Annotated in this window: 77 protein-coding genes (2 of these 77 only partly in view); 50 read left to right on the plus strand and 27 right to left on the minus strand. The window is 59.7% G+C overall.

Features of this window, described 5'->3' with window-relative positions:
- The 14 genes from J3R75_RS18945 to J3R75_RS19010 all read left to right on the plus strand — a co-directional run.
- Positions 1-100: the 3' end of a uroporphyrinogen decarboxylase family protein gene (locus J3R75_RS18945; RefSeq protein ID WP_307265088.1), read on the plus strand. 890 nt of this gene lie to the left of the window's left edge; the window shows 100 of its 990 coding nt (coding positions 891-990); its start codon lies beyond the left edge, outside the window; it ends in the stop codon at positions 98-100.
- Positions 101-413: 313 nt separating this feature from the next.
- Complete coding sequence (locus J3R75_RS18950) at positions 414-1,442, plus strand: D-alanine--D-alanine ligase family protein (protein WP_307265089.1); 1,029 nt, start codon at positions 414-416, stop codon at positions 1,440-1,442.
- Positions 1,439-1,924 carry a GNAT family N-acetyltransferase gene (locus tag J3R75_RS18955; protein WP_307265091.1) on the plus strand — a complete coding sequence of 162 codons (486 nt, stop codon included), beginning with the start codon at positions 1,439-1,441 and terminating at the stop codon, positions 1,922-1,924. The genes J3R75_RS18950 and J3R75_RS18955 overlap by 4 nt, the downstream gene beginning before the upstream one ends.
- Positions 1,925-2,025: 101 nt before the next feature.
- Positions 2,026-3,183, plus strand: a complete 1,158-nt coding sequence (locus tag J3R75_RS18960) for an MFS transporter (protein ID WP_307265093.1) — start codon at positions 2,026-2,028, stop codon at positions 3,181-3,183.
- A 1,260-nt stretch (positions 3,184-4,443) separates the two neighbouring features.
- Positions 4,444-5,124, plus strand: coding sequence for a superoxide dismutase (locus J3R75_RS18965; RefSeq protein WP_370882378.1), 681 nt, complete (start codon positions 4,444-4,446; stop codon positions 5,122-5,124).
- A 72-nt stretch (positions 5,125-5,196) separates the two neighbouring features.
- Positions 5,197-6,432, plus strand: coding sequence for a Gfo/Idh/MocA family protein (locus J3R75_RS18970; RefSeq protein WP_307265097.1), 1,236 nt, complete (start codon positions 5,197-5,199; stop codon positions 6,430-6,432).
- 718 nt (positions 6,433-7,150) lie between these two features.
- Entirely contained in the window at positions 7,151-7,990 is an 840-nt protein-coding gene (locus J3R75_RS18975; protein ID WP_307265101.1) for an AAC(3) family N-acetyltransferase, read from the plus strand.
- A 32-nt stretch (positions 7,991-8,022) separates the two neighbouring features.
- The gene (locus tag J3R75_RS18980) at positions 8,023-9,033 is read left to right on the plus strand and encodes an amidohydrolase family protein (protein ID WP_307265104.1); all 1,011 of its coding nucleotides are present in this window, start codon (positions 8,023-8,025) and stop codon (positions 9,031-9,033) included.
- Positions 9,030-10,373: an L-arabinose isomerase family protein gene (locus J3R75_RS18985; RefSeq protein WP_307265107.1), complete on the plus strand. Its 1,344-nt coding sequence runs from the start codon at positions 9,030-9,032 to the stop codon at positions 10,371-10,373. Before J3R75_RS18980 ends, J3R75_RS18985 begins: the two co-directional genes overlap by 4 nt.
- A 17-nt stretch (positions 10,374-10,390) precedes the next feature.
- Complete coding sequence (locus tag J3R75_RS18990) at positions 10,391-11,935, plus strand: aminotransferase class III-fold pyridoxal phosphate-dependent enzyme (protein WP_307265110.1); 1,545 nt, start codon at positions 10,391-10,393, stop codon at positions 11,933-11,935.
- Positions 11,926-13,215: a xylulokinase gene (locus J3R75_RS18995; RefSeq protein WP_307265113.1), complete on the plus strand. Its 1,290-nt coding sequence runs from the start codon at positions 11,926-11,928 to the stop codon at positions 13,213-13,215. The genes J3R75_RS18990 and J3R75_RS18995 overlap by 10 nt, the downstream gene beginning before the upstream one ends.
- A gap of 474 nt (positions 13,216-13,689) precedes the next feature.
- A complete protein-coding gene (locus tag J3R75_RS19000) occupies positions 13,690-14,424 on the plus strand; it encodes a prepilin-type N-terminal cleavage/methylation domain-containing protein (RefSeq protein ID WP_307265116.1) in 735 nt (244 codons plus the stop codon).
- A 57-nt stretch (positions 14,425-14,481) separates the two neighbouring features.
- Positions 14,482-17,772 carry a hypothetical protein gene (locus tag J3R75_RS19005; protein ID WP_307265120.1) on the plus strand — a complete coding sequence of 1,097 codons (3,291 nt, stop codon included), beginning with the start codon at positions 14,482-14,484 and terminating at the stop codon, positions 17,770-17,772.
- A gap of 123 nt (positions 17,773-17,895) precedes the next feature.
- A complete protein-coding gene (locus J3R75_RS19010; protein ID WP_307265122.1) occupies positions 17,896-19,056 on the plus strand; it encodes a GntR family transcriptional regulator in 1,161 nt (386 codons plus the stop codon).
- A 165-nt stretch (positions 19,057-19,221) separates the two neighbouring features.
- On the opposite strand, the gene J3R75_RS19015 is transcribed toward J3R75_RS19010, so the two are convergent.
- Positions 19,222-20,313, minus strand: a complete 1,092-nt coding sequence (locus J3R75_RS19015; RefSeq protein ID WP_307265125.1) for a right-handed parallel beta-helix repeat-containing protein — start codon at positions 20,311-20,313, stop codon at positions 19,222-19,224.
- 478 nt (positions 20,314-20,791) lie between these two features.
- On the opposite strand from J3R75_RS19015, the gene J3R75_RS19020 reads away from it, so the two are divergent.
- From J3R75_RS19020 to J3R75_RS19040, 5 genes are all read left to right on the plus strand, one after another.
- Entirely contained in the window at positions 20,792-21,772 is a 981-nt protein-coding gene (locus tag J3R75_RS19020) for a LacI family DNA-binding transcriptional regulator (protein ID WP_307265128.1), read from the plus strand.
- A gap of 18 nt (positions 21,773-21,790) precedes the next feature.
- Positions 21,791-23,842 carry a beta-galactosidase gene (locus J3R75_RS19025; protein ID WP_307265563.1) on the plus strand — a complete coding sequence of 684 codons (2,052 nt, stop codon included), beginning with the start codon at positions 21,791-21,793 and terminating at the stop codon, positions 23,840-23,842.
- A gap of 7 nt (positions 23,843-23,849) precedes the next feature.
- Entirely contained in the window at positions 23,850-24,605 is a 756-nt protein-coding gene (locus tag J3R75_RS19030) for a DUF1559 family PulG-like putative transporter (RefSeq protein ID WP_307265130.1), read from the plus strand.
- 687 nt (positions 24,606-25,292) lie between these two features.
- Positions 25,293-25,979 carry an MBL fold metallo-hydrolase gene (locus tag J3R75_RS19035; protein ID WP_307265133.1) on the plus strand — a complete coding sequence of 229 codons (687 nt, stop codon included), beginning with the start codon at positions 25,293-25,295 and terminating at the stop codon, positions 25,977-25,979.
- A gap of 62 nt (positions 25,980-26,041) precedes the next feature.
- Positions 26,042-27,094 carry a tartrate dehydrogenase gene (locus J3R75_RS19040; protein WP_307265136.1) on the plus strand — a complete coding sequence of 351 codons (1,053 nt, stop codon included), beginning with the start codon at positions 26,042-26,044 and terminating at the stop codon, positions 27,092-27,094.
- Between the two features lie 75 nt (positions 27,095-27,169).
- Here J3R75_RS19040 and J3R75_RS19045 read toward each other — a convergent pair whose 3' ends face one another.
- Together J3R75_RS19045 and J3R75_RS19050 are read right to left on the minus strand one after the other, a co-directional pair.
- On the minus strand, positions 27,170-27,967 hold the full coding sequence (locus J3R75_RS19045; protein WP_307265139.1) for a class I SAM-dependent methyltransferase: 798 nt from the start codon (positions 27,965-27,967) through the stop codon (positions 27,170-27,172).
- Positions 27,968-28,098: 131 nt separating this feature from the next.
- Entirely contained in the window at positions 28,099-28,254 is a 156-nt protein-coding gene (locus tag J3R75_RS19050; protein WP_307265142.1) for a hypothetical protein, read from the minus strand.
- A 466-nt stretch (positions 28,255-28,720) separates the two neighbouring features.
- On the opposite strand from J3R75_RS19050, the gene J3R75_RS19055 reads away from it, so the two are divergent.
- The 6 genes from J3R75_RS19055 (at position 28,721) to J3R75_RS19080 (ending at position 33,633) form a co-directional block, all read left to right on the plus strand.
- On the plus strand, positions 28,721-29,008 hold the full coding sequence (locus J3R75_RS19055) for an ArsR/SmtB family transcription factor (protein ID WP_307265145.1): 288 nt from the start codon (positions 28,721-28,723) through the stop codon (positions 29,006-29,008).
- A gap of 52 nt (positions 29,009-29,060) precedes the next feature.
- Positions 29,061-30,356, plus strand: coding sequence for a permease (locus tag J3R75_RS19060; protein ID WP_307265148.1), 1,296 nt, complete (start codon positions 29,061-29,063; stop codon positions 30,354-30,356).
- Between the two features lie 97 nt (positions 30,357-30,453).
- A complete protein-coding gene (locus J3R75_RS19065; protein ID WP_370882411.1) occupies positions 30,454-30,702 on the plus strand; it encodes a thioredoxin family protein in 249 nt (82 codons plus the stop codon).
- 271 nt (positions 30,703-30,973) lie between these two features.
- Positions 30,974-32,257: an ISL3 family transposase gene (locus tag J3R75_RS19070; RefSeq protein WP_307259144.1), complete on the plus strand. Its 1,284-nt coding sequence runs from the start codon at positions 30,974-30,976 to the stop codon at positions 32,255-32,257.
- A 30-nt stretch (positions 32,258-32,287) separates the two neighbouring features.
- Entirely contained in the window at positions 32,288-32,938 is a 651-nt protein-coding gene (locus J3R75_RS19075; protein ID WP_307265151.1) for a nitrophenyl compound nitroreductase subunit ArsF family protein, read from the plus strand.
- Positions 32,935-33,633: an aromatic aminobenezylarsenical efflux permease ArsG family transporter gene (locus tag J3R75_RS19080; RefSeq protein ID WP_307265153.1), complete on the plus strand. Its 699-nt coding sequence runs from the start codon at positions 32,935-32,937 to the stop codon at positions 33,631-33,633. The genes J3R75_RS19075 and J3R75_RS19080 overlap by 4 nt, the downstream gene beginning before the upstream one ends.
- A gap of 484 nt (positions 33,634-34,117) precedes the next feature.
- Here the strand turns inward: J3R75_RS19080 and J3R75_RS19085 are convergent, their stop codons facing one another.
- From J3R75_RS19085 to J3R75_RS19110, 6 genes are all read right to left on the minus strand, one after another.
- The gene (locus J3R75_RS19085; protein ID WP_307265154.1) at positions 34,118-34,864 is read right to left on the minus strand and encodes an SAM-dependent methyltransferase; all 747 of its coding nucleotides are present in this window, start codon (positions 34,862-34,864) and stop codon (positions 34,118-34,120) included.
- Positions 34,865-34,941: 77 nt separating this feature from the next.
- On the minus strand, positions 34,942-38,184 hold the full coding sequence (gene mfd / locus J3R75_RS19090) for a transcription-repair coupling factor (protein WP_307265156.1): 3,243 nt from the start codon (positions 38,182-38,184) through the stop codon (positions 34,942-34,944).
- A gap of 65 nt (positions 38,185-38,249) precedes the next feature.
- Positions 38,250-38,951, minus strand: coding sequence for a TorF family putative porin (locus J3R75_RS19095; protein WP_307265159.1), 702 nt, complete (start codon positions 38,949-38,951; stop codon positions 38,250-38,252).
- Between the two features lie 427 nt (positions 38,952-39,378).
- On the minus strand, positions 39,379-41,301 hold the full coding sequence (locus J3R75_RS19100; RefSeq protein ID WP_307265161.1) for an alpha/beta hydrolase family protein: 1,923 nt from the start codon (positions 41,299-41,301) through the stop codon (positions 39,379-39,381).
- A gap of 75 nt (positions 41,302-41,376) precedes the next feature.
- Positions 41,377-42,516, minus strand: a complete 1,140-nt coding sequence (locus J3R75_RS19105) for an adenylyltransferase/cytidyltransferase family protein (RefSeq protein ID WP_307265164.1) — start codon at positions 42,514-42,516, stop codon at positions 41,377-41,379.
- A 133-nt stretch (positions 42,517-42,649) separates the two neighbouring features.
- A complete protein-coding gene (locus tag J3R75_RS19110; RefSeq protein WP_307265167.1) occupies positions 42,650-43,543 on the minus strand; it encodes a hypothetical protein in 894 nt (297 codons plus the stop codon).
- 922 nt (positions 43,544-44,465) lie between these two features.
- Between J3R75_RS19110 and J3R75_RS19115 the strand changes: the two genes are divergently transcribed.
- The gene (locus tag J3R75_RS19115) at positions 44,466-44,624 is read left to right on the plus strand and encodes a hypothetical protein (RefSeq protein WP_307265170.1); all 159 of its coding nucleotides are present in this window, start codon (positions 44,466-44,468) and stop codon (positions 44,622-44,624) included.
- Between the two features lie 233 nt (positions 44,625-44,857).
- Here J3R75_RS19115 and J3R75_RS19120 read toward each other — a convergent pair whose 3' ends face one another.
- Together J3R75_RS19120 and J3R75_RS19125 are read right to left on the minus strand one after the other, a co-directional pair.
- A complete protein-coding gene (locus J3R75_RS19120; RefSeq protein WP_307265173.1) occupies positions 44,858-47,374 on the minus strand; it encodes a dockerin type I domain-containing protein in 2,517 nt (838 codons plus the stop codon).
- A 70-nt stretch (positions 47,375-47,444) separates the two neighbouring features.
- Positions 47,445-54,716, minus strand: coding sequence for an FG-GAP-like repeat-containing protein (locus tag J3R75_RS19125; protein WP_307265175.1), 7,272 nt, complete (start codon positions 54,714-54,716; stop codon positions 47,445-47,447).
- 1,108 nt (positions 54,717-55,824) lie between these two features.
- Between J3R75_RS19125 and J3R75_RS19130 the strand changes: the two genes are divergently transcribed.
- From J3R75_RS19130 to bamE, 3 genes are read left to right on the plus strand one after another with little or no spacing between them, the layout of a single operon-like run.
- Complete coding sequence (locus tag J3R75_RS19130) at positions 55,825-58,413, plus strand: hypothetical protein (protein WP_307265177.1); 2,589 nt, start codon at positions 55,825-55,827, stop codon at positions 58,411-58,413.
- A complete protein-coding gene (locus J3R75_RS19135) occupies positions 58,410-60,560 on the plus strand; it encodes a hypothetical protein (protein ID WP_307265179.1) in 2,151 nt (716 codons plus the stop codon). The genes J3R75_RS19130 and J3R75_RS19135 overlap by 4 nt, the downstream gene beginning before the upstream one ends.
- A complete protein-coding gene (gene bamE / locus J3R75_RS19140; protein WP_307265181.1) occupies positions 60,557-61,018 on the plus strand; it encodes an outer membrane protein assembly factor BamE domain-containing protein in 462 nt (153 codons plus the stop codon). The genes J3R75_RS19135 and bamE overlap by 4 nt, the downstream gene beginning before the upstream one ends.
- Before the next feature lie 142 nt (positions 61,019-61,160).
- Here bamE and J3R75_RS19145 read toward each other — a convergent pair whose 3' ends face one another.
- The 3 genes from J3R75_RS19145 to J3R75_RS19155 all read right to left on the minus strand — a co-directional run bounded on the left by J3R75_RS19145 (position 61,161) and on the right by J3R75_RS19155 (position 64,512).
- A complete protein-coding gene (locus J3R75_RS19145) occupies positions 61,161-61,370 on the minus strand; it encodes a transposase domain-containing protein (RefSeq protein ID WP_307265183.1) in 210 nt (69 codons plus the stop codon).
- A 795-nt stretch (positions 61,371-62,165) separates the two neighbouring features.
- Positions 62,166-63,434 (minus strand): acyltransferase domain-containing protein, encoded by a 1,269-nt coding sequence (locus tag J3R75_RS19150; RefSeq protein ID WP_307265187.1) that lies wholly within the window; start codon positions 63,432-63,434, stop codon positions 62,166-62,168.
- Entirely contained in the window at positions 63,421-64,512 is a 1,092-nt protein-coding gene (locus J3R75_RS19155) for a bifunctional GNAT family N-acetyltransferase/GrpB family protein (protein WP_307265189.1), read from the minus strand. The genes J3R75_RS19150 and J3R75_RS19155 overlap by 14 nt, the downstream gene beginning before the upstream one ends.
- 133 nt (positions 64,513-64,645) lie before the next feature.
- Between J3R75_RS19155 and hisI the strand changes: the two genes are divergently transcribed.
- The 8 genes from hisI to J3R75_RS19195 all read left to right on the plus strand — a co-directional run bounded on the left by hisI (position 64,646) and on the right by J3R75_RS19195 (position 73,523).
- Entirely contained in the window at positions 64,646-65,029 is a 384-nt protein-coding gene (hisI, locus tag J3R75_RS19160; protein ID WP_307265192.1) for a phosphoribosyl-AMP cyclohydrolase, read from the plus strand.
- Positions 65,030-65,078: 49 nt separating this feature from the next.
- Positions 65,079-65,951 carry an ATP phosphoribosyltransferase gene (gene hisG, locus J3R75_RS19165; RefSeq protein ID WP_307265194.1) on the plus strand — a complete coding sequence of 291 codons (873 nt, stop codon included), beginning with the start codon at positions 65,079-65,081 and terminating at the stop codon, positions 65,949-65,951.
- A 50-nt stretch (positions 65,952-66,001) separates the two neighbouring features.
- Complete coding sequence (locus tag J3R75_RS19170; RefSeq protein ID WP_307265197.1) at positions 66,002-67,507, plus strand: sugar ABC transporter ATP-binding protein; 1,506 nt, start codon at positions 66,002-66,004, stop codon at positions 67,505-67,507.
- Positions 67,508-67,510: 3 nt separating this feature from the next.
- Positions 67,511-68,497, plus strand: coding sequence for an ABC transporter permease (locus J3R75_RS19175; RefSeq protein ID WP_307265198.1), 987 nt, complete (start codon positions 67,511-67,513; stop codon positions 68,495-68,497).
- 88 nt (positions 68,498-68,585) lie between these two features.
- Complete coding sequence (locus J3R75_RS19180) at positions 68,586-69,551, plus strand: ABC transporter substrate-binding protein (RefSeq protein ID WP_307265200.1); 966 nt, start codon at positions 68,586-68,588, stop codon at positions 69,549-69,551.
- A 31-nt stretch (positions 69,552-69,582) separates the two neighbouring features.
- A complete protein-coding gene (mazG, locus tag J3R75_RS19185) occupies positions 69,583-70,374 on the plus strand; it encodes a nucleoside triphosphate pyrophosphohydrolase (protein WP_307265202.1) in 792 nt (263 codons plus the stop codon).
- A gap of 43 nt (positions 70,375-70,417) precedes the next feature.
- Positions 70,418-72,583, plus strand: a complete 2,166-nt coding sequence (locus J3R75_RS19190; protein ID WP_307265204.1) for a glycoside hydrolase family 38 N-terminal domain-containing protein — start codon at positions 70,418-70,420, stop codon at positions 72,581-72,583.
- A gap of 67 nt (positions 72,584-72,650) precedes the next feature.
- The gene (locus J3R75_RS19195) at positions 72,651-73,523 is read left to right on the plus strand and encodes an Mrp/NBP35 family ATP-binding protein (protein WP_307265208.1); all 873 of its coding nucleotides are present in this window, start codon (positions 72,651-72,653) and stop codon (positions 73,521-73,523) included.
- Positions 73,524-74,128: 605 nt separating this feature from the next.
- Here the strand turns inward: J3R75_RS19195 and J3R75_RS19200 are convergent.
- Both J3R75_RS19200 and J3R75_RS19205 read right to left on the minus strand, forming a co-directional pair.
- Complete coding sequence (locus J3R75_RS19200) at positions 74,129-75,298, minus strand: TolB family protein (protein WP_307265211.1); 1,170 nt, start codon at positions 75,296-75,298, stop codon at positions 74,129-74,131.
- Between the two features lie 1,247 nt (positions 75,299-76,545).
- The gene (locus J3R75_RS19205) at positions 76,546-76,785 is read right to left on the minus strand and encodes a hypothetical protein (protein WP_307265214.1); all 240 of its coding nucleotides are present in this window, start codon (positions 76,783-76,785) and stop codon (positions 76,546-76,548) included.
- 427 nt (positions 76,786-77,212) lie between these two features.
- Between J3R75_RS19205 and J3R75_RS19210 the strand changes: the two genes are divergently transcribed.
- Positions 77,213-77,767 carry a hypothetical protein gene (locus J3R75_RS19210; protein WP_307265216.1) on the plus strand — a complete coding sequence of 185 codons (555 nt, stop codon included), beginning with the start codon at positions 77,213-77,215 and terminating at the stop codon, positions 77,765-77,767.
- A gap of 26 nt (positions 77,768-77,793) precedes the next feature.
- On the opposite strand, the gene J3R75_RS19215 is transcribed toward J3R75_RS19210, so the two are convergent.
- The 4 genes from J3R75_RS19215 to J3R75_RS19230 form a co-directional block, all read right to left on the minus strand.
- Complete coding sequence (locus J3R75_RS19215; RefSeq protein WP_307265218.1) at positions 77,794-78,018, minus strand: DUF1016 N-terminal domain-containing protein; 225 nt, start codon at positions 78,016-78,018, stop codon at positions 77,794-77,796.
- 111 nt (positions 78,019-78,129) lie between these two features.
- Positions 78,130-87,159 (minus strand): RHS repeat-associated core domain-containing protein, encoded by a 9,030-nt coding sequence (locus J3R75_RS19220; protein ID WP_307265219.1) that lies wholly within the window; start codon positions 87,157-87,159, stop codon positions 78,130-78,132.
- 68 nt (positions 87,160-87,227) lie between these two features.
- Positions 87,228-91,070 (minus strand): hypothetical protein, encoded by a 3,843-nt coding sequence (locus J3R75_RS19225; RefSeq protein ID WP_307265220.1) that lies wholly within the window; start codon positions 91,068-91,070, stop codon positions 87,228-87,230.
- Positions 91,054-93,729 (minus strand): prenyltransferase/squalene oxidase repeat-containing protein, encoded by a 2,676-nt coding sequence (locus tag J3R75_RS19230; protein WP_307265221.1) that lies wholly within the window; start codon positions 93,727-93,729, stop codon positions 91,054-91,056. The genes J3R75_RS19225 and J3R75_RS19230 overlap by 17 nt, the downstream gene beginning before the upstream one ends.
- A gap of 436 nt (positions 93,730-94,165) precedes the next feature.
- Between J3R75_RS19230 and radC the strand changes: the two genes are divergently transcribed.
- From radC to J3R75_RS19285, 11 genes are all read left to right on the plus strand, one after another.
- Entirely contained in the window at positions 94,166-94,882 is a 717-nt protein-coding gene (gene radC / locus J3R75_RS19235) for a RadC family protein (protein WP_307265222.1), read from the plus strand.
- 387 nt (positions 94,883-95,269) lie between these two features.
- The gene (locus J3R75_RS19240; RefSeq protein ID WP_307265223.1) at positions 95,270-95,509 is read left to right on the plus strand and encodes a hypothetical protein; all 240 of its coding nucleotides are present in this window, start codon (positions 95,270-95,272) and stop codon (positions 95,507-95,509) included.
- 263 nt (positions 95,510-95,772) lie between these two features.
- A complete protein-coding gene (locus tag J3R75_RS19245; RefSeq protein WP_307261928.1) occupies positions 95,773-96,339 on the plus strand; it encodes a helix-turn-helix domain-containing protein in 567 nt (188 codons plus the stop codon).
- Positions 96,294-96,857 (plus strand): IS630 family transposase, encoded by a 564-nt coding sequence (locus J3R75_RS19250; protein ID WP_307261930.1) that lies wholly within the window; start codon positions 96,294-96,296, stop codon positions 96,855-96,857. Before J3R75_RS19245 ends, J3R75_RS19250 begins: the two co-directional genes overlap by 46 nt.
- 275 nt (positions 96,858-97,132) lie before the next feature.
- Positions 97,133-98,458 (plus strand): alpha-galactosidase, encoded by a 1,326-nt coding sequence (gene melA / locus J3R75_RS19255; protein WP_307265224.1) that lies wholly within the window; start codon positions 97,133-97,135, stop codon positions 98,456-98,458.
- A gap of 104 nt (positions 98,459-98,562) precedes the next feature.
- Complete coding sequence (locus tag J3R75_RS19260) at positions 98,563-99,906, plus strand: alpha-glucosidase/alpha-galactosidase (RefSeq protein WP_307265225.1); 1,344 nt, start codon at positions 98,563-98,565, stop codon at positions 99,904-99,906.
- 504 nt (positions 99,907-100,410) lie between these two features.
- A complete protein-coding gene (locus J3R75_RS19265) occupies positions 100,411-100,689 on the plus strand; it encodes a type II toxin-antitoxin system RelE/ParE family toxin (protein ID WP_307265226.1) in 279 nt (92 codons plus the stop codon).
- Positions 100,690-100,698: 9 nt separating this feature from the next.
- Entirely contained in the window at positions 100,699-100,995 is a 297-nt protein-coding gene (locus tag J3R75_RS19270) for a HigA family addiction module antitoxin (RefSeq protein WP_307265227.1), read from the plus strand.
- Between the two features lie 193 nt (positions 100,996-101,188).
- Positions 101,189-101,428 carry a helix-turn-helix transcriptional regulator gene (locus J3R75_RS19275; RefSeq protein WP_307265229.1) on the plus strand — a complete coding sequence of 80 codons (240 nt, stop codon included), beginning with the start codon at positions 101,189-101,191 and terminating at the stop codon, positions 101,426-101,428.
- Positions 101,425-102,669 carry a type II toxin-antitoxin system HipA family toxin gene (locus tag J3R75_RS19280; RefSeq protein ID WP_307265230.1) on the plus strand — a complete coding sequence of 415 codons (1,245 nt, stop codon included), beginning with the start codon at positions 101,425-101,427 and terminating at the stop codon, positions 102,667-102,669. Before J3R75_RS19275 ends, J3R75_RS19280 begins: the two co-directional genes overlap by 4 nt.
- Before the next feature lie 92 nt (positions 102,670-102,761).
- On the plus strand, positions 102,762-103,658 hold the full coding sequence (locus J3R75_RS19285; protein ID WP_307265231.1) for a hypothetical protein: 897 nt from the start codon (positions 102,762-102,764) through the stop codon (positions 103,656-103,658).
- Positions 103,659-103,681: 23 nt separating this feature from the next.
- Here J3R75_RS19285 and J3R75_RS19290 read toward each other — a convergent pair whose 3' ends face one another.
- From J3R75_RS19290 to J3R75_RS19300, 3 genes are all read right to left on the minus strand, one after another.
- Positions 103,682-104,704, minus strand: a complete 1,023-nt coding sequence (locus J3R75_RS19290) for an NYN domain-containing protein (RefSeq protein ID WP_307265233.1) — start codon at positions 104,702-104,704, stop codon at positions 103,682-103,684.
- 79 nt (positions 104,705-104,783) lie between these two features.
- Positions 104,784-107,618: a right-handed parallel beta-helix repeat-containing protein gene (locus tag J3R75_RS19295; RefSeq protein WP_307265236.1), complete on the minus strand. Its 2,835-nt coding sequence runs from the start codon at positions 107,616-107,618 to the stop codon at positions 104,784-104,786.
- 85 nt (positions 107,619-107,703) lie between these two features.
- A complete protein-coding gene (locus J3R75_RS19300; protein WP_307265238.1) occupies positions 107,704-108,885 on the minus strand; it encodes a glycosyltransferase family 4 protein in 1,182 nt (393 codons plus the stop codon).
- Between the two features lie 418 nt (positions 108,886-109,303).
- On the opposite strand from J3R75_RS19300, the gene J3R75_RS19305 reads away from it, so the two are divergent.
- On the plus strand, positions 109,304-110,143 hold the full coding sequence (locus J3R75_RS19305) for a sugar phosphate isomerase/epimerase family protein (RefSeq protein WP_307265239.1): 840 nt from the start codon (positions 109,304-109,306) through the stop codon (positions 110,141-110,143).
- Positions 110,144-110,275: 132 nt separating this feature from the next.
- On the opposite strand, the gene J3R75_RS19310 is transcribed toward J3R75_RS19305, so the two are convergent.
- The 4 genes from J3R75_RS19310 to J3R75_RS19325 all read right to left on the minus strand — a co-directional run.
- Positions 110,276-111,586, minus strand: coding sequence for a LysM peptidoglycan-binding domain-containing protein (locus J3R75_RS19310; protein WP_307265242.1), 1,311 nt, complete (start codon positions 111,584-111,586; stop codon positions 110,276-110,278).
- Between the two features lie 49 nt (positions 111,587-111,635).
- Positions 111,636-113,000 carry a UDP-N-acetylmuramoyl-L-alanine--D-glutamate ligase gene (gene murD / locus J3R75_RS19315; RefSeq protein WP_307265245.1) on the minus strand — a complete coding sequence of 455 codons (1,365 nt, stop codon included), beginning with the start codon at positions 112,998-113,000 and terminating at the stop codon, positions 111,636-111,638.
- A gap of 944 nt (positions 113,001-113,944) precedes the next feature.
- A complete protein-coding gene (locus J3R75_RS19320) occupies positions 113,945-115,285 on the minus strand; it encodes a Gfo/Idh/MocA family oxidoreductase (protein WP_307265250.1) in 1,341 nt (446 codons plus the stop codon).
- A 53-nt stretch (positions 115,286-115,338) separates the two neighbouring features.
- Positions 115,339-115,343: the final stretch of a hypothetical protein gene (locus J3R75_RS19325; protein ID WP_307265253.1), read on the minus strand. 2,569 nt of this gene lie beyond the right edge of the window; the window shows 5 of its 2,574 coding nt (coding positions 2,570-2,574); its start codon lies off the right edge, out of view; its stop codon occupies positions 115,339-115,341.

Here is a 115,343-nt window from a genome sequence, read left to right on the forward strand (position 1 = left end):
CTTCATCATCAGCGTCGATCACCAGACGCCGCCAGCCGTGTCCCTGGACGACTACCGCCTGTACCTCAGGCTTTTCCGCGAATACGCACAACTCCTGTAATCGCTCAGTCATTGATATTTGTTGTCCCTGTAGCCTGGATCGGTCTGATCGGCCAAGTTCGGCCCGGAGGGCCGCACCATGCATATCCCCGGGTGAGGCGCCCGGAGGGCGCCACATTGGCCTGGCACGTCGCATTCCACCGCGCTAGAGTGAGGCATGACTGGCATCCAGTATCAATGACAGACCGATTACAAACTCCTTTGATCTTCCCCCCGCCCCTGCTTTCCCTCCCGCACGTCACCGCTATATTATGGCGTCATGCCCGCACCGGCTCTCCGTTCCTCCCCTTCACCCACGCAGCCTTGAGAGTGTCATGCCTAGCGACTTTCCCTACCAGGTCCTCATCATCAGCAACGCGCCGGGCGCACAGAGCGATGGCGTCGAGGTCATTTCGGAACAGGCCGTGGCCGACGAAGTCGCCGCCGTGCAATCGACCTTGGTCGCCATGGGCATCGCCGTCCATCACCGCCCCCTGCGCAACGCCGCCGACGCGGCCGGCCTCATCGCCGCCCAGCCCAACACGATCGTCTTCAATCTCTGCGAGGGCCTCAACGGTGACTCGGCTTTCGAGATGCACCTCGCGGCCTTGCTGGAACTGTCGGGCACGCCTTTCACCGGCAATAACGCCCTGACCCTCGGCCTCTCCCGAAACAAAGTCCTCGCCAAGCAGCTCTTCGCAGCTGCCGGCATCAGCACACCGCGCTGGGTCGCCTGTCGCACCGTCCCCGACGCCATTCCCGACGGCCTGCATTTCCCCCTCATCGTCAAACCCGCCTGCGAAGACGCCAGCCTCGGCATCTTCAAGGACGCCGTCGTCCGCGACCTGCCAGCCCTGCGCCGCAATGTCCAGACCCTGCTGGCTAAATATCCCGGCAGCGCCGCCCTGGTGGAAGAATTCATCGCCGGCCGCGAATTCAACGTCGCCTTGCTGCCCGATGGCGACACCGTGACCGCCCTGCCGCCCTCCGAACTGGATTTCAGCGCCGTGCCCGCCGGACAGGACCGTATTACCTCCTACGAGGCCAAATGGCTCGAAGACCACCCGCTATACCAAGCGACGCCGTCGCGCTGCCCGGCCGACATCACGCCGCAGCTGCGCCAGCGCCTCCATGACTGCGCTTTGGCCGTCTTCCATTGCCTTGACGCCAATGCCTATGGCCGCGTGGATTTCCGCGTCGACGCTCAAGAGCGACTCTACGTCCTCGAATTCAACCCCAACCCCGATATCACTCCCGGCGCGGGCTTCAGCAAGGCCTTGCAGGCCGCAGGCCTGAGCTACCGGGATTTCGTCAGCAAAGCCCTGCGGGAGGCTCAGTCCCGCGCCAGGAGCAGCACCCGATGAGCGACATCGTTATCAGGCCTACCCATGAAACCGACGCGCCAAGCATCCACGCCATCCTTGTCGACACGGCGATGTTCACCGACGCCGAAGTTGAGGTCGCTGACGAACTGATCGACATCTTCCTGCACAAAGCCGGCCAAAAAGACTACATCATGCACAGCGCAGTCGACCAGGACAGCGGCGCGCCCGTCGGCTATGTCTGTTTCGGGCCGACGCCAGCCACCGAATCGACCTGGGACCTGTACTGGATCGCCGTCGATCCCAAACAACAGGGCCGCGGCATCGGCCGCCAGCTCCTCCGCTTTGCCGAAGAACAATGCCGGAACATGGGCGCCAAGCTGATTATCATTGAAACCTCGTCCCAGCCAAAATACCAACCCACCCAGCACTTCTACACCGGCAACGGCTACATCGTCGAAGCGCGCATCAAGGACTTCTACGCCGCCGGCGACGACCGCCTCATCTACACCCGGCGTTTCTGACCTCCACCCACCAAACGCCATCGGCCATGCCAAGCAAGCTGTCGCCAAGTCATCTGCGCTTAATGAACCTGTCACCGCGTGCGCGCCTGGCGCTGTCTCTGATGGCCGTATCCGCCTTGGGCTCCTACGCCGGCATGACCATGCCCGTCTTTCGCAGTCTCCTGCGCGATCAGCTCCAGCTCCAGGAAACGCAGTACGGCTTGCTACTGAGCATCGGTATGGTCCCCGGCGCCATGGGCACCCTCCTGGGCGGCCTGCTTACCCGCAGCAGTGGCTGGCAGCGCCTGCCGCCCGTGCTGGCCATCGCTGTTGCCGCCGCCTACGGCCTTATTGCCGCGACGCGTGGCTTCCCCTGGCTGCTCGTCAGCCTCGTTCTCTGCGCAATCGGCAGCCACGTCATGACGGTCATGACCCAAAATGGCGTTGTCGCTCTCTTCCCGGACGCGCGCCGACGGCTCCTGACCCTGCAGATGGTCGTCGGCAGCTGCGCCGCCGCGCTCTTCACCCTCTTGGCCGAATGGCTGCTCGGTTGGTCAGCCCGCGGCGATGCCACGCGCTTCCACCTGGCGCTGCGCCTGCCCTACCTGGGCATCGCCATGCTCTACCTGGCGCTCATCCCAGCGCTGCGGGCCTTCGCCCGCCGCGAACGCACAAGCCAGCTCCAGGCGCAAACGCCGGCCGCAAGCACGCCCAACCTCACGCAGCGCCGCCGGGCCCTCCTGTGTATTCTCGCCATGACCATCCATGCCAGCGCCGACAATGTCCTCATGCTCTGGCTGCCACGTCTCTGGGAAGAAAGCGCTATGAGCGGCTTCTTCAAACCCGGCTACATCATGAGCGCCTACTCGCTCTGCTACGTCGTCTCCCGAAGCTGCCTGGCCCTGCTGCCTGAGTCCCGGGGGCGACGACTCTTCCTCTGCGTGCCGGGCTTCTTCGGCTGCGCCATGCTCCTCGTCGCCCTCCTCAATGGCGGTGAAGCCGGCGTGCTCTGCTACCTGGCCGCTGCCTTCCTCTGGGCCTGCGAATTCCCCGCCTTTATGGCCGTGCTGTCCACCAACAGCCAACGCTGGTTCGGGCTCGGCCTGGCCGTCGTCATGATCAGTTCGGGACTCATTACCACCGGCGCCAGCACCGCTATCGGCTGGGCCCTCCAGCAGCAGCTGGCCACGCTGCGCCAGCTCCTCCTCATCGGCCCGCTCTTCTTCGCCACCGTCGGCATCTGCGGCATCGCCCTCTGCAGACACGACGACAAAGCCTGAACCACAGGCACCCCCACGGAACCGATGCTCTTCATTTAACGGTATCCATGGCACTTGTTGCTTCAACCAAGCTGCCTTTTCTCGTCGTGCATTTCCGCCGCGAAGCGGCAGAAGCGCTGAAAGCGCGAAGCATACCAGCCCAGGGCAAGCGGCGCCGAAGGCGCGCGCCGCCCTGGGTAGCGCACCATATTGGTCCGTGTTCCTCAGCCTCTTTGGCTTCAGTCGGCGAAGCTGACTGGAGCCAAAGAGGCAATGGAACTCATTGATTGCCGCGGCAATTTTGCGCTGTGACCCTTCGTCGCAGGTCTTTTAGGCCGCCCTTTAGGGCTCTTTTCGGATGGGGCACCTTACCCAGGGCGACGCGCCCTGCGGGCGCTTGCCGTGGGCTATCTTAGGGCGCACCTTCGGTGCTCAAAACCTCGGCGAATGATCCTTGTGCATGGTTACCAATCAACTCATCGCCGGCGACTGCCGCATGCTATGTGGAGAGCATTGCTCCTATGAAATCCGCTGCCTGGTTAGCCACCTATGGGTAATGGCTGGGCGGCGACTGGCCGTGGGTTGCCAGCAAATTGTCCCCGGTGTTTTCCCCAACGGAGTGGTTACTGACCGAGTACCTTTTCGCGTCGTCGGGCAGTCATTGATACGCCGTTATTGCCAGCGCCGCCCACCTACGCACAAGAGGGACATGACTCAGGTGGAATATCGCTCGCAGCCGCGATAAAGCGGGCATCTGAGCGACGCGATTGGTTCACCAGAACTCACAACGATGAAGACCCAAATCACACGAACAAGACAGCTCAAATCATACTGATCCACAATTTGCTGTTATTCGGCGTTTTTTTGCTTGTCAATGGGCGAGTTTTTGAATATTTTTCCTGCGGTTCTTGAAATCAGCCCCCCCACCGTAGGGGGCCCCCATCCTATGGTCGCGCGCACGAAGTGGGCTGCGCTTAAGCCGTGGTCCACACGGTATCAATGACTCCTATGAAACCCGCTGTTGCAAAGGTCAGCGGAAATTAAGGCCGGATGATTGGGCGGCGACTGGCCGTGGGTTGCCAGCAAATTGTCCCCGGTGTTTTCCCCACCGGGGTGGTTACTGACCGACTACCCGCTGCCTGGAAACTTTTTTGCTGCAGGCGTGATAAAAGGGAGTGCCGGCAGTAGATTTATATGCCTTCTGGCCTACTGTAGTCCGAACTATGCTGGCCATCAGCACGCAGCCTTCACAATGAACACCATAACCCCACGGAGGACACGATGAAGAAGCTTCTTACCACCGCCTTGCTGGCCCTCTGCACTCTCAGCCTGCTCGCGCAAGATAAATTCGACCTCAAGCGCTTAGATCCCATGCCTTACGCCTATGACGCGCTGGAACCCCATATCGACGCCCAGACGATGGAAATACACTACAGCCGTCACCATCGCGGCTACTTCAACAACCTCCAGAAAGCCCTGGAAGCCATGCCTGACGCGCCACAGGACGCCACCGCGCTCTTCGCCCGCATCAGCACTCTGCCCGCCGCCCTGCGTAACAACGCCGGCGGCCACTACAACCACACGCTGTTCTGGTCCGTCATGGCCCCCAAGGCCGGTGGCGCCCCCCAAGGCGCCCTTGCTGACCAGATCACCGCCGCCTTCGGCTCCTTCGACCAGTTCAAAGAGCAGTTCAAACAAGCCGCGCTGACCCGCTTCGGCAGTGGCTGGGCTTGGCTCTGTGTCGCCAAAGACGGCTCGCTCTTCATCACCTCAACCGCCAATCAGGACAACCCGCTCATGGACGTCGCCGACAAACAGGGCACGCCCATCCTCGGCCTGGATGTCTGGGAACACGCCTACTACCTCAAATACCAAAACCAGCGTGGATCATACATCGACGCCTTCTGGCACGTCATCAACTGGCCCGAAGTGACCGCCCGCTGGCAGGCCACAATCAAATAAGTTGAGATAGTTTTGATTCACGCCGGCTTCACCCCGGCACAAATTCCGTAAACACCAAAACAAGAGAAGGTCATGAGAAAGCGCATCAACTTGTGTTTTATCGGTTGCGGGGCATTCTGCAAAGCTTTTGTGCCATTGTTCCAAAAGCACCCCGATGTCGAAAGCGTCGCCGTCTGCGACCTCATTCCGGAACGCGCCGCCGACTACTCACAGAAGTTCGACGTGCCCATCATTGCCAGCTTTGAAGAGGCCATCGCCAGCGACAAGATCGACGCGGTGGCCATCTTCACCCAGCGCCACACCCACGGCCCGCTGGTCATCGCGGCCCTGAAAGCCGGCAAAAACGTCTACAGCGCCGTGCCCTGCGCCAGCACCATCGAGGAAATCTACGAAATCGAAGAGCTTGTGCGCAAGACCCGCCTGACCTACTCCATGGGCGAAACCGGCTACTACCGCGCGCCAACCGTCTTCTGCCGCAACAAAATGCTCGCCGGCGAATTCGGCGACTTCGTCTACGGCGAGGCCCAGTACAATCACGACCAGCGCCATTTCCACTACGAAAGCAACGGCCCCGACTGGCGCAAGGTCGCCGGCATCCCGCCCATGCTCTACCCCACCCACTCCACCGCCATGATCCTCGGCGCCATGAAAGGCGTCTACGTCAAGAAAGTCGCCGCCTTCGGCTGGGTCGAAGAAAAGCTGCCGGACATCTTCGGCACCAACGGCGTTAATCTCTGGAACAATCCCTTTTCCAACACCGCCATGCTGGCGCAGCTTTCCAACGGCGGGGTTGCCCGTATCAGCGAAAACCGCCGCGTGGCTTTCGCCGGCCCCAATACCTACATCTCGCAATTCTACGGCTCCGACGCCTGCTACGAATTCTCGGTCGCTCATCACTACTTCACTCACTGGGACAGCAAAAATACCAACAAGCTGCTCATGGACGAAGTCACCAAAGACCTCCTCCCCGCCGGCGTCTACGAAAAAATCAACGACCCGGATTTCCCGCAACGCATCAGCGACGGCGCCGGCTTCTGGGACAGCGCGCCCGTCCAGAACACCGCCCGCATCCCCATTGAATACCGCCATGAAAAGAATGGCCACAACGGCACCCACCATTTCATGGTCGATGACTTCTGCCAGGCCGCAGCCACCGGCATGCTTTCACCGACCAACATCTGGACCGCCGCGCGCTATAACCTGCCCGGACTCGTCGCCCACAAATCCGCCATCAATGGCGGCCAACTCATGGACGTGCCGGACCTCGGCGAGCCACCCGCAGACTGGCCCGTCATGCAACTGGACTGATTAGCACGCCGTAAGCGTGCGGTTTACCAGCCTGGGGTTGCGCCTCCGGCGCAACCCCAGGTGAGCGATCCCTCCAAAAAGCTCCCTGTAAGGTGCCACATAGCAAACACGAATGAGAGTTCCATTGCCCCTTTTGCCCCAGTCAGCTTCGCCGACTGGGGCAAGAGGGGCCGAGGAACACCCACATAATTACCGTTGTACCCAGGGCGGCGCGCGCCTTCAGCGCGCTTGCCCTGGGCTACGATGACAGCGCCCCTCCAGGGCGCTTGCCGCTTCGCGGCCGGGGAAATGTTGGCCGGCGACGTCGTGGAGCCGGCACAAGCTGGCGAGGCCTGAACGACTCGTTCATTCATGATCCAAGGTGCAGATGTGAAACGTTGGTTGTGCCTTTTCCACCTCAAAAACGGGCGAAAGTGCGAAAGACGGGCTAGCCGCGAAGCGGCAGCAGCGCTGAAAGCGCGAAACATACCAGCCCAGGGCAAGCAGCGCTGAAAGCGCGCGCCGCCCTGGGTGCAATGCACGATATGTCCGTGTTCCTCAGCCCTTTCGCTCCCAATCGGCTGCGCCGACTGGGGGCGAAAGGGCAATGGAACTCGTTCCTCTTACATGCTAGGTTCCACGCTGGTAGCGCGCTTTGCTATAGCAGCAACGTAATTTTCAAATGGCGCCTAACGGCCGCCGCCCCTCGATAGCTCCACCCTATGAAAGGCGCAATGCGATGGTCCCGGAACCAGGTGATCCTTCAGTCGAAGTCGATGCGAAGCACGTCTGCGCCGCCTTTCGCGCGGTCGGCGCCGAGCCGGGCGACACCGTCATTTTCCACGCGTCCTTCAAGAGCATGGGCCATGTCAGCGGCGGTGCCTCGACGGTCTTTGACGGCGTCCTGGCGGCCACTTCTCCCGGCGGGACGGTGGCCATGCCCAGTCTCTGGTACAGCGGCAAGCCGGAAGAAACACCCGATCGCTTTGACGTGAAGACCTCGCCGACCTACGTGGGCGCGCTGGCCGAGGCCCTGCGCTTGGACCCGCGCAGCCACCGCAGCAACCACTGGTCACACGCCGTGGCCGCCATCGGCGCCCGCGCCCAGGAACTTACGGCACGGCACAGTGCCGGCTTGAGGCGCCCGGCCCCCTGGAGCGACACGGCCTTTGCCACGCGCAGCCCGTGGTGGCGCTTCTACGAGTGGAACGCCCTCTACGCCTTTATCGGCGTGACCATGCGCGTCTGCACTATCAAGCACGCCATCGAGGGCGCCTTGGTCATGCGACATCTGGCGAGCATCCCCGCCGCGCGACGCTCCGAAGCCCGCGCCACGTTGAGCATGGACTGCGTCCAGCGGCTCTGGCCCTACTACAACAGCGAAGCCATGCAGGACGAACTCGCCGCCGCCGGGCTCCTGCATCAGACCAAGCTGGGCTCCGCAACCCTGCGCGCCATCCGCACCCGGCCACTGGTGGAAATCACCCTGGCGAAATTACTAGCCGAACCCGAGAAGTGGCTGCAGCCGCCTTTCCTAGAGTGGATCGCAAACCTCGAACGCTACCGCCAGGCGCCCTGAAACGCGCACTCTACTTTGGACAAACACACGCCATGACGACATTCGCCACCAGCGACGACCGCAAGGTCTACCAGGAAGAGCTCCTCGGCCGCCTCCCGGCCCGTATCTTCGACGCCCACGTCCATATCCGCAGCGCCGGCGATTTCCCGCCGGATTTCCAGTTCCCGCCGGACTCCTACCACCGACGTTTCGACAGCGACTTCTCCCTCGCACGCTGGCAAGATATCATGGCCGAGCTGCTCCCGCAGCAGGAGTGCTTCCTCAACTGCTTTGGCACACCGCACTTAGCCGCAGATCGCAACGTCGTCCCCGCCGTCGATAATCATCACGCCTTCGGTATGGCCCTGCTGTCACCGGCGGACTCCGTTGACGACCTGAAGGCCCGAATCGAAATGAATCACCTCGCCGGCGTCAAACCCTACCTCAACTTCGCGGCGGCGCATTGCCAGAAAGCACCGAACGACGTCGAGATCGCCGACATGTTCACGCCGGCCCAGCTGGACTACCTCAACGCCGCCGGCCTGATCGTCACTCTACATATTCCACGCGCGCGGCGTTTTGCCGACCCACTCAACCAGCGACAGATGGTCGAGCTCTGCCGAAACTACCCGCGCGTAACCTTCATTTTCGCGCACATCGGCCGAGCCTACTACCGCCAAAATATCCTCGCCGCTAATCTTGAGGAACTGGCCGACTACCCCAACGCCTGGTTCGACACAGCCATGATCAATCACGCGTGGGTGCTCGCCAATACCTGCGAGCGCTTCCCCCTCTCACGCCTTGTCTTCGGCAGCGACGCCCCCATCGCCTTCCTGCGCGGAAAATCCGTCGAAATCAACAACCAGTACGCCTATCTCATGGGCGAGCCATACCGGATCGGCACCACCCTCTACGATCCGCAATGCACCGTAAGCTTCTCCACCTTCTTCTACGAGCAGCTCCGCGCCCTCCTCGATGTCCTGCCGCCCGCAGAACGCGAAAACGTCTTCTTCCACAACGCCTACAATCTCTTCCGTAACACCACGGCGAGGTACAACGCATGAAAATTGGCCTCCTCCCTCTCTACGTAGAACTCTACGACCGCGTCGCCCCACAACGCCGCCCGTCTATGCAACAGTGGGCGGACAAAGTCGGCGAGCTCCTCATTGCCAGAGGCTTTGACGTCGTGCAGGCGCCCATTTCCCGCCTCGCCGCTGAATTTACCGCCAGCGTCCGCCTCTGCGAAACCGCCGGCGCCGAGGCGATTGTTACCCTGCATCTGGCCTACTCGCCATCGCTGGAATCCATCGACGCCCTCGCCGCCACCGCCCTGCCCCTGGTGATTTTCGATACCACGCCCGACACCGACTTCGGTTTTGACTTCGGCGACAAGGTCATGGCCAATCACGGCATCCACGGCGTCCAGGACCTCTGCAATCTCCTCTTGCGCCGCAAAAAGCCTTTCCGCATCGCCTGCGGCCACTGCGAGCTGTCCAATGTCCTCGACGATCTGACGCAGCTGCTCAAAAGCGCCGCCATGGCGCATAAGATGACTTATCCGCGCATCGGCAGCGTCGGCGGCAATTTCCCCGGCATGGGCGACTTTCTCGTCCCCGACGGCGCCTTCCCCATGGCGAAAATCGACTTCAGCTTTGCGGACGTCAGCGCCGAGGACATCGCCGCCGAAGAAGAGCGCGATCGCAAGCGCTTCGTTTTCGGCGAGTTCAGCGCCGATGCCTACCGCAATACGCTCCACGCCTCGCTGGCCATCCGCCACTGGCTGGAAAAGGAGCGGCTCGACGCCTTCACGATCTGCTTTCCGGGCATTACTCGCGCCAACCATTTTGCCACCGTGCCCTTCTTGGAATGCTCCAAGGCGATGGCGCGCGGCATCGGCTACGCCGGTGAAGGCGACATGCTGACGGCCGCCCTGGTCGGCGCCCTCCTACGCGTCTATCCGCAAACGACATTCACCGAGATGTTCTGCCCAGACTGGCGCGGCCAGCGCATTTTCACCAGCCACATGGGCGAAATCAACCCGGCGCTGACGGCGGCAAAGCCGCTGCTCTCCGAGCGCAACTACATTTTTAGTGACACAGGCAATCCCGTCATTGCCACCGGCTCACTGCAGGCGGGCAAAGCCGCGCTGGTCAATCTCGCCCCGGGCTCGGATGGCGCCTTTACCCTCATTGCCGCGCCAGTCGAGTTTTTCGCGCCCGACACGCCCTCGACCCCAACCATCACCGGCTGGTTCCGGCCCGCCGGTGGCGACATCGCCGCCTTCCTCAAGCAATACAGCGAGCTGGGCGGCACCCATCATCTCGCGGCGACCTATGACGCCGATCTGGACGTGCTGCGCAACTTCAGCAAGCTCATGAACTGGCAGTTTGCTGTCGTCAAATAAGCAAAAGAGGCCTCATTATGCTCGCAAATCTCACTCTGTCCCTAACCGATCTGCTGGGGAAGGACTACTTGTCAGCCGTCGTCGCCGCGCAGGCGGCGCTGACCGGCACCAGCGAGGCCGCGCTTTGGGCAATCGCCGACCGCAAGGTCGAATTCTACCCGCCGGCCTACGCCGCCCACGCCGAACGCCTCGCCAAGCTCACCGGCCAGCAGCTCTGCCCACCCATGGTCAATGCACCGGCCGGCGCGGCGACCAAGGCCTTTGCCGCTGCCCAGCATTCGGCCATGGCGCCGCTGGCCTGCCTGGGCTGCACCCGCATCGGCGAAGACGGCCGAGCCTATTTCACCGCCAAAAGCGAGCACTACCACATCTCCCTCGGACACAAATTCCCCGGCTACGAACTCCTGACGCTGGCTTCGCAGCTGGGCATTGTCAACGCGACCCACAACAACACCCGGGGCTTCATCACCCGCAAACTGGAGCAGGAGCTCGTGCGCGTGGCCAACGGCATCGCACTGGGCGACCAGGCTGCCCTCACGGCCGTCATCGCCTCGCCCGACGAGCGTGCCCTTAATCGCGTCATCAATCTTGAAACCGGCAGTCTCGCCGTCGAAAGCGCCCTCAAAATGCTCTTGGCCCGCTTCTACCGGCTCGACCAGACCTACTCCGAGCCGCCCTACGCCGGCCGGACGCCCGTCTTTCTGGTCATGGCGGACTTCAATGGCAACTGCGAGGCAAACTATCACGGCACGACCATCCTTACCCAAATTCTGCGCGGCATGTGGCCGGAACTCAAACAACAACTCGCCCAGGACGGCCTCTACCAGGTCGTGCCCGTGGCCATCAACGACTTCGCCGACTTCGCCACCAAAGTCGCCAAATTCGACGCCGGCCCCTACAAAGTCGCCGGTTTCTTCCACGAACTGGTGCTGATGAATTACGGCGGCATCCGCCTCACCGAAAACTACGTCCAACGCTGCCACGCGCTGGCCAGAGAGCACGACATCCCAACCATGGTCGACGAAATCCAGTCCTGCATGTGGTCGCCTGAGCTCTTTCTTTTCAAAGAGTACGGCATCACGCCCGACTTCGTCTCCGTTGGCAAGGGCTTCCCCGGCGGCGAATACCCGGCCAGCAAGATCATCACCAACGCGAAGATGGACACCCTCAACCAGTTTGGTGCCCTCGTGACCAACGGCCAGGAAGAACTGGCCTCCTTGGCCTACTTGGTGACCATGGCTTTCGCCGAACACAATCGCGACCATACCGCGACCGTGGGCAAATTCTACCAACAAGCCGCTCACGCACTGGCCGCAGAATTCCCCACCGTCCTCGAGAAAATCGCTGGCGACGGCCTGCTGACCAGCTTTGTCTTCCGAGATTCGGCGACGACGCAGGCCTTTGTCCGCTTCATGAATGATCGCTGCTACGATGTCAGCGCGCAGACGTACAAAGCCAATTGCCCGCCGGTGGCACTCACCAAATTGCCGCTCGTGGTATCGGAATCAATGATCACCCAACTCATTGACGTCATGCGCGAGGGCCTGCAGCAATGCATGTAATTGGTCTCGATCTGGGCACGTCCCGTTTCAAAGGCGTCATTCTGGCCGCCAATGGCCGGGCCGTCCTCGCTGCCGCCGAACGTGAACTGCGTTTCATCAAGGACGGTCCACGCGTGGAGATCGACCCGGAAGATCACTGGCAGTCCTTCACGTCACTCCTGCGGGAACTGGTTGCCGCCGCCCACGGCGACAGCGACATCGCTCTCTGCTTCGCCGCCGCCGCCGGCAACACGCTGCTTCTCGACCCGCAGACCGGCACGCCGCTGACCAACATCATCAGCTGGCTTGACCAACGCGTCGATAGCGACGACCTGCCCGCGCTTCACGGCCTGGACCCCGAGAAACTCCGCGCCCTCACCGGCTGGCCGACTATCACCCGCATGACCCTCGCCCACCTGGCCTTCTTCCGCAAACACGCTGCGGACATCCTCGACCGCGCCATAGTGTCGCAGAATCAGGCCTATCTGCTTTGCCGACTGACGGGCAAGCACCTGGTGGATTTCTCGGCGGCGGTGCCTTTCCGCGTGGTCGATCAGCTCAACGAATGTTACGACCCAGCTTTGCTGCGCCGCTTCGCCCTGCGCCCTGAACAGCTCCCGCAGCTCATCCCAGTGGGCGCCTTCGCGGGAACCGTTTTGCCAGCAGCAGCTGCTGCAACCGGCCTGCCGCCGACCACCCGCATCTACGCCGGCTGCTTCGACCACCCGGCAGCGGCACGCGCCTCAGCCGTCCAGCACGAAGGCGACCTGCTGCTCTCCTGCGGCACGTCGTGGGTGGGCTTCCTGCCCTGCCGCGATCGCCAAAAGCTGCTGACGGCCAGACTGCTGATCGATCCCTTTCGGCGCCACGAAAACGGCACTTGGGCCGGCATGTTCTCCATCCCCGGCATCGGACCGCTCATCGACGAGTACGTCCACCGCTACATCGCGCCAGTCTGTCACGATCCCTTCCAACGCTTCGACGAGCTGGCAAGAGCCCACTGCGCCGGCGCCTGCCGCATCGATCTGACCACGCCATACGCACAGCCCAATGGCACTCCCGGCGAAGCCGCTCGCGCCCTCATGGAAGCCGCCGCCGAAGGTCTGGCGCGCGAACTCACCCGCCTAAAAGCCCACGGCCTCACCTTTCAACACGCCGTCATGGTCGGCGGCCCCGCCAAAAGCACCGTCTGGCCACAGATCGTCGCCCAAAAAACTGGCCTCGCTATCAGCGTCGGCAGCGCCGCCGCCGGCGCCATCGGCGCCGCCCGCATCGCCCTCGCCGCCACACAAACCCAGTAGACGGCGCAAGGTGCCTGCACCCACCACCCCCGCGCCGGCCCAACTGCCGCACGCAAGCGTGCGGCCACTGGACGACGGCCTTCGCGCCTTCGCGTGAGACAAAAAGCCCAAGCCGGCGGCGTGAATTGCCGCGCAGCGGCAAGACAGGCCGCCTTTCTTTGCCTTCGCCTTTGCCTTTGTCTTCTTCGCGCCTTCGCGTCTTCGCGTGCGAAAAAAAAGGCGGACACGCCAGTCCGCCCTACGAAAATCGACTGCCAGATTTTCAATTGCTGCAAAACGGCAGGCGCACCGCAAGACTTCACAACAAGCTTGCTTTTTTTCTCGAACCTTATTTGCATCATCCTGCACTTATGCTAGCTTTACCTTAATCATATTTTAATCAAGCTTTAATTAAGGTTACGTGCATTCTGTCGGTATCCCTGCACCATCGTGAGTTTTGCATCCCCACAGTTCCCAACAAAAAGGAGCATTCCCATGGTTACACGACATCGCCACAACGCCTTTACGCTGATTGAGTTATTAGTTGTGATCGCCATCATCGCCATCCTGGCGGCAATGCTCCTGCCGGCTTTGACCAAGGCGCGGGAGAAGGCCCGCGCCATCAACTGCACCAGCAACATGCGCAATCTGGGCCAGGCAGTGATCATGTACGCCGGCGACGCGGATGGCCGTCTGCCGCCAACGAACGACTGGCTGTCCTATCACATCATCCACCTCTGCAACTACCTGGGCATCACGCCAGACAAAGTCAGCGGCTCAGTGGTCGGCTTCAAGAACACCAACACCATCATGCACTGTCCAAGCCTGCCAACAGCAAGCTCTTCCCCACGCTGGACAGGCAGCGCGGTAAATCCATATTATCACACGACCTACATGCCGACGCAACGCAGCTGCGCCGGCGGCATCGGCACTGCCTGGCACATGTACGACAGCAGCGCCAGCAAACACATTCTTTGCCCGCCGCTGGACAGTCTGCCATCCAACAACGTACTGATGGTTGAAATGGCTTGGGCGTGGAATAACTCAGCCAGTGGCATTGATTTCAATCGCTGTGGGCAGGCCTTCGGCAGCGCCGACCACAGCTACACCAGCGCCCACGCGCCCAACTGGATACACAGCCAGTCATCCAATTTCCTCTTTGTCGACGGCCATGTCCAGATGTCCCGCTATGGCGGCGATAAATTTGACGACAACTACCAGCCAAAATAAGACAACGCGCCCGCGCCAAGCCACCACACATAAATCAACGACAACGGAGAAATGACCATGAAACGACTGGCAGTGATCATGTTCCTGGCTTGCCTGGTTGCGTATGCCGGCGAGGGCCTGAAGGTGTCGGAGTCGCGGCATTTGCTGCGTATTGTCAGTAATGGCGTCACGCTGATGGACAACGACAATCTAGTCCTTCAGACAGACACCTGGCAGATCATCCGCAACCTCCAGAAAACGCCTTTCACCGTCAAACGCGATGACAACGGCTTTGTCCATCGCTGGGAGCAACGCGACGACGGCCTCGTCATCGAACGCCGCGTGCGACGCCTGCCGGACAATGCCTACCGCATTGAATACGACCTGGAGTTGCTGCCGGGCATTGCGGGCGGTAAGGCCATAGAGCTCACCATGCATTTCCGCGTCGCGCCCATGGATTTCCCTGCGGCAGACTTGCCCATCGGCCCCCTGACCGGCCCCATACGCGTGCCGACTCTCGGCGGGAACATCCGCATCGACCCGGCTGGCACGACGGCTGTCGGCACCCTGGCCCTGCAGGACATGCGCGATGTGTCCTGGTGCCAACGCTTCCGCCTGCACTTTGCCGCAACGTACGACCCCGCGACAGGCTATCGTGGCAAGGTAGCCTATACCATTAGTCAGGAGTCGCCTTGGAGTCCTCTCTTCGCGCCCATCGCCCTGGACGGCGTTGCCAACCGCAGCTACGCAGACGACGTCGCCGGCAACGGCTGGACGGGACAGGGCCCGCAAAATTGCCTGGCCAGTTTTCCCGCCGACCAGCCCATTACCGCCGGCGGCTACGTATTCCAACCCGCGACTAAAGCCCTGATCCTGCGGAGCCGCAACACGCCAAACTTCCCCATGAACAGCGGCCGCGTGCAGCTGCCCAAGCCGGAGCGCTTCGCGTCCTTCGGTTTCCTCCATACCGCCGCGTGGAGCAACTCAGATGCCGGCGCGGCGGTCGCCAACTACCGAGTCCACTACGCCGACGGCAGCCACGCTGACCTGCCACTACGCTTTCTCATCGACGTGGAAGACTGGTGGAATGTGCGCAATATGCACAATGCCCTGGTGGCCTGGACAGGCGACAACGGCGGCGGCCGCAACGTCGCGGTATTCATGTCCCGCAAGAACAACCCGCACCCCGAACGCCCCGTCACCGCCCTCGAATTCATCTCGACCGACTCGGTCACGACCGTGTCGGTCATCGCCGCCACCGGCGTCCGCCAAGCGCTGCTGACGCCCGCCATGGCCGAAGAACTGGAACGGCAAGCCGGCACCTGGGAAAACAACGTCAACCCGGACATCACGGCCGACTGGTTCCCCTGCCCAATCCCCTGGCAGGACAGCGTCCAGCCCGGCAGCGCCCTCGACTTCAGCGGCCTGAACCACCGCCCTGCCGGCAAATACGGCTTCCTCCGGCGGGTCGGCGACCACTTCGAATTCGCCGATCGCCCCGGCGAAGACGTGCGTTTCTGGGGCACCAATTTCGCCATCACCGGGCCATTCCCGGAGAAGGACCTCGCGCCTGGTATCGCCAAATGCATGGCGGCGCAGGGCGTCAATATGGTGCGCATGCACCTCTACGCGGCCAGGCCGGTTCTGATCAACTCACCCGACGGCACCCTCAAACCCGATATGCTCGACCGCATGCAGTTCCTCATGGCCGAACTGATCAAAAACGGCGTCTATATCTACATGGACCTCAATGACGGCATGTGCTATGACCAGCTGCTCGCAAGACCTTCGACCTTCCCGGTCGAAGAACGCCTGAAACTGTCGTCGCTCTTCGACCGCGATCTAATCCGGGCAACCAAACGCATGGCCGAACTACTCTTCGCCACCGTCAATCCATACACCGGCAAACGCCCGGTGGATGACCCCGGCATCGCCTGCTACGAAATCATGAACGAGGTCAGTATGCTCTCCAACTGGCATGATCTGCGCGAAGCCGTGCGGCCGCCCAAAACCATGCTCCCCAAACTGGAAAAACTCTGGCACGACTGGCTGCGCAAAAATGGCCACGACCTCTGCGACCTGCCGACCAATTTCAGCCTCAGCGAGTCCGGCCGCCGCTTCGCCATTGAGCTCGACAACGCCTACATCAGCGAAATGGCAGCGTTCCTCCGCAACCTGGGCGTCCGTGCGCCGATCAGTGCCACCAATATCACCTTTGCCAACGGTAACTTCGCGGCGGCGCCATACGTGGATTACTTCGGCGATCACTTCTATTGGGCCCACCCCAATTTCCGCGCGCAACCCAAGAGCTACCCCATTGAACCTTCCCTGACTCGACCAGTCACGGCGACAATCATTCCGGGCCTGCCCAAATCGTCCTTGGTAGGCTATCCGGTGGTGCACTCGGAGTGGAATTACTGCTATCCCAATTCCTACCGCTGCGAAGGCCTGCCCTTGGCTACGGCCTACGCTGCCTACCAGGGCTGGGACGGCATGATTTTCTATGGGGCGACGGGCTCCTGCGACGACGGCGACTGGAACCGCTTCCGCAACAACCCGAACATCCAGATACACTCTCAGCAGACGGACCCGGCGACCTGGGGCCTGACCCACTTCGCGGCCAATCTGTACCGGCGCGGTGACGTCCAGCCGGCGCAACGCGATCTGCGCGTCGTTCTCCCCCAGTCGGCCCTCTACTCGACACAACTGGCAGCCAGCGCCCTGCCCTTTCTACCATCGCTGGGCCGTTTCAGCTTCGAATTCGCAGCCGATGAGAACACAAACTGGCTGGGCGAACTGGCCATGCAGATCGACGCGAAAAAAGAAGATCTCTACGACCAGGTCCTGAAGATACTAGGCGATCGGCGCAGCAGCGACCGCCGGCTCTGCTCGGACACCAACGAGCTACGCCGCTATCCCAAACCAGGCCTGTTCTTGATCGACACCCCAAAGAGCCAATGCATCACCGGCCGTCTCTGCGATCTGCCGGAAATCGGCGACCGCCCCCGCAACCTGGCCGTAGATAGCACCATGCGCTGGGCGACCATCGCCCTGACCACACTGGACAACGCACCCATCGCCGACTCGCACCGGCTCCTCCTCTGCGCCGTCGCCAACGCCGCCAATACCGGCCAGAGCAACGAGGCCGGCCTGCTCATGGAAATGGGCGGCGTGCCCGTCTTGGCGGAAAATGTCTACGCGACTATCAGCATCAACAACCGCCACGCCGCCGACCTCAAAGTCTATGCTGTCGATCCCCTCAGCGGCGCAAGACGGCAAAAACTGGCGTCCCAGGCTGACAACGGCACCCTGACCCTCACGCTGGATAACAGCTGCAAGACGCTGTATTTTGAGTTGACGGTCGAATAGCATAAATCAGCCGGCCAAAACCGGCATTACGCGTGCATGGCCCGATACGACTTAACTGGGCGCCGCCAGCCCCGTGGCGGCGCTCGCGTCCCAGCATAATGCGGCTTGAAAGGCATAGCGAACATGGCTCAGAGGACGCAACCTCTATACGAAACAATTAAGGACGATATCCGGGACGCCATCCGTTCCGGGCGTTATGCGCCCGGCGACCGCATACCCTCAACCCGTGAATTGTGCGAGGTACACAGCGCCAGCCTGGTATCCGTCCGCCGCGCCGTCAAGGACCTCAGCAAAGAAGGCGTCCTGCGTGGCGAAAATGGCCGTGGCGTCTTCGTGCAGAACATGCCCGTTGCCACCGCCCGACACACGGCAACGCCCGCACAGGCGGACAGGGTCATCATCGGCGTCTGGAATGCCGTGATCGACGAAAACATCGTCCACATCCAGGAAGGCATGGCCCGCTTCGCCAGCGAAAAGGGCATGGGCATTGAGTTGTACACCGGCAATCCCGACGAACTGCTCCCCCTGCAACAAATGGCTGCGCGCGGCATCCCCGGCGCCGTCATCTTCGGCAACAGCCATCCGAGCTATGTGGAGAGCCTCCAAGCGCTGATCCGCCATGGCTTCCATTTTGTCAGCGTCGACCGCAGTATTGACGCCCTGCCCCTCCACGTCGTCGCATCGGACCATTACGGCGGCGCCCTGCTGGCCACCGCGCATTTGCTGCGCCATGCCGGCATGGCCGTACATTACCTCGGCGTCGAAGACGAAAGCAGCGCCGCTACCGAACGCCAAGCCGGCTATCGCGATGCCATGAGCCGTGCCGGCTTCACCCAAGCGGACATCGCCAGCCTCGTCCACCGCATCAACATTGATTTCACCTGCAGCACTTGGCAGCCCGACGATCTTCGGCGACTGCACCAGCAGCCCGTGCTGCAGATCCTAAGGCACATCGAACTGCCGACCTGCATCTTTTGCCAAAATGACTACGTCGCCCAGGGCGTCTATGACGCTGCCCAGGAGTTGGGCGCCATCGTCGGCCACGACCTGTTTCTGGTCGGCTACGATGACCTGACCTTTGCCCGACGCCTGCGCCCATCCCTGAGCAGCGTCCGCCAGGACTTCACCATGATCGGCTATCGTGCGGCAGCACTGCTTGACGACCTCATTCGCGGCGATCTCCCCAAAAACAGCCCGCCCGTGCAAATGAAGATACCCGTCGAGCTCGTCCACCGGGAGTCCAGCGTCAAAACCGCCAACGCCGGCGTCGCTGGCAGCAACTAATACCACCAACGCGTATCATCCGCCCCGACCTCGCGCCTTCCAACCGGCGGCGTGAATTGCCGCGCAGCGGCAAGACAGGCCGCCCTTCTTTGCCTTTGTTTTTGTCTTCTTCGCGCCTTCGCGTCTTCGCGTGCAAAAAAAGCAGGCGGACACGCCAGTCCGCCCCTACTGGGCTGGGCAGCCGACATTGTCCTTCAAGAGGAAATCCGGGCCGTGTTCGCCCTGATCAATGATCATCTGGTCCATGTAGCCGCGTGACAGCGCGTTACCGGAAACCACCGAGTAAGACATGCCCTTGATGATCATGCCGATTTGCGGCGTGAAAATACCCTTGCCGCCGTCGTCGCGGCCGGCTCGAAAGACATTCGCGCAGAGCGTCAGGCCGTTGCAGTTTTCCAGTCGCACATGGCAGGACCGTTCGCCCTCCGCGAGCTGGTGGCTGTCCTTGCCGCAGCGCCGGAAAAGATTGCCGGTGACAGTCGTTGCGCTCATGCCCAGCGCGCATAGTCCCGCACCCCAGTTGCGATCAAAGCTGTTGCCGGTGACATTCCACGCGTCGCCGCCGCAGAGATACAGCCCGTAGCCGCGGTTCCACTCGACGCGATTGGCAGTGAACATCACCGTCGCCCCGCAAGTCTCGCAGCCGAAGCCGTGGCCGCCATTACCCGAGAGTTGATTATCGGTCACAAAGCCATCCCAGCCATAAATCTGCACGCCGCTGCCACCATTGCCATAGCAGTGACTGTGGCGAATGATGAACAACCAAATGCGCAGTAAATAAATGCCATGGCCGGAAAACTCCGCGATCTTGCAGTCGTCAATCACGATGCTGTCTTCCTTCTTGCTGAAGGCCTCGCGGTTGTTCAGGAAAATGCCATGTATCGGCCGGGCGGATTTGCGATAACGCGCGCCACTGAGCATCATGCCGCGGACACGAACACCAAAAGCCCCCGTAATGTCCAGCAGGCAATCGCAATCCTCGGCATCGAGTTCCAGCACGGCGCCCACGCAATCCGCTTTGAATATCCAGGCCGGATCGCCAAGCAACGTGACATGCGCTGCCACCCGCAAGCCATGGCAGGGATAGTGCCCAGCCGGAAAATACACCGTGCCATTGACCGCGCCCGCCGCGTCGAGCGCGGCCTGAATGGCAACGCTGTCCGGCGTCACGCCATCGCCCTTGGCGCCAAATTCCCGTACATCAAAACGCGGACCCGACGGCTGCTGATCCATCACCGAAACGCTACTGTCGCTCATGTTCATTGTCATCTGCCCTCTGTTCGTTGGTGCGTAGACACATAGCACCCGCCGCGCACCCGCCTACTAATATGGAAGAACGCCTTGCGCACGCCCCGCCAATATAACGCCCACGCCCGCACACCACATGCCTGCTATCGCCAATTGCCCAGCCGCTGTCTGTTGATCAGCCCGATCTGACCGATCTAACCTCGTAGGGGCGGACCTATGTGTCCGTCCCAGCGGCTCCGTCCGCTCCGTCCGCTCCGTCCGCTCCGTCCGCTCCGTCCGATCCGGCCGATTCGTCCGCTCCGTCCGATCCGTCCGCGATAACAGAAGTTTCGCCCCCCACTGTGGCCGCTTCTCACCGGTCTACCGCGCAATTTTTGCATAAAGTGCTAAATATTATCCCCATTCACTGGCAATTGCTTATTCTTCCATTATTTTTTGCATGTTAACTCATTTACCTCTTCCAAGTGGACAGAGAAAGGGTCAGCGTATGGCAGCGCAATCACAGCAGGACAACGGCGGTACGAACGTACTTGCGCGAATATCGCGCCAGGCCGGGGTATCGACAGGCACCGTCAGTCGTGTTTTCAACAACAGTCCACGCATTCCAGTGGCGACGCGCAGCCGGGTCATGGCAGCGGCTCGCGAGTTAGGTTTTCGGCCACGGGTCGGGGTGCGCAGTCGTCAAATTGCGCTAGTGACCGAAGCGCCCGGCAAATCGCCCATGGGCGGTTATGTCAGTTCCATGACCCAGTACATCTCCTACGCCCTTGCCACTGCCGGCGCGGGCATTGCGCTCATCACCGAGGACCGCCTTGAGGATATTTCGGCCTGCTGGTTTGACGGCATCATTGGCATTGCCTGGGAAAACAAAACCGTTGATGCACTTAGAAGCATAAAGAATCTCCCCGTCGTGTGGTTGAGTGAAAACCACCGCGATTTTTTTCACGTGGTGTATTCAGACGGGCACAAAACCGGCCGCATGGTCGGCGATTACCTCAGAAACAAGGGACACCACCGCGTTGCCGTCATTCACGACCCCGATTTCACTGGCAACAAACGCTCGGAGGGCCTGCGAGCAGCCCTTGAACAGGACGCTACCGCAGTAGTCCTGGCCATTGCCAATACCCAACAACTGCACCTATCGGTTAAGCAGATCATTGATAACGGCTGCACCGCCGTCTGGGTCACCGGCGTCGACATGAAAGTCCTCGAAGTCAATTGGCTACTCCAGGAACTGGCCGGGAAAAAAGTCCCGGACGACATATCGCTCATCGGCTTCGAAAACCCCGGCATCTCCGAATTTCTCCGGCCGTCGCTGACAACCGTCTTCAGCCCCCTGCAAGACATCGCCGAGCGGGCAGTGGCACTAGTCTTGGACGACGCACTTCAAGACAGCCGCCAATGCATCGAAATACCCGAGCAGCTCATTGAACGCGCGTCAGTCTACGAACGCCCACCGCAACACTAACGAGGCCGCAAAGTGAAAATGCCATCACTCGTCATCATCGCGACGATTTGTTGCGCACTCCTGGACGCACAGGAGCTGCCTGTCAGCCAGGAACAACTGCAACCACGCCACCACGCCCAAGCCACCGTCCACGACCAAAGCATATGCTTACGCTTCAATAGCCCCGAATGGAGCGCCGGCGTGCGCATTCTACCACCCCCGCAGCAAACGACATGGGACTTTTCCCAGGCGCGCTTCCTCGCCGTCGATGTCGAAAACCTCTCCCCAGACCACCAGCTGCGCCTGACCATGCATCTCGCCAGCGGCAGCCGGCGCAGCAATGCCGCCACCCAAAACCAGGATCACACCACCGACACCCCTATCGCCGCCAGGCGATTCCGCAGTTGTTACAGCGGCATCGGCCTGAATCCCGGAGAAAAACGCACCCTGCGCCTGGAACTGCCACACACCGCCATCTATGAACACCCCGACAGCTATGGGCGCCGGTCTCTCGACAGCAACCACATCAACGCCATTGATTTTGAAATGCAATGGCCTTTCGAGCCGCCGCGTGATGGCTTGGTATACTGCCGTCTCTCCGCCTTGCGTCTGGAAGGCCAGGCCGACCACGAGGCCCAAATCGCCTCCGAACACTACCTGCCCTTTGTCGATGCCTACGGCCAATACCGACATGCCTATTGGCCAGAAAAAATCCGCCATGACGCGCAATTACCTGCCGCCCATGCGGCGGAATTAGCTGAATTGCATGATGCCCCGGCCAGTTGGGACCAGTACGGCGGCTGGCTAGCCGGGCCACGCCTTGAGAGCACCGGCGCCTTCCGCACCGCCAAATACCACGACCGCTGGTATTTCGTTAGCCCCGCCGGCACGCTCTTCTGGTCGCTGGGCATCGACGTCCTCCGGTCCTACACCGACGCCACTAACGCCAGCAAAAACCCAGAGTGGTTCACCACGCCACTTCCAGACAACGGCATTCTCCCCTTCACCCACTGGAATCTGCAGAAAAAATACGGTCGGGATGACTACGCCGATGAGTTCTACGCCGTGCTCCTGCGCCGCCTGCGGTCTTGGGGCATCAACACCATCGGCAACTGGGGCGCCAAAGAACTCATGGCTTCCGGCACAATGCCCTACACTCTATCCCTCGGCGATTTCACCAAAGGCATCACCCGGCTGCCAAAGCACCGGCTCTACGACGTCTTTGCGGCAGATTTCGCCGCTACCATGGGCAATCTACTCCGCGACCGGGCCGCAGCCGACCCGCTGGTCAAAAAGTCCTTGGACGACCCCATGTGCATCGGCTACTTCATTGACAACGAACTCCCCTTTAACAAACTCTCCGAAGCACTTCTCCAAGCCGCACCCGACCAGCCGGCCCGGCAGGCATTTATCCGCCAACTTCAAGACAGCTACCCGAGCGTCCAAGCACTGAATCAAGCGTGGGGAAGCGACTTTACCACCTGGGACAAGGTCGCCGCTATCCGCGCCAGCATCGCCAATAACGCCTTCCGCGCGGATTTCCGCAGCCACGCCCGCGCCTACGCGGACCGCTACTTCGCCGTCTGCCGCCAGGCCATCAAAGCCGCTGCGCCACACCGCCTCTATCTCGGCTGCCGCTTCATCGGCTTCCGCCAGGCAGACTATATCTGGGATGCCGCCGCCAGGCATTGCGATGTCCTCAGCGTCAATGCCTACAGCAACAGCGTCGCCAATGTCAGCCAACAAGACCTGCGCGACAAGCCGCTCTTGCTGGGTGAATTCCATTTCGGCACCTACGACCGCGGCATGTTCAGTCCCGGTCTCTGCCCCGTCGTCTCACAAAACGAACGCGCCACCAGCTACATCAGGCTCGTCCAAGGCGCTCTCGCCCACCCCAACTTCGTCGGTGCCCACTATTTCCAATTCCGCGATCAGCCCCTAACCGGCCGGCACGACGGCGAGGGCTACCAGATAGGCTTCGTCGATGTCTGTGACACGCCATACCCCGAAATGACCACCGCCGCCCGCCAGGTCGGCAGCAACATGTACCACTATAGAGAAGCCCGCACCTTAAAGAACAACATGGAGTGACCACAGGATGAAAACGAAGTTCATATTCTTCACGCTGATCGAACTGCTGGTGGTAATCGCGATTATCGCCATCCTCGCCGCCATGCTCCTTCCCGCCCTCGCCAAGGCCCGGGCCAAGGCACGCGACATCAGCTGCCTCTCAAACCACAAACAAGTCAGCCTGCTACTCATCCAATACTGCGATGACAACAACGACATGTTCCCCAAATACGCCGGCATGATGAACTCCGGATCATCATGCTGGAATGGCTCCGGTCGCTGGCAGGACGGTCTCTTTGCACTCCTCTCCGGCCAGACCATGGCTAATCAAATCCACTGGAAAACCAGCGGCCTCAGCGACAAGAATAAGTCGCTCTCGCGTCCCCAGGACGTCTTCAGCTGCCCGAGTCAGGACAACCTGCCCTGGAACAGTGGCAGTGGCACTTATGGCTTCATGGGCCATTATCTCATCAACGGCTACATCAGTAACTACGAAGGCGCCCAACAAGGCTGGTACAGCGCCCTGGCCACCCTGAGCCGCACTCAGGTCACTGCACCGTCCCAAAAAATGGCCATCATTGACGGCGATGCCAAAAATCGCAATGACACCGGCCCATACTGCGAAAGCGTCTCCCAGATGTACACCAACGGCGCGCCCATGCGCCACGGCAACTACGCCGGCGTCAATGTGTCCTTTATCGACGGCCATGCCGAAGCCCTCGCCCTCCGCCAGATCCCCTACAATCTCAACTCCACCGGCGGCAACCCCTTCTGGGTAAAATAAGCGCGACGCCCACGCAAACAACGCCGGTACGCGGCCATGCCTGACAGCCTTGAATACGTCCAGGGGGGCATTCATGGCCGCGATCTTTTTGGAGGAAAAGTTATACTGTTCTGGTAGAGGCACGACAACGTGGCTCCTATGAAACCCGGTGCTCTTCATTTAACGGTAATGTGCGAAATTTTGTGATAAAAAAAGAGACTTGACACAGTCGTTCTGAAGCCTTTCTCAGCGCCTACGGCGCAAAAACATAACCATTGAATAATGGTGGTTTTCGGCTCGGATCGGACCAAGCACGGCGTCAGGTCGGCCACGTTCGGCCCGGAGGGCCGTACCATGCATAGCCCCGGGTGAGGCGCCCGGAGGGCGCCGCAACCCGGGGTATGATAACAAGTTAGAATTTCGCCTGGAGGGCGCCACATTGGCTTGGCACGTCTCGTCCCACCGCGCCAGAGAGGGGCAAGGTGTGCATCCATTCTCAATGGGTGACCGATTACCCGTTCAGCCCGAACATTCGTTTCCCAGACAGTGTATTCCGTGATTGAGCCATTACGTTTTTCACCCGAAAAAACAGACACGTTCCCCTCTTGGGCTCACAATTACTGAACACATCGGAGCAGGACAATGAGTGTTGCCGTTCGTTGGCTAGGAATCAATGCGCTGGAATTCCGTCATTCACGTGGATCATTTATGATTGCCCCCTACGTGAGCCGCAATCCGGTGCAATTAACCGTGCCCGACGAGGTCGACCGCTACTTGCATGGTCCGGCCGACTTTATACTCATGACCCATTCCCACTGGGATCATCTGCCCGATGTCCCACGGGTCATTGCCCATTCGGGCGCGACGCTCTACGCGTCAAAAACGGCCTGCGCCATCATGCGCAAGGTCGGAGTACCGGAACAGCATCTGCACGAATTGACCTATGGCGAAGTGCTGAATCTTCCCGGTGAGGTACGAGTAACAGCCCTCGAATCCAGGCACATGGAGCCGACTGGCGCTCCTGGCTACTATCAGTCAGTGCCGACTGTCTCCATGCAGGAAAGAGCCCATTGGCTATGCGGCGAAGTCTTCGCCTTCCTTATCGAAGTGGAAGGACAACGCATCTTGAATATCGGCTCGGCCAATTTCCATCTTCCGGCTTTGGATCAGCAGCACTGCGACCACTTCTTCTGTGGCATCAGCCGCTGGAAGCCCGGTTTCCCCGAACTACTGGGACATATTACATTCCGCCATTTCTATCCAACTCACCATGATGATTTCGTTCACCCGCTACGGGAATTCGCCCTGCGAGATGATTATATCAGGCTCAAGACGGCCTTACCCGACCTGACTGGCAACGAACTGCCGGTACTCGAATGGCTGGAACTGTCTTAAGTCGCGCACCCATCAAACTCCGACCGGCCCAATGAGGCAAGACGACACTCATAGGAAACTCAATGAAGACTTTCAGATTGAACGTTATTCCGGGTGATGGTATTGGTGTAGATGTCATACGAGAAGGACGGCGGGTACTCGACCGCATTGCCGAAGTCAGCGGCGGCATCTCTTTTCAGTACCACGAGTTGCCATGGAGCTGCGAATATTACCTGAAACATGGAAAAATGATGCCCGCTGATGGTATGGCTATCCTCCGCGACTGCGATGCGATCCTCCTGGGTGCCGTGGGCTTTCCCGGAGTTCCGGATCATATTTCCCTGCGCCAGCTGCTCCTGCCGATCCGCGTGGAATTTGACCAGTATGTGAACATGCGCCCAGTCAAAATGCTGCCTGGATTGAACTCCCCCCTGAAAAACGAAACCATGGACTTTGTCTGCATCAGAGAAAACTCCGAAGGCGAATACTGCGGCAAAGGCGAATGGAAAAACCACGGACAGGCTGACGAAATGGTGATGCAGCATAGCATCTTCACCCGCAAGGGCACTGAACGCATTCTGCGCTATGCCTTCGAGTATGCAAAGAAAAATGGCAAGAACCATCTTCTCTCGGCCACCAAATCAAATGCCCTGAACTACTCCATGGTGTTCTGGGATCAAATATATGATGAGGTGCGCCAGGACTATCCAGACATGACGTCCGCCAAGATGCACGTGGACGCCTTGGCTGGATATTTCATCATGCATCCGGATCGCCTGCAGGTCGTCGTCGCCAGCAATCTGTTTGGCGACATCCTCACCGATCTGGGTTCCGCCATGCTGGGCAGCATCGGCATCTCTCCTTCCGGCAACATCAATCCGGCGAGAAAGTACCCCTCAATGTTTGAGCCAATCCACGGTTCGGCACCGGACATTGCCGGTAAGGGCATAGCCAACCCGATGGGCACCTTCTGGGCCATCTCAATGATGCTGGAGCATCTCGACTGTAAAGAAGAAGCCGACCAAATCATGACGGCTATGCAGCACGTTCTCAGAGAGGGCAAAGCCGTTACACAGGATATCGGTGGCAAGGCCAGCACCACGGAAATGACGGATGCCATCCTTGCCGTGCTGTAATCGTTGCCACCCCGAAGTCGCTGCCTTCCGCCAGAGATCGCCCACAACAGGCGCGTCACGAATCGTTGCTGCGTATTATGTTTTCACCTGCGGTTTCCTCGCCCTGACATGCAGGAAATAGGCCACGACCTGGGCGTCCTGCACAGCGGGGCATTGCTGCACGGTTTCATCTGAGGGCCGGGGCTCCTCAACCCGCTCAATGACGAAGCCGGTCTCGACCAGCATATTCAACCACTGGCTGACCGTCCGCGTAAACCTGGGGACCTTGAACTTCGGGTACTTCTGCTTCAGTTCGCTGGGGGCGGACCCGAAAAGCCATTCCGACAGCTCGCCATCCAGGCTCCGGAAGTAGTCGCCCACCTCAATGGCGTAGGTCAATCCCTGCTCATTCCGAAGGTTCCGCCGGTGAGGCGTGTCAAAGCATGGGTGGCAAATGGAAAACTGCATAAAGCCGCCAGGCTTGAGGACGCGGAACGCCTCGGCCAGCACGCGACCCGTCTCGGGAATATCCATCAGACTCATCACGGCCGTGGCGAAATCGAAACGCCCGTCCGCAAACGGCATTTCGACCGCGCTGGCAACGCAGTACTCAATCCCCAGCGGGGCGTCCCGTTCCGTCTTGGCCGCGTGCTCAATGAAAACCTCAGCAATATCCAAGCCGACCAGCTGCGCGCCCTTCTGCGCCATCAGGCGGGTGTTGTGCCCCTCACCGCAGCCAATATCAAGCCCTGACAGCCCCCGCACGTCAGGCAGCATGTCTAAAAATGCCGGCGTGTTCAGGTAGTCCCGATACACGTCATAACCGGCGCGCGCCAACTGCGTCCAAGCCTCCGCATTGCCATTCCAGTACCTGCCAACCTCGCGATGATCCATGGCCCTGCTCTCGACAATCAGTAATGTGTACTGTTTCAACGGGACGATTAAGAACCTTCACCAAGGCCAATGTAACCAGCGACACCGCCACTGACAAACCAGCAGCTATGCTGCAGTCCATTTCCATGTAATCAGTCAGTAACCACCCCGGCAGGGAATTCACCGGGGTGGTTACTCCTATGAAACACGCTGCCGCAAAGGTCGGCGGAAATCAAGGTCGGATGGCTGGGCGGCGGCGGGCCGTGGGTTTCCTGCAAATTGTCCCTGCGAAGCGCCGGGGTGTACACTGACCGATTACTATTATGGTAAGCGGTCAGCCATTGAGAATGGCGGCACACCTTGCCTCTCTGGCGTGGTGGGACGAGACGTACCAAGCCAATGTGGCGCCCTTCAGGCGCAATTTTAACTTGTTATCATACCCCGGGTTGCGGCGCCCTCCGGGCGCCTCACCCGGGGCTACGCATGGTACGGCCCTCCGGGCCGAACTTGCCCGACCTGACGACGTGATTTGTCCGATCCGAGCCGAAAGCCACCATCATTCAATGGTTATGTTTTTGCGCCGTAGGCGCTTAACCATGCTTACCCCCAGGCTTTTGCCTGGGGACGCTGCCTGCCAACAGGCAGTGCCTCGTAGAGGCACCACAGTTTTGGTTATCAATGGCTGACCGATTACAACCTTTTACTATAAAGCTCCCTGGCACTCTTGCATCCTGCTGACATTATGGCATATTACTAAATAACAAAGGAGCGGTGATGCTGAAGTTTGAGAAAAAAACGTGCCAAGAGGAAGCCGAGGTATTCAAGGCCCTTGGGCATCCCACGCGACTATGGATCGTCAAACAGCTGGCCGACGGTCAAGAACACTGTGTGTGTGAGTTTGTTGACGCCATTGGCGTCCAATTTGCCACGATCAGCCAGCATTTGACCATCCTCAGGCAGGCCGGCATCGTGGAGAGCGACAAGCGCGGACAGTCGGTCTTCTACCGCTTGCGTTGCCCCTGTATTCTCGACGTGGTAACCTGCATGCAAAACCGCAAGTAATATTTTTTTGTCATATATTTAGGCATTAAACTAAATACGGGAGACCCTAACGATGTGGAAAACCCAATGGCGTTGGCTGCTTGGTTTGACGAGTGTGTTTGCGCTCTGCTACTGGCTGCCTGTCGGCACGGCTCGGTTCAACAATGCCGTGTTGGAGTCACTGGAACTGGTGAAATGGTACGCCCAAGAACATGTGCTGCTCTGCCTGATCCCAGCCCTGTTCATAGCTGGGGCAATCGGCGTTTTCGTGAGTCAGGGCGCAGTCATGAAATATCTGGGCCCGACGGCAAAGAAAACTCTCGCCTATGCGGTTGCGTCGGTTTCCGGGTCCATTCTGGCGGTCTGCTCCTGCACCATTCTGCCGTTGTTTGCGGGTATCTACAAGCGAGGAGCCGGGCTTGGGCCAGCGGCGGCGTTTCTCTATTCCGGCCCGGCGATCAACATCATGGCGATCACCTTGACAGCACGGGTGCTTGGCGTTGAAATCGGCGTCGCCCGGGCGTTCGGTGCCATCGGCATGAGCATTCTTATCGGCATCGGCATGCATTGGCTGTTTCGGAAGGAAGAACAAGCCAAAGCCGCCGCCGCCGGCAACGATGCGACACTGGAAGAGGTGCGGCCGCTGTGGCAAAACGTGCTTTATTTCGGCAGCATGGCGGCGATCCTCGTTTTTGCCAATTGGGGCAAGCCCGCTGGCAGCAGCGGTATCTGGGCGGCGATCTGGAACATCAAGTGGTATTTGACTGGCGCTGCGGCAATGCTGCTTGGCGTCATGCTGGTTCGCTATTTTGCCATGCCCTTATGGCAGGTGCTGACAACGGCGTGTCCTGTGGCGCTCCTGGCCTTGGGCTTCCCCAACTATCCGATACTGGCATTCACGGCGGGCTTTCTGGGATTGGGATTTTTCACCAGCACGTCAAAAAACAGTGACCTCAATGGCTGGTTCGCAGCAAGCTGGGATTTTGCGAAAAAAATCATGCCGCTGTTGTTGTTCGGCGTGCTGATTGCCGGGCTCTTGTTGGGGCGAGTTGGCCACGAGGGGCTGATTCCAAGCGACTACGTGGCGAAGGCCGTCGGCGGCAACTCTCTGCTGGCCAATTTCTTCGCCTCCTTTGCCGGCGCGTTTATGTATTTTGCCACGCTGACGGAAGTACCGATCCTCGAAGGCTTGCTGGGAGCGGGCATGGGTAAAGGTCCGGCACTGGCCCTGCTCTTGGCGGGACCGGCCCTGTCGCTGCCTTCAATGCTGGTCATCAATCAGGTGCTCGGACTGCAGAAGACGGCGGCTTTTGTGGCCCTCGTCGTTCTCTTTTCCACCATCGGCGGATATGTTTTCGGAATGCTGTAATGCCGAACGCCATGCGGCAGTATAGGCGAACCAGCAATAACCCTCGTTGTCGAACTCATTCGGTCCACACAAGCCACCAAACTAGGAGACCCCGATGCTGAAGATCCAAATTTATGGAAGCGGCTGTGACAAGTGCAAACAACTCGCAGCCAATGTGGATGCCGCGGCAAAAAAGCTCGGCCTTGAATTCGAACTGGAGAAAGTTACTGACATCAATGCCATTACCGATGCCGGAATTATGATGACCCCGGCCCTTGGCATCAACGGCAAGGTGCTCTGCACCGGCAAGCTATTAAGCCCCGATGAAGCGGAAAAATATCGGCTCTTCAGGAAACTTAGTGGGTAGATTTTTCGACGTTTTGTGCTCAGAACCAAGACAACGCCTTGTCACATGGGGGGAAAAAAGCCAGCTAATCGTACGCATAAAATAGTGTAACTTGTTGATATTCAACGATCAATTAATGTTCAAATTATGATGCCCGCCCAGCTTTCCATGTCAATTTGTATGGAAGGCAGTCGGAGCAATCTTCCGCTTCGGTGTTTCTTGTTATTGCAAGAATGCCTTCACTTTTGTTGCACCCGATCATTTTTGTGTTTCATTACCTCATGGCCACGCAATGCCCAGTCAATCACCTGACCTCGTCATTCACATTGAGCCATGGGAGTCCGCCATGAACTTGGAGTCGTTTTATCAACGCGTGATTAATCCGCCATCGCCCTGGACTGTCTCCAAGGTCGAAATTTCCGACGACAGTACCCGTGTTGACGTCTGGCTGATCCATCAGGAGCATTATCGCTTTTCGTGTCATGCCTGTCACACCCCATCACCTACTTACGACCATGCTCCGGAAAGAACCTGGCAACATCTGGACACCTGCGAGTGCAAGACCTACCTTCATGCCCGTATTCCCCGAGTTCAATGCCCCAAGCATGGGATCGTCAACAGCGACTTTCCTCTGGCTGATTCACAGATCTCAATTACATACAAGATGGAAAGCAAGTGCATCAAGACCATCCAGGCCTCCAATTTGACCGATGCGTCCGAACTAACGAGGGTGTCTTGGGACATGTTGGAAAGTATCCGCGATCGGGCCGTCAAGCGAGGGCTTGAGCGACGTGGCGATACGACGCCGGTCATCATGGGACTTGACGAGAAGCAGGTGTTTTCCAGACATCGCTATTTCACCATTATCACTGACATTGGCAATGGGAGCGTGTTTGACGTGGTGGACAAGCGGCGCATTGATGACATCAGCCCCTGGTTTGAAAAACGCAAGGAAAGTTTGAAAAACGTCCAGATCGCGGCCATGGACATGAGTGCGGGGTATGAGCGTATTGCGTCAAACTTCATGCCCAATGCCGAACTGTGTTTTGATCATTTCCATGTGATGCAGGTCGTCCAAAAGGCAGTGGACAGCACACGAAAGCAAGAACAGGCCACGATGAGCGATGAGGACAAGAAAAGCATGTTCGGAGCGCGCCATGATTTTCTGTATGGCAGGGAGAATCTTCCTGACAAAAACAAGGCCAGGTTCGAAAAAGTTAGACAGATTGCCAAGAAAACGGCGCGGGCATGGGCAATCAAGGAAAACCTTCGCGACATGTGGACAACTTGCCCCGACAAAGAAGAGACGCCGAAGTATTTCAAACACTGGTACTGGTGGGCGACGCATTCACAAATTCCGGACATGGCAAAAGCCGCCCATACGCTGAAAAACCACTTCTATGGCATAGTGGCTGCAATCGAACATGGGGTCAGCAATGCCCTGACCGAGGGGCTGAACAGCAAAATTGAGGCTGTCAAGAGAAGTGCATGTGGTTTCAAAAACAAAGAATCTTTACGCAATGCAATTCTGTTTCATTGCGGGAAACTTAACCTGCTGCCAGAGGCCGCCAACTAGCACTTGCACTCAAATTTGCAACCCACGGAATTGCCTGAAGCACCAAAATATCTGCTTGCAGCAGGCAGCTCTGTCGCCAGCGCCGGCGAAACCGACAAGCAGAAGGGCCAACAGGAAGGCGGCGCCAAAGCCGGTGCCTGCTGCTGTGACAGCGCCCCAAAACCGCAAGAACCGTCCTGTGGCTGCGGTTGTGGCTGCGGCAGCGGCAGCGGCGGCAAAAAAGTACTGACCGCGGTCCTGCTGCTCTTCGTTCTGTTAAGCGTGGCCATGATGGTGATCCGCGAGTCCAGAGGAAAAGCAGCAGCGGCTTCCGATACTAACACAGCGCAAACCGCGGCGGCAATCCCGGTGAACAAAGATATCTTGACCGTCTATTACTTTCATGGCAATATGCGCTGTATGACCTGCAATAAATTCGAGAAACTGACTATTGAAACGCTCCAAAAACGTTTTGCCGACCAGCTCGCCAATGGCGATATGGCCCTGAAGATCATCAACACGGACGTGGCGGAAAACGAGCACTTCGTCAAGGATTTCCAGCTGACCACCAAAAGCGTGGTTCTGCAAAAAGGCGACCAAGTCAAGAATCTCGAGGAAATCTGGACGATCATCCGGCAGTCCGACGACGAGTTCATGGCGTACCTTGAAAGAGAAATCAAAGGCATGGCGGAGGCGCAATGAACGATATGCTGCTTGCGCTTGCCACAGCGGCATGGCTCGGATTCCTGTGCGCCATCAGCCCGTGCCCGTTGGCAGCCAACATCGCCGCGATCAGCTTCGTTTCGCGTAAGGTGGGCAAGGTCGCCGTCGTTTTAGGCGCGGGCCTTCTCTATACGCTGGGGCGGACTTTGACCTATGCGGTGTTGGGCATGCTGCTGGTCAGTGGCTTGACTGCCGCCCCAGAATTGTCGCATGTGCTGCAAAAATACATGAATCTGCTGATGGGGCCGCTGCTCATTGTCGTGGCGATGATCCTGCTGAATTTGCTGAACCTGCGCCTGCCGTCCGGCTCCGGCCTTGGCGATGTCATGCGCAAGAAGGCAGAGCAGCTCGGAGTCCTGGGCGCATTTGGACTCGGCGTGATTTTCGCCCTGAGTTTCTGTCCGACCTCAGCAGCGCTGTTCTTCGGCAGCCTCCTGCCCCTGGCGATCAAGATGGAGTCGGGGCTTGTCTTGCCCGGCGTTTTCGGCATAGCAACCGGACTGCCCGTCCTTGTCTTCGCCTTTCTGCTGGCCTTCAGCGCCAATCACGTCGCCAAGGCCTACAACAAAATTGCCCAATTCGAAGTCTGGGCGCAGCGCCTCACCGGCGTGATTTTTCTCCTAGTCGGCATGAGCATGACCCTGACCATCACCTTGGGCGTGAAAGTGTGGTGAAGTGAATTGCTTGGATTCGCCCCCTGCTGTCATTGTGACTGCAGGGGGCGAACGCATTCGGCGGCAAGCGGCAGAGTTGACATGTCATCGTCGCGACGCGGCAGAAGCGCGAAAACGCGCGCTGCCTTGGGGAAAACGCCGGTAGCGGCCGTAATCGCCCCCGTTCCGCATTCCGAACACAACCACTGCCGCCGACATGGCCTCTCGCACTAGCGCGAGGTCGTCCGAAAACGATATTGACCTGGCGTAAGCGTGCTTGCAGCCTTTCTTCAGCCACAAAATTGCGATGACTTCGGCGAAATCAGCGGTGAAAAGCCCGACCGAGCCCTCTGCTGCTGACGCTCAGCGCCTTGCGGCAAACGCGAAGCGATTGCCGCAAGGCGCTGAGCCGAAAAGGGATAGGTGGGGGAGCGCGAGGGGGAGGAAAGGGCCATTGGCCCTTTCCTCCCCCTCGCAAAACCAAACTATGCTTTTCGGACAGGCTCTAGCGCGCGATCAAGGCGAAGACGCCCCAGCCCAGGTATTCGCGGGTATAGGTGGTGTAGCGCAGGGGCTCCGAGCTCAGCTCGGCACGAACCGTTTTCGCAAATTCGTCGTTGGGATTGGCTTCGAGCCACCGGCGCATGGTGAGCCATTTGGCGGCTTCGTAGCGATCCCAGCTGTCCTGATCAGCCAAGACCATTTCCACAACATCGTAGCCCAAGTGCCCAAATGAAGCGATGAGCTCAGGAAGCGGGAGAAAGTCCGCGATGGCCTCGGCTTGGCAGCCCTTGGCGACCTCTTCGCTCGGCGGTACCTGCCGCCAGTAGGGCTCGCCAATGAGGATGATTCCGCCGGGCTTGAGGCTGCGCGTCAGCAGCTCGATAGTGCCGGCCACGCCACCGCCAATCCAGGTGGCGCCAATGCAGGCCGCCACGCCGACTTTGTCCTCAGCGACATAACCGGCGGCGTCAGCATGCACGAAGGTGACCCGATCCGCCACGCCGAGCTCTTGCGCGCGCAGCTTCGCCTGCTCGGAAAACAGCTGGCTCAAATCGACACCCGTGCCGACGATGCCATAATCACGCGCCCAGGTGCAGAGCATCTCACCCGAACCGCAGCCCAAGTCAAGCACGCGAGTGCCTGGCTCCAGGCGCAACGCCGCGCCAAGAGCGGTGAGCTTCTCTGGAGTGAACGGATTGTGGATGCGGTGTGCGCTCTCGGTGACGTTGAAGATGCGTGGAATGTCCATCGCAGTAAATCTCCTTGTGGGTGAACTTATTCAGGGATTGCCCTCAATATATATCCGCAGATTGCGCCAGCAGCGTTTCACAAACGCGTCAGGGCATCGACGACGTCTTGGAGTTGTTCGTGGCCGTTGTCGCTGGCCAGGGTCGGGACTTGTCGTTTGGCGTCTTTCACTAGGCCGCGCGGGGTTTCGATGACCAGGCGGCGATCGCGGACCTGCAGGCGAATGACGTTCTTTTTGCGGGCGAGGATGCGCACTTTCGTCAGCAACAGCAGCGCCTCGCTGGACGTGGGCAGCTGGCCGAAGCGATCGCGCAATTCCTGCTGGAAGACCGCTAATTCCGACAGCGATGTCATGTTTTGCAGGCGCTTGTAGCAATCGACGCGGGCGCCTTCATCGCCAACGTAGGCGGCGGGAATCGCCACGGCGGCCTTGCCGGGAGCCGCGACCGTGGCGAAGGACAGGCGATCGAAGCTGATGTCGATGTCTTTGGGTGCGTCGGCGCTGCTGTTTTTCTCCAGGCGCTGAACGGCCTCTTTGAGCAGCTGGCAGTAGAGATCGAAACCCACGGCTGCTATGTGGCCGCTTTGTTCAGTGCCCAGGATGTTGCCCGCGCCGCGGATTTCCAGGTCGCGCAGCGCGAGCTTGAAGCCCGCACCGAGGTGCGTGTAGCGGCGGATCGCGGCAAGACGCTGTCGGGCATTTTCAGGCAGCATGCCCATGGGCGGCAACAGCAGATACGCGTAGGCCTGGCGATGATGCCGGCCGACACGGCCGCGCAGCTGGTAGAGTTCGGAAAGCCCGAAGCGGTCAGAGCGATCAATAATGATGGTGTTGGCGTTGGGTATGTCAATGCCGCTTTCAATGATGGTCGTACAGATGAGCACGTCGATTTCCTTGCGGATAAAGCGGACGATGACGTCTTCGAGCTTGCCGGCGGACATCTGGCCGTGCGCGATGGCGCAGCGCGCATCAGGCACCAGCTCTTTCATGACGTCCAGCATCTTGGCGATGGTCTGAACGCGATTGTAGAGGAAGAACACCTGGCCCTCGCGCTCCATCTCGCGGCGCACCGCTTCTTTGATCAGCTCCTTGTCGAAGTTCGCCACGACGGTCGTCACGGGCAGACGGTCCACCGGCGCGGTCATGATCGTGCTGAGATTGCGGATGCCCGATAAGCTGAAGTACAGCGTGCGCGGAATAGGCGTTGCAGTCATGGTCAGGATATCCAAGTTGGCGCGCAGGGCCTTGAAACGCTGTTTGTCCTTGACACCGAAGCGCTGCTCCTCGTCAATAACCAGCAAACCCAGAGCCGAGAACTGCACGTCGGCCTGCAATAGCCGGTGGGTGCCAATGACGATGTCGATTTCGCCGAGGGCGAGTTTTCTGACAATGTCATTCTGCTCGCCTTTGCTGCGGAAACGGCTGAGCATTTCCAGGCGGACGGGGTACTCGGCCATGCGCTCGCGGAAATTCTCAAAGTGCTGCTGGGCGAGCACGGTAGTGGGCACCAGCACGGCGACCTGCTTGCCATTGAGCACGGCACGGAAGGCCGCACGCATGGCCACTTCGGTCTTGCCATAGCCGACGTCGCCGCAGAGAAGGCGGTCCATGGGCTTGGGATTTTCCATGTCAGCGAGCACGGCGGCAATCGCGTCGTGCTGGTCTGCCGTTTCATCGTAGGGGAAAGACCCCGCAAAAGACCGCTCCCATTCCACCTGCGGTTTGAAGGCCATGCCGGCGGCATGCTCTCGCATCGCCTCAATGCGCAGGAGTTCCGCCGCCAGGTCCCAAGCCGCGTCCGCCGCCTGCTTCTTGGCATTGCGCCAAGACACGCCGCCAATACGGCTCAAGCTCGGCGTGCTCTTGCCGGCGCCTAGATAGCGGCTGATCAGGTGCGCCTGCTGCAGGGGCACGTAGAGTCGCGCGTCATCAGCAAATTCCAGGTCAATGACGTCCTGAACTTCGCCACCGGATTCCAGGCTGCGAATGCCATGGAAGATGCAAATGCCCTGGGTGACATGCACCGCCAGAGCGCCATCTTCCAGGTCAATAGTGTCGTGCATGGCCGCGTCTTGATGGTAGGCGACATGGCGATGGCGTCGCCGCGGGCCCTTGCGACCAAAAATCTCGTGATCGCTCAGCAGCACCAGCCTGGCGGTGGGCAGGAGCAGCCCGCCGTCCAACTCGTGTTGCTCCACCACAATGGGCAGCTCGCGCGTCAGCGGATCGTCATGGAGGATTTCCCGGAAGCGATCGACTTCGCCAGCGCCGGCGCAGCAGGCGACCAGCTTGTAGCCACCGCGTTGCCAACGCAGGAGATTGTCCCGCAACTGCTGCCAATGCCACAAGGCCGCGCCGTCGCCCAACTCGGGCAGCAGAGACGCCAGTTCAGCGCCGAGGCTGATCGCGTCGGTGTGGACAATGCTGCCGCCGCCATCGGCAAGCAAGGCCGGATCGCCACCATCGGTGAGCAGCTGCACGCAGTTGCCTGCCGACGCAACCAGGTCCTGCCAGCCAATCTGGGTATCGGTGTCGGCGTAGCTGCCCAGGTGCCGCGCAATCAAATCAGGCGCGCAGAGCACCAGCGGCAGGTCATCCGCAAAAAAGTCGTGCACGCGCGCCTTGGCACCGGCATTATCCTCTAGCATCGCCATGCCCCGCGGCACGACGCACAACTCCGGCGCGTCACGGAAGGATCGCTGCGTGTCCGGCAGGAAAAAACGCATGCTGTCAATGTCGTCGCCCCAGAATTCCAGGCGCACGGGCGCGTCGTAGAGCGGCGAGTAGATGTCCATGATGCCACCGCGACGGGCAAATTCACCGGGGCTCTGAACCTCAAATTCGTTGTCGTAATCCAGCTCCACGAGCTTCTTGGCCAACGCGTCGGGAGAGATAGTCATACCCTTGCGCAGAGTGAAACTCTGCTCGCGGTAGTTTTTCGGCGTGATGGTCTCGGACATCAGCACGGCGGCTGTCGTCACGAAAATCGCGTTGCGGCCGCTCAAGGCCGCGTCCAACGCGGCGCAACGGCCGGCTTCGTTCTCGGGCACCCATTGCCGCCGCCCTGGCGCGACCTCCGGCAACGGAATGACCGGCCGCGTTTCCCCCAAAAGCTGCAGCAGAGAGCCCAGCGTGGCAGCCAGATTATCAGCGCGGCCGCTGTCAGCGGCGACGACGACCAGGCGCGTCGCCCTGGCCAGGCAAAGCTGCCCGATCGCCAGCGGCAGCAGCTCGTCATCATGCAACGCAAAACGGCAGGCGCCGGATGGAATCCGCGCCTGCCGTGCCCATTTTTGGAGGATGTCACGCCATGCCGGCATTGGTGCCAGGTCCTTCAAGCTGTGTCATGCCTCCATATGGATCGCTGCCCAAAGGCAGCCTCGTCTTAGAATTCTGCGTTGAGCGCAAACCCCCAGAGGACATTGAAAGCACTGTTCATCGCGTCATCTTTCCAGACTTCGCGCAGATCGTGATCCAAGGCCCAAGCGCAGATGACAAAGGGTCCAAAACTGCAATAATCACAAACGGCGTAATTCAGGCCGGCCGTAAACTGGATGGCCGTAAGGGCGTTCTTGGCCACATCGTAATTGTAGTCGTTGTACTTGGTGTTGGCCCAGTAAAGCGCGCCTTCCATGTCCAAGCTGAGCTTCTCGCTGATGGCCGACAACGCCACGCTGTGGCTGCCACCAATGCTGGCCCAGAACATGTCGTTTTCAAAATCCCAGGCGACCGTCAGCGACGGCTGTAGGAAAAGGTCGTCCAGCGTCGCCGCCAGGCTTATTTCCTGCGTATCCAAGTCAGAAAAGCTCGGATAGTCGTAGTAGGTGTAGGTCGCTTCCAGGCTGAGTGCGCCGAGGGCCGGAACGTCTGCGAAGGTGTGGCCGTAACCAGCGTAGTAGTCCCACTCTTCGAAGTCATTGTTCTGGGTGCCATTGTCGTCCATGAAATCCCAGTTGGCCCACACCCCGGCGTAGAAGCCTTTCCACGCGATGCTGATGTCAGGTTGCAGGACATTCCCGGAATTGAAAATAAAACCATGGTACATATACGCGGATGCGTAGGTGACAGTCGCTGAGAGCGTTGGCATAGTGCTCTCCTCTTGTGTCTCGACCACTGCGACAGACCCACCAGGAGACGTTTCCGGCGTGGCAGTGCTGTCCTGTGCCTTGAGTTCAACGCTTAGTAGCATCATTGTGCCTAATGCAGTGAACCCTAATGCGGACAAAATGCTCTTCATCTGTGTGTCCTTTCCAAAAACACGTTTTTCCTTATCCTTGCATTTACTTCCAGCGGTTCCAGGGACGTTGTGGTCGACCAGGTCCAAGGTGCCTCTACTGTATTCCCCGTCACTCGCTTTACAAGCGCCTCCACGCATAAAACCATGTAAATTTTGTAAAAAAATGCACTTTTATTTAGGGCATAATGTGATGCCGCGCAAGCCCAATAGCGTCTGGTATGGCGGACCCCATATCAAGAAGTCCGCCTCTACTAGGCGCGCCCCCTCTTGTCGCTGTTTATTCCTTGCCCATGCGTTCGTCCCAGGGGTCAATCATGGTCAACCGTTGGCCAAGGGCTGCGTAGAGATCCGGCAGATCGAAATAGCGCAGCACGTTTTTGGGCGTGCTTGCCGCCGGCCAGTCCGACACGCCGGCTTTGAGCCACTGCTGGAAGCTGGTGGGGGCGTTATAGAGCGTGACGTCAACGACCTCGTCGCGCAGCATGGCCACAAAGGCCGCCAGCAGCGCGCCTTGGCCACGGCCGTAGAGATGGACGCTCTTGGTCCCCTCGGCTTTGAGCAGATCAAGCGTGCGGATGATATCGTATACCCGGCGGCCGAACATGCTTTCGCCGAACATCAAAGCGGTGGCGTGCATCATGTAGTCCATGCCGTAGGAACGGTACATGCTGAGGTGGTCTTCGGGCATGGACTCACCTAGGCCACGGACGTCCAGCGTGTACAACTCGCCTCCCGGGTTTATTCCAGCCACCAAGGAGCAGTCCTGGTAGTCAAGCTCGGAGCCGAGGTGCGGCAGATAGAGATGGACGTCTTCCTCGACGTCAAGCGTCTCACCGCGATCCTTGCTGCGCAGACGCTTGCGCATAATGGCCAGAATGTCGCCCTCGGTTTCGATGCCGCTGCGCTGCCAGACGTCGTTGCCGATGCGCTGCGAGCGGAGAACGCGGTAGTGCGGCACGCCAGTGGCCTCGGGGAACTTCAGCAGCTTGGCGAGCGTACTACGCCATTCGCCGGCATTTTTCGGTGCCTGACGGCACCTCGCCCACGCCTCGGCGGTTTCGGCCATGAGGTCATAGATGGGCCTGGAGCCGGCTTTGACCACATTGGCCTCCGGGCAACAGGCGAGGACGGCTTCTGCTACGGGCTTGGGGTCAATTTCTGCGGGCACGCCAGGTATCCCGGCGTGCTTGTGGAAGAACGCCAGCATCGCCTGTTGATTGTGTGGCGAGTAGCCGTGCGTGCAGGGGCCGATAAAGAGCTCGACCTGATCGCCAGCACCGAGGAGCTCGTAGAAACGCTTGAGTTCTCCATACGCCTCTTTCAGGCCGCGCCGTTCAAAGAAATCGTACTGCTGACCGAGGAGTATGGCCGGTTGCGGGGCACGCGCGATCATGAGGTCGACCATTTCCAGGCCGGCGCCGATGATGCCGGGCGGGCACTGCTCGCTGTCGGTGGGCAGCTCGTTTTCGAGGTTGGTGAGAAAGCTGGTGACATGGCAGCTCGGCGCGGCCATGCTGAGGCGCTCGTCGTTGGCCCATATCCATTCGGTGAGCGTGCCACCGCCGGAGTTGCCAGTGATCCCCAGACGTTTGGGATCGACTTCCGGCCGGGCGGCGAGAACATCAATGGCGCGGCGGCCGTCCCAGACGCGCCAGCTGCCGAAGAAATCTCCAAGCAGTTCCAGCTGCCGGCCCATGACGTTGTGGGCATCGCAGAGTTGTTTGCCGCTACCCAAGCGTGCGAGCTTGGGGTACTGATCGCGCTCGCCCTGATGAATGGGATCGACCATGAGGACAACAAAACCGTCATGGACCAGCCGCAGCGCGAAAGACTGGTACACCCCGGCTGCCTTGCCTTCTTTGCTATGGCCGCAGCAACCGATGACGCCCGGTGCCGGAGCCGTCAACCCATCGGGCACATAGAGATTCGCCGTCACCCAGAAATCCGGCCGGCTGTTGTAGATGATGTTCTCGATGCGGTAGCCGTCGAATTGGTTGACGCCGGTGATGCGCATATCCAGCGGTGTCCACTCCGGCCAGGGGCCAAAGGCAGCGTCAATAGCCTTGCGAAGCTTATCGCGATAGGCCATGGCATCTTCGCGGGTGCGCAACGCGGCCAGTTCACGGCTACGAACGGCCCGCATGGCCCGCAACTTGTGGATGTAATGATCGATAACCATGTGCTGGTAGCCGTTTTTCATCGTCGGGTTGTCCTTTTGTAATGCCAGGAATCTACAAGTAAGATTGATTGCGTGGCGGCTCAACAGTCAGGAGCCTCAGAAGCCGAAGAGCTCCTGGAGAGGCTGCCGGAAATAATCGAACTTTTTGGGGTAGTAGAAACTGTCACGACCATGGAGATTGGGGAAGCGCGACATGCCCTTGAGTGCCGAGCTGCTGACGTGCTCAAGTTTTTTGTCGCAGGGTATATAGACCGCGTGGGTATCGGGACGCATTTGCTGCATGAAGCAAAGCTGGTTCATCTCGTAGTCGAGGTCGTAACCATTGCGCAAACCGCGCACCAGCGTCACATCACAGAAGGCGGACTCTTTTTCGAGAAGATCAACCATCAGGGTGTCGAAATAGACCACTTCGTGAAACGGCAGGGAGACATCCAACCGTTCGTCGCGCTCGACATGCTTCTGGGGGTTAATACCGACGGCAACGATGACCTTGTCAAACATCATTTCGGCTTTTTCGAGGATAGAGAGATGCCCGATATGGAAGGGGCTGAAAGTACCGGCGTAAATACCCACCCGTGGTCGGCGGCGCTCAAGGTACTCAATGAGGAAATTCATGGTGCTGCGACATTGCGGGTAGCGTTTGGCAAAGCGCTGGAAAAACGCGCTGCGGCCCTTGCGATAGTCAATCATATTCAGATACTGGAATTCGCGGAAAATCTGAAATTCGTAGGCCAGCAAGTCCACGTAATCGCCATGGATAATCACCCGGCAATCATAGCCGTGGAAAAGCGCCGCCAGCTCGCTGACGTCATCTTGATACTTCGTCGACAAGATGGTGCGGCGGATGCTTTCCTTAGCCTCGGCGGGTAGGGGCTCGCCAAGCGCGGCCAGGATGTACAGATACGCGGCCTCGGAGCGCTCTTCGCTGTCACCGCCCTGAGGGAACCACACCACGTCATGGAAAAGCGCGGTGAGCAGCAACTGTGCGGCCAGTTCCTCCCGCTCCCACACCGTCTCGCGGATTTGCTCGCAGATGGATAACAAGTGATCAAGGGTGTGGAAATAGCGGTGGGGCTGACGATACGCGGCAAAAACGCGATCCAGCCATTTGCCGCCAAGATCCAACCCGTAGGGATTGCGCTCGGCAAGAATCTCGCGGATGCGCTTTTCCTTTTGGCAGACGCCGGTGCCGCCCATGGGTGAGACGGGATTGAGGCTTGCTCGCGAGTATTCCATATGCGCGACTCATTTCGGGGGCTTTGCTGCCTGAAAAAAGGAAACGGCCCCGAGAGCTCCGGCAGTCCCTGTTTTCCGGACTCTGGCGATCTGGCCGTTTCGGCTGGCCGCGAATACCGGCCAGTGAACTGATTTAACGATAAAAACTTTCCAAAAGCTGCTGCATAGTGCCGTGATACTGGGCAAATTTGAGGTCCGAACAGCCTGCCTGGTTGCCGCCATTCCACCACACCCAGACCATACCGTCCCGCTCAATCATTTCTGGATCGGAGGCATTGATCTCGACCACATCCGGATAAAGCGCCGGGTTGGTCTTATGGGTCATGTCGGGCGTGAGGAAGGGCCGGTCATCGGCGGCGTCTTCCCAGCTAACAAGGTCTCGCGATCGTGTGACTCGCGTTTCATAGAAGCCCTTGCGCTGTTCGAGATACAGGACATAAAAGAAGCCATTGACATAATACAGCGACGGGCCACCCACATAACGGTCCGTGCCGTAGATGGCATTGGCTACCGGACGCCAGGTACGCAGGTCGGTCGACTCAATGAACTTGAAGGTAAATGGCGTCCAGCGACGATCGTCGGTTTCGTAGAGCATCACATAACGCTTGCCGTCAAAGTCCACCGCGCTGTTGAAGAGATGCTCTTTGCCATCGCTGTGCACGACTTCCTCCGGCGCAGTCCAGGACACCAGGTCGTCTGAGCTGATGCGAACCAACCGCTTGATCTCCCACCAGGCCTGATCAACACCGTAATCAGCCGCAAAAACATGCACCCGATCGCCGTGGACAATCGCCGAGGCAAAATAATGATTCAGCAACGGAATGCTGATGATGCGGTCGCTGTCCATGTCACGAATCAAAAAGCCGTCTTCGTGATAACGGTACTTCACCTCGTGACCAGGATACAAAAACGACGACGCAAAAAAATTTTCCAGCAGATAGTAGCGGCCTTTGAAGAAGAATGGCGTCACCTCGCCGCCATTCTGCCTGACCACTTTTTCGTTTTTCCAGGGAACGCGCCAGCGCATAAAAGTTAGCCCCCTTGTTGACAATGACTGGCCACCACGTGGCCCCTGCCGTGACCGGCACCGATCGCAGTACAAAATATCACGAAATGCCCTGCATGCAAACCAAGCTGGAGCGTGTCGCAGGCTCAGCGTGCAATCGGTCAGTGATTGATAACGGATGCACGGCATGCCTCTGGCTGGCGCGGGGGACGCGGCGTGTCTTGCCAATGTGGCGCCCTCCGGGCGCAATTCTAACGTGCTATCATCCCCCGGGTTGCGGCGCCCTCCGGGCGCCTCACCCGGAGCTATGCATGGTGCGGCCCTCCGGGCCGAACTTGGCCGATCAGACGACGTGCTTTGTCCGGTTCGGGCCGAAAACCACCATCATTCAATATCCATGTTTTTTCGCCGTAGGCGCTTAACCATGCTTAACCCCAGGCTTTAGCCTGGGGAAGCAGCCTGCCAACAGACAGTGCCTCGTAGAGGCACCACCGTTTTGGTTATCAATCACTCCTATGAAACCGATGCTCTTCATTTAACGGTATCCATGGCACTTGTTGTTTCAACCAAGCAGCCTTTTCTCGTCGTGCATTTCCGCCGCGAAGCGGCAGAAGCGCTGAAAGCGCGGCCTAAGATAGCCCAGGGCAAGCGACGCCAAAGGCGGAGCGTCGCCCTGGGTAGGGCGCCATATTGGTCCGTGTTCCTCAGCCTCTTTGGCTTCAGTCGGCGAAGCTGACTGGAGCCAAAGAGGCAATGGAACGATGTGTCTTCCCTTTGCTGTACCTAAGCGCCCTGCGCGGTGTTTTTTTAGGTCGCCCCTACAGGGCTCCTTTCTGGTCGGGCCCTTACCCAGGGCGGCGCGCCCTGCGGGCACTTGCCCTGGGCTATCTTAGTCCGCGCCTTTGGCGCTGAAAACAAATGGCCGCAGAAAAGGCTGGTATCAATGGCTGACCGATTTCTAGGCGCTGCGTGTAATCGGTCAGTGTACACCCCGGCGCTTCGCTGGGACAATTTGCAGGAAACCCACGGCCCGCCGCCGTCCAGCCATCCGACCTTGATTTCCGCCGACCTTTGCGGCAGCGTGTTTCATAAGAGCCATTGATACCAGCCTTTCCCGCAGTATGCTGAGCCAAGCGCGCCCGTCTCCCGGCCGTGGTGCGGGCTTTCAGCCCGCGCCGTCGCCAGAGGCTAGCAGGCGTCGCCACGTGCTGATTACGGTTGTAAAGTTGGGGTGGCTAGGAAGCCCCGCACACCGCCTGACAAGCAAAGACGTGTCAGGTCAGAGCCTATCGCTGTGTTTCAACCAGTGATGGGCTGCTGCCGTCGTCATGGCTGCTATTCGGCACCCTCGTAGGGGAAAAATTCGCACCACGCCACGCGCAAATTTTCGCCCATACCGCTGGTGATGCCCGTGCCCTCATAGATCGGTATCAGTTCGATTGCCACGGAATTGCCGATGTTGTTCGGGGACAACTCCACTGGTACGCCATCCTTGCTGGCGAGCACGTCAAGGGTCGTCTCGACCGTATCAAGCAAGAGTAGCTCCTCCCCGGCTGCCGTGCGTTCCCCCACCAGGATCTTCACCCGCTGCGTCGGCACCATGTGGCTGCTGAAATCGTAACCAAGGTTGTCCTTACCATGCACTTCGCCGAAATCCACCAGCGAAATCGTCGAACGCACCCGCAGCGTCTGCGGAAAGACTTTGTTCATCTGCACGGTGACCACTGGAAAAGGGCCCAATTCCTCCCCCACCCCCGGCCACATATCCACCGTATACAGTCCCAGCACGCCGAGAGTCTCGCTGCGTATTTCCAGATCAGCCGACGCTTGCATGAGGCGCATATCGAAAACCCCAGCATGCGTCGTGCTAACCGGCAGGGTCACCACGCCTAGGAACTGCATGGACAGGGTCACCGGCCGCAGCTCCGGGGCGTCGCCCGTATTATCATTGGCATTCACCGCGACGACGCCGATGCTCATAGGCCGGTCGCTGTCCTTCAAGGCGTTAAGACTGATGTCCAAAATGAGTTTCTTGCGCTCGTCATCGCGTTTTATGTTTTCAAAACTACTGACGCCGATGGCCTCTGGCCCTTGAAACAGCACTGCAAAGAGATCACTACAGACGTCGTCCACCTCGAGGCGTGCGTAATCGCCGTCACGAACCAACTCCTTTGGCTTGGGGAAGGTAAATAGCCAGGTCGCAGCGCCCATGTCCTGGATGCTGAACGCCTGCTCAAGCTTGCCACTGATATCAGCCGGTTTGGTTATTTTACTGACCTTGCCGTTCTGCGCAAAGCGCTGCCAGTCGCCCTCATTCTGATCGGTATTGCCGAAAATCGTTATTGAACGGTACATACTTGTGCTATATGGCGACTTGCCACTCAGATAATCACGCAAAAAACGCTGGTACATGGTCTCCAAGCCCAAGACGCCCATGTCACCGGCCGCAGCGGCGAAGGGCGCGACGCCTTCGCCGTATTTGTACATATCGTGATTGAACACCCGATGCCAGAAATCTGCTGGGAAATTACCCTGCTGCGACAGATAGGCCGCAAACACCGACAAGCTGTAGCCATGAAAACCCGTATAGTTCACATTGAAACGCGAACTGCGACGGTAGAGCCCATTGATGGGGGCACGGGGATTCTTGTAGGTGCTCGGCGTGTAATTTCTACCTTGTGGACTCACATGGCCTTCCATCCACGTCGCGCTCATCTCGTCCAACCACATCGTCGTCGTGTTGTTCGCGTACATGTATTGCACATAATGGACGAATTCGTGGGCGACGATTTCCCGGCGGCTGGCGCTAGTAACCACGCCGGTATTGAGTTCTAGGTAGGGCGCAGAGAAATATCCGGGCGGGAGGCACCAGGCGTCTTCAGCCCCTTCGTTGGACCCGATTAGGCCATAGAGCCTCTCCCGGTCGGTTTTTTTGATCACGATTTTCACTCGCTGGGCGTCATCTCCCCACAACGTCGTCCGGTTTGACATTGGAAAGCCCAGGGCGACAGCGCGAGTATAAGCGTACTCAAGATCCTGCAGCAGCCCCTGCAGGCGATCCATTTCCGCATTGGTCGTCTCGGTACTCACCGGTTGCAGGCGAAAATTCGTGCTTTGGTAGGTCGTGCCGCCCAGCCAGTCCCGCACGATCTCAAAGGCGATGCCACCGGGGCGGGCATCGCTGCGGCGCAGCCCGCCGCTCTGCGGAATCAGCTCCGGTCGCCAAGTCAGCCGGCCGTTGCTGACGCTGACGCCGTCCTCAGCCGTCATCAGCTGGAAATGCCAGCGGGGCTCCAAGGAATTGCGTGCTAGCTCGTAGACGCCAACAGCCAGGGAGTAGCTCTCGCCATTGCGAGTCCCGCCAGGAGGCAGCGCGAAGCTGATCTCGGCTTCTGCCACCGCCGGCAAGCCATACAGCATCAATGGCGCCGCGCCAACGCTGGCCATGCCATAACGCGCGGTCTCGCCGCGGTCCCATTCAGCTAGGGCCAGCGACTGCGCCGTCGCCAGCGCCCCGGCGGGCAGTTCCAGGCGGAAGCCGCTGGCTGCGTGCTCCAGCGTGCCGCCGGCGGCGCCGATCGTCGCCTTTGCCAGCAACGCCGGCAGGGCCACGCCACGCAAGGCGTCCTCCAACATGCGCAGATCAACCGCATTGACAGTGCCATCAAAATTGAAATCGGCCCGGCTGTCGGCAGATACCGTCGCATCAATCATGCCCTGCACACGCACCACGTCGGCGACGTCCAGCACGCCATCACCATTGATATCGCCAGAAAGGGCGTGAAGTGACGCCGCAAACAACGCCATACCTAGGAAGTACCATGCATAATATCTGATTTTTGTGGTTTTCATAGCGACCTCACCCGCAGCTTGTTCTGTTGTATGTCTTCACGGCGGCAACACCGCTCCAAGGTTTGTTTCATCACGGGAACGACGTGGGCTCCCCGCCCCACAGCAGCCAGTAGGTCCGTCCAGGCAGCAGTTCGCCCGAGGACTCTTGCACGTAGGCGTAGCGACCGAGACGGCACAGCGCCAGCGCGCCAGCCGGCACGGGCGTCGCCGTCGGCACCGACAACATATTCCAGCCACGCCGCAGAGTGCTGCCGTAGGGCAGCGGCGCCAAATCCAATACTGCCGCACCGCTGCTCTCCACGTAGAGCCACAGTGGTCGGTTCGGCAGTAGCTCCCGTGTTGCGCGCCATATGCCGGCAGTCGCGTCCCAATACCAGCCTGGTTCGCTGATGCTTACCGTCGCACCCGCCATCGTTAGCGTATCAAGCAGTGCGCCAATGGTTGCTGGGCCTTCGCCAAAAGGAGTGAAGCACATCCAGCCACTTGCGAAAACCTGCGCCTCCGTGTCGATCGTCAGCACGCTCGCTGTCGTCGCCGCCACATCAACAGCCAGACCAAGGTTACGCGACAGGCCCGCGCCGCCGCGAATGCCGCTAACCACGATCTCATAGCTACCCTGCGCCGTCAAGGGCAGCTGAAAACGCAGGTTGAGCAGCGGCACGTCGCTGACACTGAACACCGCCGTACGTTCACGCGCCGTCACCCGCACCGCCGCCCGACCGGCCGCCTCGGCGAACGCGGGCGCCGCCCAGTAGGACAGTACGCCGTCTTCGCTGATTTGGGCATCCTGGCCGTCTACACCATGGAATTGCAGTTCGTCGGGAAAAGTCACCAGCAGATCAAGGCCCTCAAAGGCCGTGATCGCCTGCGTCAGCAGCAACGGCAACGACACCGTCGTGCCCGCCGCAACCGTCGTCCCCGGCAGCATCAGCACCGGCGGTGTGATGTCATAGCGGGCCTCCACCACGACGTCGCCCGTGATCTCATACTCGAGATAGGCACTCCCGCTGTGCAGCGCCCCGTTCAGATACCAGCCACCGAAGCGGCTCTCGGCCGTCGAGCTGGCCATAATCTGCAGTATATCACCGGCCATGAAGACCTTGATGCCCGCCGCCAGGCTGAGCAAGGGTTCGACCCGGTCGTCCACCACCAGCGTCAAACGACAGTGCGCGGGAGGAGTCAGATCAACAATGCCGGCAGCGGTATTTTCCACCGGCCAGGGCTCAAATGTATTCGCGTTGCGCCCCCAGTTCCACACCACGCCCGCCGCGGTGATCGCCGTAACATTGCTGCTAAAGCCCGACATACGGACAATGTCCTTCGGCGCCGTCGGATGCGCCAGCGGGCTGAATACTGCACCGGGCGGTGCGTCTGCCGGCTCCGTGAGCCCCAATGCCGCCATCGTACCGCCGTTGTTTCCCCAGGCCCACAGCTGGCCGCTTGCGTCCACGGCGTAACAGCAGGAACTCATGACAAAGATGCGCTCAATGGCTGCCAAACCAGGAATGGGCGTGGGCACGACCTGCTCCCGAATGTCTTCACCCAGCCCCAATTCGCCCTGGTAGCTATAATACGGGTCACTGCGACCCCACACGAGCACCTTGCCGTCGTTCCTCAGGGCCAGAGCGACATTACTGCCGCCTTGGATAGCCGTGATGCCGGCCAGGCCGGGCACTGGCTGAGCCCGGTCGTGGTCCTCACCGCTGCCCGTGAAGAGGCGCTGTCCCCAGGCGTCAACTGTGCCGTCGGCGTAGAGGAGTAGATAGGTGCTGTGGGTTACAGTCGTGCCAAACCAGCTACCATCGTCGATCCATTCGTTGCTTGTCGCTAGCGCGATATTGATGATCGCGCTGTCCTCGCGCAGCCCCGGCACCTCAATGGGGCGGCTCTGCGTCACGCCGCTCACGGGCGTTTCACCCCAATAATAGAGACGGCCATTGGCCCGGCGGGCAAAACGGGTCGCCCCAAAGGAATAGATGGCCACGGCGTCTGTAAAAGCCTCGCGGCCATCCGGCCCCAACACGGTCACGCACTGATTGGGGGTCCTGTTCTCATTGCTTACGGTGCCAATGCCATACTGCCCCTTGCTGTTACGCCCCCATGTGTAAAGCCGCCCGTCGTTGCCCAGGGCCAAGTAGTCGCCGACCACATCCACCGCCCGCACGCCAATGCCGCCGAGAGTGTCACGGTAGGTGACATAGCGATACTCATAAAACTTCCCATTGAAATATTGCTCACGAACGGTCCAGCTCACTGTGCCATCGGCATTGAGATTGGTCGAACCGCCATCGACCGCAAGCTTCGCCGTGGTCGTGAACGGCCGCGCCGCAAAATGCGCCGTCAGCTGCGTGTCGTTGTTCATCAACAGGTCAAAAGCCGCGTCACCGGCGTGATCGCCCAGATCACTGACCGACTCCCACTCCGCAAAGCTATACTGGAAGGCGGGAACCGCCGCCACCGCCGTCGTCTGCCCGGCTGTACGAGTATGCACCCCCGGCGCCGGTGCGGTTGTGCCCGCGCCCGCTGGCGTAACCGCCATGGTCAGAGTCAGATCAGTGACACTAGACACAAAGACCGCCGTTACGTTCGTGGCCTCCGCCATCAGCACGGTGGTTTCTCGCGCCGTCGGCGCGGCCACCGGGCCTTCCCAATGATCAAAAGCGTAGCGCTCGCCGTCAATGGCCGCTATCGCCAGCGTGGCGCCAAGTCGCGCCTGGTATTCGCCGGCCGGCGGTGACACCGTGCCCATGCCGGGATAGTCACTCACAGCGCCCGGCGCATCGCTGGCCGCGCGCACCGCCATTGTCAGCGCTACGGCACCATTGCTACGTTTGGGCGCATTGACAATCAACTGCGGGGTCCAGCGGTCGTCACCAGGCACGCCGTCGAGCTGGCCAACGCCATTGTCGCCCCAGCCGTAAAGCTCGTCATCCGCGGTCAATGCCAGCGAGTGGTTCTTCGCGGCGGCAATGCTGGTCACGTTGGTGAATCCCGGCAGTTGCCGCGGTGCACGCACGACCAGGTCATCGAGCACACCATCGCCATCAGCATCACCGGCACCGACCTGGCCATTGGCATTAGCGCCCCAGGCGTAAAGCAGGCCGTCCTCGGTCACCGCCAGCGCGTGGCTGGCGCCCGCCGCCATCGCCCGCACCGGCGAGGCTATGCCCGCCACCAGCTGCGGCTGCGATGATTGCTGGTCGTAACTGCCCGTGCCCAATTGCCCAGACGCATTGCTGCCCCATGCCCACAGCCGCCCATGGAAATCCAACCCCAACGCGAATGCCGTGCCCAACGCCCGGTCTTCACCCAACGCTATTGCCTTGAAACGAAGCGTGCCGGGCACTAGCGCGATATCCGTGTAGGTCGTGGTCGTGCCGTCGCCGATCTGCCCCGACAGGTTGTCACCAATAGCGTAGAGCTCTCCCTGTTGCCCAAGGATCAGCGCCGTCAGCTCACCCACCGCCACCTGCACTACGCCGCGATTGACCACATTGGGATCGTACTGCGATACCGTCCAGGTCGTGTACGGATACAGCGCCGAAGCCGTTCCACCAAAGGACAGGCTGTTCCATTCCTGCGTATAAGTGCCCAAATGACTGGCCACGTAGCCATCGCCACCAGCCCAAAAGCCAATGCTTTTCTCAGGATACGCGGGCCAGGGCCACCAACTCGCGCCAGTTAGATCCCGTACCGCCATCATGCTGTCACGCATAAAATTCTTGCCATCGTCATCCGAGCTGTTGGCGTAGCCGTAGCGCTCGCCATAGTAGGTCGCCGAAGTGGTCAGCTCCAGGCAGTAGGCGTTGCTTGCCGCGGCCAACGCGGCCATGCCGTCAGCGCCGCGGCGCCAAATATCACCGACCTTGGCCGCACTAGCCTCCTCATCGCCCCATGCCCACACCTGCCCGGCGCGATCGCGCAGGGCCGAGTGGGTCGCCGCCGTGCGCAGGACGCTGTCGTCGGGAATGAAGCGCGCCGTGACGGTCATATCCCCGCTGGCTAGCATGGTCGTCTTGCGCGCCAGTGGCGACATCACCGGCCCCTCCCAATGCGAAAAACGCCACCCAGCCCGCGGCGTCGCCAGCAATAGCACTGTGCTGCCGTACGTCGCCTCACTGACAAAGATTCCCCCGCTAGCAGATGTGTAGCCACTGCCGTACGCATAACCACCGGCAGTACTGCCCTGACTGTCCAGACCAGTGACAGAGATAACCACCTTCGGCAGGCCCTGCTCTGCCAAAGGCTCGCCCGGCGTGGGCAACACGCCCTGCCCCTGCGAGACCAGCGTCGTCTCAGTGCTCCAGGCAGACAAGCGGCCCGTGGCGTCCACCGCCCGTACCCGCCAGAATAGCGTCTGCGCTGGCAGCTGCGTCATCACCACGCCGGGCTGCTTCAGCAATCCCTGGCCACGCACGGGCAGCACGCCACTACAGAGGTCACCCGCACCGGAGCTCGTGCCCAGCTGCAGGATGTAGCGCAAACCATCACCCGGCGTCTCGGCGTCGCTGGCTGCCGTCCAGCTGAAACGGACTTCGCCAGAACCCAAGACCGCCGCCGTCAAACCCGTCGGCGCGGTCGGCGCCGCATTCAGCCGCTGTACGCTAAAAAAGCCCCGGGCGCGATTCTCATAGAAATACGCCCCGGCCACATCATCACCAGGTCCTTGAGCATAGAAAACATTGGACAGCGTCGTCAAGACACCGGCCGTCCACAGGTCTATGTCGCCATCGGCATCCACGTCGGCTGCCGTCAACAGGGCCGGTCCGGCAAAGCCCACGGTGCCTGGCAGCCCCATGGCTGCCTCGGAAAAGGAGGCTTGGTCATGGTCCCAGCGCAAAACCCAGAGGTGGTTGTCATAGTAATCCTGGACCGGAAAGCGGTCCAGTTCACCATAACTGAAGGACGTCATGCCGCCGCTGGAGCTCAGCCCGTTGTTGCTCACACCAGTGACCAACGCCTCGGGCCGACCGTCGTTGTCCAAATCCGCCCAAAGCGCCCGCCCACCCCAGATACCCGTCAAGCCGGACGGCATGGCAACGGGCACCGGCAAGCCATCGGTTTGTCCCCGCAAGACCCCCAGGCGCATGCCCGAGCCACTGTCACCGCTGTAGAGGATGTCATCACAGCCGTCAGCGTCCACATCAGCCATGTCCACGGCAAAATGGTTTGATCGCGATAAGGGCAGTTGCCGCGGCGCAAAGCTCATGCCGCCAAGATTCTCGTACCAGATCAACGCCGGCAACGCCGATGCCGAAGCCGCGCCGCTAGCCACCACGTCCACCAGGCCATCGCCATTCACATCACCGCAGGCCAACGCCGGCGCATAAATGCCATACCCAAAATTACTCACCCGCCGCGCGCTGATGGGAAAATGCGTAAAGCTACCGTCGGCATTCTGGCGCAATACGCCCGCGCCGTCGCTATTAGCAAAAACGATATCTACCTGGCCATCGCAATCAATATCAGCCAAAGCCATGGCACCCGGAACGATGGGATAATCCAAGGTCTGCTTCAGAAGGAAGTTCCCGTGGCCGTCGTTGCTCAGCACATAACAGCCAGCGGCATTGCCGACGACCAGGTCAAGGTCGCCGTCATTATCCATATCCGCCCAGGCCACTGCCGCCAGGCCAGCGCGCAACACCGTCGGGTCTGTAGCAGGAATGGGCAGTGGCTCATAACTCGCCATCTGCCCACGACCGTTATTGCGATACAAACGATGCAGCAGTTCCAGACTGCCCTCGGCATTCTTCTGTATCACCGACAACGCCAGGTCCGGAAAGCCATCACCGTCCGCGTCACCCCAGGCGGCGCTGCCGCTTTGGGGATGGAGCGCCTCCAGGCCGCTGTCCTCACGCCGCTGCAGCATCGCGATGGTCGCTTTGAAGCTCGGATAACTGGCGCTGAAGCGCTGCACGGTGAAGTCCACCTCCGGCACGGCCATTTCCTCCGCGATCACCCCACCCGCTTCAACGCGGTAACGCTCAACCGCCAGGCCAACGACTTTGCCCACCGCATCCGCCGTCGCCATCCCCGCTTGCAGACCCAAGCTGGGAAATGGCTCCGCCGCCATGGCGGACAGATCAAGCACATAATCCATCGTCGTGGCCAGGGCCGTGTTGCTCTTGGTGATGTAGTTGTTGCCGCTGATGCGCATCGCCAGCGGCCGGCCATTAGCCGTAAAAGATAGCAGCCCCGGCCAGTATGCCTTGTACCCCATAATAGCTGTCAGCCAATTATCGCCAGTGCTGTCCTCAAGTCTGATCGTGCCTAAAAGCTCCGGCTGGTACAACTCGGCCCGCGCACCCAGCGAGTACACCTGCGACCCCAGTTTGCCGTATTCCTCCACCGCATCGTAGCCCAACCACATGAAGCCTCTTTCCACGCCAGCAGCCGGACTCAGCCCCCAATTCGTCCCCCAGGAATTCACAATCAACAGCGCACCCTGCCGCTCTTCCCCGGCGCGATTCCGATAGCTCTTGGTGTCGTCATAGCCCACGATGTTCACCGCGTGCGAGGGCGCCCGGCCACCCTCGTCACTCGGCCAGGCATACACGCCATTGTTCACATCGCCGATCTGTTCACCACCAACCTCAACGTGGGAGCTGGCATCAGGATAACTGTCAAAGTTCACCGTCAGCGGGCTGTTCCAGATCGCCACGGCGATATTGCCATCGGCCAAGAATTGCTTCAGGGCCTGCAAGCCGCCGGTCGAATTGATGTTGTTGAGGATCACGCCCGGCTGGCCCTTGTAACGCAAGGCCTGCTTCATCTGCGCCACCGACGGCAGCTGACGGTAGAACTTGTCCTCGGAGGCCACGCTGGCATTATCGCTATAGGGCATTTCCGCCCACGTCAGAGCGCCACTGGCGCTGATGGCCTCAATGGCCCGCAGGGGCGACGCACCCTCGGGCTCCGACGTCTCACCCGTGCCTTTTACACCATGGGGCGCCGACAACACCCCCCAGGCCGGGCTGAACACCCGCTCCGGCGTCGTCGCCGGATTCGGCCGACCGCCCCAGCCCTTGGCCTTGGCTTCATAGTAGGTCTTGAGGTAGTAATACACCGCAAAAGATCCGCAAATACCCAGCTGGCCCTGGCTGTTCACCGTCGGCAAATGCGCCAGATTCATGACCTTGTCTGGCAATTCGGCGCGAGTGCCCCCCGCTGGCGGCGTCCATTCCAAAAACCCCGACAGCACCTGCGCCTTCTCCGCCTCTGACAAGTCCAATACGCCCGTCGGCCGCTCCTGCGCCAGCAGTGCCGGCGCTGCCAAGACACAAGCCAACAACAGGCAAGGGACGCACATTGCTATTCGCCAAAAACGGTTCGCTCGCCACATGGAAACTCCTCCTGCGTCAGCTAGCCCAATCGTCGCGACTCGCGTCAATCACTCATTCAACAGGCAATACCTAGCACCAACACGTAACATGAATAGCATACTCATTTGCCAGTGACTCAGCAAGTAGAGTCCCAACCCAGAACGAACTAAATAAAATCGCGGCTTCGCGTGAGGCAACAATAGCGCCTTAAAGCCGGCGGCATAAATCGCTGGGCAGCGGCAAGACAGGCCGCCAAAATCTGCGCTAATCTGCGGAATCTGTGGATAGAAAAATTTTCTTCGCGGCTTCGCGTGAGGGAAAAAGACTCCCCTTTGCGACTTAGAATCGGCGGCGTGGATTGCCGCGCAGCGGCAAGACAGGCCGCCATAATCTGCGGCAATCTGCGGAATCTGTGGATAGAAAAATTTTCTTCGCGTCTTCGCGCCTTCGCGTGAGGGAAAAAGACTCCCCTTTGCGACTTAGAATCGGCGGCGTGGATTGCCGCGCCAGCGGCAAGACAGGCCGCCATAATCTGCGCTAATCTGCGGAATCTGTGGATAAAAAAGCCTTCCTCGCGCCTTCGCGGCTTCGCGTGAGAAAAATTGGCCGCGTTGGCCGACGCGATGGACCCACACCCGATTATTTTTTTAGTTGGGAAAATTGTCTTTTCGCGACAACGCGTCCACATTCCTGTTAATCGTTTTCCGTTCACGGCCACTATCGTTCTGGAGGAGAGGCACATGACGCGACGGACGACGCACTGCGCGCTGCGGGCCGCCTGGCTGTCCCACTTGGCCGTTCTGCCGCTGGTTGCGCTGGCCTGGGCCGAACCAACCGGCCAAGGCGCCGGTGCCGTGCCCCCCCCCCGTCCAAGCATCGCTCCAAGTTCCCGTCACCGGCAGCGCTCACGCCCTAGCCGAGCTTGAGCAGCTGCTCCAGGACCGGCACTTCGCCCAAGCCCTGCCGGTGCTCGAATCGTGGCGAGACGCCCCGCCCGACGGCCTCAGCGAACGCCAGCGTCTTCTTTTGCTCGGTCGCTGCCTACTGGGGCTGGAACGCCACGCCGAAGCCCTTGCGGCATTGCGCGCCATGGAGGCCATGGCCCCAGAAACCACCGATGATGCCGCCATGGCTGCCGGCAATCTCCTTGGCGATGCCCTGGCCGCATTGGGTCGCCTGGACGAGGCCGCCGAACAGTGGCTCAAAGCGGCGGACATGGCACCCGCAGCCAGCATGGCGGCGCTAGCTCAGAAAAAGGCCAGCCACTATTCACGCAATCGGGTGGAGATGGACGGCGCCACCGATGCCCTCCAGCACGCCCATGCGAAAGCAGCCGCCGCGCAGGCCGCCGCGGGAAACCCGGCCGAGGTCATCGCCGCAAACCGGCGACGGCTTAATCTGGCCGTCGATTTTCCCGGCATGCGTGAAACCGCAGTGCACACCGCCGATCTGCTGCTGGCCGAGAAGCAGCCGCGCGAGGCGTTCGCACTTTTTCTCCGCGCTCTCGACAGCGGTCTCGACCGCTGCTTTTCCACCACCGCCCGCCTGGCGGAAAACCAGCGCCAGCTCAATCTGGTCGCCAAGCCGCCTGCAGCGGACGTCACCAAGCGCGCGTTGGCCGGCATCAACCAATGCCTCGTTTCGCTCGTTCCCGCCGACGCCCGCCCGCCCGAAAAGCTCGAGACGCTGAGCGCCGCCTGGAACCAAGCCCTGGCCGCCACCTACCGCCCGGACATCGGCACGGCGGCACCTTTCATCGCATTAAGCGAGTCCGGTCTGCCCACTTCCTGGCGTCTATTATGTCATTGGCAGACGGCCAGCGCCTTTCTCCGTGAAGGAAATTATCGCGAAGCAAAAGGGCTCATCCGTGCGTTGCCGCCAGTCAACACAATTCCTCTTGCCGAGTATTTTTCCTACATTGATGGTCTGGCTTGCATGGGTGAAGGAAATTTTCGCGAAGCCGCCTCGCGCCTGCAAAATTGCCATCCCTCCGCCTGCCCAGTCTTGGCCTCAACAGTGCTGCTGGCCCTGGCCGAAAGCCTGGAGGCCTCCCTTGAGCTGATCCAGGCAGGAGAGGCTTTTCGCAAACTCACCAATACCCCCGTTCTCTGGCACCGGAAAGAAGCCGAATATGCCCTAAAGAGATTGGCGGTATTGAGGGACATGGAACGTGCCCCACAGGAACAAAGGCCGATTGTTCCGCTGCATGATGACCGATCCACCCGAGGAAACTGGCCCCTTGGCTACGGCATGGATTTCCACCTCCTCGCCGCCCATAATTTTCGCACGGATTATTGCGGCGGGCTCGGCGACAAACTGAAATACCGTTTCAGAACTGGAAGTCCTTCGGAAAAAGGCAGGCTGTGGGTGACCAGCAAGTCAGTGAACGATGCCGCCGCGCTGTGGAATCCGCAGCGCCGGACGCGAATGGCCGCCAACCGCGACGACTATGGCGAGCAACACCCACTGGGGACGGGCCCCGACCTGCTACTCACCTGCCGCATCCCAGAAGGCGTTCATCTCCTCTCACTGTATTTCGTCAATGACTACCACTACTACGAACAAAACAGAGCTTACACCGTCACTGTCGCCGATGCCGAGCAGCGGCTTCTTTGCGTAACGCATGTCCGCAACTTTGGCGGTGGATTGTATAAGCGCTTCGCAGTCAGCGGGCCCGCCAGTCTTCAATTTCGGATATGGCGAAACATGAGCATCAATGTGCTTCTATCGGGAGTGTTTCTGGATACCCCGTCCCTGCCTGATCCGCCTGCTTGTTTATCTGCTGCCGGACAGAACGAGACTTTGGCGACTCGCTACGCATCTCTGAGACTTGCCCTCGCATCCGCCACGCCAACGGACTTTCCAGCGTTGCTTGCGGAAAGCGACGCGTTGCTGGACTCTCTTTCCGCAACAACAGCGGTCGTGTCGCCAGAAAGCACAGCGCGGCACTGGATGAAATCCCAGCTCCTGCGTTTGACCGGAATGCCTGTTCATGGGGTCAAGGCCCTGGAGGCTGCCCTGGCCAACTATGCCAATCCCGAGGATGTTTACCGGCTTGTCATGGACTCTTTCGCAGATAGGGCCGCCAGTCAGCCATCACTGGCCTGGCACCAGCCCGGCAACCATGAACTCGACATCCTTTGGCGTCGTTATTTTGCTCTCCTTGACCAGCAAGCCAAACCGCCATCCGCCGCGGAACTGCTCGCGTTGTCCCAAGCTGACGACTGGCGGGTGACATCCACGGCCATGCGCGAAGCAGCCCAAAGATTGGCGAAGCTCAAACAACTGCCGCCCGCCGTCCATCTGGCCACCAGGCTTTGTATGGCAATGAAAATCATGAGCGAAGCAAAGTCCGAAGATGCCATCGCTGAACTCGACTCACTGGAGGATGATGCCCGCCAAGCCGGTGACGAAGCCGTGGCCAGTCGTGCCAGAAACTGTCTTCTTGCTCTTTCGGGACGAATAGATTTCGCGCCTGACCAGCTTATCCGGCTTCATGAGAGGCTTGTGGCCGCCGGAGCCTCAGAGGCCGATTGCGGCGTGGCGGCTTTGCGCACGGCGAAGGCATTTGAAAAAAAGAGAAAATTCAAGGAGGCAAAAGTCTGGCTCGACAAAGTGCCAGCTGCGGCCATATCCGCAAAAGGGCGAAATATCCTGCTTAAGCGTTGGCAAACAATGGAAGCGCAACTGAATCCACAGGAAGGGAGAAAGCCATGAGGACATTATTGCTGCTGTTGCTTTTCATTCCGGTTTTATCGTGGGCGAAAATCGTTACATACACATACGCGACATTGTCAAATGTGGTCATTGCCGGCGCTTCTGAACACACTCTTGTCATTCCGCCCGATTATCCCTCCTATACGCAGTCGTACACGTGCACCTATGACGAAGGTTCGTACACGCTGGATATTGAGGTGCCGGATGACCCTCCGCCAGAAGATGAGGAGGTCGAGCAGGAAGATGGCGAAGGCGATGGCGAAGGCGAAGACGAAGAAGACGGGGGCGTCACTTTTGCGACAACTATCGAATGGTCTCTATCTGGGAGCGGAGCCAGGTTCGCCGAGGGCTGCGACCCAACGTCATCCTCCGTAACAATTGAGTTTATTGTAGGCAACACAGAGGATGTTGTGTTGAAAGTCGAGGTGACAGTGGAATGCACGGCGGGGAACGGGGTGGGCACGCACGACAGTAGTACGTTCAAAATCCACTCGCCTGTTTGGGATACCTATCACTCAATCTCGATGTACGCCGAAAGCGCCACCATCGAAGCGCCGCGATGTGCTGCCGTTGGCGAAGATGTCACGTTCTCTGTCCAGCTTCCCAATGACTCCGAATACGACCGGCGCCAAGGAGTCGACGTCAAGACTTACCTTGACGATCTCAAGGGGCCAAACAGCCCACGCTGGAATCGTCCCGAGGCTTTGCTTGGCGAAGGGGTTGTCGGCGACAGCGTGACCTGGACAGCATCAGATACGCCAACGACAGAGCCGGCTGAGATATCGGTTGTGATCGATGACAGTCCCTATCCCAAACCACCCAATGAGCGCGGAACCACCGACGACGATCCCTATCCTCTTGACGCAATCCAGATCACCATCGTCGCTGTCGACAGTCTTGTGCCGGACTTCGGCGAGGAAATTGACGACGGCGACGATGACCCCGACACCCGGACTTTCGTGCTCGCTGTCGCCGACACCGGCGTCGTGACCGTCAATGCCACCCCTAATCCAAGTGTCGCAGAAGCCGATCTGCCCGCCGGCTGGTCCTTGACTGGAGGCACTGGAACTGGTAAACTCTTAAGGACCATCAACCGCGCCGCGCCAGGTATTCATACCATCACCTGCGAATGCGGCACATCCAAAAAGACGACGGAGGTGATTGTTCTCTCTGTTACAAGCCTGGAGCCAGACATCGGCGAGGAAATAGACGATGGCGACGACAACCCCGACACACGGACCTTCGTGGTTGCTGTCGCAGACACCGGCGTCGTGACCGTCAATGCCACCCCTGAGCCAGCTGTCGCCGAGGCCGACCTCCCCAATAGCTGGACCTTGACCGGAGGTACAGGAAACAGTAAACTGTCTCGAACCATCGACCTAACTATTCCCGCAGTCCATACCTTGACTTGCACCTGCGGCGCATCCCAGAAGACGACAAGAGTGATTATCATTAAGGTTGCCTTCACAGAGGTAGAGAAAAAAGTCAAATGGGAGGAAGAAGGTTCATATGACGCGAGTGGTCTATTAACTTCTGATAGTACTACGAATAATCTCACATGGACAATTACCGGTTTTCCCACTGCTGCTTTGGATACTAGCAGTGGAACAGTAACTTTTTCAGATACTTATAAGTACGATTCAGAAAGTGAAGGCACTTATACCGTTACAGCAACACATAATGTTGTTCCATCATGTTCAGATAGTTTCACATTGAAAATTGTGGCTTATCTGAAGGTTACTGTCGTTCTTAAGCGAAAGAATATAAGCCTCAAAAACGGTGATGATAAGTATGGACACTGGTGGGCAGAACTTAATGGAACCGAAAGCTATGGATGGTGGCCTGACAGATATGTAAATATATTGGACACTCTAACATCCGTACCTGGCATATTAAACGGCCGATTCCCTGCACCGTTTGGCGGAACGACGACTATGGATCCACATCACGGGAATACAGCTGAAGAATGTATCCAAACATACATCATATCTCATGTGAGAACTATTGCGGAGGTTTTAGCCGATGTTCGTGATTTCGCAAATGGCTATTCTGGCACGTGGTCGTGGCCATTCGGGCAGAATTGTCATAGTTTTCAAAATTCAATGGTAAATGATGTTAACTTACTTAAGGAGGATGAGTTGCCATGAGTAAAACGCTGAATACTAATCTAAAATTTATTGGTACATGTTGCGGATGGTTAATAATTGTATACGGAATTGGTAGAGGTGTAGAATCTATGAGTTTTGCGAACGAAATTGATGCAAAGCGTTCTGAGTTTGAAAAAATTACTTATCCATATGAAGCGAACAAACAGCGATCGGAGCGTATAAAGTGTAATTCTTCCAAAGTAAAATTAGGTATGGGTCAAGAAGAAGTTGTCAAGTTGTTGGGACAACCTGATCTTATATCTCCTGTCTACAACACGATAAAGAATGGAACTATAACGGGATCATTTTATTTTTATTTATTGCGACAAGACAAAAAATCTGGCAGCCGAAACGAGGTTAACCAACAGTCTATAGCGGTTTGTTTTGATCTCGATGGAAAAGTGGAACGCGTAATAGGTGAAAATACTCCCTTTCATAAAGACATAGGAACGAAATAAGGAGAGGTCATCTGAAAGGTAAGTGCTCGCCCAGCCCATATCCCCGCATGTGTTTCGCGTGATGTCATTAGCACCTGAACGCGAAAAGCCCCGTTCCGCGTGAGGCGGATCGGGGCGGTGGCGCGATAGTGTGCGGGTAGTGTCAGTTGCGTGCGGGAGTCCAGTTGTGTGGCAGCAAGGAGTCAATGTCGTCATGCCGGGTGGTGCCGAGGCGAGTGAGGACGTCTTCGAGCCAGGCCTTGAAGTCGACCTGGTTGTCTTTGCAGGTGGCCACGAGGCTGGCGATGATGGCGGATTTTTCGCCGCCGCGTTCGTTGCCGACGAAGAGCCAGTTTTGCTTCAGAGTGCCCATGGGCGGATGGCGTTCTCGGCTGGATTGTTGTCAATGTTACCACTGCAAGCCGTGGGGCCACGGAACCTGCGCGCCTTCTTACCGGCGGCGATCGGATGGGGCAACGGGGATTGCCCCCCGCGCCCTTCCACTCCACCGGACATGCGGTTTTCCGCATCCGGCGGTTGAACAGCACCGGTTCTGTATGACCAGATAAACGCTCCAAGGCACAATGAGATCGTATTTGGTCAGGGCATGGTCGTTCAGCGCCTCGTGCGTTCCTGTTCAGGGGTGCAAGCCGAACGCTGCTGGCGCGGCCAGGGTGTAGCCGTGCCGGCAGCGTTTGGGATTTAGCGCACGGGCACCAGGGCGATGGCGTCGATCCAGAGCGCCCAGTATTGATCGCTCTCGCGCGGCGGCAAGACATGCCGCCAGCAAAGGGGCGACCAGCCGGTCGCCCGACAAATTTGCGCCTTCGCGGCTTCGCGTGAGGCAAATGCCCCACGGCAAGCCGTGGGCCACGGAACTGTCGCGTCTTCTTACCGGCGGCGTGAATTGCCGCGCAGCGGCAAGACAGGCCGCCATCTGCGTAAATCGGCGCAATCTGCGGATAAAAAAGCTTTCTTCGCGTCTTCGCGGCTTCGCATGTGGAGCAAAAAGCCCACGGCAAGCCGTGGGCCACGGAACTTTTGCGCCTTCTTACCGGCGGCGTGAATTGCTGCGCAGCGGCAAGACAGGCCGCCAAAATCTGCGCTAATCTGCGTAATCTGCGGATAAAAAAATCTTCGATCGGCGGCGTGAATTGCCGCGTCGTCGTTATGTCGGGAATGCCTCGGCGTCGGCGCAATAGGGCTGACTACCGAAGCGGTCGAGGTCGTCAAGGAGGAAGAACATGCCGCCGGCACGCCAGCGGCGGCCGGTGGCAAGGAAGTCGAGGATGCGCCGTTGCAGGTCGGTGTCCCGTGGCGCGTCCTTGAGATCGAAAGGGCCATTTTTGAGGAAAACGAACCACAGACCGTCCCAGGCGGAACTGGGCACGGGACACAAGTAGAGCTCACGCTGGAATTGCACCAGGTTGGCGGTCGCTGGCAGGATCTCCTGCAGCTGATTATTGAAAATCCACGACGCGCAATTGACGGCTCGAACCGGCCGGTCGGGAAAATACTTGCGGAAGAAATCGCGGGCACGCAGCAGCGAGTCCCGGCAGGCATCCAGACTCATATTGCCGCCGGAGGGAATGTGCATGCTGAGACTGTCGTCGCCTTTGCTCAGCACCAGCTCCCAGTCCGCCAGGGACAGCGCGACTTTCTCACGGCGGGCGTAACCGTGCGGCGAAATGGGCGTGCCGCAGACGCAGCCATTCGCGAAACTCAGTTCCGAGAGCCAGCTGTCCTCGCCGGCGTAGTCTTCTTCGCGGGCATAGCGGTAGCCATCGGCGCTGAAACGAGTGCCGGCCGGCGGGAAAGCGACCACCTGCCCCGTCTGGCGGTGGCGATAGACAGTCATATCGCGCTTCATCGGCTCCAGCCAGAATTCCAGCCGGCCCAGGCGGAAATACGGCTCACGCGTGTAATGGCGCATCCAGCTCATCTGGTTGAGATAGATGCCCGGCCGGCCACCGTAGCCTCTGCGGTAGTTGTAATTGCAGAAATGGGCGACCTGCTGCAGAGTTTCGCGAGTAGTCGCCTCCGGCACCCCCAGCCGCTGATGGTGGTCGTATACCATGGGCACGTAAGCAATCGCCGCCAGCAAAAACAACAGCCCGCGCCGCTCCCCGAGACACGCCGGCTCCGGCCATTGCTGTGGCGGACAGGGCGCCAGTGCGCGAAATACCCGCCAATGGCAATGCCAAGCCAATTGCGCCAGCGACTCATCCGCACGCACCACCGCAGCGACCGCAAGCAGCTCGGCCTCCACGCCGGCATCCATACCCGTCGCCGCGCAGCAGCGGCGGATAAAATCCGCCGCCAGAAAATGCGGCCCGCCGGCAGGATACTCGGCCATGGCCTCGTCCCAATGCAGGGCGACATTGGCCAGCTGGCTGGTGTCGCCGAGTTCCTGCAAGATCTCTTCAGCGCTTTTCATCGTCGTCCTTCTGCGCCGGCCGGCGCTTGTCAATATCCTCCGCCTGCGGATTCACGCCGCAAGCCAATGCCGTAATGCGGCGAATAAAATCGCCCTTGGCGTCCGTGTATGCCACCCGGTCGTGGCCATTATCGGCTGCCAGGCGGCGTTTCAAGTCCGCATAGTCCTGCGCCACGGCGGGATGCTCCCGCAGATAATCACGGAATTGCAGGCGCTGCCAGTGGCCAGCGAAACTCTTTTCGACGACGTGGAGATGCGCCAGGCGTTCGCCATTCTCACCGCGCTTGATAAACCAGCAATACCAGGGGCCGCCGTCGTTGCCAAAGGTCGGCCGCCAGAAATAGTCGTAGCCTTCGGCCTCCAGGATGGGTGGCAGCAGCTCCCGTGCTTCCGCCAGCGACTCAACCTCAAGCAGCAGGTCAATCACCGGCTTGGCCGCCAGACCCGGCACGGCCGTGCTGCCAAAATGCTCAATGCGCCGGAAATAGCCCTCGGGCACCAGACTCTCCAGATGCGCTTTCTCGGCGGCGAACAGGTCTGGCCAGCGCAGGTCGTAATCGCAGACGGCCACGTCGTCGGCAAGTACCCGCTGCACCCGCTCGGAGAGCGTCGGCAACGCCGCCTTGAACAGCCGCGACTGCTCGCCCCAGGGATGATAACCCACGCCGATCTCCGTGAAGCCATAGCGCTCGTAGAAGCCCCGCAAGTCCGTGGCGACGTACAACGCATCATAGCCCGCTGCCTGCGCGTCGGCCTTGATGCGGCATATCAGCCGGCCCGCCAGACGCCGGCCGCGATAGGGCTCGGCCACATAGACCGCGCACAGCCAGGGCCACAAGTCCATCCGGCTGACAAAGTCGTTGCTGATCATGCCAGCGCCGCCAATGGCCTCGTCGCCAGCAAGCAACAGATACCAGCGCGGCAGTGGCGACGGCGTGTCCAAGCTGTGGCGAATGCAATCGTCATAGAGGTCGCGACGCTGCTCGTCTGACCACCAGGCGCTGAAAGCATCTATCGCCAACGTGGCCAACTCCGGATGCTCGCGCACTGCCACGAGCCGCAATTGTCGTATGTCCATAAGGCCAATCCACCCCAAACGAAGTGAGGCGACGACCTGAAATCAGCCGTCGCGCCAGTTGCACTTTCACTGAAAAACAATACATTACTTGTTTCTCATTCCCAAATCCAACCTCCAAACTGGAAATACCCCGATGTTGCAACTCGATTTTTCCAAAAGTGCCGACGGCCTCATCCCCGCCATTGCCCAGGACTGGCAGACTGGCGACGTGCTCATGCTCGCGTACATCAACGAAGAAGCCTGGCACAAGACCCTCGAAACCGGCGTGGCCACCTACTGGACCCGCTCACGCAAAAAACTCTGGATCAAGGGCGAGACCTCCGGCAATATCCAGAAGGTCAAGGAAATCCTCGTCGACTGCGATCTGGACACCGTCATCTTCAAAATCGAACAGGTCGGTGACGCCGCCTGCCATGAGGGCTACCGCAGCTGCTTCTTCCGTAAAGTCGAGGCCGATGGCAGCCTGAGCGTCGTTGGCAAACGCGTTTTCGATCCCGAAAAAGTCTACAAGAAATAAGCACGGGCTACCCTACCCGCCGCCGTCACTTCACCCCGAGGACCACACCATGGCAGTGCTTCGCTTAGGCCTACCCAAAGGCAGCTTGGAAGAAACCACCGTCGATATGTTCCGCCGCGCCGGCTACAAAATCGACATCCAGTCCCGCTCCTACTACCCGTCCATCGACGACAAGGAAATCGAATGCGTGCTCATCCGCGCCCAGGAGATGTCCCGCTACGTCGAGGAAGGCCTGCTTGACTGCGGCCTCACCGGCCATGACTGGATCGTCGAAAATGGCTCCGACGTCGTGGAAATCGCCGAACTCGTTTACGGCAAAGTCGGCCGCAAGCCCCTGCGTTGGGTGCTGGCCGCGCCCAACGACTCCGACATTCACGGCCCCAAGGACCTGGCCGGCAAACGCATCGCCACCGAGGCTGTCGGCATGACCAAGCGTTACTTGGCCAAGCACGGCGTCGAAGCCACCGTCGAATTCAGCTGGGGCGCGACCGAAGTCAAGCCACCACACTTGGCCGACGCCATCGTCGAGATCACCGAGACCGGCTCCAGCCTGCGCGCCAATAACCTCCGCATCGTCGATACACTCTGCGAGACCACCACGCGCTTTATCGCCAACAAGGACGCCGCCAAAGACGAATTCAAACGCGCCAAGATGGACAAGCTGGCGCTGTTGCTCAAGGCCGTCCTCGCCGCCGAATCGCGCATCGGGCTCATGCTCAATGTCCACAAGGACAATCTCGACGCAGTGCTCAACATCCTCCCCGCCCTGCAGCGGCCGACGGTCGCCAATCTGTCGGACAAGGACTGGTTCTCACTGACCACCGTCATTGACGAGTATGTCGCGCGGGATATCATTCCGCAGCTCATGCAGGCCGGCGCTGAAGGCCTGGTCGAATACGCCCTCAACAAGGTCGTTCTCTAACCACTCACGCTGCCCGCCAGTATTCGCGGCCCCAGGGCCCATATTGCGTCATGCCGGAAAAAGCCGCTGCCATACTACTCGAAACGGATAGCCTGGCCAAGGCCTATGACGGCGTGCCGGTGCTCAGCGGCATCTCAATCCAGGTGAGGCCGGGGATCATCCTCGGCATCATCGGCGAAAATGGCGCCGGCAAGTCCACCTTCACCAAGTGCCTCAACGGCATGACGCAGCCCAGCGGCGGCCGTGTTGTCTTCCTGGGCGAGGAGCTGCGCGATCTCAGCGTCGCCGGTGCCATCGCCAAGGGCATCGTCACCATCCCTCAGGAATTCAACCTGGTCAGCGATCTCAATGTCTACGAGAATATCTTTCTCGGACACGAGCCACGCTACGCCTGGGGGCTGCTTGACCGCCCGGCTATGCGCGCCAAGGCCCGCGAGCTCCTCAGCACCCTCAACGCCCAGCTCGACCCCGAACGGCGCATTGCCACCCTCAGCGTCGCCGAAAAACAAATGGTCGAGATCGCCAAGGCCCTCACCAGCCCCTGCCGGCTGCTGATCATGGACGAGCCAACCACCGTCCTCAACCAGCGCGAAGTCGCTACGCTCTTCACCGTCATGCGACGCCTCCGCAACCAGGGCACCAGCATTCTCTATATCTCCCACAAGCTCAAGGAAGTCCGCGATATCTGCGACGAGGTCGTCGTCCTCCGCGATGGCCAGTTCATCAGCCACGACCCGGCCAGCGCCCTCGACGAAGCCGAAATGGCCCGCCGCATGGTCGGCCGCGATATGAGCCAGCTCTTCCCACCCAAAGGCGCCCCGCCAGCCGACGCCGAATGCATTCTGGACGTGCGCGGCCTCCGGGTCACCGGACTGCTCCACGACGTCTCCTTCAGCCTGCGCCGCGGCGAAATCCTCGGCTTTGCCGGTCTGGTCGGCTCCGGCCGCACAGAATTGGCCGAGACGCTCTATGGCCTGCATCCCGTGCAGTCGGGCAGCATCACCCTCTTCGGGCGGCCCTACCGACCAGCATCGCCGGCGCAGGCCATCGCCGCCGGCCTGGCCTATCTATCCGAAGACCGCCAGGGCAGCGGTGTCCTGGTGGACTTCTCTGTCGCCAACAACGTCACACTCTCCTCTCTGCGACAGTACTGCCGGCCTTTCATCAGCAAAAGCCGCGAAAATGCCCGGGCGCGGCATTACATCGACGCTTTCCACATCAAGGCGCCCGGCTACGACGCGCCACTGCGCAGTCTCAGCGGCGGCAACCAACAGAAAGTCGCCATTGCCAAGGGCCTTGATACCGCGCCAAAGCTCTTCATCTTCGACGAGCCCACTCGCGGCATCGATATCAACGCCAAGAGCGAAGTCTACGCTTTCATTCGCCGACTGGTGGACCAGGGCATATCCTGCCTGCTCATCTCATCGGACCTCGAAGAAGTCATCGGCATGTGCAGCCGCATCGCCGTCATGCGCGCCGGCAGCATCGCCGGCGAAGTCAGCGGCGACCACATCAACGAAGAAGAAATCATGTATCTGGCGACGGGAGTCAAGTAAGCCATGACCACTGCCAAGCCATCTTCAGCGTCCGCAGCATCTGCCGTTTGGCGCCAGCGCGCGCTCGGCTGGCTCAGCGATTACGGGCCCTACATCGCGCTGGCGGTGCTGCTCGTCGCCTGCGCCATATCCAGCCCGTCGTTCCGCCGCCCGCAGAATCTGATCAACATCACGCGGCAGATCTCCTACAGCGGCATCATCGCCATCGGCATGACCTTCGTCATCATTGGCGGCGGCATTGACCTCTCCGTCGGCTCGCTGCTGGCCTTTGCGGGCAGCGTCGGCATCATCGCCATGAATCACTGCGACAACCCGGCTCTGGCCGTCGCGGTGGCCATCGTCGTGTCCATCGCCGTTGGCGCGTCCTGCGGCGCACTCAATGGCGCGCTGATCACCGTCGGCAAGATCCCGCCCTTCATCGTCACGCTGGGCACGCTGTCCATTTTCCGGTCGCTGACGCTGTACATTGCCAACGCCGGGCTGCTGACCAGCAAGCACGATCTCTTCGCCCGTTTTGGCGGCGCGATCATCCTTGGCATTCCCCTGCCCGCCTGGCTGCTGCTGGTGTTGGCCATCATTGGCGCCATTATCCTCCAGCAAACGCGGCTCGGTCGCTACATCTGCGCCGTCGGCTCCAACGAACGGGTCGCCCGTTACGCAGCCATCAACACCAACCTGATCAAATTCAGCACCTACGTCATCGCCGGTTTTCTCGCCGGCATCAGCGCGGTGATGCTGGGTGGGCGCCTGTCGTCACTGAGTTCGACCACCGCCGGCCTGTCCTACGAACTCGACGCCATTGCCGCCGCCATCATCGGCGGCACGGCCATGGCTGGCGGCCGCGGGTCAGTGATCGGCACCCTCGCTGGCGCGCTAATCCTCGGCATCGTCTCCAATGTTCTTGACATGTGGGGCGTTTCCGTCAATTTACAGGGTACAGTAAAGGGCGTCGTCATTATCATCGCCGTGCTGATCCAGCGCCAGCGCTGAGCACGGCGCGGTATGCGCGCCACTACCGCTCTTAGTTCTCCCATCATTCATTGTGTGTTGATCCATCATCAACGAAAGGAATTCCACCATGAAGTCCCTGTTGCGTCTGAGCATGTGCCTGGCCATTGCCGCCCTGACGGCCCTGTCCTTTGCCGGTTGCGGCAAGAAGACGAGCGACCAGCTCACCATCGGCATTTCCATCCCCAGCGCCGACCACGGCTGGACCGGCGGCGTCGTCTGGTGGGCCGAGCAGGCCAAGAAGAACTGGGAAGCCAAAGACCCCGGCATCAAAGTCATCGTCTCCACCGCCAAAGACGCCAGCGAGCAGGTCGACAAAGTCGAAAACCTCATGGTCCAAGGCATTGACGCCCTCGTCATTCTCCCGCACGATCCCAGCCCCCTCACCGGCATCTGCGAACAAGCCGCCAAGGCCGGCGTGTACCTCGTCGTCGTCGATCGCGGCCTCGACAAGCCCGTCCAAAACCTCTACCTCGCCGGCGACAACGCCGGCTTCGGCCGCGGCGGCGCCGAATCGGTCGTCAAAGCCCTCGCCGGCACAGGCAAAATCCTCGTCATGGAAGGCATTCCCTGCACGGTCAACAGCATCCGCGTCGATGCCTTCAACGAGGTCATCAAACAACACCCCGGCATCGAAATCCTCGAATCCCAATCCGCCTACTGGGATACCGAAAAAGGCCTGAAGCTCATGGAGAACTACCTCCAGAAATACCCACAGATCGATGCCGTCTGGACCGGCGATGACGACGTGCTCCTCGGCGCCCTCAAGGCCTACGAGGAATCCGGCCGCAAGGACATCAAATGCTTCGTCGGCGGCGCCGGCAGCAAGGCCATCGTCAAGCGCATCCTCGACGGCGACCCGCTCATTCCCTTCAATGTCACCTACCCGCCCAAGATGATCGCCGACGGCGTCGACTACGCCATCAAGGGCCTCCGCGGCGAACTGGCCGACGACGAAAAAACCATCATCATCCCCGCCGAAATCATCACCCGGGACAATGCCCGCGACTTCTACTACCCAGACTCCATCTTCTGAGAAACGCGGCCGTCAGGCCGTACTGCACACCATGGACCAACTCCAGCGCCTAGTCGATATCGTTGCCAAGCTGCGCGCCCCCGAGGGCGGCTGCCCTTGGGACTGCAAGCAGACCCACCAGTCACTGCGCCGCTTCCTCGTCGAGGAAGCCGGCGAGTTCCTTGATGCCGTCGAGGACGGCGATCACGACGCCATGCGCGATGAACTCGGCGACCTGCTCCTGCAGGTCGTCCTTCATGCCCAGATCGCCAGCGAAAACGGCCACTTCGACTTCCAGGATGTCGCCAAATCCGAGGCCGACAAGATGCTGCGCCGCCACCCCCATGTCTTCGACACGGTCACCGTCAATGACGCAGGCGATGTGGTCAAGCTCTGGGACGAGATCAAGAAGGTCGAAAAGGGCCCCGCCGCCAGCGCCTACACCCTCGACCAGCTGCCCCGTAGTCTCCCCGCCCTCGCCCGCGCCCAAAAGGCCCTCGACAAGGCCGATAAGGCCGGCTTCGCCTGGCCCGACATCGCCGACGCCATCAACAAAATCGAAGAAGAACTCGGCGAAGTGCGCGATGCCGCCCGCAATGGCACCCCCGCAGACATCGAAGAGGAACTCGGCGATCTGCTCTTCACCATGGTCAATCTCTGCCGCTGGCAGAAGGTCCAGGCCGAAGAAGTCATGCAGCAGGCCGTGGGCAAATTTATCCGCCGCTTCACCGCCATGGAACAACTCATCGCCGACCAGGGCCGGCAGACCAGCGACTGCGCCCCCGAAGAACTCATCGACGCCTGGGAAGAAGCCAAGATGGCCGAACGAGCCAACAAGTCCTGACCCCACCAGCCCTCAATCCCGGCCGTTTTGCCAAGGTGCCATCATGTCCGCGACCATCACCGTCCATCTGGTCTTCCACGCCCACCTCGACCCCATCTGGCTCTGGCAATGGTCCGCCGGCCTCGACGAGGCCATCGCTACCTGCCGCAGCGCCGCCGATCGCCTCGATAATAATCCCGATATCTTCTTCACCCAGGGTGAAGCCTGGGTCTATAAGCAAATTCAGGACTGCGATCCGGCACTCTTCGCCCGCATCCAACAGCTGGTCCGCGCCGGCCGCTGGGAAATCACCGGCGGCTGGTGGACGCAACCGGATTGCAATGCGCCCGACGGCGACGGCTTCCGCCAGCAAATCCAGCTCGGCAAGGACTACTTCCAGCAGCACTTCGGGTGCTTCCCCGACAGCGGCTTCTGCCCGGACTCCTTCGGCCACAATGCGTCCCTGCCCGCGCTTATGCGCGCCGCCGGCCAAAAGCACTACGTCATGATGCGCCCGCAGGAACACGAAATGGCCCTGCCCGCACGGCTCTTCCGCTGGCGCGGCGACGACGGCGGCCCCGAGCTCACCACCTTCCGTATTGCCCAGAGCTACAATCTCGACCAGGAAATCGCCGACCCGGCAAAGATCGAGGCGCGGCTTCGCGCCTGCTGTAACGGCCTGCCCGCCGGCGTCACCCACACGCTGTGCTTCGCCGGCATCGGCGACCACGGCGGCGGCCCCAGCGAAAAAGCCATCGCCTGGTTACGCGAACACGCCGACGCCTTCCCCGGTATGCGCCTGGTCTTCTCTACGCCCAGCCGTTTCTTCGCCGCCATCGCTAACGCTGTGCCAACACTGCCCGTGGTCACCGGCGAACTGCAGTACCACGCCATCGGCTGCTACAGTGTCCACCGCCAGGGCAAACTGGCCCTGCGCGATGCCACCCAGCGCCTGACCCAGCTGGACAGCGTCATGCCGACGCTGTCCGACGACCAGGCGCGCTGCCACCAAAGCCACTGGCAAAATGTCGTCTTCCATCAATTCCACGACACTCTCGGTGGCACGTGCCTGGCTTCGGCATACAAACATGTCCACAACCAGCTCGGCGCCGCCGAAGCCTGGGCCGAAGAACGCATCCACTACGAACTGCGCCAACGCCTGACAGCCCTCCCCGACGATCCCTGCCAGCGCCTGATCTTCTTCAACGCCTCCGACCGGCCTTTCGCCGGCTGGGCCGAATGCGAGCCGTGGCTGGCTGGCAAACCGTGGCACTTCCGCGTCATCGACGACCATGGCCAGGCCGTCCCTACCCAAGCCATTCCCTGCGAAGCCGTCATCGGCTGGCGCTGGCTCACCCGCATCGCCATCAAACTGCAGCTCGCACCCGGCGAAATCAAAGCGCTGCGGCTCGTGCCAAGCACCGACGAACAGCAGCCGGCGACCACTGCAGCTGGCGACAACGACACCAGTGCCTTCCCAGCCCCGCCATGGCGCATGTGCAACCACAGCCATAGCGCCGCCCTGGACCTGAGCCAGGCCCGCTGCCACTTCGGCGGCATGGACCACCTTCTGCCCGAACTTGCCCTCATTGACGATGGCAGCGACACTTGGTCACACGGCATCGACCGCTACGCCGACACTCCCGCCGCCCTTGCCACCTGGGGTGCCCCCGAACTCAGCTTCACCGGGCCACTCCTTACGCAGATCGCCCAGGCCGGCCGCATCGGCAACAGCGATGTCATCCGAACCTTCCGCCTCCACCACGACAGCGACGCCATGGAAATGACCATCCGCGTGTCTTGGCAGGAAAAACGCCGCGTCCTTAAGCTCGTCCTGCCTATCGCCGGCAACGGCGACAACCGCCTGGACGCCATCTGCGGCGGCGCCAGCAAGCGCCCGCTCGACGGCCGCGAATACCCTATCCAGGGCTGGACCGCCGTGCCCGTCGCCCCACAACAGCGGCTCACCGTCATCTGCCCGGACGTCTTCGCGCTCGACGCCACCCCCCAGCGCCTCCGCTTCACGCTCCTGCGCAGCCCGCTCATGGCCCATCACGCACCACACCCCGGCGGCACCCTCGACGGCGTCAGCAGCGACCGCGGCGAACACCACTTCCGCTTCCGCTTCAACATCGACAAGGCCAGCCCGAATGAGCTCTGGCAGGAGCTTTACTCATGGCTGCGACCGCCCTTCTTCGCCGATCTCACCCGCGGCATGCCACCCGCATAGCCACCGCAACAACCATCACCGTTATTCGTCCCACTATCCCCATTAACCCCAAAGGAAAATCGTTCCCATGGCAGACAAATCCCAATCCTGCGACCACAAGTGCTCCAGCTGCTCATCATGCAATGACGGTAGCTGCCACGAACCCACCGCCAAAGAAATCCGCTTCCTCGCCCAAATGGCCAATATCAAGCACAAAATCCTCGTTCTCTCTGGCAAAGGCGGCGTCGGCAAAAGCACCGTCGCGGTCAATCTCGCCATCAGTCTGGCCATGGAGGGCCGCCGCGTTGGCCTCCTCGACGTCGATATCCACGGCCCGAGCATCCCGACCATGATGGGACTCAAGGGCTCCCATACCGAATTCGCCAACGACTGCATCATTCCCCCGGAAGTCGCCGGCATCAAAGTTATCTCGGTAGATTTTTTCCTGGAAAACACTGACGACGCCCTCATCTGGCGCGGCCCCATGAAGCAGGGCGCCATCCAGCAGTTCCTCGAAGACGTCGAGTGGGGCGAACTGGACTTCCTGATCATCGACTGCCCTCCCGGCACCGGCGATGAGCCCCTCTCCGTCCGCCAGATTCTCAAGGGCGATACCCGCGCCGTCGTGGTCACCACGCCTCAGGAGGTCGCCGCAGCCGACGTCCGCAAGTCCATCAACTTCTGTGAGAAGCTTGACCTGCCCGTCATCGGCGTGATTGAGAACATGAGCGGCTTCGCTTGCCCGCACTGTGGCACCATCACCAACATCTTCAAGCAGGGCGGCGGCGAGACCCTGGCCGCCAAGGCCAAAGTGCCCTTCCTCGGCCGCATTCCCATCGACCCGCTGGTCGCCGAATGCTCCGACGCCGGCGTCCCCATGGTCCACAAATACCCCGAGTCAGCCATGGCCAAGGCCTTCGCCAGCATCATCCAGCCGCTGCTCGCCCTCCCCGAAGAATAAGCAACACACCCTCCCCCATAAATACGGGCGGCGTGGCACAAACCACGCCGCCACAATGAAATCCGCGTAAATATGCGTAATCCGCGGATAAAAAAGCCCTCTTCCCGCCTTCGCGTCTTCGCGTGAGGCCTAAATAGCGCCTTAATGCCGGCGGCGTGAATTACCGCGCAGCGGCAAGACAGGCCGCCTCTTCCCTGTCTTCTTCGCGCCTTCGCGTCTTCGCGTGAGGCCTAAATAGCGCCTTAATGCCGGCGGCGTGTCTTCTTCGCGCCTTCGCGTCTTCGCGTGAGGCCTAAATAGCGCCTTAATGCCGGCGGCGTGAATTGCCGCGCAGCGGCAAGACAGGCCGCCTCTTCCCTGTCTTCTTCGCGCCTTCGCGTCTTCGCGTGAGGCCTAAATAGCGCCTTAATGCCGGCGGCGTGAATTACCGCGTAGCGGCAAGACAGGCCGCCTCTTCCCTGTCTTCTTCGCGCCTTCGCGTCTTCGCGTGAGGCCTAAATAGCGCCTTAATGCCGGCGGCGTGAATTACCGCGTAGCGGCAAGACAGGCCGCCATCATTTGCGTCAATCTGCGCAATCTGCGGATAAAAGAAACGCCATCCGTCCTCAGAGTTCCAGCATGTAAATGCCGCGCCGCCCGTCATGGATGCTGTCCACCGTCACGGTCTTACCATCGGGCGACCAGCGCGGATGCAGGTCGCAGCGCGTGTCGACGCAGTAGCCCTTGCCGCGGAAGTGCCGGAAGTGCCCCAGGCGCGTGATACCGCCCGTAGCCACGTCCACCAGCCCAAGCTGCTGGAAGCCAAAGCTGTCCGGATAGCTGTCCGCCAGCATCTTGGTGCCGTCGGGCGAGAAGATGAGATGGGCCATCGGGCCCATGCCGCGCGAAATCCGCGTCGCTTGCAGAGGCATGGTGCGTTCGTCGAAGACGACGTATTCGGCGCCCTTGCCGCGCCAAGTCGCGTCAATGAGCACCTCCCGCGGCGTCCGCCCCCATATCTGGTGAGAGATCATGCCATTCCAGTAGAAGTGCGGTAGGGGGCACATCAGGTCACTGCCATCGATATTCGCCGTGTACATATGCGTGCGCCAGCTGGGATCCAGCGGATTGCTGCACTGCCGGAACAACCACAGCAGCCGGCTGGAATCACAGTTGAAAATCGCGTGGTTCAGCCAGATGTACATGTCCTCCAGATCAAAGGGCACCGGATGCAGCGCGATCATCTGCCGATAACTCACAATCAGCTTCACCGCGCCCGTGTGCAGGTCCACCAAAAACAGGCCTTCCTGGTCCAAGTCCGGCTGGGGCTCCCAGGGCAACACCGCGTCCGCATAGCTATAGCCTCGGCGCGGTATGCGGCTGAAGTTGAGCGAAACGCCCCAATGGCCGTCCGGCGACATCGCGTAAATCGGCACCGCATACTCACCGACCACGCCCGTGCCCAGCTGGTAAATCCGCGACACCAGCCGCTGCGAATCCATGTCGAAATCGTTGTAGATGAAGCAGTCCGGGCGGTGTTTCAACCACAGGCTCATGCAGCCCTGCTGATGACACCAGGCGCGCGTGGACGTCAGGGGCGTGTAGGTCCCGGCCCGATCCACCACGCCGATCTCAGCCCGCTCGCCCCGCTCCGGCAGCCGCTCGCATTGGTCAATCCGCAACGCCAAATGCAGGCTCTGATCGTGATTCCAGGGACAGCGATCGTAATACCCGAAGTAATAATGACCATCCGCCGGCGTCAGGCGACGCCACTCGTACGTGTCGTGAATACGCATCGTTGTCTCTGCTCCTCAATCATTTTGCTGCTCAATCGGTCACTCAATGGCTGTACGCCCCGTGCGTAAGTCGTAAACCAAAAACTGTACCCCGACTCCGCCGCTTTGCGAGAACAACCAGCACAGTTTTCCAGGAGACACGTAACCGGTCTGTGATTGATAACAGCCAGTCCCAGGGGACGACTAGGACCGGCGGGACTCTCCTTGGCGACTGCGTGCGCTGGGGCGAGGACTCACGACTCATGAGGCATGATCTCATGGATTGGACCGTTGGGACTTTCTAGACCATGGGGAATGACGCCTTGGACGCCGCAGACCGGTTGTGGACTACTTGGACACCGGGACTGACTGGCGGCGGCCAAGATGGCGTCCATAGAAAAGCCCGGTGCCCCGCCAGTGGGCAGCGCTGGCAGCCGCCTGTTCTCAATCACTGCCCTCGGTTACGTGCTACAACCCCATCCGTGCGTTCTCCATAACTTGCGCAGAGTAACGTCGCAAAACCCAACGACTTCCTCCAAATTAAAATCACATTTTGAATTAGGGGAGGTTTGTTGTCGCCTCGCCACATGTCGGGCCAATTGTGTCGCCGCCGTCTGCCTTCCGAATACCCCGCCTGCCCCCTTTCGATAGTGGTGCGGTCGTCTCGCCCGCGCCGTCGCATGAGGACCTCAACCAATCACCAAACCGCCACACGCCACTCTGCTTGATGTCGTCCCGCCTCGTCTGTCGTTATGTGGACGCGGAGAACACTACAAAGCGTGGACGGTAGTTATCAATGACTCCTATGAAACCGATGCTCTGCATTTAACGGTATCCATGGCACTTGTTGTTTCAACCAAGCAGCCTTTTCTCGTCGTGCATTTCCGCCGCGAAGCGGCAGCAGCGCTGAAAGCGCGAAACATACCAGCCCAGGGCAAGCGGCGCCGAAGGCGCGCGCCGCCCTGGGTAGCGCGCCATATTGGTCCGTGTTCCTCAGCCTCTTTGGCTTCAGTCGGCGAAGCTGACTGGAGCCAAAGAGGCAATGGAACTCATTGATTGCTGCGGCAATTTTGCGCTGTGACCCTTCGTCGCAGGTCTTTTAGGCCGCCCCTTCAGGGCTCTTTTGGGATGGGGCACCTTACCCAGGGCGACGCGCCCTGCGGGCGCTTGCCCTGGGCTATCTTAGGGCGCACCTTCGGTGCTCAAAACCTCGGCGAATGATCTTGTGCATGGTTACCAATCAACTCATCGCCGGCGATTGCCGCATGCTATGTGAAGAGCATTGCTCCTATGAAATCCGCTGCTTGGTTAGCCACCCATGTGTAATGGTTGGGCGGCGGCGGGCCGTGGGTTTCCTGCAAATTGTCCCCGGTGTTTTCCCCACCGGGGTGGTTACTCCTATGAAACACGCTGCCGCAAAGGTCGGCGGAAATCAAGGTCGGATGGCTGGACGGCGGCGGGCCGTGGGTTTCCTGCAAATTGTCCCAGCGAAGCGCCGGGGTGTACACTGACCGATTACGTTGCGGCCACAGGCACCCCGTATTGACATCTTGCTTCAGCATGAACCTCGGGTTACAGTGTCCATGCTGTAGCAGATACTTCACGTTCCCAGTAACCAAGGGCAGCTGATGAAATACGCTGTTATCCCGAAAATCATGGCAGTCATCAGAATCACCGTGGTGATCGCATGCCTTTACACGCCGCTTCGTACCTCGCTACTATTTCTATCCGAACAGATTGCTGTCGACAACTGTCTTGACCTGGGTGGTAGCTTCAACATCACAACCATGACGTGTGATTTTGAGCATAGTTCCCCCTATATTCCCTTTGTAGACCGACACTCGCGCCTACTGCGAGCAACGGGCTGGAGCATCGTCATTGGCCTAACCCTAGTCGCAGCTACGTATTGCATACCGACCACACCCAAATGCGGACATGATCACGACCATGATTGATGTCGTTATGGACATTGACATCTCAATACCATTGTACTGGACGCGATCGCGCAGTGCGCTGCTCCACTCCGCTGACGGCAGACTCGTTGGCACTATCACCCGCAGCGTCGAATATCGTCACCGTTTTCTGGGCATGTGGCTCGCAGGTCGCGATATCTTGCAGTTGCATCTTGACGACGTACCAACTCCTGCTTGCAGAATAGCGCTCAAGGCCAGTTTCCCGCTGGAATTTCTTGATCCGAATGGAAAAACCGTAGGCTTTATTCGCCATGTCCATGCATGGCTGCACCCTGAGTTCACCTGCACCGACCTAGACGGCAAGCCATTTGGCACCATCACGTCCACAGGCCTACTGGCATACAATCTCACCAGCGATGACCTGACCGCCAGTGCCCGATATTCGCCCGCCAAATCAAGGGGAACAAGGCCCCGCCTGGCAGTGTGGAAATTTCGCGCGAGCGGCAAACACGCCATCAACCCTCGGCTGCTTCTCGCATTCGTCGCGTTGAAGCAGATGCCTGACTTCTCAGGCTGACATATTGCCAAAGAACTGATTACACATCATCTGCCCAGTGCCGCCCCCCGCCAATACCACATCAATTTTGCACACAGTGTCGGCAAAATCGTCACTTCAGGAAACACCTGGACGAAGCGAAGCATGCAAGCAAGATTGCGTTCGCTCCACCCCCGACCATATTCGCGGATCAATTTTTCCGACAGTGTCGGCAAAATCTTCTCACCATACTCGGCCCTGTTTCCCTTGAGAATTTCATCGTTAATGCGCATGCCAATGCGTCAATAGAGCAAGGTCAGTGCGGCGTTAGCTGCGGAAAAACCAATCTGCGTTATCTGCGGAATCTGCGGATAGAAAATTGGGCAAGCCGCGGAGCACTCAGGCTACTGTGCTTTCAGGAGGTTTGCGATCAGCTTGATGGTCATGTAGTCCGTCCAGTAGCAGCTGTGGGCATCGAGGAGCGGTTGATTGCCGACGCCGTGTTGTTCGGGCGGGCTCTCCTGCGCAAAAAGCGGCTCCATGGGCTCGCTGGCGAAGCGAAAGAACGGCTGAATCTCCAGATAGACGATGGGATCAGAGGCAGAAAAGACATTAAGCCAGTTGCGAAAGGGAAAACGCGGCGTGACTCTCGGCAGCGGCGATCCCATGGTCACCCAGGTGTGAATGGGCACATCGCGCTGCTCAAGGGCGTCCAGCGACAACACTGTGCCCCAGCTGTGCCCGATCAGCGACAGATGACGGTAGCCCTTCTGCTCAATCGCCAGCAGGCAACTGCGCAGGCTTGCCTTGGCGATGCCGTGCTGGAGCGGGTTGGGCAGCCACGGGAAAATGGCCATTGAGAACCCCGACCAGAGAAATTCGTAGTAGTCCTGGTTGTCGATGCGGCCGTCAAGACCGCTGGTCAGGTCCTTAGAGTAGCCCGGAAAATGCGGCATGACGCCATGCACGACGACTGTCGCGTTGGTCTTTTCCGCCTCGCGAGTCATGAAATCGGACAAGGAAAAGACGCCCCAAGACAACTCGGTCGCAATCTGCAACGGCACGCGATAGCGAATGAAGGTGTTGCAGGCACTGCTTACTTGCGACCACATGGCCGACATACAGCTGAGCATGGAAAAACAACCACCGGGATCGCAGCGGTTCACCGGGTCGTTCAGGCAATAAGCGTACTTGTGCAGACTCATGGGCTGGCTGAGCTGGCCGGGATGGGCATCGCGGGAGATAAATGCCCCCAGTTCGGGCGCATAAAAGCGGCTGCGCAGATAGACCAGCCCCGTGACGGGGTCCTGCCATTCGCCCGCAAAGCCATGACCGGGCGTCTCACGCGAGGGCAGCAGCGGCACGCCACGCGCGTCGTAGCCCTGGCGGACTCGCGTAGCGCCGGATCGCTCACTGCTCACCGTGCCAAGACGGTCACCGGCGCATTGCCACGCCTCGCCATCGGCGCCGTAGCGCGCCACCAACTGCCCGTTCTGCACAAAGGACTGCAACGAATCGTCCGCCGTTCCCTCCAGCAACTGGCATTCGAGCAACACTGGCATGCCGTCCGGCTCGGACGGCGTCATCACCAAGCGATAGCGACTGCGCTCGACTAGCTGGTTCTGCCGCCGTTCGCGGGTGCAGCCGCTGAGTATTCCCCGGACATCGTAATCGTAGAATATCGACCAGTGCACTGCCCCCGACGCCGCATTGGGCTGGTCAATATGCACGGCGACCAACCGGTTCTCGGCGTCCCAAGTGTAGCGCCGTTCATCGGGATACGCTCCACCGGCGACGCGGCTGAGCAGCGACCCATTGGCGTCCCAACTGTAGAGAATCTGGTAGCTCTCGGAGCTATTCTGCACCTCTTCTTTAAGCAGGCGGTCATTGGCGTCGTACTCAAAGGCCCTGACGGTCATGGCGCCGCGTTCGTCGGTGTGAACAGACCTGACGCGATTGCCCGTTGCGTCGTAACTGCTCTCTTCACTGTAGCAGAAAGCGGCCAGCCCCTCGCACCAGGACTCTTCCCGGCAGAGCCGTCCCAGCGCATCATAGCGGTAGCTCTGCCGCCGTTCGTGGCGTTGCCTGCCGTCATCGCTCCAGCTATCCAAGGCGCTGACGCAACGGCCGGCAGCGTCATGCTCGTAGCTGCTTTCCTGCTGCAATGCCTGGCTGCCAGCGTCGTGGTGGATGGCCGTGACCAATCCCCGCCCGTCCACGGTGAAACTGCTCACGGAACCATCCGGACGGCTGAGCCGGCTAAGATGGCCGGCTTTGTCGTACTCGAAGCCGTACTCGTCTGGTTGGCTCAGCTCGCGACCGGCCGCCTTGTGCACGACCATCGTGGACAGGGCTCCGCCTGCATCGTAGGTATAACGCAGGTCCGTATTATCAGTCCATTGTCTGATCACCCGCGTATCGGCATCGTATTCGCGCTGCAAGACCACCCCAGCGTTGTCCTGACGCACCATGCGCCCGGCGGCGTTGTATTCACAAGCCAGCAATTGCTCGGCGACATCGTCGTCGCCGGCAGCCAGCGTGATGGACTCGCAGCGGCCAAAGGCATCATAGCGATAGCGATACAGCAACTCGCAGGCGGCATCGCCCGCAGCCGCGACCCGTTTCTCGCGTAGATGCCCATGCGCGTCATAGCTGTAAGCAATGCGGTTGCCCAAAAAATCGCTGCGACGCGAAGGCAGCCGGCCGCCGCTGTCGTAGATCGCCGTGCATTCCTGCCCCAGGGGCAGGCGCTGAAGGCATTCGCGGCCAAATTCGTCCACCTCGAAATCATGCCGCCGCCCCAGTGGGTCGATAATGGCCGCCAGCCCCAGCGTCGCATTGTACTCGTAGCTGTACTCGGCCAGTGCGTCGCTGTCGCCGCCGCCGTCGCTTCTGGCCTTGCTGCCCTGCCCTAGTCGGCGGGCTGCATCATCTCCACCACCATCCTGATCATCGCCGTCGCCAGCGCAAAACCGCACCGACGCCAGCTGGCCGGCGGTCGTGAAGCTGTTGCTGGCAAGTAGTCCAGTTGGGTTATGTGTCAGGCGCAGCCGGCCCTGCGCATCGTATTCGGTCAACGTGATACCGCCGCCGGGACCAATGACCACCGTCGGCAACCCGCGATCATCGTAGCTGCACAGCGTCTGGTTGCCGGCGGCATCAAACACTGCCGTGACATTGCCAATGGCGTCATATTCCCAGCGCCGCCCTCGCCCAGCACCATCACTCATGCCAACGCAGCGGCCATTGGCATCGTACTCAAAATACTGTTCGACGCCGGCGAGCGAGCGCAAAAAACGCAGCCGGCCGGCGGCATCGTAGTCCCTGGTGGCGCTTGCGGCGCTGCCGCCACTGGCCAGCGACTGACAGCGGTACTGCCCGGCGCCAAGATCATCACGGATCACAGCGACGTCATTAAGCAGCACCAGGCTGATGAGCCGCCCGCAGGCGTCAAAATGCCTGCGTTCGGCCTGGGGAAAGATCAGTATCTCCGGCGGCTGCTCCCGCTGGTTCTCGGGAAGTGTGAAGGGGCCGGCCGCCAGCACCTGCTGCCCGGCGGCATCGTAGACAAAACGCCAGAGAACGCCGGCGTCATCCCAGGTTTCGACCACGCGGTCCATGGCGTCGAAGCGCCGGTTCATGCATTGGCCGCTGCTCGCGGCCTCCTGTACAGCCCGCCCGCGATAGTCATAAGTCGTTTTCTGCCAATTGTTGAGTGAATCGTAGACGCTTGTCGGCCGTCCCTCAACGTCATAGTCGGCGGCGACGCTAAGCTCACTGATCTGAGAACTATCATCAGCAAAAAAATGCAAGGTCTTCACTGCCAGATTATTACTGTCATCGTACTCAGACTGTATCTGCAAGCCGCGCATATCGGTAATGGCCTGCGGCCGTCCTCGTTCATCGTAGGTCACAAGAATGGGCTCCAACCCCTCACCGCCCGTGAAACTGCTCACGCGTCCCTGCGCATCGTAGCTCATGGTTACCACATCGCCCGTCGCCGTCGTGATGCTGGTATTCCGCCCTTGCGTGTCCATGGTGTAATCGGTCAGTCGCCCCAGTGGATCGACAATGCGCCGGCAACGGCCGTTGTCGGCGTACACATAGTCCGTGCGCTGGCCGAGCGGCTCAATCCGCGCCTGCAGCCGACCCAAGTCGTCATAGACTGCCAAGTTCTTTTCGCCCAGCGGGTTGGTGACAGCGCTTTCACGACCGGCGGCGTCATAATCATAGCTGGTCAAGGCGCCATCGGGTGCGACGACGGCACTAATGTTGCCCCGGGCGTCGTGTAGAATGGTCGTTTCATGACCGAGCGGATCCGTGCGCAGTTCGACGCCAGCGATGCAGTCCCGCAGGACAGTCGTTTCGGCGCCGTCGGCGTTAGTCGTGGCGCAGATCCGTCCCAACGCGTCAAAACGCTGAGCGAAGAGCAACGCGCCACGGCCGTCGCGGATCGCCGTGAGGTGGAAGGGAAAACGTTCGTCGTCATAGGCGTAGCTGCGCCACAACTGCCGATCCTGACCAAGACGGCCATGCCACACCTGAACCAGCCGACCGAGTTCATCATACGCATATTCTATGCGTAGCTGCTCGCCTTGCAAGGAGTCAATGGCCGTAATGCGGTTGTCACCCTCATGCCCGCGTTCAATCTTCATAATGTCCTTCAGGCGACCAGCAAGCGACTGGCTGCTGATACTGTCTGCAGCGAAGACGATGCGCTCGCCTTCGCTGGTCGTTATTTCGCGCAATCGCGCCTGGCCGTAGGCGGCGACATGGGCGTAACTCTCGCCGTCGTCGGAACCGCCAGCACCGCCGACAAGCAGCTCGGCATCGCCAAGGAATTTTCTCTCCAGCAGGTATTTATTGCCGTCTTGGCAACTCAGCACGAACCCCGGAAAATCATAGTTTTCCCACGGCGTCGCCATGCCGGCGGCTTCCCAGTAGGGTTCCAAGCCCGGCAGCGCCATCAGCTTGTTGGACACCGTCGGTGCCAGCGTCGCCGCCACGGCGTCCGGCGCTCGCCATTGCGCGTAGTAGCAAAAAGACATGCCACCGCCGGGCACGAGTTCATACGCAAAAGTCGCTCGCCGCCCGTCAGGCAGCATTACGCAGACATCGCGACTGCCGCCCTGGCGAATTGACATGGTCCCGCCAAAGACATCGGTGAGCTCCGCGCGTTCTTCGGGAATGACGACGTCCATCGCCGACAGATTCAAGGACCAGCCCGGCCCGAAATCGCCATCTTGCAATGAATCTGACGCGTAATTGCGAGTGGCTTTGATCATCATTGCTCCAGCCGGGACGCGCAAATCCTGTTCTTGCCAGGTAAATGGCCCGCTCTTCAGGTCGCTGGCCAGCTGGAAAACGACTTGGTCAGCCGCGCGCTGCCCCGCTGCGGCGACCTCCAGGTACAGCTCATAGCGGCTGTCGGGCAAGCCGCTCAAGTCCAGCAACGCCAACTCGGCGGCAGTCACAGCACCGTTTACGCAAAGCCGGCGTTCGTCCTCAGCCGCGGGTCGTGCCCGCGCGGGCAGCATCGCCGCGCAATGCGGATCGTTCTGCCGCGGACAAACGATCAGCCATTCGCCATGCTCGTCCCTGACCGCGAGCTGATAGCTGACCTCGCGCCCTTCTTCGCTATAGCAAGCACTCCCCATGACCCTGACCACGCCCTCCTTGAGCACGCCGGTGACAGGCTGGGTGATCTGGGCGATGACCTCGCCACGCTGATGATCAACCTCCAGACTGCGTTCGCGCCACAAGCCCAAATCCGGCAAGTCAATGCGCACCTGGTAGCTGCCGTCGGCAAAATCCGCGCTGGAGAACGACCACTGCACCACGCTGCCATAGCCATGCTGCGGGACGACTGCCGGCACGGACGGCACGGACGCCGTCCAGGCGCATTCCTGTCGCAGCGTCGCCGTGAGCGTCACTGTCGGGTCATCTCCAGCCCAACCGCAGACGACGTCTGGCGTCAAAGTCATATCGACAATGACCGGCACAGTGAAGCGCGCGACGACGGTATCCGCAGCGATGCCATTGACGCCCACAGCCTGCAATTCCAGGAGATTTTCGCCTCCACGGCATGACGCCAGCGGTATGGTGCCCGCAAACTCGGTTTCCCATGGGAAAAAGTGCTCGCTCAGCAGCTCGCCATTGAGCCGCAAGAAGATATACGCCAGCTCGCCGGCGCTTTCCTTGTACAGCTGATACTCAATATCGTCTTGCAGAGGCCCGCCATTGAGCTGGGGACTGCAGAACACGACGATGGGCTTTTCATCACCCGCCGCACTGGCATCGGGATAGCGCAGCAGCCGTTGTCGCAGATTGCCGACGCGATCACTCGCCTGCAGCCACAGCCCACGCACAAGCACCGAAGCCGAGATCGGCAGATTTTCTAGCCTACCCTCCTGGGTGCCCGGCATAAAGCTTTCATCGCACATGAGCTCGCCATCCAGCCAAACGCGCATGCACTGCAGGTCGCGGTTGTCCCAAGCGCTGACGGCGAGGGTCGAGTTCGCGTCAGGCGGCCAGCCATCGAGGGCAACGTCCAACATGGGCGGCAGATTGTCGTCACCTTCTTCAGGCCGGATATAACAGGCGATGCTTGCTGACAAATACTCATCGCCGGCTTCATCCCAGGCCACGGCCTGCAGGACATGGCGGCCCGCCGGCCATTGCGAGACATACAAGGTCTCCGCCAGCAAGGGACCGGGACCAGTCGCCAGCAAAATGTCGTCATCCAGAAACAGCGCGCACTCCTGCAAATCGTCTATGCCTTTGGCAAGCACTTCCAGGCGCGCGTCGGTCGTCAGAACCGGTTCGAGGGCTTCATGCCCGACTATGCGCAAGCGCAGCTCGGGGAGGACACCCGGCCCGCCAAGGAGGTCCAGCGCGAGTTCTTTGCTGGCGCAATTGCCGGCGGCATCCTTGGCATAAAGCGTTAACAGATAATTGCCAACAGCCACATCGGCACTGTCGACGAGCAATTCGGCTGGTGCGTTGATGGGCAGGGCGTCCCAGCGTCGAATGACAGTGCCGGCGTCATCAGTCAAAACCAGTTCCGCAGTTGCCGGCGACGCGTCGTTCACGCTATAGCGCACACCGGGCAATGACATGCCGCCCAGCAGTTCAAGGCTCAACGCCGGCGCCTGCGAATCCAGCACCACGTTGCGGCATTGCTCTTCCACGTGCTGTCCATCACCGGCGCGCAGCCGCAGGACGTAGCTACCGTCCGCGCAGAGATGCTGTCGCAAATCGTGCAAAGGCCAGCGTAACTCGGCAGTGCAATCCGTTCCGCGCTGCCGCCACTGCGGTTCACCAACCGCGTTTTCGATGCACAGCGCCCACCACGTGCTTCGCGCCAGCTGCAGCCGAATGGGGCATTCGCCCGATGCCCTGGACCAGCAAGTTGGAACGGTGATGGATTCTATCTGCGGCAAAGCGGCAGCCTCGTCCGTCAACCCGACCAGCAACGCCATCGCCGTCAAATCCTTGAGACATTGCGGAACGGTTCCGCACTGAGCGTCATACAGGTGCCTGATCAACGCCAAAACCCGCTGATACACGCGGCAGAAAAAGTCCAGTGCGGCCGCGTTGCTGTCATCGCCGCAGACGTCATCCAGGCTGACCACGGCTGCCGGCGATACCACTCCGCCAGCGTTTGCCATGATATGCAGCTGGCAACTGTTTTGCGCCTCGGGCCATGAACATACTGGCAATGGCGTTTCGCCACCCATTGCGCAAGCGCCAAACCATTCGGCTTGCGGCGCGGCTGCCGCCAGTGCCAGCCAGGGCACAATCATTTCGTCGCTGTTTGCCACTGCGCCAGCTTCCTTAGGAAGCCACAGCCACTGCGACTGGCGCTGAAACGCAACGCGAAAGGCGTTCAGCGACGACGTAATGGTTATGCCGTCACTGGTATTGGCCAGCCATTCCAGCGCCAGCATGGGCGCAAACGCCATGGCCATGGACCAGGCACGACGGCACGCGTCAGGATTCACGCCGGCTGCCGTACACGCATAGGCGGCTGGCTCTTCCTCGGGAAGGACCAAACGCCATGACACCGCAATACCAGCCGCGTTGGCATCATCGGCGGTTGTGGCAACTGGCGCAGCGTCATTGCGCTCCAGGAGCAGCACCCGCAGCCAGGCGCAGTCCTGCCAGCCGAATTCCGCACCCGCAATGCGGCGTTGACAATCCTGCAGATACGCGCAACGGCGCAGCTGCTGCGCCACGGCGTCAGCGTCGCCGTCTGGCTCCGGCGGCGCCATCGTGCCGGAGCTGACCACCCAACGACATTCGCGGCGGGGCTCAATAGCAAAACGGACCTGGTCGCTGAGTGTTGTCGCAGCGGCATCGGCGTAGCGGCAACAAACGAGAGACAGAACGCCCCCCTCAGAAACCATCTTTCCTTCTACGACAACATGACCGTCCATCCTGAGTAAAGGCCGCCAGGCGCCTCGTGAATCGCCACGTGCAGCTGCCTCGCTTGGTTCCTCGCAATCATCAAGCCATTGCAAGGCAAACGTTTGCGCACCAATGTCTTCCTGTGGACATTGCCAGCGCAGTACCTCCTCGCCATCTGCTAACAGGCGGAAAACGACACAGGCCCGCAGCTCAGGCGGCATGATCGCATAACTGCCGTATTCCTCCAGAATGGCCACTGGCGCCGGCGATAGGCAGCTGACGCCACGGTAGCCCGGTAAAGATGTCGCAGCCGTTAGCATCGTGTGTGACGCCGCGACTTCATCCACAACCAGACATTGCGCCAGCTGCTCGGCGACCATGGTCGCTGGGAAGCGCTGGATGCCCAGCGCCGCTGCGATACCGTCGACGCCATAGTCGAGGGTGGTGATTGCGCCCACGCCCTGCGTTAGCCGCGTCGCTGCGGCGATGATGGCATCGCATTCCACACTCGGCGCGCAGTCATGGGCAATCAGCGCCGGAAAAACATTGACCCAGATGGCGGCAGTGTCATCGGCGGCGCCAAATCCCCAGAGGTCATGACTAAGCACCTGCAGCCAAGGCATATCGAACGACAAACCGGCTTCAGTCCACACGACGGGGTGGCTTTCATCGCCCAACGCCTGCTGTATCCCCTCGCGGGGCAACGCCGCCCACGCTGCGGCTTGTGCAGGGCTGAGAACGACGCGGCCGAAGACCACTCGACAGTCATACCCCTGGCGCGTCAAATGCTCCATGCAGGCACTGGTCAATTCTACGGCATTGCCGACTCGTTCCTCGCGGAGCTGCCGATCGCCGCGGCCAATACCGCGACCTGGCATGTGAGTTATATCTTGACGAAAGTCATTGAGTGCGTCACGCAAGGCGATTTCGCCAGCCGCGGCGTCGCATGCCCACATAGCCAGCAGGCAGACCACCAGAGTCCAAATCACATACACCCAATCCCAAATGCCCCATTTGTTTTTCATGCTAGTGTCCTCCTCTGAGTTGCCAGCCACTTGCCAACGAGTTAATCAGGCGAAACGCCTCCGATTGGCTAGTCACTGATGAATGCGTGGTTTTCACCACGGATGAGCACATGTCGGCCCCACAGGCTGCCTGAGGCAAAGCGCTGCCGTCGCCCCTGAATGCGCAGCCGGCTATCCAGTGCGGCGATGTCACCACGATATCCATTGTCGCCGCCGCCAATATCGATGTCACTTTCGCTAAGAAAGAGGACGTTATCGACCAGCGGCTTAAAGAATGCGTGCCGACTGCGAACGCGAATGCGCCCTGTCGCCAGGATGCTGCACTGCAGCTGACCCGTCACGCTCAGTTCGACATCCCCGACCACCAACAACACACCTGCAGGAAGTTCCACTGGTGCTGTGATCCGAAGGTCGCCATGATGAATGGTCGCTCTTTCCGCTAGCGCCAGCCAACGCCTGGCCAAATCCGCCGACCACTCGGCTGCACTGAGAGAGCGACAGGACGTTACAGCAGAAGCCGGCAGCACTCTGGCGGCATGCCACTGCAGATCTGGCGAAAAGTCGTGGCCGTTGCCACCAAGGACGATGTACTGCCGGGCCGCGATCACGTAAGGCTGGTGCGCCGATGCGCGCGACACTTGCACGCTGACGCCACTTGCATCGTCTCTGTCACGCAAAATGACATCAAAATCACTGTTCGTGTTACCACCAATCGACTGATGAACAATGAATTGGAGAGAGATTTCGCTGTTACTTGTTTGCTCTGTCGGCAGCTCAATCAGGTCCCTGGCCTCGCCAGCAACGACATCATCCACGCTGAAGAGCACCACGCCTTTCTCCGCACCATCATTCAGCGCAACGTCTTGACCGTCACGAGTAAAGGATTCAGAAACTGCCCCGGCTGCAGCAACACCCCGTGAGCGGCTAGCAGGAGCTATGTCTGATGATGCCGTAGAAACACCTTTGGCTAACTCCGGCAGGGCTGCCAACGTCGTCTCAGCGGTCAGCGCATCTGCAGAAGTGCTCCCCGAGCCACCCGGCAACAACGTCGAAGCAACTGTAGATGAAGAGGATATGGTCCGAAGCTCTCCATGAATATCGCGTGAGTCGCCAGCAATCACCGTCCACGCCGCTGGCAAAGCAGGTGCCGGCTCAAGCACCATCGGACGCCAGTAACGCTCCGGCTGCTTGGGGGCAGCCCGCAAGGAAATATCCAACGGTACTGATGCCAACTTGTCTTCGGCCGCAGGCACTTGCTCCCGAAGATCGGCAGCCAAACGACCACCGCCACCCCACCAGTAGACTGGCTTATTGGCATCATTGGATGAATCGTCTTCATCCACAGGCGGTTCCTCGGGCACGGGTGGTTCCTCGGGCACGGGCGGTTCCTCGGGCGCTGGTGGTTCTTCGGGCGCCGGCGGCTCTTCCGGCACGGGTGGTTCCTCGTGCACAGGCGGTTCCTCGGGCACGGGTGGTTCCTCGGGCACGGGCGGTTCCTCGGGCACGGGCGGTTCCTCGGGCACGGGTGGTTCCTCGGGCACGGGCGGTTCCTCGGGCACGGGCGGTTCCTCGGGCACGGGTGGTTCTTCGGGCGCCGGCGGCTCTTCCGGCACGGGTGGTTCTTCCGGCACGGGTGGTTCCTCGTGCACAGGCGGTTCTTCGGGCGCTGGTGGTTCCTCGGGCGCCGGCGGGTCTTCCGGCGCTGGTGGTTCTTCCGGCGCTGGTGGCTCTTCTGGCGCTGGAGGTTCCTCCGGCGCTGGTGGCTCTTCGGGCGCTGGCGGCTCTTCCGGCACGGGTGGTTCCTCGGGCACGGGTGGCTCCTCGGGCTCTTCGGGCTCCTCGGGCTCTTCGGGTTCCTCGGGCTCTTCGGGTTCCTCGGGCTCCTCAGGCTCCTCGGGTTCCTCGGGTTCCTCGGGCTCTTCGGGCTCTTCGGGCTCCTCGGGCTCTTCGGGCTCCTCAGGCTCTTCGGGTTCCTCGGGCTCTTCGGGCTCCTCGGGCTCTTCGGGTTCCTCGGGCTCCTCGGGTTCCTCGGTCTCTTCGTTTTGCGTCGTCTTTTGGCGCATAATCGCCAAAGGCCCGTATTGCCGCGATTGATCTCGGCCCCACCGGTCGACGTAAGTCAGGGTCAAGTCATTTTGCAAGGTAATCAACTCATCCTGGCTACATTCAGGGAGTGTGAAACGAAACCAGAGAGTAGCATCGGCGTCCACTAGTTCGTCCTCGCTGAGCGCACGATAGAGCGTCAACGGCCCCTGCCCGGCCGTGTCTGGTCTGCTGAAATCCTCGCTGTGGAGGATATCGACGTGTTTTTCCTGAACCGTCGCCTTCAGCGCGACATTGGCCACTGGCGGCATGGGATTAACCAGCTGGTCAGAGAGCGTCAGTAGCATCAAAGCGGTTTCCAGCTCATCGCTGTAAACCGAGTAGCGGAACTTATCCCAGACAAACACCCACTTGCCGCAAGGTTCTTGAAGAGACAAGATCTGCTGCCAGAAGCCGGCCCAATCATGCTCGCCAGCGGCAAGATGACGGCGCCAGTCCAGCCATTGCCCGTTGACATGCAGATAGCGTATCTGCAGTTTCTGCAAGGTCTTGGCCACCAGCCAGTAGAAATAGCCGCAACCGAGATTGCCGCTGTCACTGACTGTCTTATTGAACACCGCCAGCGCCCGAGTGATGATCTCACCAGCGGTAAGATCAAGATTCTCATAGCGCCGATATTCCGGCTTGCTTGCCGCCTGGGCGACCACATAGACGCCAAAGATACCTGACGCGTCCAGCGACAGCGACATGGTTTCCTCCCAAAAACGATAGACAAAACGCCCCGCAGCGGGCCGATAAGTTTCCGCTAATAATTTCTGGCAATGGCGGAACGCCTCGGGCGTCACTGGCATATCCCAGGCGGCCATGGCGTCCATGCCCAGGTAATTCCAGCCTGCGGTCGATAAATCGTTGCCGCCCTCAATCCCCGTAATGTTGTAGGGCCAGTTCCCGTAGGGCTCACGAAAAAGCTGCCACAGCGTGTAATCACAGGCGTCATTGATTTCATCACGGAGAAGCCGCCGCTGCCCCTCGCGGGTGATGGCGCAATTCGGCAGACCGGCGGCGATAATGCCGGCAATAGCCATCGGCTGGGTGTAATTTTCAAAGGTATTGTGGCGCCCCAGCACCCTGGCAATGCCATTGCCGTTACGATCGCAATCCCTGCCGGCGACCGGCGTCAGATGCACGATGTCTGATTCACGCAGGAGGAATTCGATGCCTTCAAGCACCACGTCCACAAAGGGATTGTTTTGCTGTCGGCTTAGCCCATAGCCACAGTTGCCGAATGCCCACAGGGCGCAGGCAGTAGACGAAGTCCGATGCTGGCCACTCTGGCTTTCATCCAACAGAAACGGGCACCAGCAGCCATCCGCCGTCTGCACCAGCATCAGCCAATGCAAGCCACGACAGATCGCATCCTGGCGGCGTTCTTCGAGCTCGGCACTCGTGCCCGGCGGCGAGTCAGCCAGAACCCGCAACGTTTTTTCCTGCGTGATGACCTGCCCTTCGGCATTGGTCACCTGCAGTCGCAGGTCAAGAGCGCCGCTGTGTCGCCCCTCCTCAAGCACAACGTCGGTTGGGCAGCACAGATTCCGTGAATCGTCGATAAAATCTGCATAAACAGCCGTTCCTGCCGGAGTACTGACCGCGACGCCCTCGCCAGGTGTCAGCTCCCAGCGGTACTGCCAGTCATGCAACTGCTGGCGTGGTCCCGGAAGAACCGCCCAGAGCTGGACATTGTCGGTCGCGTACACGCTGTCACGCGGCGCAAAAATAATTATCGGTGTATCGGCGGCATAAAGACAGCAGCCAAGGATATGCAGGATAGAACACAGACACGCCAATCTCAGTTCACGGATTCGTTTCATCGCCGCCCTCCACGTGCACTTCAATACAGCCGACTCCTTGGTCAGTCTGCGGATCAAATAAGGCTATGATGACCGGCGCCGACATCCCCGCCGACAAGGCGCTGCCGCCCGGTGAGTAGCTGATGTGGCAGATGCCATCGAGGATGGCAAACAAGCCCCCGGCCATATCATCGGCGGCAGACGTTTCCTGCCCGCAGCGACCATAAAGCACCCGGGCTGCGAGCGCCCCTTTTACGATTATCTGCCCATCGTCATCGCAGATACCCTTGAGGACGATGTCAATCTCGCCACCGGGATCATCGACCTGTGTCGACAATGGCTCCTGCTCCAGGATACGCAGACCACCCACGCCACCAGCGCCCGCATGCAACTTCACAGTGGTACAGACCGCGACTTCGCAGGCTTCCCAGCCGAGACTTTCAGGCTGAACTGTCTGCTCGACGGACAGTGATGGCAGCGCTATCGCCCGCGCTGTTCGTTCCGCCGTCAACATCGTCTCGCCATCCGTGACCACAGCGGTAAAGTCGTACTTGCCCGCCTGGGGAAAAGACAAGGCCGCCGGCTCAGGCATGGCCGCCTGCTGCGTCAGCGCTCCCTGAACACAGTCTATCTCGTGCGCCGCGTCCGTTGCAGCTAGCTCCACGCCATCCGGGCCCGACCAGGTCCAGGACAACTGCAGGCGTTGAGCGCTATTACACACCTGCGCCCAGCTGACGACGACCGGCGTCTGCACCGTATCCCCGACGCCGATGCGCGCAGCGAACTCCGGCTGCAGCACGCTCAGATCACGCAGCTCGCAGCTGGCCACGATGGCGAAATCGGCCGAGACGACGCCCGTCCCGCCGGCCATCTGCGCATACACCCGATAGCGTCCGGGCGGCTGCACGCCTGTATGCCAAGTATAGCGGCCTTCCAGAGAAGCGCTGACGAGCGGCGTGTCCAGCCGCTCGTCGTGCTCATTGGCGACCCACAACTCCACGGCGGCGTCAGTCGCGGCGGCGTACAGTCGTACACTGACATACTCAGCGGCGCCGAACTGCGGCAGCCCCGCCGACTCTCCCACCGCGCCGGGAATGATCCTCAGCAGCATCTCATCGTAGCTCACCTCAACGCACGCCGTCCGCTCGGCGACGACGTCATCGTCCTGTATAACCCGCAACGCAAGGTCATGACAACCTTCATCGGGAAACCACTCGCAGTGGTACTCGCCTGCGCCGTCGTCCCCGAGTGCAATATCATCACTGAGATATTCACGGCCGTTGTCCAACAGAACCACGCGCAGGTTCTTCGCCAGCGGCAGGCCATCTGCCACGAGCAACGCGCTGATCATCGCGCCGCAGCCGGGACGCAACAGCAGCATCTCGGGTGCGCCTTCCGAACCTATGACCAGTGGCGACAGCCACAGCGACATCTTGCCTGCCGCCGGCGCCGGCAGGTACTCTAGACGAGCCACATTGTTGGCGCGACAGCCATCGCCAGACTCACCCTCCGGATCAATGAGCACGTAAAGCACGGACGGTTCTGACACGGGGGTAATTTCCGCTTGGATCTTGCAGCTGTCTCTCGGCACCAGAGCGGGCACGTGCCCCTGCTCCAGGAGCGTGTTCTCTCCCGGCGGACCACAATGCAACTCCCAACCGCAAGGCAGCGACTCGGCCTTGCCGTCATTGAAAACCGTTGCCGAAAGCCCCCACGCGGCATCCCCCGCAGGCGTCTGCAAGCGCAACGACGACGACGGCACGACCAGATCGGGCACCAGCCGGGCGCTGTTGATGGCAAAACAGCGCAAGGCACCAACAACAGCGCTGGTCGTGCGCAGGACTCGCGATGCACCGCCATCGCCCCATGAACCATCAAGATGCTGGGCGGATACCAATGCGCGATAAAGCGTCTGCGCCTCTGCCCAGCTGCCAAAGTGACAAAGTGCCTGCAGCACCCACGCCATATCAACGAGCGCCGACGCAGTTGCACCAGACGCATCTACGCTGGCAACAAGCTGCCCGCCGGTGGCAACGAGCAGCGCAGCCAGATCACGGTGGAGTTCGGCGGCGGCGCCATCGTCACTCCTCGCCGGCGACAACGCGTCAATGTGTGCCAGCAGCCTTGCGACCCGCGCCGTCAGGCGCAGATCGCCAGCTGCGGCCTGGCTGCACAAACGCCAGCAGCCGTCCGCACGGCGCTGGGCAAGAAGATAGCCGCGAGCAGCCGTCAACGCCGGCAAATCCAGCTCTGGCGCTAGCAGCAGCGCCTCTGCCACCAATACCGTGCTGAGGACATCGGCGCGGGCACCCAGCGCCATGCACCAGCCACCGTCTCCCTGAACTGCAAATGGTTGCAACAAAGACGGACTGACACAACCACCACAGATATAGACTGTCAAGGCGCCTGGCAGCTCGTCTGCTGGCAAGCCATTTTGCAACAGCAGCGCACTTTGCCCCAACAGCCGCGACGACGACGCCCTTGGCTCCGCTAGTCCCCACAGCGCAGTAATGGCCGCAAGGCCGTCCTCTTCCACTGCCGTTGCCGACCACAGGCCATCCGCCCGCTGACAGCCAACGATATAGTCAACGCCGCGCGCCGCCGCCGGCACGAGTGCCGCACTTACTCGGCTGCACAATAATAACACCGCCAAAATGACCTCTACTCGACAAAAACGCATCGGCGATCTCCTTGCTTGGTTGCATTAAATGCATTCTAGTGCAACTCCGCAAAGGTAGATTAAACCATCGCAAAATCAAGCGGCAAGTATCTGAATGATAACAAATTGTGAATATGTATGATTTCGTATGCAGCTGAAACTCCAACTATCCGCAGAGTTATTTTTTCCGCGGCCGACGCAGATTAACGCAGATTTCATTTTTGTGGTGGGCTTTATATCAATCTGTGACACCCGTAAAAAAAAGCGGCGAAATCTTTTCGCAAAAAACGCGCGCTGAATTATGTTGTATTTATCTTATTTGCAAAGACTTAGAAATAACAGTATTTCATATTAAACAGCTCGCAACCGCAGTAATTTGGCTGCAAGCTCCCTGTCGGAGAGTTTTCTCGGCAATACGCTACTTCCGGCGCGCCGATCACAAACAACGTGGTGAACCATGGCTGATTCTGCTGAACAACTGTTGATTGTTGACTTGCCGCGCGAGCGTTTGAAACGCCTTGGGCCTGACGCATTAACGGACGCCGAGCTCATGGCAGTGCTGTTGCGTACGGGCACCAGAGGCAAGCCAGTGCTGCAAATGTCGACGGAACTGCTTGAAGCCTTCAAGGGCAGTCTGCTGGGCTTGAGCGTGGCGTCAATCAAGGAGCTCTGTTGCGTGCCCGGCATGGGTGAGACCAAGGCGCTGGAACTCTGCGCGGCTTTTGCTTTGGCCAGGCGCCTGGCCAAGCAGCGCTTGACCCCGCAGCCCTACGCGAACAACCCGGAACTCGTCGTCGATTTCATGCGTGGGCTCTTCCGCGGCACCGTCAAGGAGGAATTTCACATCCTGCTGTTGGACAAACGCCTGCGGGTCATCCGCAATGAAATGATCACCACGGGCCTGGTTGATCGCAGTCTGGTCCACGCGCGCGAAGTCTTCCGCAGCGCCATTCGTGAGGCCTGCTCGGCCATCATCATCTGCCACAATCATCCCAGCGGCGACCCGTCGCCGTCGCCAGAAGACATCGCCGTCACCAAGATGCTGGTACAGTCCGGCGATATCATCGGCATCCGCATCATCGACCATATCATCATCAGCGGCCTGCCACGGAGCGACCGCGCGGACTATTTCAGCTTCCGCGAAGCCGGTCTCTTCAAAGTCGCCGAAGAATGACCCCGCCACGCGGTAGCTTCCATGTCACGGCTTCCTGCCCGATCTTCGCACAACGAAAGCGATTACGGGGCGCAGTAATCGGTCAGCCATGGATAATGGATGCACGGCATGCCTATCGCTGGCGCGGTGAGACGTGACGTGTCAAGTAAATGTGGCGCCCTCCAGGCGCAATTCTAACTTACTGTCAAACACCGTGTTACGCATGGTACGGCCCTCCGGGCCGAACTTGGCCGATCTGGCGACTTACCTTGTCCGATCTGGGCCAAAAACAACCATCATTCGAGGGCCATGTTTTTGCGCCGTAGGCGCTTAACCATGCTTAACCCCAGGCTTTAGCCTGGGGACGCAGCCTGCCATCTGATAGTGCCTCGTAGAGGCACCACAGTTTTGGTTATCAATGACTCCTATGAAACCGATGCTCTGCATTTAACGGTATCCATGGCACTTGTTGTTTCAACCAAGCAGCCTTTTCTCGTCGTGCATTTCCGTCGCGAAGCGGCAGAAGCGCTGAAAGCGCGGCCTAAGATAGCCCAGGGCAAGCGGCGCCGAAGGCGGAGCGCCGCCCTGGGTAACGCGCATCTTTTGTTCGTGTTCCTCTGCCTCTTTGGCTCCAGTCGGCGAAGCTGACTGGAGCCAAAGAGGCAATGGAACCCCATATAACGTCTTGCCCGTCATGTGCATAACGACCTTCGCAGTGTTGTTAAGTCGCCCTTTCAGGGCTCATTTCGGGTGGGTTCCCTACCCAGGGCGGCGCGCCCTGCGAGCGCTTGCCCTGGGCTATCTTATTCCAATTAAAAATCAAATTGACCCAATTAATCTTGGCTGCCTGGTTTTCTTGCTGTATGGTAAGTGTGGTGTCTCTTTCCACCACACAAAACATGGAGCATACAATGAGAAAACCCGGGCCTCGCGTTATCATTACAGAAACCGAATTGACAAAGGCTAAACAAATCATTGATAATTTGCCATATCGTGATGACCTTCTCGTTGCCTTCGCCGTTGTGCTGACATCTCAGGGTAAGCTTGACCAAGCGAATGTCGGTGAAGTTTTGGGGGTATCCCAATCTACCGTCAAACGAATGATCAAGAATTTCAAACAGAAAAGTTCCGCAGACGAAGAAATCAATGCCCCGGCTTGGGGTGGTGACAGGCGATCGGTTTTGACCTGGGAAGAGGAGAATGAAGTCCTCGATCAGATGACCCCTGAAGCAATTCAAGGACATGTCGTGACAGTCGGCGACATCCAAAGTGCCTTGGAAACCAAAGCTGGCCGCAAAATGAGTCAACAAACTGTCTACAATATTCTTTATCGTCACAGGTGGCATAAAGTGGTTCCAGACAAAGCGCACCCCAAAAATGACCCTGAAAAACTTGAGGAATTCAAAAAAAAACGTTTCCTGAAGCGATACACATGGCAACCATCCAGTCCAAATTGGAGGGAAAAAATCTTCGCATAATGTTCCAGGACGAGGCTCGCTTTGGAAGATTACCGGTGATTCGTGCAGCGTGGGTTCCCTCTGGCGTCCGGCCATTAGTAGTAGCAGCTATTGAACGACAATTTAAATACATATACAGCGCCATAAGCCCGTTTGATGGGGACATTGACTGGAGTGTGACGGACATGATGAATACTGAAAACATGATTTTGTTTCTACAGCAAATTAGTCGCAAGTACCCTGATGATTACTTGTTAATGGTAGTCGATGGAGCCAGTTCGCATCGTTCAAAAGAGATGGAAATCCCAGCAAACGTCCATTTGCTACAGTTGCCTCCCTATTGCCCAGAGTTGAACCCTGTTGAACACCTTTGGGATTACACTCGCGAAAAGGCCTGCGCTAATCGTTACTTTGAAAATCTGAATGATGTGGTGGAAAAAGTTGAACACGAACTGGGCAAACTGGCACAGGGAACATTGACAATGGTCAATAAAGTGTCCCAAATGTTTTGCTGGCCTTGGATGATTAGTGCAATTTGATTTTTAATTGGAATTAGGTCGCGCCGTTGGCGCTGAATACAAAAGACCCCAGAACCGGCTGGTTTCACTCGCTGACCGAGTCCACCGAGTCCACCGAGTCCACCGAGTCCACCGAGTCCACCGAGTCCACCGAGTCCCGCCGAGTCCCGCCTGCAGCACGCCGCCCGAGTTGCGGTTAAGTCCCCTTGGCTTATATTACTCATTATCAACAGCCAGCAATTCTTGCCGGCAAAATCCCACCCCCAAACATAGCCCACAGCCCCAGGAGTCGCCTCATGACGAAAATTGCGTTTATTGGCGCCGGCAGCTTCGGTTTCACCCGCAAACTGGTCAATGACGTCCTGACTTTCTCACGCCTGCAGGATGCCACCATCGCCCTGATGGACGTTGATGACGAACGCCTCGCCTACATTCACAAGGCCGTCAACCGCATCGTCAAAGAAGGCAACTACCCCGCCAAAATCGTCGTCACCAAAGACCGCCGCGAAGCCCTTGCTGGCGCCGACGCCGTACTCTGCACCATTCTCAATGGCGGCCTGGATATCTGGCGCAAGGACATTGAGATCCCCAAGCAGTTCGGCGTTGACATCAATGTCGGCGACACGCGCGGTCCCTCCGGCATCTTCCGTTTTCTGCGCACGGCGCCGGTGATGCTGAGCATCTGCAAGGACATGGAAGAGCTCTGCCCGAACGCAATCCTGCTCAACTACACCAACCCGATGGCCATGCTCTGCCGCGCGATGCAAAGCCAGTCGAAGATCCAGGTCAGCGGTCTCTGCCACAGCGTCCAAGGCACGGCCAGCATGCTCGCCAAATGGATCGGCGCCCCCATGAGCGAAATCGACTACGTCTGCGCCGGCATCAATCACCAGGCGTTCTACCTCGAATACAAGTGGAAGGGCCAGGACGCCTATCCGCTGATCCGCGAAGCCATGAAGCGCCCCGAGGTGTACAACGAGGAGCAGGTCCGCAATGAGATGTTCCTCGCCATGGACTACTACGTCACCGAGTCCAGCGGCCACAACTCCGAATACAACTGGTGGTTCCGCAAACGCCCCGAGCTCATCGAGAAGTACTGCACCAACGGCACAGGCTGGAATCCCGGCGCCCACGCATTCATCGTCAAGTCCTACGAGGACCGCCAGAAGAACTGGAAGGACGAGATTGAGAAATGGCTCAACAACCCCGAGCCCCTCAAGCTCCAGCGCGGCGCCGAATATGCCGCCTACATCATCAACGCCTACCTCGGCGGCGACACCTACGTCTTCAACGGCAATATCCCCAACACCGGCCTGATCACCAATCTGCCTGAAAACGCCTGCGTGGAAGTGCCCGTGCTGGTCACCCGCAACCGCCTCAACCCCATCCATGTCGGCGCCCTGCCGCCTCAACTGGCCGCGCTCAACAATCTCAGCGTCGCCATCGAGGAAATGGCCGTGACCGGCTCACTCATCGGCGACGCCCGCATGATCTACCAGGCAATCTGCTACGACCCGCTTACCGCCGCCTGTCTGTCACTGGCTGAAATCAAAGACATGGTCAAGGCCATGCTCGCTTTCAACCAGCCCTGGCTGCCGCAATTCAAAACCATCGACTTCTGACGGCCAAGCCGCCAAATAACACGACATGAAGCCCGCGAGTCGCCGCCTCACTGCGGCGACTCGCCTAACGTAGAACCGCATTAGCCACCAGAAAGAACGCAGACATGACGAAAATTACCTTCATGGGCGCCGGCAGTACCGTCTTCGCCAAAAACATCATCGGCGACAGTCTCCTCACCGACTGCCTCCGCGACGCCCAGTTCGCCCTCTATGACATTGATGCCGAACGCCTCAAAGAGTCCAAGATGATGCTGGACAATCTCAATGCCAACATCAACGGCAGTCGCGCCAGCATCAACACCTACCTCGGCCTCCGCAACCGCCGGGCGGCCCTGCGCGGCGCCGATTTTGTCATCAACGCCATCCAGGTCGGCGGCTACGAGCCCTCCACTGTCGTCGACTTTGAAATTCCCAAAAAGTACGGCCTGGAGCAGACCATCGCCGACACCTTGGGCATCGGCGGCATATTCCGCGCGCTGCGCACCATCCCGGTCCTCGAAGGCTTCGCCAACGACATGCGCGCGGTCTGCCCGGACGCATGGCTGCTGAACTACACCAACCCGATGTCCACTCTCACCGGCTATCTCCTGCGTCACTGCGGCATTAAAGTCGTCGGTCTCTGCCACTCGGTGCAAGTCTGCGCTAGCCACTTGCTCAAATCCCTTGAGCTGTGGGACAAATACCAGCCCGTCACCTGGCGCATCGCCGGCATCAACCACATGGCGTGGCTACTCGATATCACCAAGGACGGCAAGGACCTCTACCCCGAAATCAAAAAGGCCGCCGAAAAGAAAAACCGCAGCGCCCGCAAAAAAGACGGCACTAAACACAACGACATGGTCCGCTACGAGATGATGCGCAACTTCGGCTTCTACAACACGGAGTCGTCCGAACACACCGCCGAATACCACCCCTACTTCATCAAACGCCAATACCCCGAACTCGTCCAGGAATTCAATATCCCGCTGGACGAATACCCCCGCCGCTGCATCAACCAGATCGCCAGCTGGCGCAAACAACGCGATGAAATCGTCCACAACAAGAAACTCGGACACCAGCGCACCCACGAGTACGGCTCCTACATCATGGAGTCCATCCTCTGCGACAAGCCCTACGAAATCGGCGGCAATGTCCTCAACAACGGCCTGATCAGCAACCTGCCCGCCGAAGCCGTCGTCGAAGTGCCTTGCCTCGTCAACCGCAACGGCGTCCAGGGCTGCCACGTCGGCAAACTGCCCCTCCAATGCGCCGCCCTCAACATGACCCATATCAATGTCCACCTGCTAACTATCGAGGCCGCCGCCACCCATTCCCGCGACCTCGTCTATCAAGCGGCCATGCTCGACCCCCATACCCGCGCCGAACTCTCCCTCGACGATATCCGCAGCATGTGCGACGATCTCTTCGAAGCCCACGACAGAGACAATATGCTCCCGGAATACAAGTAAACGGCGCCCGCAAACACGGATGCCAGCGGTGAACGCGGTGGACGGTCTGACATTGTATTGCCGCGAAGCGGCAGAAGCGCTGAAAGCGCGACACATACCAGCCCAGGGCAAGCGACGCCGAAGGCGGAGCGACGCCTTGGGTAGAGCGCCTGTATTGCTCGTGTTCCATTGCCTCTCTGGCTCCAGTCGGCGAAGCTGACTGGAGCCAGAGAGGCAATGGAACGATGTGTCTTCCCTATGCTGTACCTAAGCGCCCTCCACGGTGTGTTTTTTAGGTCGCCCCTACCGGGCTCCTTTCGGATAGGACTCTTACCCAGGGCGACACGCCCTCCGGGTGCTTGCCCCGGGCTTTCTTAGGCCGCGCCTTTAACGCTGAAAACAAATGGCCGCAGAAAAGCCTGGCAGCAATGGCGGAACACTTACGAAGAAGGCCGCTTAAAATTTAATAACGCCTTGCGTTTAACGCATGGCGTTATATGGTATAAGGGAAACGGGGGCATAGTGATGATAAAAAGTTACAAGTGTCATGACACAGAGCTCTTGAAGAGGACCGGTAATAGCCGGAAGTTCCGTGGCATCGAACGCATTGCTCTGCGAAAACTTGATATGCTCGAAGCAGTTACCCAAGTGGAAACGTTGCGAATTCCACCCGGCAATCATTTCAAGGCCCTCAGTGGCAAACGCAAAGGCCAATACAGTATTCGCGTCAATGACCAATGGCGCATCTGCTTTACGTGGTATGAAGGACATGCCTTCGACGTTGAAATCGTCGATTACCATTAGGAGAAAACCATGATCAGAACTGCAAATCTGATTCATCCCGGCGAAATCCTCCTTGAGGAGTTTCTGAAACCAATGGGTATCAGCCAAAACAAGCTGGCAATGGACATCGGTGTGCCAACTCCACGCATCAACGCCATTAGCCGGGGTACCCGCGCTATCACCGCCGATACCGCTCTACGCCTGGGCAGGTACTTCGGAACCGGCCCAGAATTCTGGTGCAATCTTCAGTCAAACTATGATCTCTGCCTAGCAGCAATGCTGGCCGGCTCAGGCATTGACGCTATTCCCATTCTGATCCCGGGTTGAGTTTCCCCGCCCCCCTTAGCCCATACGGCTGAGTAGCTTTGCAAGCGTCGATTACTACCCTATTGAGAACTAGTGTCACTCCCGATCGGGAATAACGCTCTGCTTATTCCGGCTTGGCAACCACCGCATTCCCGATCGGTAATAATCTTCTTGACAGTGCGCTCCAGGTGGATAATATTACCGATCGGTAATCATGAACACACCCACCACATCCAGCGAACTCGGCGAGGCGATCCGGGCGCGACGGCAGGAACTCGGGGCGACCCAGAAAGACCTGGCCATGGCCGCCGGCACCGGTCTGCGCTTCATCATCGACCTCGAAAGGGGCAAACCCAGCTGCCAAACCGGCAAAATGCTCCTTGTTCTCCAGGCACTGGGCCTTTCCCTGACCCTGTGCGCCAGCGATATGATCAGGCCAAACGAGACGCCATGAAACAGCTGACCGTATATCTGAACCGCAATCTCGTCGGGACGCTCAGCCAGGACGCCAACGGCCTACTGGGATTTCGCTACGCTCCCACCTGGCTGCAAAATCCTGACGCCATACCCATATCGCGGTCCTTGCCACTACGCAACGAGGCTTTTCGCGGCAAAGAAGCCCGGCCATTCTTCGCTGGCGTCCTTCCTGACGAAGGCCCCCGACAGCAGATAGCGGCAATTCTCGGAGTCAGTGAGCGCAACGATTTCGCCATCCTTGAACGCATTGGGGGCGAATGCGCCGGCGCCATCTGTCTACTGCCAACAGACACGGCACTGCCAGAAAACGACACCCAGCCACGGCGGCGGCTCACGACCACCGAACTCAATGAGATCATTGCTGAGTTGCCACGCCGGCCCCTCCTGGCAGGACGCGAAGGCGTGCGCTTGTCGCTGGCTGGCGCCCAGGGAAAACTGCCAATCATCCTCGACAAAGACACGTTTTTCCTGCCTCTGGGTAGTTCTGCAAGCACACACATCCTCAAGCCCGAACCGGAGCGCTTTCCTGGCTTGGTTGCTGCTGAGGTTTTCTGCATGACACTGGCAAAAGCGCTAGGGTTGGCCGTACCAGACCTGTTCAGGCTAACCATTGCCGGCAAACCCTGCCTGCTCATCAAGCGCTATGACCGAATGATTGACTCTGCTGGAACGGTCCAGCGTATTCATCAAGAAGATTTTTGCCAAGCGATGGGCTACCCCCCCGAAAGGAAATACCAGCAGGAAGGCGGCCCCCTGCTACGTGATTGCATCGCCATGATCAGAAGCTGGTCGTCAGCGCCGGTTTTGGACATCCGCGACTTCCTGAACGCAGTGATCTTCAATATGCTGGTCGGAAACGCTGATGCACACGGCAAGAACTACTCGCTGCTATACCAGAATGGCTCCCGCCGCCTCGCACCAGCTTACGACATCGTCTGCACCCTGGCATGGCCCGAACTGTCTAAAAAACCGGCTATGAAAATCGGCCAATGCGACTCTATTGACGCCATCACGCCCGCCCACTGGCAGAAGATGACGCAGGAAGCCTCGCTCAGCTGGCCCCCACTGCGCGAGCGCCTCGTTAGCTTCTGTCAAGCACTGCAGGCAGCGTTGCCGAGCCAATCATTGCGACAGGCAACCGGCGATGACGAGATGTACAAACTACTGACCACTATCGTGGACAAACGCGTAACGACGTTGCTGCAGGCATTGACGTGAACACCATCCAGGCCAACACGCCCACGTAACGTCGCTTGCCGTCCCTCGCCTTGGTTCCAACTCCTCCACGCACATATTGCGAGAACACGACCATGCCAGCAGACATCACCATTGCCGCCATGATTGTCAGCGTGCTGTCACTCACGCTCGTCGGTGGCGTACTGTTTCTGCGTGCGCCAGGCGAAGAACGGCCCTTTCTGGGCATGCTGGTTTTGCTCATGCTGCCGATGAACGCGCTGGCATTCCATCTTATCCGCATGCCCCTTGATGCCTGGCTGGCCTCAGCGCTGGGGAGACAGAACGAGGTCTACCACGCCCTCAGTCTTCTGTACGCCCCAATCACGGAGGAGCCTGCCAAACTCTGGCCCCTGCTGATCCCGTACTGTTACCTCCGCCTGAAATCCTTGCCAGTGCATCGTTCCGCGTTGGCGATCGGGCTGGGCTTCGGAGTCGGCGAGGCGTGGACGGTCGCCTGCCTGCTGGCAAAGTCACCGGAAATAGCCAAATACCCATGGTACATGCTCAATGGCTACATTGGCGAGCGAGTAATGGTGTGCATCATGCACGCAGCGTTCACCGCGACGGCGCTGGTGCTCATCGTCAAGCACAGGCGAGTCGCTCGCGGTATGCTTGCCTGCATGGCTCTGCACTTGCTGGGAAATCTGCCCATTTTCCTGGCAAAAAAGAACACGTTCGGCCTCGGCACCGGCGTGTGGGCAATCGTCCTGCAACTGTGGGTGCTGCTCTATTTTGCGGCCATGGGAGGGCTGCTTGCCTACATCACCTACGGCATAAGATGGTTCCAAAAGCTCATCCGCGGCAAGGTCAGGTGCCCCGAATGTGGACAACTCTACACCCATCCACTTCTCGGCCTCAGCCTTCTCCACAAGAACTATGAGCGCTGCCCGCATTGCCGGCATTGGCATCTGGTTAACGCCTTCGACGAGGAGGACCAGCAAGCCAGTCCTCCTCATACTGCCGACAAGTAGCGCATACGGGCCGTCCCCAAGGCTTATTCTTTTGGTCGGAAAAGAAACCTGCCTGCAGGAGTACCAGGGCTTTTATGGAACTCAAATACGTCTGGGAGAGACGTGATTAGGTCGGTAAATTTACGCGCCCCGTATGTTTTTGGGATGAAGTCGGGCTTGGCTTTTTTCACAAAGGCTGCGGCACCACAACAATCAATCCAACCATCCCGCTGGCGTTCTTTCCACGCCGCCTTCAGCAGCAGAATAATCTCTGAAACATCGGCCACGCCACTCTGAGCCGCCGCGCTTACGACCTTGCTAGCATCGCTTTTATTCTGCGATGGACTGGCCGGAGGAGGAGGCTGTGGCGGCGCTATGACTTCATTCTTGGATTCGGCATTTGCAGTAGTTTTTGCCGGCGAGGCCGGCGAGGGCGGCGAGGCAGCCGGCGAGGGCGTCTTGGCAGCCGGCGAGGGCGTCTTGGCAGCCGGCGAGGCCGTTTTGGCAGCCGGCGAGGCCGTTTTGGCAGCCGGTGAGGCCGTTTTGGCAGCCGGCGAGGCCGTCTTGTTTTTCGCAGTGTTGCTGTTTTTGGCCTCAGCGGTCTCGGCCGCAGGCGTCGCTGCCGCTGCCAAACTGTCGGTACGCACGAAATCATCGCAAGCAAGCTTGAATGATTCAGGTGTCTTTTTTTCACCTAAGCCAATGACCCACAGTCCCGATGCCCGTAGCCGCTTGGCAAGAACAGTGAAATCACTATCGCTGGTAACCAGCGCAAACGCGTCGAACTCCTTGGAATAAAGCAAGTCCATGGCGTCAATAATCATCAAGCCGTCGCTGGCGTTTTTACCCTTTGTGCAGGCAAAATGATGTACGGACTCAATGGCCATTTCATTCAAGACATCTCGCCACCTTTTCAGCCCATCTTTAGACCAGTCGCCATACGCTCGCTGTAACGTGATGTGCCCTTTTCCAGCAATCACCTCCAAAACGGCTTTCAAGGTTGACAACGCGGTATTTTCCGCGTCGATGAGTACGGCAATTTTCTTCTGGCTTCCATGCGACTCCATGCATGACCCTCTCACACTATGCGCTCATTACTTTCTGGTGGCTGCGCAAGGGCACTCACCAACGTCCCTACTCCCCTGCTCACTTCCGGGTAAAATCCACATTGCCCAGGAAGAATTCCGAGCGCACTTTGGCTTCGCTGACAAAGCCGACCCAAGTGAGCTCCTTCCAATCCTTGGAGCCGTATTCTAACCCCTTGAAGACCTTGGTTTCGTCACCGGCGGGAGTGACTTCCAGATCGTAGGTCGCCGGCGCATCGGGATTGACGCTGCAGACGATCTTGACCTGCAGCCAGGTCTGCTTGGGAAAGCGCGCCAGTTCTTGGTCGAGGACGGTGAGCCGGCCGTCGCCGTAGAAGCGTATGCTCGGACCCACCTTGTAGGGCGCGGAGCTGTCGCGCCATTCGTGCCAGCAGATCGCCTGGTCGTCCTTCAGAAAGACAGCAAAAGAGCCCGTCAGCACGCCCTTGCGCCAGTGGAAATTGTATACGAGGTGGGGCTCCCACTCGAATTTCAAACCATCCGCATCAACGAATTTCAACGCGCGCTTGCCGCCGGGGGCCGGCTGTTCTTCGCTCACCCGGATGGACGAGCCCAGTATCTCATCTTCGCCGCTAGTCGAGCCCACGGGCGACTTTTCGCCGACGGCGACATCCGCGAAGTCCAGCTTGAGCTCACGCAGGAAGCCCAGGCGCGGCCGCTCAGATTTGGGCGGGATCATCTCTGGGATGACCTCCTTGTACTGCTTCTGCGCCGGCTTGCGCGTCCACCACGACGGTCCGTACAAGCCCGCCTTGGCCATGGCCGCAACGGCGTCCTTTACGTAGGGATATGCCGCAGCGCCTTCCTTGAGGTGAAAATTGAATTTTGCGGCATTGACGAAGCCCGGCTCGGCAATGACCGACCCCAGCTCCTGCCCTTCCTCGCGCTGGAATTCCGCCAAGGGATAACCGGAAAATTCAAAGGGCTCGCGGGTGACATCCCAGTAAAGGTTATTGCGCATGAGGTAATTGCCATTGCCCCAGTTGCCGCCGTAAGGCCGACCATTGTCAAAGATCACCACGTTGTTCTCGACCGTAAAAGAAGAATGCGCTTCCTGCCGCGAACGGATGATCTGCCCCTCGTGCGAAAAGGCCAAAATGTTGTTGCGCACGATATTCTCGCGACCATAATGTTGGTGGAAACCGCCCGACTTGGTGTTGTACACTACGTTGTGTTCCATCAACACCTCCGTACTGCCTTCGTCGGTATAGAGCCCCCAACCGCCGTAGCTGTAGGAGAAGATGTCGTGGATGTGATTGCCGCGCAGGACCGTTCCCGGAGAGATGCCCAAAGTGTAGATTGCGCCCATATCGCTGAGCACGCCATAGCCGATATGATGCAGGTGATTGTACTCCACGACGTTGTGATTCGCGCTCGACGGCGCGTAGCCCCAGGACCAGCCCACCGACACCGCACTGTAGTACAAATCGCAAATCTCGTTGTGCCGAAGCGTGTTGTAGCTGCTGCGCAGTATCAGCACGCCAACGCCCGCTTGCGCGATGACGCCGCCGTCGTGGATGAAGCAGTTCTCCACCGTGTTGCCGCGGCAAGCCGTCGCCTCATTGCTTTCGCCGCCAGACTCGCCGATCTTCACGCCACCGCCCCCGAGGTCATGCAGTTCGGAGCGGATCAGCACATTGTCCTGGCTGCCTTTGGCAAACCACAGGCCGTAGGTGCCCGTGTGGGCAATGTTCAGGTCCTCAAAACGGCAGTTGCGCGCGCTGTTGGTGTAGACGGCGCCCGTCAGGCCCACTGCCGCCTGCCCGTCGTGCATGGCGTCCTGGGGCATCACAAACGCGTTGTGATGAAAGGCAATGCCCGAGAAGACCAAATTCTCAACAAACTGACCGACCTCGCTGTCGCCCTGCAATACCAGCAGCTGCTGCGCCACCGGCGCCTCGACCACGCAACTTGCCGGCGTTTCACCCGGCATGGGCAGGTAACTCAAAATCCCCGTGGCGTAATCCATGTACCACTCGCCCGGATCCGTCAACGCCGCACGGACATTTTCCACATGATAACGCTGCTTGCGGTCCCAATGGCCAATCGGCCACTGCATGCCCTTGGTGAAACGCAGGGTCTTCTCAGCCGGAGTGATTTCCGCGAGGTGGTGGATTGACGCCGTCCAGGAATTGTACATCCACACCACGCCGTTGCGAATGTCGTCCCAGGCTTCCACATCGCCCTCGTTGTACAGAAAACTGTCCTTGCTGCGCGGGTTGCGATTGGCCTCATCGCGGTTTTTCCAGATGACGGCTGGTCCAGCCATGCGGAAAAAGCCCTTCTTCGGCAGTCGGCAGCGCTGACGACGCTGGCCGTTGACGAAGAGCTGATTGACATCCCAGCTGCCAGCGGCGACTGCCGGCAGCTCAGCCATCCAGGTGCCGTCCGCAGCAAGCGTCCATTGGTCAATGACCCTGGCGCCACTGACCACGGGCTTTTCGTCCTTGTAAGCCTGCCACACCACTGGCGCATCGGCCAGACCACTGTCCTTGGGCTCGAAACGCCAGGCGTCCTCAATGCGGTACACACCACCACGCACATGCACGGTCACCGGCAGCCCCGGCAGCCGCGGCAGACCACGAACGACCGCCTGGGCCTTCGCCAAAGTCCGGAACGGGCCATTCGGCGTCTCTTTGACCCACGCCGGCTCCAAGCCCGTCCAGTCGTCATTGCCCTCTGTCGAAACGAAAAAATGCAACCCGGGTGGCGTGGTCCGGCGGCCCTTCTCCAGGCCCGCTGCCGGTACGACAGATCGAATATCCCCGTCCTTACCAAAACCGGCGACGTCGCCGCCAGTTTTCTGGCAAGACACCAACGCGACACTTAAGCACAGGCCCGACAGCATTCCGCCCAAGAGTGTGAATTTCGTCATCTGGGTTTCTCCTTTATTGGCTTCTCGCACTTCGGAAATCAACAGCATTCATGAGGCAGTCGCTGCGCCAAGGCTATGTCGCCGGCTAGTTGTGCGCCGACATGTATGCGGCCACGCCGCGACTGTATTCGTCTTCCAGTATATCGGCCATGCGCTGCCAGGGAAAGCGCTTGCGGACCTCGTCCTGCCCGCGCTGGCCCATCGCCCGCCGTTTTTCGGGATCAAGCAACAGTTCAGTCAACGCCGCGGCAATGGCGTCTATTTGCCGCACGGGGCAAAGCAGCCCCGTCTCGCCGTGTATTACGACTTCAGGCGTGCCATCCAGGGGATAGGCCACGGCGGGGATGCCAGTGGCAAGCCCCTGCACGACGGCGCGCGGCAGCCCTTCACGCAAGGACAGGTGCACCAGCACGTCCATCTGCGCCGTGTAACGGCAGATGTCCCGCGGTGGCACCAGCCCCGCAAAGATCACCCGGTCGCGGATGCCCAACGCCAAAGCCTGTGCAGCCAGGGCGTCACGTAAAATGCCGTCGCCCACCAACAGAAAATACGCGTTGGGCACCGCCGCCAGCACCTTAGGTGCCGCCGCCAGCAGATCCTGATGCCCTTTGAGCTCGAAGAGCCGCGCGATCTTGCCAACCACCAACGCGTCAGCCGGGATGCCCAACTCCACTCGCAACGCGTCGTCCCGCGTGGCGTTGACGTAGCAGTCGAGGTCCATGCCGCTGTACACGACCTGGTACTTCTCCCGCGGCGCCACTCCCGCCGCCACGCATTGCTCAATCATGGCCTGCGCCACGGCGTAAATACGGTCGCAATGCCGCGCCGCCCAGCGCTCAGCAGCGATATACAGCCGGTTCGCCAATGCCGACTGATACGCGTGAAAGGCCTGGCCATGCACCGTATGAACCACGAAAGGCACGCCAGCACGCCGCGCCGCTACTCGGCCCACTATGCCGGCCTTCGACGCATGCGTGTGTACTACCGAAAAACGCCGTTCGCGAAACAGCCGCAACAACGCCCGGTACGCGCGCCAATCCGTCAGCGGCGACAACTCGCGCACCAGCTCGGGCATCACAATCACCTCCAGCCCATCTGGACAGCCCTCCTGCAATAGCTCACCTTCCGGCCCAGGCGACGGCCCCGTCACCAGTGTCACCCGATGTCCCTTCGCCAGATGCCCTGCGCAGGTGTATAGCGTGTTCTCCTGCGCCCCGCCGATGATCATGCGGGTAATGACATGGCATATGTCGAGTTTATCAGGCATCGTTGCGACGTCTTTCAAGCAAATAGCACCAAGAACATTTCATGAAAACATATTCACACCCGGACATTCGTTAAGCATAATGGCCAACAGCCATTTTACACCCGCCGTCATGCGAGAATGCATGCCTTTTTTCGTAATCGGCCAGGAGTCCCCGGAGTCCAAGAAGTCCCCAATCAGTCCCCGGAGTCCAACGAGTCAATCCCCACGGTCCAAAAAGTCTCCACGGTCCAATCCATGGGATCATGCCTCATGAGTCAGTGAGTCCTCACCCCAGCGCCGCCGCGGAGTCCCCAACACCACCCGTCCGTCATTCCTCGCTTTCCCCTCTTTCAGTCCGTCGTCACCGGGTTATATTGCCCGGCGTGCTTCGTTTTCCCCTGCACACATCGTTCAACCCGACAACAGAAAGGTCCCCGGCATGTCCGCTTTGAAGATCGCGATCATGGTCCACAACCTGAAAATGGGCATTTACGACGGCATGGCCTTCGCGGCCCGCATGGAAGTGCCCGGCGTACACCTTGCCTGCGTCAAGGGCTTTTCCTACCGCGACCTCGACGCCGCCGGCCGCAAACAGCTCCTTCGTCACATCCGTGAACTCGGCCTGGAAATATCGGCCATCTGCGCCTGGGGCGGCGAAGTCGATCTCGGCGTGCCCGACAATCTCCGCCAGCACATCGACGACGCCAAGGAGATTCTCCAGTACGCAGCCGACCTGGAATGCGGCATCTGGCAGGGCCACTGCGGCGTCATTCCCCACAGCCGTCAAGACCCCAAATGGCAGCGTTTTGCCGACTCTTTTGGTGAAATCTGCCGTCACGGCGAGAAAGTTGGCGCGCGTCTGGCGGTCGAGACCGGCCCCGAACCGCCGGAAGTGCTCATGGACATGATCAACGATGTCGGTAGCAGCGCCCTCTGCGTGAACTACGACCCGGCCAATCTCATTCTCTGGCCGGCCAAGTACATGCAGCAAGCAGGCCAGCCCTACGACCGCGACCAGGCCTTCGCCGAATACCAGCCCATGGAAGGCGTCAAAGTCCTCGGCGACCGTATTATCCACACTCACGCCAAGGACGCACTAGTGCAGCCCGATGGCAAACGCCTTGAGGTTCCCCTCGGCAGCGGCTGGATCGACTGGCCGCACTACGTCCAGAACCTCCGCGATATCGGCTACAACGGCTACTTCGCCATCGAACGCGAAGTCGGCCAAGATCCCGTCGGCGATATCACCCGCGCCATCAATTACCTCAAGACACTCTGAGATTCCAGTCGCCATATCCCCTCGGCGCCACCTAACGCGACGCCGACACCGTCCCATAAGTAAAATCCGGCGGTGACAGCATGTTGCCGTCACCGCCGGATTCTGTTATCAGATGCTTCCAGATCTAGGCCCTTATTTGAAGGGAATCTGCAGGGTCATGCCGGGTTTCAGATCGGCGTCGCTCTTGACGCCGGGGTTGGCCTTGAGCAATTCGTCTTCAGCGCAGCCATACATGGCCACCAGCTGTTTGATGCTGTCGCCAGCCGCAACTGCGTGCGGCAAGGTCTTCGCGGCCTCCGGAGCCGGCGCGGGATCGACCACCGGCGCGGGCGCAGCCGCCCCGCCAACCGCTGGCGCCGGCGCCAGCGCCGCACCGACAGGCGGCACCGGCAGCAAATCGCCGCCAGCAGGCGCGGCTGGGTCAACGGGCATAACCGGCCCCAGCAGCACGGTCGGCTCAGCCGCATTGGCCGGCGCCAAATCCGCCGGGACAGGAGCGGCATTATCAAGAGTCACGACCGGAGCCACCACAGGCGCAACAGGCGCAAGCGAAGTGGCGGCGGGCGCGGGCTTCGCTGTGTCAACCGCAGCGCCGTCTTTCAGGCGAAGCTTCTGCCCAACCTGCAGGACGTCAGTCTTGAGGTTGTTGATGCGGCGAATGTCTTCGCTCTTAAGATTGAAACGACGGGCAATCAGCCACAGGCTATCGCCGCTCTTGACTTCGTAAACGCCATCGGCCGGCATGGATACGGCGGCCGCCTTGCTGCCGGAGCTGCTGCTGGCCGCTTTGCTCGTGCCGCTGGCGCTGCTCTTGCTTGCCGAAGCGGCTTTGGACGTCGTCTTTTTCACCTGGGCTGCCCGCGGCGTGGTCGCGGCATGGTCAGGCAGAGCGAGCACCTGGCCTTCCCGGATGACGCTCTTTTCGGTCAGGCCATTGGCGGCAGCGATGTCACGCCAGTCGACCCGATAGCGATAGCCGATGCCCGATAGCGTATCGCCCTTGGCCACGGTGTAACTACGCTTTGGCGCCGCCGGCTTTTGGGGAGCCGACTTAGGCGTGGATTTCACAGCAGCAGGCGGCGCATCAGCCAACACAGGCACAGCCGTATCGTCCACAAGCGGCTTCGGCTGGGCCAAGCCAGCGGTAGGCGCTTCGGCGGGTACAAATGCTTGCTCGATATCGCCCTCTTGCTCCAGCGGCAACAGCAACTCCCGTGGCTCGGATACCGCCGGGGGTTGCTCAGCCTTCACCGGCGACACGACTGCAGCAGTGACCGGCTTGGCATGCGGCGGCGGAATGATGCCGCGGTTGTCCATCAGGAAGTTGCCCGTGGCGATCTTCTCTTTTTTGGCTGTGCAACCGCTGCAGCAAAGCATCACTGCGGAGAGACCGGCGCAGGTCCCGACAATCAAGCGACTGGTGTGTGTGGCATGTTTTTTCATTCTTTTTCTCCTTGGAGCTCCCTGGACTTGTGGGTGACTATCACCAAATTCATATTGCGGACCACGTGGCCGCTGCGTCGGCAAAGACGCGGCCGCGATGAGCATAATCAGTAAACATATCCTGGCTGGCGCAGGCTGGCGACAACAGGACCGTGCCTTGCGGCGACGCGCACCGCGCGGCCTTGTGCACGGCCTCGGGCAGGTCGGCGCACTGCTCGCAGGGCACATCAGTGCCCCAGCTTGCGGCGAGGCGCCCCTTACAGGCGCCAATCAGAAAGACCTTTTTAACATAGCGGCGCAGCTGGGGCCGAGCCTCGTCCAAGCTGCAGCCCTTGTCAACACCGCCGGCGATAAGGGCAATGGCCGGTGGCGTGCCGCCAAAAACGTCCAAGGCCTGGATCAGCGCGTCGACATTCGTCGCCTTCGAATCATCAACAAAACGCACACCGCCTTTTTCGGCAACCACGCTCATGCGGTGGGCGCCGGTGCGAAAGCTGCGCAGGCCAGGAACAAGCCGCCGGCAGTCTATGCCGGCGCTATCTGCCAAAGCCAACGTAGCCAATGCATTTTCAACATTGTGTCGGCCCTGCCAAGACACCTCACTGAGCGCCAGAAGGGGCTCGTTCAGGCCACGACGCCAAAGCTGACCAGCGTGCGCATAAAAATCGGCGCCAGCCGCTGCATCGGCACTAAACGTCACGCAGGCCCGCCCGTTAAGAGCACGTTTTACGCGCTCGTCAGTAAGCAAGTCATAGTTAAGCACGGCCGGCTGGCCGGGCTGCAGGAGTTCCAGCAGCGACATCTTCAGCGCCACATAAGCGTCCATGTTGCCATGCCGGTTGAGGTGGTCCGGGGTGATATTGAGCAAAGCCGCAGCGCGAGGCGCAAAGCCCGCCGGTCGCTCCAGCTGAAAGGAACTAACCTCGACCACCAGCCAATCCAGCGCCGGCCGCGATAGGGCTAAAGCCGACAAGGGCATGCCGATGTTCCCGCCAGCAGCCACGCAGAAGCCACCCGCAGCCAATGCGTGGGTGAGCATCTCAACCGTCGTCGTCTTGCCATTCGTACCCGTTACGGCTAGCATCGGCCAGGGGCAATAACCCGCGCCAAACGCCAATTCACTCTGAACCGGACAGGATAGCGATGACGCTAAACGCCCCAAAACACCATCGGCGGTAATCCCTGGGCTGATGACCGCCAAATCACCGGCGGCGTTCCAAAACGGATCCAGCCAGCCAAGGCGGACATCTATGCCCTCGGAACGCAAGACCTCTGCCTCACGCTGCAGCGCTTCGCCACTGCCACTGTCAAGCAATATGACCCGCGCCCCGACAGTCTGCGCCAGCCGCGCCGCAGCAAGGCCGCTGGCACCCGCGCCAAGCACAAGAACGGTCTGTCCACAGAGGCTTTTCATAGTGAATCCAAATATAGCCCCTGCGCATGAAAAAGTTACGGCAAAAATACAATTTTTTTAGCCCGGAAATGTAACCGGTCAGTGTACACCCCCTGCGCTTCGCTGGGACAATTTGCAGGAAACCCACGGCCCGCCGCCGTCCAGCCATCCGACCTTGATTTCCACCTACCTTTGCGGCAGCGTGTTTCATAGGAGTGATTGATAACCAAAACTGTGGTGCCTCTACGAGGCACTGTCTGTTGGCAGGCGGCGTCCCCAGGCTAAAGCCTGGGGTTAAGCATAGTTAAGCGCCTACGGCGCAAAACATGGATATTAAACGATGGTGGTTTTCGACCCGAATCGGACAAAGCAAGTCGTCTGATCGGCCAAGTTCGGCCCGGAGGGCCGTACCATGCATAACCCCTGGTGAGGCGCCCGGAGGGCGCCGCAACCAGGGGTGTGACAACAACTTGGAATTGCGCCTGGAGGGCGCCACATTGGCCAGGCACGTCGCATCCCACCGCGCCAGAATGAGGCATGTCGGGCAGCCAATATCAATGGCCGACCTTTGCGGCAGCAGGTTTCATAGGAGTGATTGATAACCAAAACTGTGGTGCCTCTACGAGGCACTGTCGGTTGGCAGGCGGCGTCCCCAGGCTACAGCCTGGGATTAAGCATAGTTAAGCGCCTACGGCGCAAAACATGGATATTAAACGATGGTGGTTTTCGACCCGAATCGGACAAATCAAGTCGCCAGATCGGCCAAGTTCGGCCCGGAGGGCCGCACCATGCATAACCCCGGGTGAGGCGCCCAGAGGGCGCCGCAACCCGGGGTGTGGCAACACACATAAAATCGCGCCTGGAGGGCGCCACATTGGTTAGGTACGTCGCATCCCACCGCGCCAGAATGAGGCATGTCGGGCAGCCAATATCAATGGCCGCCCGATTACGCCCGGAAGTGCCCTTTACTGGGCAACAAAGTCGCTGTCCTGGAAGCTCACCCCGCCGCCGCGTTCGATCGCCGGCACGACATTGAGCACCGCGACGGCCGTGGCGTAGCCCACCGCAGGCGGACAATTCACGGCCTTGGCGTCATTCTTGGCCACGGCCTGGAAGAAATTCTCCAGGTGCAGATGGTGGCCCTGCTTGGCGTCAAACTCGTCCATGACGGCGGCCATTTCGGGGCTCTTGGCCTTCAGGGCGGGAATCAACGGCACGGCTGACAGCCCGTCGACCTGAATGCGCTCCACGCTTTTCATCCAGTCGGGCACATCCACATTGGCGCCTGGGATGTAATAGCACTTGCGGCCGTTTTCCGACAAGTTGATGGACCCGCGATCGCCATTAAAGCGCTCGAAATAGTCCTGCCAACCGCTAGTGTTGAGCACCTGGTAGTATGCGCGGGCAGAGCCCTTCTTGCCGGCAAACTGCGTCTGGTATTCGTAGATGGTGACGACATCCTCATGCCATTCGCGGTCATCAAAATAATCCTGGCCACCCATGGCGAGCAGGTGCGACGGCTCGGCGTTGAGGAACCAGCTGAAGATGTCAATCTGGTGACTGCCGAGGTCGGCGATCGGGCCGGCAGAGTAACGGCGGTACCAACGCCAGTTCTTGAACTCGTCCATATTGGCATAGCCGTATTTACTGAGCATCTCCGGCGTCATCGGCTGGTTCTCGGGCCAGGTGAGCTTTGCTTCGGGCGTGCGGTTCCACTGGCCATAGAGCTGGGTCAGCCGCCCGCAGAGATTTTCCTCGTGGATCATCTTGTACGCCTGCTGATAGACGGGATTGCTGCGGCGCTGGTGGCCGATCTGCATGACCTTGCCGCTCACAACGGCGGCTTTACACATCGCGGCCGCCGCAGACAAGTCGTGGGCCATCTCCTTTTCGCAATAGACGTGCTTGCCGGCCTGCAACGCGGCAACGCTGTGCTCCGCGTGTACCCAGTCGGGCGTGGCGACCACAATTGCGTCCAGCCCGCTTTCCTTCTCAAGCATCTCGCGGTAGTCCTCGTAGGCGTTGACGGGCTGTTTGTAGGCCTTGAGACGCCGAGCGGTGTAATTGCGGTTGTAGTCCCAGATGTCACAGATGGCCTGAAAACGCACGCCGGGTATCTTGCGGATGCACTCGGCCAACACGCGCCCCTGCACGCCGGCGCCAATCAAGCCGACGCGTATGGCGCTATTGGCTTCCGTACTGGCCGCTGCCGGCGCCGCCTGCGCAAAGAGCTTGCCACCCAGCATCACAGAGCCCAGCCCGGCCGCGCCGGCGCCCTTGACAAAATCCCGTCGAGTAACATCCATCGTCATCGTCCTTTTCGCTTGTTGCATCAAACTAGAGAGAATTTATTGAGTCATCAAG

It is taken from the genome of Oligosphaera ethanolica, assembly GCF_030814695.1.
GTDB classification, from domain to species: Bacteria; Verrucomicrobiota; Lentisphaeria; order Oligosphaerales; family Oligosphaeraceae; genus Oligosphaera; species Oligosphaera ethanolica.

Excerpts from the sequence above, each read along its gene's own strand:
- J3R75_RS18950 (WP_307265089.1), top strand. The coding sequence starts at position 414 with ATGCCTAGCGACTTTCCCTACCAGGTCCTCATCATCAGCAACGCGCCG.
- J3R75_RS18955 (WP_307265091.1), top strand. The coding sequence starts at position 1,439 with ATGAGCGACATCGTTATCAGGCCTACCCATGAAACCGACGCGCCAAGC.
- J3R75_RS18960 (WP_307265093.1), top strand. The coding sequence starts at position 2,026 with ATGGCCGTATCCGCCTTGGGCTCCTACGCCGGCATGACCATGCCCGTC.
- J3R75_RS18965 (WP_370882378.1), top strand. The coding sequence starts at position 4,444 with ATGAAGAAGCTTCTTACCACCGCCTTGCTGGCCCTCTGCACTCTCAGC.
- J3R75_RS18970 (WP_307265097.1), top strand. The coding sequence starts at position 5,197 with ATGAGAAAGCGCATCAACTTGTGTTTTATCGGTTGCGGGGCATTCTGC.
- J3R75_RS18975 (WP_307265101.1), top strand. The coding sequence starts at position 7,151 with ATGGTCCCGGAACCAGGTGATCCTTCAGTCGAAGTCGATGCGAAGCAC.
- J3R75_RS18980 (WP_307265104.1), top strand. The coding sequence starts at position 8,023 with ATGACGACATTCGCCACCAGCGACGACCGCAAGGTCTACCAGGAAGAG.
- J3R75_RS18985 (WP_307265107.1), top strand. The coding sequence starts at position 9,030 with ATGAAAATTGGCCTCCTCCCTCTCTACGTAGAACTCTACGACCGCGTC.
- J3R75_RS18990 (WP_307265110.1), top strand. The coding sequence starts at position 10,391 with ATGCTCGCAAATCTCACTCTGTCCCTAACCGATCTGCTGGGGAAGGAC.
- J3R75_RS18995 (WP_307265113.1), top strand. The coding sequence starts at position 11,926 with ATGCATGTAATTGGTCTCGATCTGGGCACGTCCCGTTTCAAAGGCGTC.
- J3R75_RS19000 (WP_307265116.1), top strand. The coding sequence starts at position 13,690 with ATGGTTACACGACATCGCCACAACGCCTTTACGCTGATTGAGTTATTA.
- J3R75_RS19005 (WP_307265120.1), top strand. The coding sequence starts at position 14,482 with ATGAAACGACTGGCAGTGATCATGTTCCTGGCTTGCCTGGTTGCGTAT.
- J3R75_RS19010 (WP_307265122.1), top strand. The coding sequence starts at position 17,896 with ATGGCTCAGAGGACGCAACCTCTATACGAAACAATTAAGGACGATATC.
- J3R75_RS19015 (WP_307265125.1), bottom strand. The coding sequence starts at position 20,313 with ATGAGCGACAGTAGCGTTTCGGTGATGGATCAGCAGCCGTCGGGTCCG.
- J3R75_RS19020 (WP_307265128.1), top strand. The coding sequence starts at position 20,792 with ATGGCAGCGCAATCACAGCAGGACAACGGCGGTACGAACGTACTTGCG.
- J3R75_RS19025 (WP_307265563.1), top strand. The coding sequence starts at position 21,791 with ATGCCATCACTCGTCATCATCGCGACGATTTGTTGCGCACTCCTGGAC.
- J3R75_RS19030 (WP_307265130.1), top strand. The coding sequence starts at position 23,850 with ATGAAAACGAAGTTCATATTCTTCACGCTGATCGAACTGCTGGTGGTA.
- J3R75_RS19035 (WP_307265133.1), top strand. The coding sequence starts at position 25,293 with ATGATTGCCCCCTACGTGAGCCGCAATCCGGTGCAATTAACCGTGCCC.
- J3R75_RS19040 (WP_307265136.1), top strand. The coding sequence starts at position 26,042 with ATGAAGACTTTCAGATTGAACGTTATTCCGGGTGATGGTATTGGTGTA.
- J3R75_RS19045 (WP_307265139.1), bottom strand. The coding sequence starts at position 27,967 with ATGGATCATCGCGAGGTTGGCAGGTACTGGAATGGCAATGCGGAGGCT.
- J3R75_RS19055 (WP_307265145.1), top strand. The coding sequence starts at position 28,721 with ATGCTGAAGTTTGAGAAAAAAACGTGCCAAGAGGAAGCCGAGGTATTC.
- J3R75_RS19060 (WP_307265148.1), top strand. The coding sequence starts at position 29,061 with ATGTGGAAAACCCAATGGCGTTGGCTGCTTGGTTTGACGAGTGTGTTT.
- J3R75_RS19070 (WP_307259144.1), top strand. The coding sequence starts at position 30,974 with ATGCCCAGTCAATCACCTGACCTCGTCATTCACATTGAGCCATGGGAG.
- J3R75_RS19080 (WP_307265153.1), top strand. The coding sequence starts at position 32,935 with ATGAACGATATGCTGCTTGCGCTTGCCACAGCGGCATGGCTCGGATTC.
- J3R75_RS19085 (WP_307265154.1), bottom strand. The coding sequence starts at position 34,864 with ATGGACATTCCACGCATCTTCAACGTCACCGAGAGCGCACACCGCATC.
- mfd (WP_307265156.1), bottom strand. The coding sequence starts at position 38,184 with ATGCCGGCATGGCGTGACATCCTCCAAAAATGGGCACGGCAGGCGCGG.
- J3R75_RS19095 (WP_307265159.1), bottom strand. The coding sequence starts at position 38,951 with ATGCCAACGCTCTCAGCGACTGTCACCTACGCATCCGCGTATATGTAC.
- J3R75_RS19100 (WP_307265161.1), bottom strand. The coding sequence starts at position 41,301 with ATGAAAAACGGCTACCAGCACATGGTTATCGATCATTACATCCACAAG.
- J3R75_RS19105 (WP_307265164.1), bottom strand. The coding sequence starts at position 42,516 with ATGGAATACTCGCGAGCAAGCCTCAATCCCGTCTCACCCATGGGCGGC.
- J3R75_RS19110 (WP_307265167.1), bottom strand. The coding sequence starts at position 43,543 with ATGCGCTGGCGCGTTCCCTGGAAAAACGAAAAAGTGGTCAGGCAGAAT.
- J3R75_RS19115 (WP_307265170.1), top strand. The coding sequence starts at position 44,466 with ATGGCTGACCGATTTCTAGGCGCTGCGTGTAATCGGTCAGTGTACACC.
- J3R75_RS19120 (WP_307265173.1), bottom strand. The coding sequence starts at position 47,374 with ATGAAAACCACAAAAATCAGATATTATGCATGGTACTTCCTAGGTATG.
- J3R75_RS19125 (WP_307265175.1), bottom strand. The coding sequence starts at position 54,716 with ATGTGGCGAGCGAACCGTTTTTGGCGAATAGCAATGTGCGTCCCTTGC.
- J3R75_RS19130 (WP_307265177.1), top strand. The coding sequence starts at position 55,825 with ATGGCTGCCGGCAATCTCCTTGGCGATGCCCTGGCCGCATTGGGTCGC.
- J3R75_RS19135 (WP_307265179.1), top strand. The coding sequence starts at position 58,410 with ATGAGGACATTATTGCTGCTGTTGCTTTTCATTCCGGTTTTATCGTGG.
- bamE (WP_307265181.1), top strand. The coding sequence starts at position 60,557 with ATGAGTAAAACGCTGAATACTAATCTAAAATTTATTGGTACATGTTGC.
- J3R75_RS19145 (WP_307265183.1), bottom strand. The coding sequence starts at position 61,370 with ATGGGCACTCTGAAGCAAAACTGGCTCTTCGTCGGCAACGAACGCGGC.
- J3R75_RS19150 (WP_307265187.1), bottom strand. The coding sequence starts at position 63,434 with ATGAAAAGCGCTGAAGAGATCTTGCAGGAACTCGGCGACACCAGCCAG.
- J3R75_RS19155 (WP_307265189.1), bottom strand. The coding sequence starts at position 64,512 with ATGGACATACGACAATTGCGGCTCGTGGCAGTGCGCGAGCATCCGGAG.
- hisI (WP_307265192.1), top strand. The coding sequence starts at position 64,646 with ATGTTGCAACTCGATTTTTCCAAAAGTGCCGACGGCCTCATCCCCGCC.
- hisG (WP_307265194.1), top strand. The coding sequence starts at position 65,079 with ATGGCAGTGCTTCGCTTAGGCCTACCCAAAGGCAGCTTGGAAGAAACC.
- J3R75_RS19170 (WP_307265197.1), top strand. The coding sequence starts at position 66,002 with ATGCCGGAAAAAGCCGCTGCCATACTACTCGAAACGGATAGCCTGGCC.
- J3R75_RS19175 (WP_307265198.1), top strand. The coding sequence starts at position 67,511 with ATGACCACTGCCAAGCCATCTTCAGCGTCCGCAGCATCTGCCGTTTGG.
- J3R75_RS19180 (WP_307265200.1), top strand. The coding sequence starts at position 68,586 with ATGAAGTCCCTGTTGCGTCTGAGCATGTGCCTGGCCATTGCCGCCCTG.
- mazG (WP_307265202.1), top strand. The coding sequence starts at position 69,583 with ATGGACCAACTCCAGCGCCTAGTCGATATCGTTGCCAAGCTGCGCGCC.
- J3R75_RS19190 (WP_307265204.1), top strand. The coding sequence starts at position 70,418 with ATGTCCGCGACCATCACCGTCCATCTGGTCTTCCACGCCCACCTCGAC.
- J3R75_RS19195 (WP_307265208.1), top strand. The coding sequence starts at position 72,651 with ATGGCAGACAAATCCCAATCCTGCGACCACAAGTGCTCCAGCTGCTCA.
- J3R75_RS19200 (WP_307265211.1), bottom strand. The coding sequence starts at position 75,298 with ATGCGTATTCACGACACGTACGAGTGGCGTCGCCTGACGCCGGCGGAT.
- J3R75_RS19210 (WP_307265216.1), top strand. The coding sequence starts at position 77,213 with ATGATCACGACCATGATTGATGTCGTTATGGACATTGACATCTCAATA.
- J3R75_RS19215 (WP_307265218.1), bottom strand. The coding sequence starts at position 78,018 with ATGCGCATTAACGATGAAATTCTCAAGGGAAACAGGGCCGAGTATGGT.
- J3R75_RS19220 (WP_307265219.1), bottom strand. The coding sequence starts at position 87,159 with ATGAAAAACAAATGGGGCATTTGGGATTGGGTGTATGTGATTTGGACT.
- J3R75_RS19225 (WP_307265220.1), bottom strand. The coding sequence starts at position 91,070 with ATGAAACGAATCCGTGAACTGAGATTGGCGTGTCTGTGTTCTATCCTG.
- J3R75_RS19230 (WP_307265221.1), bottom strand. The coding sequence starts at position 93,729 with ATGCGTTTTTGTCGAGTAGAGGTCATTTTGGCGGTGTTATTATTGTGC.
- radC (WP_307265222.1), top strand. The coding sequence starts at position 94,166 with ATGGCTGATTCTGCTGAACAACTGTTGATTGTTGACTTGCCGCGCGAG.
- J3R75_RS19245 (WP_307261928.1), top strand. The coding sequence starts at position 95,773 with ATGAGAAAACCCGGGCCTCGCGTTATCATTACAGAAACCGAATTGACA.
- J3R75_RS19250 (WP_307261930.1), top strand. The coding sequence starts at position 96,294 with ATGGCAACCATCCAGTCCAAATTGGAGGGAAAAAATCTTCGCATAATG.
- melA (WP_307265224.1), top strand. The coding sequence starts at position 97,133 with ATGACGAAAATTGCGTTTATTGGCGCCGGCAGCTTCGGTTTCACCCGC.
- J3R75_RS19260 (WP_307265225.1), top strand. The coding sequence starts at position 98,563 with ATGACGAAAATTACCTTCATGGGCGCCGGCAGTACCGTCTTCGCCAAA.
- J3R75_RS19265 (WP_307265226.1), top strand. The coding sequence starts at position 100,411 with ATGATAAAAAGTTACAAGTGTCATGACACAGAGCTCTTGAAGAGGACC.
- J3R75_RS19270 (WP_307265227.1), top strand. The coding sequence starts at position 100,699 with ATGATCAGAACTGCAAATCTGATTCATCCCGGCGAAATCCTCCTTGAG.
- J3R75_RS19275 (WP_307265229.1), top strand. The coding sequence starts at position 101,189 with ATGAACACACCCACCACATCCAGCGAACTCGGCGAGGCGATCCGGGCG.
- J3R75_RS19280 (WP_307265230.1), top strand. The coding sequence starts at position 101,425 with ATGAAACAGCTGACCGTATATCTGAACCGCAATCTCGTCGGGACGCTC.
- J3R75_RS19285 (WP_307265231.1), top strand. The coding sequence starts at position 102,762 with ATGCCAGCAGACATCACCATTGCCGCCATGATTGTCAGCGTGCTGTCA.
- J3R75_RS19290 (WP_307265233.1), bottom strand. The coding sequence starts at position 104,704 with ATGGAGTCGCATGGAAGCCAGAAGAAAATTGCCGTACTCATCGACGCG.
- J3R75_RS19295 (WP_307265236.1), bottom strand. The coding sequence starts at position 107,618 with ATGACGAAATTCACACTCTTGGGCGGAATGCTGTCGGGCCTGTGCTTA.
- J3R75_RS19300 (WP_307265238.1), bottom strand. The coding sequence starts at position 108,885 with ATGCCTGATAAACTCGACATATGCCATGTCATTACCCGCATGATCATC.
- J3R75_RS19305 (WP_307265239.1), top strand. The coding sequence starts at position 109,304 with ATGTCCGCTTTGAAGATCGCGATCATGGTCCACAACCTGAAAATGGGC.
- J3R75_RS19310 (WP_307265242.1), bottom strand. The coding sequence starts at position 111,586 with ATGAAAAAACATGCCACACACACCAGTCGCTTGATTGTCGGGACCTGC.
- murD (WP_307265245.1), bottom strand. The coding sequence starts at position 113,000 with ATGAAAAGCCTCTGTGGACAGACCGTTCTTGTGCTTGGCGCGGGTGCC.
- J3R75_RS19320 (WP_307265250.1), bottom strand. The coding sequence starts at position 115,285 with ATGGATGTTACTCGACGGGATTTTGTCAAGGGCGCCGGCGCGGCCGGG.